The sequence below is a fragment of the Halanaerobium congolense genome (assembly GCF_004366375.1).
Lineage (GTDB): Bacteria > Bacillota > Halanaerobiia > Halanaerobiales > Halanaerobiaceae > Halanaerobium > Halanaerobium congolense.
In genome coordinates this window covers 1-89,473 of sequence record NZ_SOEF01000007.1, presented here as the reverse complement: position 1 = coordinate 89,473, position 89,473 = coordinate 1, and the positions used below count along the sequence as shown (strand labels likewise).

Annotated in this window: 77 protein-coding genes and 4 pseudogenes; 16 read left to right on the top strand and 65 right to left on the bottom strand. The window is 32.1% G+C overall.

Annotation, left to right across the window (positions count from 1 at the left end; all coding sequences use genetic code 11):
- The first annotated feature begins 258 nt into the window (after positions 1 to 258).
- Entirely contained in the window at positions 259 to 1,554 is a 1,296-nt protein-coding gene (locus tag C7954_RS04115; RefSeq protein WP_243833640.1) for an ATP-binding protein, read from the top strand.
- Positions 1,555 to 1,684: 130 nt separating this feature from the next.
- Here C7954_RS04115 and C7954_RS04110 read toward each other — a convergent pair whose 3' ends face one another.
- The 8 genes from C7954_RS04110 to C7954_RS04075 all read right to left on the bottom strand — a co-directional run bounded on the left by C7954_RS04110 (position 1,685) and on the right by C7954_RS04075 (position 14,019).
- Entirely contained in the window at positions 1,685 to 2,836 is a 1,152-nt protein-coding gene (locus tag C7954_RS04110) for a ribose-phosphate pyrophosphokinase (protein WP_134058823.1), read from the bottom strand.
- 157 nt (positions 2,837 to 2,993) lie between these two features.
- Complete coding sequence (mgtE, locus tag C7954_RS04105) at positions 2,994 to 4,343, bottom strand: magnesium transporter (RefSeq protein WP_073160138.1); 1,350 nt, start codon at positions 4,341 to 4,343, stop codon at positions 2,994 to 2,996.
- A gap of 74 nt (positions 4,344 to 4,417) precedes the next feature.
- Positions 4,418 to 7,291, bottom strand: a complete 2,874-nt coding sequence (locus C7954_RS04100) for an AAA family ATPase (RefSeq protein ID WP_073160136.1) — start codon at positions 7,289 to 7,291, stop codon at positions 4,418 to 4,420.
- A complete protein-coding gene (locus C7954_RS04095) occupies positions 7,292 to 8,611 on the bottom strand; it encodes a metallophosphoesterase family protein (protein ID WP_089655444.1) in 1,320 nt (439 codons plus the stop codon).
- A 14-nt stretch (positions 8,612 to 8,625) separates the two neighbouring features.
- On the bottom strand, positions 8,626 to 9,093 hold the full coding sequence (locus C7954_RS04090; RefSeq protein ID WP_089655446.1) for a hypothetical protein: 468 nt from the start codon (positions 9,091 to 9,093) through the stop codon (positions 8,626 to 8,628).
- Positions 9,094 to 9,322: 229 nt separating this feature from the next.
- A complete protein-coding gene (locus C7954_RS04085) occupies positions 9,323 to 9,682 on the bottom strand; it encodes a DUF4870 domain-containing protein (protein ID WP_073160130.1) in 360 nt (119 codons plus the stop codon).
- Between the two features lie 197 nt (positions 9,683 to 9,879).
- On the bottom strand, positions 9,880 to 13,311 hold the full coding sequence (locus C7954_RS04080; RefSeq protein ID WP_073160128.1) for a pyruvate carboxylase: 3,432 nt from the start codon (positions 13,309 to 13,311) through the stop codon (positions 9,880 to 9,882).
- A 219-nt stretch (positions 13,312 to 13,530) separates the two neighbouring features.
- Positions 13,531 to 14,019, bottom strand: a complete 489-nt coding sequence (locus C7954_RS04075; RefSeq protein ID WP_089655450.1) for a hypothetical protein — start codon at positions 14,017 to 14,019, stop codon at positions 13,531 to 13,533.
- A gap of 149 nt (positions 14,020 to 14,168) precedes the next feature.
- Between C7954_RS04075 and C7954_RS04070 the strand changes: the two genes are divergently transcribed.
- Together C7954_RS04070 and rpoD are read left to right on the top strand one after the other, a co-directional pair.
- Positions 14,169 to 15,443 carry a YihY/virulence factor BrkB family protein gene (locus C7954_RS04070; RefSeq protein WP_134058820.1) on the top strand — a complete coding sequence of 425 codons (1,275 nt, stop codon included), beginning with the start codon at positions 14,169 to 14,171 and terminating at the stop codon, positions 15,441 to 15,443.
- An 83-nt stretch (positions 15,444 to 15,526) separates the two neighbouring features.
- Positions 15,527 to 16,459 carry an RNA polymerase sigma factor RpoD gene (gene rpoD, locus C7954_RS04065; protein WP_073160124.1) on the top strand — a complete coding sequence of 311 codons (933 nt, stop codon included), beginning with the start codon at positions 15,527 to 15,529 and terminating at the stop codon, positions 16,457 to 16,459.
- A 61-nt stretch (positions 16,460 to 16,520) separates the two neighbouring features.
- On the opposite strand, the gene C7954_RS04060 is transcribed toward rpoD, so the two are convergent.
- The 30 genes from C7954_RS04060 to C7954_RS03920 all read right to left on the bottom strand — a co-directional run bounded on the left by C7954_RS04060 (position 16,521) and on the right by C7954_RS03920 (position 45,726).
- Positions 16,521 to 17,870, bottom strand: a complete 1,350-nt coding sequence (locus tag C7954_RS04060) for a C1 family peptidase (RefSeq protein ID WP_073160122.1) — start codon at positions 17,868 to 17,870, stop codon at positions 16,521 to 16,523.
- 38 nt (positions 17,871 to 17,908) lie between these two features.
- Positions 17,909 to 18,517, bottom strand: a complete 609-nt coding sequence (locus C7954_RS04055; protein ID WP_134058817.1) for a SatD family protein — start codon at positions 18,515 to 18,517, stop codon at positions 17,909 to 17,911.
- 27 nt (positions 18,518 to 18,544) lie between these two features.
- Complete coding sequence (locus C7954_RS04050) at positions 18,545 to 19,900, bottom strand: citrate/2-methylcitrate synthase (protein ID WP_134058814.1); 1,356 nt, start codon at positions 19,898 to 19,900, stop codon at positions 18,545 to 18,547.
- A gap of 16 nt (positions 19,901 to 19,916) precedes the next feature.
- Positions 19,917 to 20,249 (bottom strand): hypothetical protein, encoded by a 333-nt coding sequence (locus tag C7954_RS04045; protein WP_134058811.1) that lies wholly within the window; start codon positions 20,247 to 20,249, stop codon positions 19,917 to 19,919.
- Positions 20,250 to 20,318: 69 nt separating this feature from the next.
- Positions 20,319 to 21,602, bottom strand: a complete 1,284-nt coding sequence (locus C7954_RS04040; protein WP_134058808.1) for a homoserine dehydrogenase — start codon at positions 21,600 to 21,602, stop codon at positions 20,319 to 20,321.
- Between the two features lie 287 nt (positions 21,603 to 21,889).
- Positions 21,890 to 23,059 carry a TraB/GumN family protein gene (locus tag C7954_RS04035; RefSeq protein WP_134058804.1) on the bottom strand — a complete coding sequence of 390 codons (1,170 nt, stop codon included), beginning with the start codon at positions 23,057 to 23,059 and terminating at the stop codon, positions 21,890 to 21,892.
- Between the two features lie 60 nt (positions 23,060 to 23,119).
- Positions 23,120 to 23,944, bottom strand: coding sequence for an oxidoreductase (locus C7954_RS04030; protein WP_134058801.1), 825 nt, complete (start codon positions 23,942 to 23,944; stop codon positions 23,120 to 23,122).
- A 232-nt stretch (positions 23,945 to 24,176) separates the two neighbouring features.
- The gene (locus tag C7954_RS04025; RefSeq protein WP_073160108.1) at positions 24,177 to 25,064 is read right to left on the bottom strand and encodes a pirin family protein; all 888 of its coding nucleotides are present in this window, start codon (positions 25,062 to 25,064) and stop codon (positions 24,177 to 24,179) included.
- A 17-nt stretch (positions 25,065 to 25,081) separates the two neighbouring features.
- Positions 25,082 to 25,720, bottom strand: coding sequence for a GTP pyrophosphokinase (locus C7954_RS04020; RefSeq protein WP_089716575.1), 639 nt, complete (start codon positions 25,718 to 25,720; stop codon positions 25,082 to 25,084).
- Between the two features lie 419 nt (positions 25,721 to 26,139).
- Positions 26,140 to 26,697, bottom strand: a complete 558-nt coding sequence (locus C7954_RS04015; RefSeq protein WP_073160104.1) for an HD domain-containing protein — start codon at positions 26,695 to 26,697, stop codon at positions 26,140 to 26,142.
- Between the two features lie 934 nt (positions 26,698 to 27,631).
- Positions 27,632 to 30,067, bottom strand: coding sequence for an AAA family ATPase (locus C7954_RS04010; protein WP_134058798.1), 2,436 nt, complete (start codon positions 30,065 to 30,067; stop codon positions 27,632 to 27,634).
- The gene (locus tag C7954_RS04005; RefSeq protein WP_089719606.1) at positions 30,064 to 31,173 is read right to left on the bottom strand and encodes a metallophosphoesterase family protein; all 1,110 of its coding nucleotides are present in this window, start codon (positions 31,171 to 31,173) and stop codon (positions 30,064 to 30,066) included. Before C7954_RS04005 ends, C7954_RS04010 begins: the two co-directional genes overlap by 4 nt.
- A 115-nt stretch (positions 31,174 to 31,288) precedes the next feature.
- Positions 31,289 to 31,969, bottom strand: coding sequence for a CDGSH iron-sulfur domain-containing protein (locus tag C7954_RS04000; RefSeq protein WP_073160098.1), 681 nt, complete (start codon positions 31,967 to 31,969; stop codon positions 31,289 to 31,291).
- 18 nt (positions 31,970 to 31,987) lie between these two features.
- Positions 31,988 to 32,332: a rhodanese-like domain-containing protein gene (locus C7954_RS03995; protein WP_073160096.1), complete on the bottom strand. Its 345-nt coding sequence runs from the start codon at positions 32,330 to 32,332 to the stop codon at positions 31,988 to 31,990.
- Positions 32,333 to 32,352: 20 nt separating this feature from the next.
- Positions 32,353 to 33,501 carry a GNAT family protein gene (locus C7954_RS03990; RefSeq protein ID WP_089719604.1) on the bottom strand — a complete coding sequence of 383 codons (1,149 nt, stop codon included), beginning with the start codon at positions 33,499 to 33,501 and terminating at the stop codon, positions 32,353 to 32,355.
- A gap of 385 nt (positions 33,502 to 33,886) precedes the next feature.
- Positions 33,887 to 34,678, bottom strand: coding sequence for an SDR family oxidoreductase (locus C7954_RS03980; protein WP_089716570.1), 792 nt, complete (start codon positions 34,676 to 34,678; stop codon positions 33,887 to 33,889).
- 417 nt (positions 34,679 to 35,095) lie between these two features.
- On the bottom strand, positions 35,096 to 36,433 hold the full coding sequence (locus C7954_RS03975) for an alpha/beta hydrolase (RefSeq protein WP_223174498.1): 1,338 nt from the start codon (positions 36,431 to 36,433) through the stop codon (positions 35,096 to 35,098).
- Between the two features lie 106 nt (positions 36,434 to 36,539).
- The gene (locus C7954_RS03970; protein ID WP_089719598.1) at positions 36,540 to 37,289 is read right to left on the bottom strand and encodes an esterase family protein; all 750 of its coding nucleotides are present in this window, start codon (positions 37,287 to 37,289) and stop codon (positions 36,540 to 36,542) included.
- A 5-nt stretch (positions 37,290 to 37,294) separates the two neighbouring features.
- Positions 37,295 to 38,467, bottom strand: coding sequence for an ATP-grasp domain-containing protein (locus tag C7954_RS03965; RefSeq protein ID WP_089716568.1), 1,173 nt, complete (start codon positions 38,465 to 38,467; stop codon positions 37,295 to 37,297).
- 274 nt (positions 38,468 to 38,741) lie between these two features.
- Positions 38,742 to 40,031, bottom strand: coding sequence for a DUF362 domain-containing protein (locus C7954_RS03960; RefSeq protein WP_134058795.1), 1,290 nt, complete (start codon positions 40,029 to 40,031; stop codon positions 38,742 to 38,744).
- A gap of 412 nt (positions 40,032 to 40,443) precedes the next feature.
- A complete protein-coding gene (locus C7954_RS03955; protein WP_089719594.1) occupies positions 40,444 to 41,472 on the bottom strand; it encodes a lipoate--protein ligase in 1,029 nt (342 codons plus the stop codon).
- Between the two features lie 38 nt (positions 41,473 to 41,510).
- A complete protein-coding gene (locus tag C7954_RS03950; RefSeq protein ID WP_089722868.1) occupies positions 41,511 to 42,443 on the bottom strand; it encodes an ADP-ribosylglycohydrolase family protein in 933 nt (310 codons plus the stop codon).
- A 78-nt stretch (positions 42,444 to 42,521) separates the two neighbouring features.
- Positions 42,522 to 42,869 (bottom strand): alpha/beta hydrolase, encoded by a 348-nt coding sequence (locus tag C7954_RS13805; protein ID WP_208320671.1) that lies wholly within the window; start codon positions 42,867 to 42,869, stop codon positions 42,522 to 42,524.
- A gap of 31 nt (positions 42,870 to 42,900) precedes the next feature.
- Complete coding sequence (locus C7954_RS13800) at positions 42,901 to 43,149, bottom strand: hypothetical protein (RefSeq protein WP_089716563.1); 249 nt, start codon at positions 43,147 to 43,149, stop codon at positions 42,901 to 42,903.
- 260 nt (positions 43,150 to 43,409) lie between these two features.
- A complete protein-coding gene (locus C7954_RS03940; protein WP_089716562.1) occupies positions 43,410 to 43,604 on the bottom strand; it encodes a hypothetical protein in 195 nt (64 codons plus the stop codon).
- 47 nt (positions 43,605 to 43,651) lie between these two features.
- Positions 43,652 to 44,167 (bottom strand): Rossmann-fold NAD(P)-binding domain-containing protein, encoded by a 516-nt coding sequence (locus C7954_RS03935; protein WP_223174499.1) that lies wholly within the window; start codon positions 44,165 to 44,167, stop codon positions 43,652 to 43,654.
- A 43-nt stretch (positions 44,168 to 44,210) separates the two neighbouring features.
- Positions 44,211 to 44,513: a Dabb family protein gene (locus C7954_RS03930; RefSeq protein WP_089722864.1), complete on the bottom strand. Its 303-nt coding sequence runs from the start codon at positions 44,511 to 44,513 to the stop codon at positions 44,211 to 44,213.
- Positions 44,514 to 44,650: 137 nt separating this feature from the next.
- The gene (locus C7954_RS13615) at positions 44,651 to 44,809 is read right to left on the bottom strand and encodes a hypothetical protein (protein ID WP_166667677.1); all 159 of its coding nucleotides are present in this window, start codon (positions 44,807 to 44,809) and stop codon (positions 44,651 to 44,653) included.
- Positions 44,810 to 44,867: 58 nt separating this feature from the next.
- Complete coding sequence (locus C7954_RS03925) at positions 44,868 to 45,452, bottom strand: DUF6036 family nucleotidyltransferase (RefSeq protein ID WP_089716558.1); 585 nt, start codon at positions 45,450 to 45,452, stop codon at positions 44,868 to 44,870.
- Between the two features lie 10 nt (positions 45,453 to 45,462).
- Entirely contained in the window at positions 45,463 to 45,726 is a 264-nt protein-coding gene (locus C7954_RS03920; protein ID WP_089722862.1) for a hypothetical protein, read from the bottom strand.
- A gap of 217 nt (positions 45,727 to 45,943) precedes the next feature.
- On the opposite strand from C7954_RS03920, the gene C7954_RS03915 reads away from it, so the two are divergent.
- Positions 45,944 to 46,396, top strand: a complete 453-nt coding sequence (locus C7954_RS03915) for a Na+/H+ antiporter NhaC family protein (RefSeq protein ID WP_089722861.1) — start codon at positions 45,944 to 45,946, stop codon at positions 46,394 to 46,396.
- A 5-nt stretch (positions 46,397 to 46,401) separates the two neighbouring features.
- A complete protein-coding gene (locus tag C7954_RS03910; protein WP_243734145.1) occupies positions 46,402 to 46,803 on the top strand; it encodes a Na+/H+ antiporter NhaC family protein in 402 nt (133 codons plus the stop codon).
- A 131-nt stretch (positions 46,804 to 46,934) separates the two neighbouring features.
- Here the strand turns inward: C7954_RS03910 and C7954_RS03905 are convergent, their stop codons facing one another.
- From C7954_RS03905 to C7954_RS03875, 7 genes and pseudogenes are all read right to left on the bottom strand, one after another.
- A complete protein-coding gene (locus C7954_RS03905) occupies positions 46,935 to 47,309 on the bottom strand; it encodes a putative signal transducing protein (protein WP_089716554.1) in 375 nt (124 codons plus the stop codon).
- 279 nt (positions 47,310 to 47,588) lie between these two features.
- Positions 47,589 to 48,671 (bottom strand): tRNA (N6-threonylcarbamoyladenosine(37)-N6)-methyltransferase TrmO, encoded by a 1,083-nt coding sequence (tsaA, locus tag C7954_RS03900; protein ID WP_110300852.1) that lies wholly within the window; start codon positions 48,669 to 48,671, stop codon positions 47,589 to 47,591.
- Between the two features lie 140 nt (positions 48,672 to 48,811).
- On the bottom strand, positions 48,812 to 50,101 hold the full coding sequence (locus tag C7954_RS03895) for an acetamidase/formamidase family protein (protein ID WP_073159560.1): 1,290 nt from the start codon (positions 50,099 to 50,101) through the stop codon (positions 48,812 to 48,814).
- 99 nt (positions 50,102 to 50,200) lie between these two features.
- Positions 50,201 to 50,346, bottom strand: a pseudogene (locus C7954_RS14160) (pirin-like C-terminal cupin domain-containing protein); the annotation flags it as partial.
- Complete coding sequence (locus tag C7954_RS03885; RefSeq protein WP_073159558.1) at positions 50,347 to 50,538, bottom strand: hypothetical protein; 192 nt, start codon at positions 50,536 to 50,538, stop codon at positions 50,347 to 50,349.
- A gap of 4 nt (positions 50,539 to 50,542) precedes the next feature.
- Positions 50,543 to 50,842 carry a hypothetical protein gene (locus tag C7954_RS03880; protein WP_073159556.1) on the bottom strand — a complete coding sequence of 100 codons (300 nt, stop codon included), beginning with the start codon at positions 50,840 to 50,842 and terminating at the stop codon, positions 50,543 to 50,545.
- Between the two features lie 136 nt (positions 50,843 to 50,978).
- A complete protein-coding gene (locus C7954_RS03875) occupies positions 50,979 to 51,530 on the bottom strand; it encodes an RNA 2'-phosphotransferase (RefSeq protein ID WP_089655467.1) in 552 nt (183 codons plus the stop codon).
- 217 nt (positions 51,531 to 51,747) lie between these two features.
- Between C7954_RS03875 and C7954_RS03870 the strand changes: the two genes are divergently transcribed.
- Positions 51,748 to 52,446 carry a hypothetical protein gene (locus C7954_RS03870; protein WP_089655469.1) on the top strand — a complete coding sequence of 233 codons (699 nt, stop codon included), beginning with the start codon at positions 51,748 to 51,750 and terminating at the stop codon, positions 52,444 to 52,446.
- A 99-nt stretch (positions 52,447 to 52,545) separates the two neighbouring features.
- The gene (locus tag C7954_RS03865) at positions 52,546 to 53,577 is read left to right on the top strand and encodes an OmpA family protein (protein WP_134058792.1); all 1,032 of its coding nucleotides are present in this window, start codon (positions 52,546 to 52,548) and stop codon (positions 53,575 to 53,577) included.
- An 89-nt stretch (positions 53,578 to 53,666) separates the two neighbouring features.
- On the opposite strand, the gene C7954_RS03860 is transcribed toward C7954_RS03865, so the two are convergent.
- From C7954_RS03860 to C7954_RS03845, 4 genes are all read right to left on the bottom strand, one after another.
- Positions 53,667 to 54,908: an MFS transporter gene (locus C7954_RS03860; RefSeq protein WP_073159550.1), complete on the bottom strand. Its 1,242-nt coding sequence runs from the start codon at positions 54,906 to 54,908 to the stop codon at positions 53,667 to 53,669.
- A 110-nt stretch (positions 54,909 to 55,018) separates the two neighbouring features.
- A complete protein-coding gene (locus C7954_RS03855) occupies positions 55,019 to 57,487 on the bottom strand; it encodes a restriction endonuclease-like protein (RefSeq protein ID WP_134058789.1) in 2,469 nt (822 codons plus the stop codon).
- Between the two features lie 21 nt (positions 57,488 to 57,508).
- On the bottom strand, positions 57,509 to 57,976 hold the full coding sequence (locus C7954_RS03850; protein ID WP_108139462.1) for a UPF0158 family protein: 468 nt from the start codon (positions 57,974 to 57,976) through the stop codon (positions 57,509 to 57,511).
- A 123-nt stretch (positions 57,977 to 58,099) separates the two neighbouring features.
- A complete protein-coding gene (locus tag C7954_RS03845; RefSeq protein WP_089722857.1) occupies positions 58,100 to 58,750 on the bottom strand; it encodes an IS1096 element passenger TnpR family protein in 651 nt (216 codons plus the stop codon).
- 238 nt (positions 58,751 to 58,988) lie between these two features.
- Between C7954_RS03845 and C7954_RS03840 the strand changes: the two genes are divergently transcribed.
- Positions 58,989 to 60,494: an SWIM zinc finger family protein gene (locus tag C7954_RS03840; protein ID WP_134058786.1), complete on the top strand. Its 1,506-nt coding sequence runs from the start codon at positions 58,989 to 58,991 to the stop codon at positions 60,492 to 60,494.
- Positions 60,495 to 60,623: 129 nt separating this feature from the next.
- Here the strand turns inward: C7954_RS03840 and C7954_RS03835 are convergent, their stop codons facing one another.
- From C7954_RS03835 to C7954_RS03825, 3 genes are all read right to left on the bottom strand, one after another.
- Complete coding sequence (locus C7954_RS03835) at positions 60,624 to 61,508, bottom strand: fructose bisphosphate aldolase (RefSeq protein WP_073159538.1); 885 nt, start codon at positions 61,506 to 61,508, stop codon at positions 60,624 to 60,626.
- A gap of 372 nt (positions 61,509 to 61,880) precedes the next feature.
- Complete coding sequence (locus C7954_RS03830; protein WP_081374591.1) at positions 61,881 to 62,465, bottom strand: HD-GYP domain-containing protein; 585 nt, start codon at positions 62,463 to 62,465, stop codon at positions 61,881 to 61,883.
- Positions 62,443 to 63,435: a GGDEF domain-containing protein gene (locus C7954_RS03825; RefSeq protein ID WP_089722855.1), complete on the bottom strand. Its 993-nt coding sequence runs from the start codon at positions 63,433 to 63,435 to the stop codon at positions 62,443 to 62,445. The genes C7954_RS03830 and C7954_RS03825 overlap by 23 nt, the downstream gene beginning before the upstream one ends.
- 193 nt (positions 63,436 to 63,628) lie before the next feature.
- On the opposite strand from C7954_RS03825, the gene C7954_RS03820 reads away from it, so the two are divergent.
- Together C7954_RS03820 and C7954_RS03815 are read left to right on the top strand one after the other, a co-directional pair.
- A complete protein-coding gene (locus tag C7954_RS03820; protein WP_134058783.1) occupies positions 63,629 to 64,780 on the top strand; it encodes a PQQ-dependent sugar dehydrogenase in 1,152 nt (383 codons plus the stop codon).
- A 134-nt stretch (positions 64,781 to 64,914) separates the two neighbouring features.
- Positions 64,915 to 66,051 carry a hypothetical protein gene (locus tag C7954_RS03815; RefSeq protein ID WP_134058780.1) on the top strand — a complete coding sequence of 379 codons (1,137 nt, stop codon included), beginning with the start codon at positions 64,915 to 64,917 and terminating at the stop codon, positions 66,049 to 66,051.
- 74 nt (positions 66,052 to 66,125) lie between these two features.
- Here the strand turns inward: C7954_RS03815 and C7954_RS03810 are convergent, their stop codons facing one another.
- Both C7954_RS03810 and ppx read right to left on the bottom strand, forming a co-directional pair.
- The gene (locus C7954_RS03810) at positions 66,126 to 67,820 is read right to left on the bottom strand and encodes an AAA family ATPase (RefSeq protein ID WP_134058777.1); all 1,695 of its coding nucleotides are present in this window, start codon (positions 67,818 to 67,820) and stop codon (positions 66,126 to 66,128) included.
- A gap of 153 nt (positions 67,821 to 67,973) precedes the next feature.
- On the bottom strand, positions 67,974 to 69,518 hold the full coding sequence (gene ppx, locus C7954_RS03805; RefSeq protein ID WP_073159528.1) for an exopolyphosphatase: 1,545 nt from the start codon (positions 69,516 to 69,518) through the stop codon (positions 67,974 to 67,976).
- Between the two features lie 159 nt (positions 69,519 to 69,677).
- Between ppx and C7954_RS03800 the strand changes: the two genes are divergently transcribed.
- The 4 genes and pseudogenes from C7954_RS03800 to C7954_RS03785 form a co-directional block, all read left to right on the top strand.
- A complete protein-coding gene (locus tag C7954_RS03800; RefSeq protein WP_089719583.1) occupies positions 69,678 to 71,207 on the top strand; it encodes a Ppx/GppA phosphatase family protein in 1,530 nt (509 codons plus the stop codon).
- 14 nt (positions 71,208 to 71,221) lie between these two features.
- Positions 71,222 to 73,345, top strand: a complete 2,124-nt coding sequence (ppk1, locus tag C7954_RS03795) for a polyphosphate kinase 1 (protein ID WP_073159524.1) — start codon at positions 71,222 to 71,224, stop codon at positions 73,343 to 73,345.
- Positions 73,346 to 73,588: 243 nt separating this feature from the next.
- Positions 73,589 to 75,574, top strand: coding sequence for a methyl-accepting chemotaxis protein (locus C7954_RS03790; protein ID WP_166667676.1), 1,986 nt, complete (start codon positions 73,589 to 73,591; stop codon positions 75,572 to 75,574).
- 369 nt (positions 75,575 to 75,943) lie between these two features.
- A pseudogene (locus C7954_RS03785) lies at positions 75,944 to 76,042 on the top strand (IS3 family transposase); the annotation flags it as partial.
- A 36-nt stretch (positions 76,043 to 76,078) separates the two neighbouring features.
- Here the strand turns inward: C7954_RS03785 and C7954_RS03780 are convergent.
- The 3 genes from C7954_RS03780 to C7954_RS13610 form a co-directional block, all read right to left on the bottom strand.
- Positions 76,079 to 77,389 carry a nickel-dependent lactate racemase family protein gene (locus C7954_RS03780; RefSeq protein ID WP_073159518.1) on the bottom strand — a complete coding sequence of 437 codons (1,311 nt, stop codon included), beginning with the start codon at positions 77,387 to 77,389 and terminating at the stop codon, positions 76,079 to 76,081.
- Between the two features lie 171 nt (positions 77,390 to 77,560).
- Positions 77,561 to 78,838, bottom strand: coding sequence for a TRAP transporter large permease (locus tag C7954_RS03775; RefSeq protein WP_073159516.1), 1,278 nt, complete (start codon positions 78,836 to 78,838; stop codon positions 77,561 to 77,563).
- 15 nt (positions 78,839 to 78,853) lie between these two features.
- Entirely contained in the window at positions 78,854 to 79,018 is a 165-nt protein-coding gene (locus C7954_RS13610; protein ID WP_166667675.1) for a hypothetical protein, read from the bottom strand.
- Between the two features lie 359 nt (positions 79,019 to 79,377).
- On the opposite strand from C7954_RS13610, the gene C7954_RS03770 reads away from it, so the two are divergent.
- Entirely contained in the window at positions 79,378 to 80,898 is a 1,521-nt protein-coding gene (locus C7954_RS03770) for a hypothetical protein (RefSeq protein ID WP_108076515.1), read from the top strand.
- Between the two features lie 186 nt (positions 80,899 to 81,084).
- On the opposite strand, the gene C7954_RS03765 is transcribed toward C7954_RS03770, so the two are convergent.
- From C7954_RS03765 to C7954_RS03730, 8 genes and pseudogenes are all read right to left on the bottom strand, one after another.
- A complete protein-coding gene (locus C7954_RS03765; protein ID WP_089721011.1) occupies positions 81,085 to 81,408 on the bottom strand; it encodes a TRAP transporter small permease in 324 nt (107 codons plus the stop codon).
- An 83-nt stretch (positions 81,409 to 81,491) separates the two neighbouring features.
- Positions 81,492 to 82,490, bottom strand: coding sequence for a TRAP transporter substrate-binding protein (locus C7954_RS03760; protein WP_073159512.1), 999 nt, complete (start codon positions 82,488 to 82,490; stop codon positions 81,492 to 81,494).
- A gap of 107 nt (positions 82,491 to 82,597) precedes the next feature.
- Positions 82,598 to 83,617: a 4-hydroxythreonine-4-phosphate dehydrogenase PdxA gene (gene pdxA, locus C7954_RS03755; protein WP_073159510.1), complete on the bottom strand. Its 1,020-nt coding sequence runs from the start codon at positions 83,615 to 83,617 to the stop codon at positions 82,598 to 82,600.
- Positions 83,610 to 84,926 (bottom strand): four-carbon acid sugar kinase family protein, encoded by a 1,317-nt coding sequence (locus tag C7954_RS03750; RefSeq protein WP_073159508.1) that lies wholly within the window; start codon positions 84,924 to 84,926, stop codon positions 83,610 to 83,612. The genes pdxA and C7954_RS03750 overlap by 8 nt, the downstream gene beginning before the upstream one ends.
- 309 nt (positions 84,927 to 85,235) lie before the next feature.
- Entirely contained in the window at positions 85,236 to 87,140 is a 1,905-nt protein-coding gene (locus C7954_RS03745; RefSeq protein ID WP_073159506.1) for a sigma 54-interacting transcriptional regulator, read from the bottom strand.
- Positions 87,141 to 87,457: 317 nt separating this feature from the next.
- Positions 87,458 to 88,492, bottom strand: coding sequence for a ketol-acid reductoisomerase (ilvC, locus tag C7954_RS03740; RefSeq protein ID WP_073159504.1), 1,035 nt, complete (start codon positions 88,490 to 88,492; stop codon positions 87,458 to 87,460).
- Positions 88,485 to 88,586 carry a helix-turn-helix domain-containing protein gene (locus tag C7954_RS14155; RefSeq protein WP_208320670.1) on the bottom strand — a complete coding sequence of 34 codons (102 nt, stop codon included), beginning with the start codon at positions 88,584 to 88,586 and terminating at the stop codon, positions 88,485 to 88,487. Before C7954_RS14155 ends, ilvC begins: the two co-directional genes overlap by 8 nt.
- 22 nt (positions 88,587 to 88,608) lie before the next feature.
- Positions 88,609 to 88,991 (bottom strand): annotated as a pseudogene (locus tag C7954_RS03730) (transposase); the annotation flags it as partial.
- A gap of 193 nt (positions 88,992 to 89,184) precedes the next feature.
- Between C7954_RS03730 and C7954_RS03725 the strand changes: the two are divergent.
- Positions 89,185 to 89,473 (top strand): annotated as a pseudogene (locus C7954_RS03725) (IS110 family transposase); the annotation flags it as partial.

Below are 89,473 nucleotides of genomic sequence, written 5' to 3'. Positions count from 1 at the left end.
GGCTAGGCGGATGGAACTATGCCTAATTCAACTAATTTCAGCCAAATAAATTAAATTATTTCTTATTTTGCTCTTGACATCTTACCGTATTACTTATCAATAGTTTAACATATTTCTTAAAGTTCTTTATTGCATACTAAATTATATTATATTAATCTTAAAATGTAAAAAAATGATTAAGTACTTATTTCTTTTTATAATTAATAAACAATCTGATATAATAAAATAGAGATTTTTAAAATCTGAGGAGGTATTGTATTGAGCAGCAAAAAAGTAAAAAAATCAATTTTAGAAACCAAAAAAATTATTGTATTTAAAAACATTAAAGAAAATGAATTAATTTTAAATTTAAAAGAACATTTAAATGATAATGATAATGAATTTCCTAAACTTGAAGTGGAAGATTTAATCTATAAATTAATTGAAATATCGATTAAAGAAGGACTGCAGGGAGATATTTGGCATAATTATTTAAAAAAACAGCTTATTGAATCAGAAAATATTTTTACATTAGAAGCCGAAATGGATTTAATAAATAAAAACGACAGCCTTTATCAAATTGCCTTAAATGATATAAAAATAATGGCTGATTTATTCTCTTTTTCTTTTAATGATTTAACTAAAAAATTGTCTGAAGAAAACTTCTCTTATTTACAAAATTTCAGAAATAATAAGTTAAAAATTAATAATGAAAAACTTGAAATTTATAATTCTTTATTTAATTATAATTCCACTCAAAAAAACTTGGAAAGTCTAATCAAATTTTATCAGAAACACGGTACAGGAATTTTAAATCAGAGCAAAGCTTTTTACTGGGAAAATAAAGGTTTAAAAAAAATAAATAATCCTGATCCAATTAGCTTTAATGATTTAATTTCATATCAAAGAGAAAAAAGAAAATTAATAGAAAACACAAAAAGTTTTTTAAAGGGCTATCAGGCTCATAATGTGCTGCTTTACGGTGATAGTGGTACTGGTAAATCTTCTTCAGTTAAAGCACTTTTAAACAAATTTCATGGCCAAGGTTTGCGTTTAATTGAAATCAACAGTTCACAGATAAAAGAGCTGCCAGATATAATTAATTATTTAGGTCAAAGAGGTCTATATTTTATAATTTTTATGGATGATCTTTCTTTTGAGGAGTTTGAAACTGACTATAAATATCTAAAAGCTGTGATGGAAGGTGGAGTAGAATCAAGACCGGCCAATGTGCTTTTCTATGCCACCAGTAATCGCAGGCATCTAGTCAGAGAAAAATGGCAAGATCGGGAATCTGAAATCCATGAAAATGATATATTAAACGAAAAATTATCTCTTTCTGAAAGATTTGGCTTAACTTTGATGTTTAATAATCCATCTCAAGCACAATATTTAAAGATAGTTAAAGAATTAGCAAATAACGAAGGTTTAGATATTAAATCAGAAAAATTAAAGAATAAAGCTTTAAAATGGAGCAAATGGAATAATGGCCGTTCTGGACGCTCTGCTAGACAGTTTATAAATCAATTACTAAAAGAACAAAATTTAAAACTAAATAATAACCATAATATTTAATTTAAAATAATACTTTTTATAGATAACGAAAAATCAAATTTTTAGTAAAACCAAATTAAAGCAGCAGTGAATTTTGTCCCTTGATTAAGAAAGCTCCCTAATTAGGGAGCTTTCTTAAAATTTATAAGTATTAATCTTCTATAAAGCTTTTAATTTTGTTAGTCGCATCTAAAATCGGACTGACTGAATCATCATAATTTACAGTATCAATCAACAGTGATATTAGTTTCGACATATCAACTTCCTCAAACCAATCTGAATCTTTAAACTTCTGTGGAACATAGGTCAAATTAGTTGAAAATAATTTTTTAATATATCCTTTTTCATAGTATTCATCCATTTTTTCAATACCATTAGTAAAGAAAGTGAATGAAACAGCTACATAAACATTTTTTGCATTTTTATTTTTTAATTCTTTGGCAATATCAAAAACAGATCCACCAGATGCTATCATATCATCGACTATTAAAATGTCTTTACCTGCAACATCTGCTCCCATATATTCATGTTGAATAATTGGATTTCTGCCATCTACAATTTTTTTATAATCTCTTCGTTTGTAAAATAAACCAACATCCAGACCTAAGACACCTGCATAATAAATTGCCCTGTCCATAGCACCTGTGTCAGGTGAAATCACCATCATTTCATCTTTATCAAAATGAATTTCTGCCTCTGAATTATTCATTGCTTTAATAATTTGATATGTAGAGTGAAGACTTTCAAAACCAGTTTGTGGAATAGCATTTTGAACTCTTGTTTCGTGTGCATCAAATGTGAAAATGTTTTCAACACCCATATTTTCTAATTCCTGCAGAGCCATAGCGCAATCTAATGATTCCCTACTATTTCTCTTATCCTGACGGCTTTCATATAAAAGAGGCATAATAAGATGGATCCTTCTAGCCTTGCCTGCAATCGCAGATATCAAACGTTTAATATCCTGGAAATGATCATCAGGACTCATGCGGTTTTTAATTCCAAACATATTATAAGTTACACTATAATTGCCAATATCGGCCAAAATAAAAATATCTTTACCCCTAATTGTTTCCTTTAGGTGTCCTTTGGCCTCACCATTAGAAAAACGAATGATCTCATTATCAATAATATATGACTCTTTAATTTCTTCTAAATGATATTCACTACAGCTATTGGCAAATTCCTCTTTTCTTCTTTCAACAATGTAATCATCAACCTTTTTTCCCAGCTCTTTACAGCTCTCATGAATAATAATCCCCAGCTGCCCAAATGGTATCTTAGTTATTGTTTTATCTTCCACTTTTAGTATAGCACCTCATTTGTATATTTATTTTGCTGTCCCTAATAATATTTCAAGATTTAAGCAGAAAATCCTTTACCTATTCTCTAAAAAATAAAGTTTATATATTTATTATATTCACATATTGATATTTTATTCCAATTCAAAAAGGTTTAACTTATATTAAATAGATTAAGAAAGTTTTAGCTAAGCCTAAAAAGACAAAGAAACCAAAAACATCTGTAACTGTTGTTACAAATATAGCTGATGCTAAAGCAGGGTCAATTCCAAGTGACTGTAGTGAGAGTGGAATCAAAAAGCCAAACATACCTGCAATCAGCAGATTTAAGATCATAGCTAGAAAAATTATAAGTCCTAGATAATAATTGCCATACATTAAATATAAGATAAGTCCAGTAACTAATCCAGTAGCAGTCCCATTGATGATTCCAACCATAGCTTCTTTAAAAAGCAGCTTCCAATTATCCTTAAAATCTATTTCTCCCAAAGCTATACCTCTGATTACAATAGAAAGAGTCTGAGTACCGGCATTTCCACCCATTCCTGCAACTATCGGCATTGCTGCTGCTAAAGCAACAACTTGAGAAATCACATCTTCAAAAATGGCTACAGTAAAGGTTGCTAAAAACGCTGTCGCTAGGTTAATAAACATCCAGGGTAATCTGCTTTGAACTGACTGCATTAAAGTCGCATCAGAACTTTCTTCTTCATCCACACCATGCATTTTATATAAATCCTCGGTGTTTTCTGCTTCAATAACATCAATAATATCATCAACTGTGATAATTCCAATTAAAATCCCACTGTTATTAATTACTGGAATTACAGTAAGGTCATATTTTGCTACCTGTTGAGCAACTATTTCCTGATCAACATCTGCTGTAACTTTGACAATATTGTCATCCATTAATTCTTCTAAAATTTTATTATCATCAGAACTTAAGATATCTCTTAAGTCAACACTTCCTACAAGTTTTTTATTATCATCTGAAATAAAAATAGTATCAATAATTTCAGTATCAGGTGCAATATTTTTTAATTTTTTCAAAGCCTCAGTTGTCGTTAAATTTTTATTTAATAGAAGATATTCGGTGGTCATTATTCCACCGGCAGATTCTTTATCATATCCCAGCAGATTTTTAACTACTAAAGCATCATCCTGTTTCATATGGCGCAGTAATTTTTTTCGCTTCTGAATTGGCAGTAATCCTAATATATCAGTTATATCATCAGCTGCCATATGAGAAAAAATTTCAATTATTTCTTGAGAACTCTTGCATTTTAAAATATCAATCTGAAGTTCTTTTTCAGATTCTTCAAAGATATCTGCAAGGTCTTCAGTTTCTATTAATTTAGTGAAGTTATTTATTTCTGAGGCTTCTAACTCAGATAGTGCTTCAGCAATATCTATTGGGTGATTATCTTCGATCCATTCTTCCTGAATATTTTTTGATTGACTTAAGTAATTATTGATATCCTTTTTAATATTTTCAATTTTTTTCTCCATCTGATCACCTCTTTCTAATATTATTTATCAGCATTTAAACTGCAAAGTATTATTATAGTTTTTTAAACAACTGTTTAAAGACTTAAATGAGAAATTAGTTTTTGACTGCTGCTTAATTCAAAATTACCAACTTCTAACTTCCAGTATTGAGCAGAATTAGATATTTCACTTATATATTTAACTAAATGAGGGTGACAGCTTAAAATAAAAATTTGATGGTTGTTTGATAAATTAGAAATTATTTCAGCTGTGTTATATAAATGCTTACTGTCAAAATTAACTAATGAATCATCTAGTATAAGTGGTAAAGGTGGTTTGATTTCTTTAATTCTGCTGATTCTGACAGCTAGAAACAGCTGTTCCAGACTGCCCTGACTTAACTGTTCTCCACTGTTGAATTTTTTTCCAGATTTAGTAACTGCCTGAAACTCTGAAGCTTCCAAATCAGATCCAGTTTCTAATTTATTATAATAATTATCAGTAATTTCAGCCAAAATATTAGAGGCTGGTTTCAGTAATTCTTTTTCGGCTTTTTCTACCATTCTTTCCCTTAATTTCTTTAAAATAAAATAAACACTCTTATTTACAGCATACCTCTGGGCTCTTTTTTCTAAATTGTTTTGAGCCTGATCAATCTTAATTTGAGCATTTTCAATTTTTGAAGAACTTGCAAGCTCTTCAATTTTATTTTTAAGAGTAATTATTTTTTCTTCTAGCTTATTCTTTTTCTTTTTTGATGAAAACAGCAGTTCTTCATAAGACTTCTTTTCTGATTCAACTGCATTTAGGGAAGAGAAATCGCGATATAATTTTAGAAAAAGCTGATAATAATTTTTATCAGAATCCTTTTGATTTAAAATTTTTTTAGTTTTATCTGAAGCTGCTAAAATATGTTTTATTTGAGATTTTTGACTGTCATAATTCTTTTTATTTTTTTTATATTCAGCAGCTGCCTCTGCCTTTTTTCGATAAGATTCTAATCTTAATTCTAATTTATTTTCTCTTTCAAAATCACCTAGGAATTCATAAATCTGATTTTGTAAAAGCTCAAATTCTCTTTTTTTGTCTAAATATTTTTCAGCAAGTTCCTTCATCTCAGATAATTTATTCAACTCTTTAAATAAAAATTGTGATTTAGAAATTAAATCAGAAGTTTTAGTTTCTAGGACAGAACTCAGCATAAATTGGTCATTATAGTAATTAGCTGTTTCTTTAATTAAATCATATATATTTTTTAAATCAAGTAATATTTCATCTTTGAGCTTAGATTTCTCTTCTTCCTCTATTTTTAGCTTTTTATATCTTCTTTTTTTAGCTTTGATTTCTAAAAAATAGGATTTTAAATAACTTAAATTCCCATTAACTTCAATATTTTCCAGTCCCAGGAGGTTAGAAAAATCACTTAAATTATTTTGAACTTTTTTTAAATTTTTATTTTTTCGGGTCAGATCTTTTCTATATAAATTTAATTTATCATTCTTTTGGCTGAGCTCCTTTTCTAATTTATCAGCTTTTTCTTTTTCTAATTTAGAACTTTTATAATTAGAACTATAGTAAATAAAGGCGGCCCCGGCAATTAGTAGAGCAAAATATTTAATTTGATTGTAATCGATAAAGAAAGAGCTGCTCAAAACAAAAAATGATAAAATTAAAATAGAATAAGTAGTTTTCAAAATTGAATTTGGTGTTTTATAGTCAAAAGCGCTGATATCAGCTTCGATGTTTTTGATTTCATTTCCTAATTTATCAATTTCTGTTGTTATACTTTTGACCTCCGCTTTTAATGTTTCATTTTTGTTTAAATAATTATTAAACTTTTCTGCTTCAATTAAATCTAAATTTATTGTCTCTAATTTTTTCAAAGGCTGCTGCCAGTTAGAATTTAGATTTTCTAATTCTAAAATTAAAGTCTGGTATTCATTAGTTATTTTCATTTTTTGAGTTCTAAAATTTTTTATTTTTTCATTAAGCAAATCTATCTTTTGCTGCTGATTATTTATCTGGTTTTTATTGTTTTTAATAAATTCTAAGAATTTTTTTGAATAACTGCTTTTTACTGACTTATTTAAATCATTTCTTTTAGATTTAAGTTCTTTTTTTATTTTATCAAAATTTTGCTGATAATTGACAATTTGATCAAGTTCGAAATAATTATTACAGTCCTGATCCTGAACTGATGATTGCTCCAGTTTGACCTGTAAATTTTCTATTTTTTCAAGAATAGAATAATTATTTTTGAGCAGATCAAGTAAAAAAATCTCATTCTCAAATCCAATAATTTTTTGATTTATTGCTTCTAAATTCTGCTTTGCTGTATTTAACTTTTCTTTTTTAAGATTAAATTCTTTAATTTCTAATAATGCTTGATCTCTTAATGCTTCAGCCTCTTGAATCTCGTTAAAATAGGGCTTAAATGAGGCAACTGAAGGGTCACCTAAAGTACCCCCTATATTTTTAGCATAGTTATAATATTTATCTGCTAATTCCGGAACTTTAACTAATTCGGATAGACCAGCTCCCAGCAAAATAGAAAATAAGCGTTTTTCTTTCTTTTTTCCTTTAGTAATTTTAGATAATTGCTGTAGTTCATCCAGACTAATTGTAAAAAGCTGCTGATAGCTAAGCTGATCTAAATAATTAAAAATTTCTGCTGCTTTAATTTTATTTTGTTTTTCATCTAAAATTTTGGGGGCGGCATAACCTTCTAAAAATAAGTTGTAACTTTTAGATTCCCGTTTCATCTCAGCTTCAATATAATATTGGTTACTAGCAGGAGGTATTGAACTATCCTGAGGTAAACCAAAAGGCAGATGACGCAGCAGCTTTAAAAAGCTGCTCTTTCCGGCTCTATTATGACCTCCAATAACAACCAGCTTCTTAGAAATATCTTTTAAATTTTGATTACTAAATATTCCAAAATCACGAATATAAATATTTTTATAAAACATTTAATCTCCGCCTTCTAGTAACTCAGATATAATAATTTTTTCCGATTCCTCTAAGATATCTGCCAGTGTTTTTTTATCAGCAAAAAATTTATGATTTTCTCTATCTTCAGGATTCTGATCTCCCTGCCAAATCTGTCCCCATTCAGCTATTAACTCTCGTTTTAGTTCTGAATCAGCTAAAATATCATTTATTAACTGATCAATATTTTGGTAAAGCTCACTGCCTTTTTTAAGTGCTTCTAAATTTTTTATAGGAGCAGCGGTTCTTAAGACTATAGAATGCAGCCAGATAGTCGGACTTTCTACTCTAAATCTACTTCTGAGATCCTTTAAAAGTGTTTCTTCAAGTTCGTCTCTATTGGCTTCTACATACTGATGAAGTTCAGTTCTACCTTTGATATTTAAACGAAGTACAAGCACCTTAAGTTTAAATTTTTTTGATTTGTTTTCGAATCTAATATTTTTATTATAATTTTCTAGGCGGCTGTTTATCAGCTGCTTAAGCTCAGTCAGATTATCAAGCTCATCGTATTGATCTAGATTGATTACAATTTCATTAAAAACGACAGGTGCCAGCGGAATAAAATTTTCTTTAACCTTTAAATTAGAATCTACTTCTACTAAAAGTGCCCCTTTATTACCCTCTTCACTAATATTGTGAGCCTGCAGAGTACCAGAAAAATTTATCGAAGGTTTGTGATTAAGTTTTTGATATTGATGAATATGGCCCAAAGCCCAGTAATGAATTTCGCTTTTAGTTAAGAGTTCACTTTTATTTACTGGTACATAACGATTATTATCCTTATTTAAGGCAGTATGAAGTAAAGAAATATTAAAAACGGAATTATCGGGAACCGTATAATAATTATACATTGTTCTATTCTCAAATTTTTGTCTGTAAGACTGGCCTAAAATTCTAGCTGCTAATTTACCGTCTTTTTTAAATTTTAGGGTTTCTACATTTTCACTAGAAAAATATTTTACATTTTCAGGAAGCTCAAAAACTTCATTTTCTACTCCTGCAGGGTCATGGTTGCCTGATATAATATATATTGTAATACCCTTTTTATTTAAAAATTCAGCCTGTTCTGAAAAGAAGCGGCTAGATTTAATTGATCTAGCTTTTCGATCATAAAGGTCACCCGCAATTAAAATAAAATCAACTTTTTCCTCAACTGCCAGTTCAACTAAATTTTTAAAAGCCTGCTCAGTAGCATTAAATAAAAGTTTATTTACCTTCATATCAGCTGTAGTATTACAGCTTAATTTTTTACCTAAATGTATATCTGCTGTATGAATAAATTTGATAGCATTTGCCATAATTGCCTCCAAAATTAGCTGTAATCTCTTTCAGTCCTATTTTCCCATTTAACAAAAAACCAGCTGAAAACAGAAATTTCAACTGTATATTTAATAAATGCAATTGCATGTTCTACTAAAGTGGTGTTAGTATAAATTAAACCCTCAATTGAGCCTGGAATTGGAGCCGCTGCTCCGATAAAAGAAAAACCCCAGATTATAAAAAATAATTTTTGCCAGGCATATTCACTTTTAATAATAGTGTCATAAAAAGGATATAAAATGAAAGCGAAAAAGGCACCTCTAAAAATTTGAAAAACTGATGCTATCCTAAAAAGGGCAGGCTCTGATGCTTTAAAATCATAATAAGTATCTACATTAATCAATGTCCCAACATAATTTTCAAAATTTTTAAAGATAACCCCTATGAAAATATAAACTAAGATATGAACTAGAATAAAGCGTATTGTAAAATAAACAAACTTTTTAGACGGTTTAAGCATCTTATTCCCCTTTTTCTTTATTTTTTATTCCCTTTATTTTTTACTCACTATTTATATTTCTATATAAATAAACTAAATCCTGTAAATTTATATTTTTAAATAAAATTAAAGCAGCCTGTAGAAATTAAATTCTCTACAGGCTTTTATTTTAGACTCTGATAAATGTTAAATTTGTCCTGGTATTATATAATGTTGATAAATAAGAAAAAATGTCCATATTAATTTTTTCTTATTTATTTTTTTCTTCAAAACTTTCACCAAAAGTTAATTCCTCTGCTAAATTACCTATAAAAGGCAGTTTAAATATCTCTCCATTATAGGCTTTATACATTAATAAAAACCAGAGAACTGTTCCAATAAAGGTTATTAAAGAAGAAATCATAACTCCAATTACAGGGATTACTAAAATTAAAGAAGATGCAATAAACAAGGAAAAAAAGGTGATTAAAGACTGCATAGCATGAAAACGGACATGATTATTTTCCTTTTCAATAAATAGAAAAATCAAACCTGTGACCCAAATACCTGCATAGGTTAAAATTGACTCAATATTTTCATCCAGACCGAGACTGGTTTTTTTGTGATACATAAATTTGAGATGATTATCTAATTAGATAATATCTCTTCCCCCTTTCCTTCTTTTATTTAGTTTATAAAATATTGCTTAACTTCTTCTAACCCTATTTTAACATAATAATGTAAATTAAAAAAGTAGTAAATTTTAAATAAAAAACCCGTCTGTACGCTCTTTAAGATTGAGACTACAAACGGGTATTCAAGATCAGATTATTCTAATTCTAAGATTAGTTCACCTGATTCAAGCTGCTGACCTGCCTGAGCATGAATCGCTGCAACTTTTCCAGCTGCAGGGGCAGTTATATTTGTTTCCATTTTCATAGCTTCCATAATCACCAGACTCTGATTTTCTTCAACTTCTTCCCCTTCTTCAATTAAAATTTCTACTATATTACCGGGGAGACTGGCGCCAATTTCCATTTCATTTTTAGGATCAGCCATTTGTTTAACTGCAGAATCAACTTTAGCTGTACTTGCTTCGTCATAGATTTTGATTTCTCTTCTAAAACCATTAACCTCAAAAACAAGTCTGCGGAAACCTTGGTCATCAACCTTAGCAATTTCAAGTAATTTAACAATTAAAGTTTTACCTTCTTCAACTTTAATCTCACTGGTTTCCCCTTCACGCAGTGCATGGAAGTAAACATCACTTCCCATATGACTAAGATCACCGTATTCTTCAAGGTATTCTAAATAATCTTTATATACTTTGGGATATAAAGCATATGCTAAAAGTTCCTTTTGAGTCGGCTCAAAATCATATTCTTCTTTTAGTTCTGCAGCTGCAGTCTCAAAATCATAATCCTCAAGTAAGGTGCCAGGTCTGACAGTAATTGGTTCCTCTCCTTTTAGAACAATTTTTTGTATATCTTCCGGAAAACCTCCAGGAGGCTGACCGAGCATTCCTTTGAAGTAAGCCTCTACCGAATCTGGGAAGGCCATATTTTTGCCTTTTTCACAGATGTTATCAGGTGTTAAATCATTTTTAACCATAAAGATTGCTAAATCTCCTACCATTTTAGAAGAAGGAGTAACCTTTGGTATATCACCCAACATAAAATTAACTTTACGATACATTTCTTTAAATTCTTTGAAACGGTGACCCAAACCAACACTTTCTACCTGTGGTTTTAAATTAGAATATTGGCCTCCGGGTATTTCATATTTATAGATTTCTGCAGTACCAGACTTTAACTCAGATTCAAACTGAGAATAAACCGGTCTTACAGCACCCCAGTAATTTGAGATTTTCTGAATATCTTCAATATTAATTTTGGGATCACGATAAGTATTGGTTAAAGCTGCCACAATTGAGTTCAGAGGTGGCTGACTTGTCAAACCTGCCATTGTATTAAAGGCAGTATCAATAATATCTACTCCTGCTTCTGCAGCCATTAATAAAGTAGCTCCACCATTACCACTAGTATCATGAGTGTGTAAGTGAATTGGAATAGATATCTCAGCTTTTAGAGCCTTTATTAGTTCATAGGCAGCATATGGCTTTAAAAGTCCTGCCATATCTTTAATTCCCAGAATATGTGCACCCATTGCCTCTATTCCTTTAGCTAAATCTAAATAATAATCAAGATCATATTTATCTCTTTTATCATTCAGTATATCACCGGTATAACACATTGAAACTTCAGCAATCTTACCCTGTTTAACTACTTCATCTATAGAAACTTCCATTGCAGGCAGCCAGTTTAGAGAATCAAAAATTCTAAAAACATCTATGCCGGCATCCGCAGCTTCTGCTACCAGATTACGAATTACATTATCCGGATAATTTTTATATCCAACACCATTTGAACCTCTTAAAAGCATCTGGAATAAAATATTAGGTATTTTTTCACGCAGACGCTCAATCCTCTCCCAGGGAGACTCTTTTAAGAATCTATAAGAAACATCAAAAGTTGCTCCTCCCCACATTTCAAGTGAGAATAAATCTTTAGCTAAATGAGATGTTGCTTCCGCAATTTTTTCCATATCAACTGTTCTCATTCTAGTTGCCATCAGTGACTGATGAGCATCTCTATAGGTTGTATCTGTTAGAAGAATTTCTTCCTTGTCTTTAATCCACTCTACAACTGCTTCTGCTCCACCCTGATCTAAGATCTGTTTAGTACCCTCCAGACCATTAATTTTTTCAAATTCTGGTACTTTAGGCACGTCAAAATTCGGTTTTTTACCTCTTGTTTCATTAACAATTTTCTCACCAAGATAGCTTAAAATCTTCTGTTCCTGGTCAGAACCGGGTCTAACATCAAGCAGTTCCGGATTATTGGAAATAAAACCAGTATCACAGGTTCCTTTTTGAAATTCTTTGTGATTTAAAACATTAATTAAAAATGAGGCGTTTGTTTTAACACCACGGACTTTCATTTCTTCAACTGAGCGCATTGCTTTTCTGATTGCATCAGGGAAAGTCCTGGACCAAGATATAGTTTTAACCAGCAGACTATCATAATAGGGGTTAATTATAGCACCTGTATAGCCGTTACCTCCATCAAGTCTGATTCCATAACCTGAGCCTGTCCGATAATGATCTAAACGTCCGGTATCAGGAATAAAATTATTAGCAGGATCCTCAGTTGTAACTCTACACTGAATAGAATATCCATTAACTTTAATCGATTCCTGATTAGGAATATTTATTTCTTCAGAATCAAGTCTATATCCCTCAGCAACTAAAACCTGACTCTGGACGATATCAATTCCGGTAACCATTTCACTGACAGTATGCTCAACCTGAATTCTGGGGTTAACTTCTATAAAATAATGGTTGTCATATTTATCAACTAAAAATTCCACTGTACCAGCATTTTTATATCCAGCACCTTCACATAATTTTAAAGCATCTTTCAAAATTGCCTGTCTTTTCTCATCACTTAAGGCAACTGCAGGTGTAAATTCTACAAGTTTTTGGTGACGTCTCTGAATTGAGCAGTCTCTTTCAAATAAATGGACAAGATTTCCATGTTCATCTCCAAGAATCTGAACTTCTATGTGTTTTGGATTTTCAAGATATCTTTCTACAAAAATATCGTCAACGCCAAAAGCTTTACGGGCTTCTTCCTTAGCATCTCTAAACTGAGCAATTAATTCATCATCAGAGCGAACTATTCTCATTCCCCGTCCACCACCACCAGCGGCAGCTTTGAGGATTAGGGGATAGCCATGTTTTTCAGCAAATTGCTTGATTTCTTCTTCTTTTTTAATCGGCTTTTCTAAACCAGGAATAGTCGGCACCCCAAACTCCTGTGCCAAAATCTTAGACTTAATCTTGTCTCCTAACTTCTCCATTACTTCTGCATCAGGTCCAATAAACTTTATTCCAGCCGCCTCACACTGTCTAACAAACTCTGGATTTTCGGATAAAAATCCATAACCGGGATGAATTGCATCAACATCCTTTTTAATAGCTAAATCAATAATTTCGTCAATTGCCAGATAAGCTTCGATTGGTCCTTTATTATTTCCAATCTGATAAGCTTCGTCTGCTTTGGTTCTAAAGAGGGCAGTTCTATCCTCCTCAGAATAAATTGCTACAGTTCTAATGCCCAACTCCTTACAGGCTCTAATTACTCGAATTGCTATTTCCCCACGATTGGCCACTAAAACTCTCTTAAATTTTTTCGACATTCTCTAATCTCCCTTCTTTAATTCTTTAATGATAGAAAGTATTTATATTTAATAAAATTCTACCCAGATAGATAAGGTAGAAATTATTAATAAATTATTTTCAGTTAGAGAATTTTCCCTAAAAACTGATAAAAATTAGTAATTAACTTATATTCCATTAAAGTATACCACAATTCTTAACTAATATCTAATTAAAGCTTATATTATTAATTTTTTGAATTATCTTTTATTTTGTCTGAAATAAATTAAAAGTGCTCCAACTCCTATTAAAACAATAGGTATCAAATAATTTAAATAATTTAAGTTTTGCATAAACTGACTGTTATCTATGAAAATTACAAAAAGACCAAAAATAATTAATGATCCTCCAGGATACAGCGGCCAATCCCAATTTTCAAAAGCACTGCTGTGAATCAAGATAATTAAAAATGACATACCCAGAAGAATAAAAAAAACTCCACCACCAAGATTGTTGATAAAATCAATTCTCTGCAGATCGGTAGCTAAAGCTATAGAAGTTAGAATCGAAGCAGGCATTAAAAACCCGATATTTCTGTAATGTTTCCTGCCCCCTAATAAAATGTAGCTGATTAAAAATCCAGCACTTAATAAATAAAGAAAAATGTTATCACTAACTAAATCAAATGTGTTGAGCAGCATAAAAATTCCAATTGTTATTAATAAAATCCCTGATTTAAGCTTATCCATATTATCTCCCCTTTTTTGGTCTATATACACTTTAATTATAACAAAAATTATTTATTCAGCAAATATTTATTTTTAATTCAGTGAAGGATATTTTTTTTATTTAAAGAATATAATAGTAAGAAGAAAAAATAATAAAAGAGGTGGCGCCCATGAGGTATATAGATAAATTCTTAAAAAATACAAAAACGCTGATCTCTTTCGACCTGATTTTATTATTTATAAAAAGAGTTTACCAGAAGTCCAGAGAAAATGATATCTTCATTCATGCCATGGGAATGGTTTACATTACAATCTTATCCATAGTTCCCTTTTTGATTTTTTCTTTTTATATAATGACTTTATTTAATTTTTTTGGTAAAATGGATACTATTGTTGATGAAATAAAGGCTCTCATTTTAAATAATCTAGCAGCTGGTACTGGAGAAAGCCTTATTAATTATTTAGAAATATATATTTTAAATGTCGATATCGAACAGCTTGGTATAATTAGTTTTATTTCTCTAATTTTTATTATTGTTTTTATGCTGGCCAGAGTAGAAATGACATTTAACAACATTTGGAATGTAAAAGAACATCGTGATTTGTTTAAAAGATTTGTTTCATTTTGGACTTTTATCACTTTAGGCACCTTTACTATAACTATGCTTTTGACTTTAAGTCTGCTTTTTGCAGAAAGATATTTGGGGTTATGGCTGAGTGGTGAACAAATCAGCCAGAGCAGTATTTTTAGTCATATTCTGTTTTCTTTCAATTTTTTAGTATTTATTATTTTCTATTATTTTGTACCAAATACAGAAGTAACACCTGCTGCCGCTATTTTTGCTGGGTTTTTTAGTGGATTTTTATTTATTTTATCTAAAAATTTATATGCAATTTATACTTCTAATATGATAACTTACAATCAGGTTTATGGACCGTTATCCATAATTCCAATTTTCTTGCTTTGGCTCTATTTGATCTGGCTAATAGTGCTTTTAGGAGCTGTAATTTCTTATGTTTTTCAGCATCGAAGCAGCCTGAAATATATGCTAAACCGCAAGATAATTAATCAGGGCTTGAGGGGGTTAATACCAACAGCTATTTTATTAGTTTTATTTAAAAATTATAAACAGAAGGATACCCAAGCTCTCTCCTTTTCTAATTTGATTGATCAGATTAATCTTCCGGCTGAAGATATAGAATTTGAAATCGAAAAATTAAAGGAAAAAAAATTTATTGCTGAAACAGAAGCTGGAAATTTCATTCCCCTTGTAAAAGCAGAAAATATTTCTGTTTGGGATATTTATCAAAATAATTATTTGGCCGAAGATTTTAAAATTCAATATATTTTTCGAGATTTGGAACTGCAGAAACTCTATGAAGAAATTAAAAAACAGGAAAAAAATAGTTTTGAGAAACTTAAATTTGAAAACTTTTTAAATTAATTTTATTAAAAGCTTTAAATTTTGAAATTTTTGTGTTACAATTAATGATTGTGTCAGGCATTATGCATTGAGGAGGAATTTAAATGGTTAAAAAAGATAATAACGAAAATAATGATAACCAGAATGACAGTACTGAAGAAGAAGAAAATGAATTAGATCTTTCCATACCTGATGGAGCCGGTATTGATGATTCCGTTCGCGTTTATTTAAAAGAAATGGGTAAAGTTGATCTGCTTGACAAAGAGGAAGAAGTGGAACTCGCAAAAAGAATTGAACAGGGTGATCAGGAAGCCAGGGCACAGCTGACTGAAGCTAACTTAAGACTTGTAGTTAGTATTGCCAAAAAATATATAGGACAGGGTATGTCTTTTCTGGATTTAATTCAGGAGGGCAATAAAGGATTAATGAAGGCAGTAGAAAAATTTGATTATACAAAAGGTTATAAATTCAGTACCTATGCAACTTGGTGGATCAGACAGTCGATTACCAGAGCTCTTGCTGATCAGGCAAGAACTATTAGAATACCTGTGCATATGGTAGAAACTATGAATAAATTAAGAAGAATTGAAAAACGACTTAAAAAAGATTTAGAAAGGGAGCCAACTATAGAAGAAATTGGTGAAGAAATGAATATGGAGCCGGAAAAAGTACTTGAAATTCAGAAGCTGGTCATGAATCAACAGCCGACTTCTTTAGACACTCCTATTGGCGAAGAAAAAGACAGCCATTTGAAAGATTTTATTGAAGATCAAGATGCACCTGCACCAGAAATGCTTGCTTCTTCCGAACTTTTAAAAGATCAGTTAGAAACTGTATTAGATACTCTAACAGATCGAGAGAAAAGAATTATTAAATTAAGATTTGGTCTTGAAGACGGTCGTCAAAGGACTCTTAAAGAAGTTGGAAGTCAGTTTGGCGTAACTAGAGAAAGAATTAGACAGATTCAGGCTAAAGCCTTAAGAAAACTCAGACATCCTACCCGCAGTAAAGAGTTAAAAGGATATTTAAATAACTAAACTTGAAGAAAAAAAGGCTGAAATAACCCGTAACGGTTAGTTTCAGCCTTTTTCTATTTAATTATTTTTTTGCCAGAGAACCCATTGGATCCCATGGTTTTAGGATGACCGGATCTTTTTGATATGATTTAAGATCTTCATCAGATAAATATTTTTTATGAATAACTACCTCATAGTTAAACTCCTTAAACCAGTCATTACTCATTATGAAAAATCCTTCATCACCAACTTTTTCTCCCCAGCTGTTCTGAACCTTCCAGCGTTCAGCTTGATTCTGGTCATCAAGATTGACTCCGGTAAAGACCATTGCATGAGTTAAAATACTTTCTCCATACTGCAGGCGTTCACCTTTATCCAAAGAAAAGTTAGTGTCTAAAACTGATTCATAGTTAAATAAATTTGTGTCCATGATTCCTAAATCTCTGTTAGACCACTGCCCTACATCACAGCCGAACCAGACAGGTTCACCATCTTTTAGATGGTTTATACTGTAATCAATTAATTTTTCAATAGGAAGATTTAAATAATGGATCTGCTGACCTTCTTTAACATTACCAAGGAATTCGACTGTGTAAGTCTGGTCAAATGGTTTATCTTTAGTTGGAGCATTTATGATACTCACATAATCAGCCATCTTAACTTTAGAATATTGATTATAAAATTCTTTCGGAGTTAGACCACTGTCACGATAAAATTCACCATCTTTATCTTTATACTCAAAATCAAATTCTTGTGGAGGTTCTCCTAAAAAGTAAGCTAGAATAGAATAAATTTCAGCTAGCATAGCTTCTTTCTCTTCTCTTAAACTTTCTTTATCTGCACCTAATTTAAAATCATTTCTTAGAATTTTTGCCAAATCTCTTAGTTTTAAACTTAATATTTTATTCATATAATGGGAATTACTGCTGTGATAAGTCTCAGGCATTACATATTTAGGCACAATCCCATACTTCTCGATTAAAGCGGTAAACATATCCCACTGACCACCATCACTTGTTGGTTCATTTAAGAGCCACATTACCCGACGGCTGTCAAGGTCCAGCTCAACTGTTGAAATAATATTTTCCAGAAAGTAGTTTGCCTTTTCCAGCTTATCCCAGAACATTGTATATGACTGAGATAATTCAAAATCATGATCTTTAATATTTAAATCTTTAGAAATACTGTAGCGAATATTATTTAAAGCTGCAAACATCCAGCAGCGGCCGCTTTTTTCCTGATTTGTAACTTTGCCAACATCAATTTCTTCAGAAAAATCATAATGCATATTTTTAACAGACTCATTATTCAAGGCGGTGTCATTAATACCATTTTTAATGACTGCATTAGCAATAATCTCACTATTTTCTCTTTTTTTAAAATAGGCTGAAAAATCTTCTAGATTTTTTTGATCTATACTTTGTCTATTCATTTTAAAACCTCCATTAATTTAATTTTGGCTGCTGACATCTAATTATTAATAAATATGCTTAAGATCTGCATTAAATTATGCTCAGAAATATATAACTCATCAAATGCTAAATCATCTGCTGTTTTTTCAAGCTCTTCTTTTTTATAATCAAATTTTTCTGCTAAAACTGCTAAATCTTTATTTTTAGTATAAGTATTATATAATAAACAGTCATTTTGCTCCCATGAAAATTTAATTTTATCAATTAAGAGCAGGGGTGTATTTAAGCTTTTATTAATTAATTCATTATCTGTAGAAATATAAGTTTTAAACTGCCTATTTTGACCAATAAAGTCTAATATACCATCAGCTTTTTTGAATAACTTTTCTTTATTATCTGGATAGTCACCTGGGTCAACTTCAGTGATAGTAATTGCAAGTCTAATCTTTAATGGCAATAAAACTGCTCTTAATTCCCTTAAAAAGTCAATTATATTTAAATCTTGAGCAAATATTCCTCGGATCTCATCTCCTTTAACTATTTCAAATTTGCTGATTACTGCTTCAGGATGAGTAATTTGATTTATCTTTTCTGCAAATACCTCCGCAAAATTATCAATAGTTTTAGACTTAATTATATCTCCTTTGATTGTTATGTATTTATTCATCAAATTCACCTCTAAAATATATTCTATTTATCTAATTGTACATTTTTCTTCATTTTTTAGCGACTTATAAGCTGGACGAATTATTTTATGGTCACTAACCAGCTGCTCAATTCGATGAGCACACCAGCTGGCAATTCTAGCAGTTGCAAATAGTGGCGTAAATAATTCTTTCGGAATATTTAATAACTGATAAACGAAACCGGAATAAAGATCCACATTTGCACAGATTATACAGTCTTCCCCTCTTTTTTCTTTGAAAATTTCTTTAGTTAAGCTTTCAATATTACTATAAAGTTCAAATTCTTCCATTCTTCCTTTAGCTGCAGCTAATTCTTTTGCCTTTTCCTTTAAAATTACAGCCCTGGGATCACTTTTAGTATAAACTGCATGTCCCATTCCATAAATTAAGCCCTTTTGATCAAAAACCTCCCCCATTAAAATTCTTTCTAAATATTTCTTTAACTCTTCTTTGTCTGAATAATCAGCAAGATTTTCTTTAATATTATCAACCATTGATTTCACTCTTAGATTAGCACCACCATGTTTAGGACCTTTTAAACTTCCAACAGCAGCTCCGACAGCAGAATAAGTGTCAGTACCACTTGAAGAAACAACATGGGTTGTAAAAGCCGAATTATTACCGCCACCGTGTTCAGCATGTAAGATTAATAAAAGATCCAGAGTATCTTTTTCCAGCTTAGTGTACTTATTATTAGATCTGATCATATGCAGAATATTAGCTGCTGTACCCAGACCATCTACAGGATTATGGAGATAAAGACTTTGTTCATCAAAATAATGTGCTTTAGCTTGATAGCCATATGCAATAATTGTTGGAAATCTAGCAATTAACTTTAGACTCTGAATTAAAATTTTATTAATATCAAGTGAGTCAGGGTAATCATCATAAGAATAAAGGACAAGAATTGCCCTCTGTAATTTATTCATTACATCTCGACTTGGACTTTTTAGAATAGTGTTCTCGGTGAAATGTGGAGGTAGTTTTCTAAAACCATCTAAAATAACATTAAATTTTTCCAATTCCTCTTCATCAGGGAATTCACCAAACAACAAGAGATAAACAATGCTTTCAAAACCAAATTTCCCTGCATTTTTAATTAAATCATCAATCTCTATATCTCTATAAAATAGTCTGCCTTCAATTGGAGTTTTAATACCATCACAATATGTATAACCATGGACAGAACCAATTTTAGTAAAGCCAACAACAACACCAGTTCCATCAGAATTTCTGAGCCCCTGTTTAATATCATACTGCTTATAAAATTCCTTATCAATTTTGTTATTTTTTTCTGCTTTTACTGCTCTATCCTCTAGCCAATCTTCTTTTAAATCTTGAATTAACCAATCTTTAGTATTCATATTCTCACTCCTCTACTCAATCTATAGAACTAATTAGTTCTATAACTGTATCTCTACCATTTAAAAAATCTTCAAACTCTTTTTCTACCATAATATCTGGATATAAAGAATCAGGATCACTGTTTTCTAGTATTCTATAATATTTAGTAGAATAACTTATTTTAAGTTTTGAATTTGGAAGGCTAAAATTTTTGGCTCCTCCAAAATGATTTATTTTAGTTAAAGTTGGATATCCAACTAAATACGCATTTAATTTATATTTAAAATTTAAAGCATGCAGGATTCCAGTGGAATAAGTATCTTTACCAATAATCACATAAAAATTTAACTCGTCTTTATAAGCCTCCAATTTTTCAGCCAGTTCTAGACCTGCTTGATATTCACCTCCACTAATTCAGTTTATTGATTAAAATATACTTTAAATATCATCTTCAACTCTAATTACACTGTTGATTTCAATTACGTCATCAAGTTCCTTAATTTTTGCTAGCGATTTTTTAAGATTCTTTTCTTTTACATGATGGGTAATAAAAACTAAGGGTACAATCGGGTTATTTTTCTGTTTTTGAAGAACTGAAGCTAAGCTGACGTTATTATCACCAAAAATTTTAGTGATATGAGACAGCACCCCTGGCTTATCCTTTACTTCAAAACGTAAATAAAAGCTGTTTTCGATTTCATCAATATCAGTTACATTGCTTTCTAAAAAGGATTCCATTCGCTGAACTTCACGCTGATCATGATTTATATCTTTTGCAACCTGAATAATATCAGCTGTTACAGCACTTCCAGTAGGCATTTGACCGGCTCCTTTGGCAGTTGACATTACCTGTCCTACAGCATCACCATGTAAATAAACACAGTTATAAGTTCCATTAATCATAGAAATTGGGTGATCTTCAGGAACAAAAGCTGGATGGACCCTAATATCAACACCATCAAGACCATTTTTAGCAATAGCCAGCAGTTTAATTACATATCCCATTTCATGAGCAATTTCTAAATCAGCACTTTTAATCTCTCTGATTCCTTCAACATATACATCTCTAACATCCACAAATCTTTCAAAAGCCAGAGAAGATAAAATAGTTATTTTATAAGCTGCATCATGACCATCTATATCTGAGCTGGGATCTGCCTCAGCAAAGCCTAGTTTTTGAGCATTTTTTAAAGACTCATCAAAATCTTTTTGGTTTTTACTCATATCAGTTAAAATATAATTTGTAGTTCCATTTAAAATACCATAAATTTTTTCTATTCTATTAGCAGCCAGTGAATTCTGCAGAGGTCTAATAATCGGCAATCCTCCAGCTACACTTCCTTCATAACAAACCTGAACATTATTTTCATCTGCTTTTCTAAAAATTCTTTTACCATATTTAGCAATTACAAGTTTGTTGGCAGTTACTATGCTTTTACCATTTTCGATAGATCGAATAATGTAATCATAAGCAGGCTGCTCACCACCTATTAATTCTACGACAATATCAATCTCTGGGTTATCAATAATATCTTCAACCTTATTAGTTAATAAATCCCTATTAATTTCAATGTCTCTTTCTTTTTCAAGGTTGTTAACAAGTATCTTTTTTATTTTAACCTCTGTTCCAACCTTATTTTTTATGTTTTCAGCTTTCTTCTCTAAAATCTTGACTACTCCACTACCCACTGTTCCTAATCCTAAAATTCCTAATCTAAGCAATTTTATACCCTCCTGTAATCTTATATTGCTTGCTTCTAGCTTCTGCATTACTAAATATTATATCAATAAGCTGCTTAAATGTCGAACATTTAGGAAAATTTATATTCATTTTTTAAGCAATTTTGTTTACTGAAATACAATTATCAAAAATAGTTATTATTATTGATAATTGTATTTGACAAATGTATATTATATTTAACAAAATTAAATTACAACTCAAAAACTCTTCTCGAATATTATGAGAAGAGTTTTTATCAGCAATCATTTATTTTTAAACTAAACTTAGTTTAAAAACTAAAAAATTCTAAGAAAGTTCTAATTACACTTGCTCCACCAACAGCAGTTCCAATTACACTGCCTAAATTAGCAAGAATAACAATTAAAAGAATGTGAGTAACTTTATTTGTATAAATTTCTTTAATCGTAATTCCCTGAGATAATTTCTGAAAGTCTTTTACCTGTGGTTTTTTAAGATAAGCTTCTGCTAAACCAGCAAACCATCCGGCTGCTAAAGCAGGATTCAAAGAACTTAATGGTGCTACTATAAAAGCTGTGATAATAGTCAAAATATGACCCCTACCTAAAAGCACACCTAGAGCAGATAAAGATCCATTCCAAATTATCCAGGCTTTAGTGACTTTAATACCGGTGCTGATATTATTGATAAAACTAGAGATAATAATAACTAAAATTACTGTTGGAATTCCCCAGGAAAAAATTTTCCCCCATTTAGGCTTGGGAGGTATTTTAGTTATCTTTGCTAAATTTTGTTCTTTGAAAATTTCTTTTTGAACGCCGGGTACATGAGCCGCACCTAAAACAGCAACAATTTTTTCTCCAGGAGCATTCTTTATTTTATTTGCCAAATATTGATCTCTTTCATCAAGCAGATGTTTTTTAATTCCAGGAAAACTCTTTCCCATTTCCTTCAACATCATATTTAAGGCATTTTCATTTTTCAATTCATCTAATTCGGCTTCTGATATTTCTTCATCAACAAAAAGCATAGTTATAATTTGAAAAATAAGCTTTAATTTTTCCCAGAGACCAAGTCCAGCCCAAACTCTTTTAAATGTGATTTGAATATTACGGTCAGCAAGCACCAGTTCAGCTCCTATCTTTTCAGCTGACTTAATTCCCTGGCGCATCTCTTCTCCTGATTTAATCCCCAGTTTTTCAGCCATTCGACTCTGAAATGAACTAATAATTAAATTGACCAGTAATAAAAGAGACTTTTTTTCTTTGACGACCTGAAAGATGTTCATTTCATTCCAGTTATCTTCATCATTAATAGAACTATATCTTTGTTCATCTAATTCTACACATACACTATCAGGTTCTTCAGTTTCAATTACTTCTTTTACCTGTTCTGCACTTTTTTTAGAAATATGAGCAGTAGGAATTAATATAATCTCTTTTCCCTCATACTCAAGTCTTTGAATATTGTCTTCGTCCATAAAAACAGCTCCTTCTTAAATTTCTCTCACTTATTTATTATATCATTAATGAAAGAATTATCAAAAAAACTTATTGGTAAAAAAGTCATATAGTCGATCTGACAGCAGCCAGCGGAAAAATAAAATTAGTTTAGCGTGAGCTGGAACTGCATATCTGGCTTTGGGTCGTGAACTCTGAGCAGCTTTGACTATCGCATCAGCAACACTTTCAGGTTGAGCAGCCATTCCACCTTCACCATACATTTTTTCATATTTTGCAGCTTTTCTTTGAGCTTGTTTTTGATAGATTCCAGACCCAGAATTTTCAATTAAGTTTTCCCCTGCTGTTTCAGCCCAGTTAGTCTCAATTGCACCTGGCTCAATTAAAACCACATCAATTCCAAATTCTCTTAATTCATTTCTGAGGCAGTCACTCAATCCTTCTAGGGCAAATTTGCTGGCATGATACCAACCTCCTAATGGAGTCCAAATTTTGCCAGCAATCGAAGATATATTAATTATTCGACCCTGATTTTCATTTCTCATATGTGGAATCACTAATTTAGTTAGCTCGGATAAACCAAAAATATTTACTTCAAACTGGGCTTTTGCCTTTTCGAGAGGTACTTCTTCTACTGCACCATAGGCTCCATAACCAGCATTGTTCACTAAAATATCAATTTTCTCTTCATTCTTAATAATTTGATCTATACAATTTTTTCTCATTTCAGCATCTGTAATATCCATTAAAATATAATGACCATTCTGATAATCAGTTAAATATTTAAGATCTAATTCAGTTCTAGCAGCTCCATAAACTATATAGCCCTGTTCAATAAATTTTTTAGCTGCTGCACGTCCAATACCACTTGAGGCACCGGTTATTAAAACTACTTTTTTATTCATAAATAAATCTTCCTTTCTTTTAATTATTATTTCATTTAGCTTGTTTAGATTTTTTTCTTTTAGATAATTTTTCTAGATATGTGTAATATAAATGTTAGGAAAGCTGTCTAAATGAAATTGAATCTGTTAAGAAAAATGATGCTGATTCCAAAATAGAAGAAGTTGAAATTGATTAATATATGAAAAAATTTCAGAGTAATTAAAAAGCAGGTAAAAACCTGCTTTTTAATATTTAATCTTCCTGATAAAATTTGTTGATTTCTGAAATAGTTTTCTCATTTTTATTTTTTATAAAAGTGCCATTATCAAGTTCCTGAGAAGCAGTCCTTAATTCTTCTCTGCTGTTCATTACAATTGGTCCACCCCAGGCAATAGGCTCTTCAAGTTTTTTTCCAGCTAAAAACAAAAAGCGAGCCTTTTCAGCTGCAGTATTAACCTTGATTTTGCTTCCATTTTCATACAATACCCCTTGAGGATAACTGCGAAAATCTTCTTTTTTAGGCTCAAAATTAGCTTCACCTCGAATTAAAAAAGCATAAGCATTAAATTCTTTTGGTAACTCAAATATAAACTCACTTTCTGGTTCTAATTCAATATCAAAAAAAGTGGGTTTTGTATCAGCTCTCTGAATGTCACCACTTAAACCGTCATATTCTCCAGCAATAATATGAATTTTTTTCTGCTCATCTTGATAAACCGGAATCATATCTGAAGTAATATCTCCATATTGAGGTTCAGTCATTTTATTATCTGCTGCTAAGTTCAACCAAACTTGAACTCCTAGCATTTCTTCGGCCGGCTGAGGTAGTTCCTGATGCAGAATTCCCGAACCAGCTGTCATCCACTGACATTCACCATCTCGAATCACACCACTATTGCCAATACTGTCTCCATGTTCAATTTCCCCTTTAATTAAGTAAGTAACAGTTTCAATGCCTCGATGTGGATGCCAGGGAAATCCTTTGCTGTAATCATCAGGATTAGTAGAATCAAAAAAATCCATCATTAAAAACGGATCAAAATCAGGAATTTGATGATAGCCAAAACAGCGTCTTAGTTTAACACCAGCTCCATCTTTTGTTTCTCGACCCTTAAAATATTCTTTAATTTTTCTATACATTAAAATTCCTTCTTCCTCTAATTATTTTTATTTTGACGAAATTTTTCAACCTCTTCTGATAATGTGTTAAATTCTCGATCAGCAATCTCAAGCATACCTGCTAAAGCATAAAATCTCCGCTGTAAATGTTTTGGTAGTTTCCCTTTAAACTTATAATTGCGGTCATGTTCTATTTCTGCCCAGGCATGCTGCAGAATACTTCTAATTTGGATCTCAAATTTAATTCCGGAAAAACTTTCTAAATCTGTAGCATAAATTTTTTCTTGACTTAGTTCTGCAATGTAATGGATTGATTTATAGCCCATTTTATCAGCATCAAGTAAATCTGATTTGTCTTCACTTTTCTCATAATCAATTTTGAATAATTCTTTAATAATATCACTAATTTGATGTATCTCTTTTTCAAAAAGAGTTATAATTCTAATCCCTGTTAAATCAGTTATTTCAGTTACTGGATCATCATATTTTTCGCGAAGAGCTTTTTCTCTAAAACTATTCACCGACTTAACTCTGCTTTCTATACTGTGAAAAATTATCTCATTTTCATTTAACGCTTCTTTTAGAATCTTTTCTACCTCTGCTTTTAAGTTTATGTATTTAGATCTTTCTTTTTGATACCATTTAACTGCTTCATTTACTTTTTTCCTGTTTGCCATAGCAATTGCCCCCAATTAAATGAAAGTTGTACTTTATTATTAATAATTCAACATCCTAGTTAAAATTCCTTTTTTAAACAAAAAATCTCTAAGTTCAATTAAGAAAATAGAGATTGAAAATGGTTAAAAATTAAAGAGCCCAGCAAATAAATGCCGGGCCTTAAGGTCTTAAATTATTTAATTATTAAGTGCTGCTATATTATGACCACATTTGGACTAGAAAAGCACCATATGCTGATATAGCACCTACGGCTGCACCTGCACCTGCAGATTTTTTCATGATTTCTTTCATGATTATCACCCTTTCTTATAAACTTATAGAATTATTATAGGTTTTATATTAACCGTAAGTACATTATATAACTTTTTCTAACTAAGTCAAGTAAAGTACTATACTTTTTAAATATATTTAATTTATTTTAAGAAAAAATTTCAGCAATAACTTCTTTAAATTCAGCATACATTTTTAAACCTTCCAATTCTTTAAGACTTTTAACTAATGACTCATAATACCACTGCTGTTTTTCTTTGGGAGCAGTAAACCTCTGCCAGAAATCTTTAGGATCTTTTTCAAGGTCCCGTAAAATACTGCGTGCATTACTTAATTTATCTGCACAGGCAATTGCTTTGTTGATAAAGCTCGCTTCCTGACTGAGATAATTAATTGTCTGTTCTTTTCTTGACTGCCAGCTTCTTTTTTCTCTTCCTTTCAGTTTTTCTGAAGCGGAGATAACCAATTCTAAAATCTCAGTTCCAAACTCTTCCTTCAAATCTGATTTTGAAACTTCTGTATCTTCCAATAAGTCATGCAGTAGACCAGCTGCTACTACTTTATCTTCAAAAGAATTTTCTTTTAAAATCATTGCAACTTCAAAAGGATGAACAATATAAGGAATATCTCCACCTTTGCGCGTCCCACCCCGATGATACTGAGCAGCATATTCCATTGCTCGAGCTACTAATTTATTTGCGTACATAAAACCACCTCTCAGACATAATAAAATTAAATTTTTCATATAATTTAACTTAAAGCAAATTCAACTGCCTTTTTTGCATGCAGCTCAGTTGTATTAAAGAGCAGTAGATTCCCAACTCATTCCTCCAATTAACCCAATTTTCTTCACTATAATTCCTCCTCTGAAGTTAATTTTAATTTAACTAGACTTAAAGTTAGATAAAGGTCTTAAAATTTCAAGTATTTATAAGCACACTACTGATGATAATTGCAGACCTGCAGCCCAAAATTGCGAGAACCACAGAACCACTGTGTATAACCAGATATTTATCTCCCTTTTTAAAGTTGTTCTACTATGACTAGTGTATTATTAGTGTAGCATTAATATAATTTACTGTAAATAATTTAATTAACATTAATTAAAAAAGATTTTATTTTCTGAAAATTAACGCTATAATTAGTATTTGTTTAAAAATGGAAGATATTTAGCTTTAATCTTATTAAATCGACATTTTTCGACCTTGCGTTTTAGAGTAAAGAAGTCTATAATGTACTTACAAGGTTCTGAGGAAGTCCTAAGATTAAATGTTTACAAGTAGTGTTTTGAAATTCTTATTTAAGTAACTTTATTTAAGATTTAGTAGAAGTTCAAAGGAACATTAAAATTGATCAAGTGTTAATTAAGTTTAATAATGATCAATTCCAAAGAAGTTACTATTAATGGTAAGCAAAAAGAAATTGTTAAGGGATCGCTTTCTTTAATGATAACTTTAAGTAAATCAAAGATAGTAATGGAGGACTAAATCTAAAATAAAACGAAAAAATAAGAAAAGTAAAAAAACAAACTGTAAACAGGAGATCGAGAAAGATTCGTCAGAACCTTGACTTTTTTATATCAAATTTTAATAAATTCACAATTTATCGCATATATATATATGCGATTTTTTTATGTTAATTTACTCTTCTACTTGAATTAAATTTCCTTTAAGTTCAGCTGCTGTTTTGGGATCACAGGTTGTATATATTATTTGATATTTTTTTTGATATTCATTAATAATCTTTATGGCATTTTTCCTGCGTTTTGGATCTAAATTAACAAGACAGTCATCTAAAATTATAAAACCACCATAGTTAGCAAATAAATTATCAAAAATCGCAAATCTAAAAGCTAAGGCTGCTGCATCATAGGTTCCATATGATAAGAGATCTAGATTGCCAGGGAGTTCTCTCCTCTGCTTGGACTGCAGCTTTATTGAAAAATCTTTTTCTATTAGAGCCTGACTGTATTTTCCAGCTGTCAGCTGCTCTAAATTGCTGTTAAAACTTTTGACTAAAGGCTCAAATGAATTTTCATCCATCTCTTTTAGTTTCTTTTCAAAAATTTCTTTAATTTTAAGTAAACTATCTGCTTTATTTTTTAACTTTATAAAATTTTCTTCCAACTCTTTTAATTCATTTTCCATTTCTCTGCTGCTGGTCTCAGGTAAGCTGTTTTCCAAACCTTTATGTTCTTCTAACTTTTCTCTTAAACTTTGATTTATCTTTTCTCTTCTTTCTCTTTTATCTTTCAAATCATCTATAAACTCATCAGCATTCTGATAGGCTTCTGGTAAAGAGGAAAGATTTTCGAGTTCTTTTTCAAGTTTTATTTTTTTTTCTTTTTTCTTTGTTAAATCTAATTTAAGTTCGTCCAAACTCTGGTATTCTTCTTTCCATTCTTCAATTTTATTTTTCTTAATTTTAATTTCAGTGTTCAATTCTGTAGTCTCATTTTTTAATGATTCAAGCTCTTTATTTATTTTTTCTAAGTCTCGGGCAGCTTCTATATTATTTAAGTTTTGCAATTTCTCTTCTAAATCTTCCAATTTATCTGCTGCTAATAATTCTTCAACTCTATCTTCTTTTTCTTCAATTTTTCTTTTTAAAGTATTTAATTCTGCCAGTTCTGTTCTGGCCTCAGCTAAACCTTCAATTTTTAGTTTATCTTTAAGCTGTGATAATTTATTTTTATTAGCTTCATATTCTTGTTTTAATTTAGAAAAATCTATTTCAGCAGACTCAATTTCAATGTCAAACTGATCAGTTTTAATTCGCAAATAACCATCTGCTTCTATAATTTCTCCTTCAACAATATTTTTTTCACCATCTACACCGGTAATTATTTTGATATTATCTGAGGCTGAAAAATTAATTTTAGCTTTCAATCTGGAAGCTTTAATAGCTGCTCTGCTTTCAGCAATTTTATTCTTATATTTTTCTAAATTATTAACTATCTCATCATTAATAACTGCCTCAGAAATTGTCTTTTTCATTGTTTTAATTTCAGCATTGAGTTCTTTAATTTTAGCAGTTCTTTTTTCTAACTCTTGTTTTGTTGCTAATTTTTCTGCTCTATTCTTTTCAGCTTCTAATTCTTTCATTTTTTCTGTTTTAGCAGCTGATTTTTTCTCGATTTCTGCAAGTTCTTTATTAAATTCAGGCCATTTTTTTGCGTCTCTAGCCAGTTTTTGAATTTTTTCATTTAAATTATTTAATTCTAATTCAACTGCTGCCCGCTGATTAATTTCAGCTTCTAGTGCAGAAAGCTCTTCAATTTTTTCAATTAATTCTCTTTCTTCAGCTTTTAGATCTTTTATTTCGCATCCTAATTTTTCAAATTTTTTTTCATTAATCTTACTTTCTTTTAGTCTTTGTCTTAACTTTTCTTTAGCTATATAACTATTATAAATTTCTCCGGTTCCAACCTGATAGGGATTATTTACTCCTCGAGCACTATTTTCAATTGAATCAGATGCTAAATCCCATTTTTTTGTCAGCTGCTCAAGCTCAGATTCTAAACGGCTGCGAAACTTATCAATAGAAACACCATCTAATTCCATTACAGCCTTTCTTAAAAAAGAATTAATGGTATCAATTAATTCAGGGTTCTCCGCAGAATTAATTCTCTCTAAGGTAGATTTAATATTCTGCTGGCTGCTGAAAACAATATTGTTATAGGTGCTTTTAGCATAAGGTAAAATGTCTTTTTTATAATCAGCAATTTTTGCAGGAGCTTCTATTCTCCTACCGTCAGCCAACTCAAGATAGCCAGCATAATTACTATTGCTCCATTTTTTATAAAATTTATATTCTGAATTATCTGCTTCAATTTTTAATTGAGCCTCTGCAAAATCTCCATCTGGATAGGGCAGGAATTTTTCGTCAAAATCTTTTCCCTCTTTTGTATTTAACTTCAGCTGGGGCTGAATAAATAAAGAAGCATAAATTGCATTTATAATAGTGCTTTTACCTGCTTCATTATCTCCTAATAAAATATTTAAGCCATCTTTAAACTGATAGCTTCTATTATTTATACCGGCAAATATTTCGAGATCAAAACTTTTTATTTTCACTCCTGAACCTCCTTCAGCATTTTATAGGCTAAATGCAGAGCCTGATTATCGTCTTCTAATTCAGTTAAAAGTTGATAAGGAAATGAGTTCTCAGAAAATTCTTCTCTCATAATTTCTCGATCTATTTTCATTTCTAAATTACTTTGATCGATTTTAGTGTAAAAACAGCTGTCCCTTAGTTTTCTGAGGATTTGATCTTTCCTTTCAAATTCTTCTCGAGCCAGTTCTCCTTTGAGCTGCAGCCGCAAAATCTTAGTTTCTGGCTGTTCATTAAGAATCTGCTCAACTAAGTTTTCCAGTTCAGCCTGATTATTGACTTCTTTTTCTAAATCTGAAAAATGATAATTTCCTGTTAAAATTCTTTCTGCTTTAATTTCCTTTGTTTGATTTAATTCAATATACCAGGCATAACCTGGGTGGCTGCAGTCCATTCCATCTGGCTCCGGAGTTCCATTATTAAATATTTTATGATTGATAACTTTGTCCTGATTGGGATAGGAAAGATGAGAATGTCCCAATAGCCAGAGATCCATTTCAATGTCTAATAATTCTTCTCGACTCATTTTAAAATAATTGTCGTTTAAATCAGGTGAAAAACCTGCCAGGGCTCCGTGGGCTAGAGCTATTTGATAATCCGCCTTAACTCTGCTTTCTAAATTCTTAATCCAGCCCAAGTTATTCTCAGCAGAAAGTTTTGTTTCACAGGGAGCGGGATAAACAGCAGCTGGAATTTGAAAATCATGAAGCTCATATATCTTTTTCTCATCCAAAATAAGTATCCTCCCTGTCAGTTTTTCTCTAAATTTATCCCAAAGTTTAGTTATTCCATCACTATAATCATGATTACCGGGAAGTACCAGAACCACATCTCCTGCAAAGCTATCTAAAATATCGATAGTTCTTTTGAGATCAGCACTGCTGATATTTGTTTTATCAAAAAGATCTCCGGCTACTGCCAGCAGATTTGTATTCCTTTTGTTTGCTTCTTTTATTACATTCTCTAAAGCCTGATATCTTGCATTTTCAAGCTGCTTACTAATTTGAGGATATTGATTAAATTTCATTCCCAGATGAATATCACCAGTATGCATTATCTTTAAAACCATTTTTTACACCTCTTAGCCCAATAATAATTTTGAGATTTCGTTGTATTTATTCTTCAACCTGCATCATTGTAATAAAATAGCTAAGTAATAAAATACCTAATAAAAGTTTAATTACTTAGTCATCTGTTTTAAATCCATTGTGATAATGAGTACAGTCACAAAACGGTTTGTTTTCCGATTTTCCACATCTGCAGAGAGCTACAGAATTTCTAGTTTCATAAATTTCACCATCAGCAGCTTCAATTTCAATATTCCCTTTAACTATAATTGCTGAACTGCAGTCCTTTTCTGGATCCTGAAGAACTTCAACAGCAGGTTCAAAATCTTTTTCCAGAATTTCTCCACTTTTAGAGACAGCAGTTAATCTGCCGGCAAGACATTCTTCAGCAGATTTTTTTGCTAGTTCTTTTTTTTCTTTTTTATCTGATTCTTCGATTAAATTCCAGGTTGTACCTTTTTCGGTGTGACAAAAACGCAGGTAAGCACAGCGGTGATCATCCATTAAATCTATTTCTTTTCCTTTCAGCAGTTCAGCTCTAGCCTCATAGCTGTCTCTAGCTGCTGTCTCTGTGCCGTCAAAATCTATTTCCTGATGGTAACCATCACAAAAAGGTGGGGTTTTTGTCTGACCACAGCGGCAGAGAGAATAATTTTCTGATTGAGGAAGTTCCCTTCCTTCTCGGTACTCATAGTGAGCACCAACTGGAGTAATTATTTTCTCCTTTAAAGGAATCGCTCCAAAAACACAATAAGCTCCATCTTTTATTATTTTAATTCTAGCTTTATTTTTATTCAAAATTTTAAACACCTCTTACTAATTATTCTTCGAATTTTTAAATGCTTTCCAGGCAACAAATCCACCCTTGAGACTCTTTGCTTTTTCATAACCATTTTCATTTAAAATTCTTGCAATTTTAATACTTGAGATACCGCTAACACAGCAAACTGCTATTTCTCTATTCTTGTTAACTTCTTTAATTTTTGGATTATTAATATCAAATTCTCTGAAAGGAATATTAATTGCTCCCGGTATATGTTCCTCATCATATTTATTTTTTTCTCTAATATCAATTACAGGAATCTTTTTTCCATTAAGTTCTTCAACTGTAATTTTTTTGACTCCAATTCCTAAAAGATTTTTAAAAAAATCTAATAACATTAAATCTCCTCCTGTTACCTCTATTTAAATTTAATTTCTTGCTCAAATTTATCACATTCTAGATTACTGCAGTGGGCTGTTTTAACTTTATAAACAGCATTTTTTTGCAAATATTCAAGCTCATAGTCCATAATCTGACCACAGCTATCACATCTTAATTTTTTTCTGATCTGATTTAAATATTCAATCTGAGAACCCAAACTTTTTAGATATTCAGCTAAAGATTTAAATTGACTTTCTTCAAATAAATTTAAGTTTTCAAAGTCTATTGCAATTGAATAATTATCAAAAACTTCAATCAAAGAATAATTATTCATTTCTAATTCAGCCTGAAGTGATAAATCGCTTCTTGCAGAATCACCGTGGGGAATAACAGGATTTAGATTAATAGCATTGTCTTTCTCTAAAGCATATTTTGTCAGCTCATCTATTAATTCATAGTGAAATTTTTCAAACAAATTATTAAGACTTTCTTCTTCTTCATCTGCTGCTTCCGTTATAAAATCAAAAAGTACTGTGTTTAGAATCTTCTGATTCCTGGTCTGCAGATAGATTGCATAGTTTTTAAAATTAATCTTTCCTTTATTTATTAGCTTAGTAATTTTATCTCTAATTTCAGCAGGAATATCAAACCAAAAATCGGCTGTTTTTTGATCAATTGTTTTTATTTTGTTGTCTGCAAACTGCAGCAGCATCTTATAATAATCATTTTTTGGATAAGCAGGTATGGCCTCTAAATCCCAATATTTTAATATTAATTCTGCAGTTAAATCCTGATCTATATTATTATTTTCCCAGAAAGCAGCCGCAGTAAAAATATCATCTTTTAACATTTTAATAATTTCTAAATCAATCTCTCTATCATCTGCTTTAAAAAGTATTAAGGAATCAATAAAATCTTTGAGACTTGATAAATCATAAGCATAATCAAAATTTGAAATATACATCTTTTTACTGCTTAATTTCCATTTTTGATCTCCATCTAAAAACTCAACCTTAATTTCTTGGCCAGTCTGTGAATTTATAAGGTGCTGGATACTAGGATCAGTATCCTGCAGCTGATAGTCAACAGCTAAATTATATTCTGCAGGATTAATTTTATTTTTTATTATTAGTACATTTTTTACCTCTTTAGACCTTTTTAAAGTACAGAGCATTGCTTTATTCATATAATCCCCCTATTACTTAGTTTAAAATAAATATATCTTTTAGTTTAAAAAATTTTATTAGTAAATTTTTAAGCTCTATATCTTAATGTAAATTACCTTCTCTGTGGACTGCATCATAGGCAAATAGAGCATAACCAATTTCAGCAGTAGGAGTTAGGAGTGCCAATCCCCTTTAGACTTGTATATAAAGCCAAACAGCAGAAATCATCATAGAGTTGATAGGCGGCTTCTGTTACTTTTTCAACTCTACTAGCCAGATTCTTTTTGACATGATAAGAACTCCTGGTAGAATTTAAATGTGCAGCCTGAAACCAGAAGTAATGAAATCAGAGAATTTGCAGATACGCACGGAATACAATTGGTTGAAGACTTCATTTATGCCCGCTTATAGGTTAGAACTACTGGCTCCACCATCAACTACAATCGAATCCCCGTTAATATGAGCTGATTTGGGTGATGACAAAAAGGCAATTAGATCACCCAGATTTTCGGGATCACCTATTTTATTTAAAGGCACACTTTTACTTTTAGCACTCAATCCTTCTTGGTAGTTATCATATAAACCATTTTCAACTTCAGAATTAATCAGTTCTTTAATTCTGCTTGTTTCATGTGATCCCGGCAGCACAGCATTTACTCTAATTTCAGGAGCCAGTTCTTTGGCCAGGGTTTTCATTAAACCAATAACAGTCATCCGGACAGAATTAGAAAGAACTAAATTATTGATAGCCTCTTTAACACTAATGGAGGTTATATTTATAATTGTTCCTCCACCGTCAGCTTTTAAATATTCTAATGATTCTTTAACTAACCTGACTACACTCATCACAAGTAAGTCATAGGAATTATACCAATCAGCTTCAGTAGTTTCTACAAAACTTTTGGCAGGTGGACCTCCGGCAGAAGTTACTAAATGATCAATTCTACCAAAATTATCAACTGCTGTTTTTACCAGCTTTTCTATATCTTCTTTTTTGGTAATATCTCCCTGGCAGGCAATTACCTCACCACCATTTAAGGCCTTTAATTCTGCCAAAGTCTGGTCAAGTTTTTGCTGATCTCTCCCATTAATTACAACATTAACCCCTTCTCTGACTAAAGCAGCAGCGGAAGCTTTCCCTAAACCACTGCTGGAAGCAGTTATTATCGCCGAATTACCTCTGATTTTAAGATTCATAAGCTCACCCTTTCTTTTTAATTTAAGATTCCTTTTTTGATCATTCCATAATTTTCAAATCTGACTTATTATTACTTTAAAGTGGAGATTTAAAAGTACAGGACAGTCCCACTGAACACTTACCACAGACATCTGATAGACCTAAATCAAAAGGTATTTTTGAATTAAGTTTTCAATTTCTTTGTTATTCAAAATAGTTTTACCTCCATTTCATCTTCTTCACTATATTAATTATAGCATATGATAAGCAGGATGAAAAAAAGTCGAGAGAAAATTCTCGACTTTTTAGCTAAATTAATTTTTAATTATTTAAATAATCCAATGATTTTCAACAGATCCTGATTCAACATATTCAAAACTACCTGTAGAGTCAAATTAAGACAATTTTATAATTGAATTAAATACTGCAGTCTATTTTCACTCAGAAAATCTTTCAACTTCAAAATATAAGCTCTTATCTTCATCAGCCTTAATAAAGTGGCTGTCTATATCCTGACCCCAGCTATTTTTTTCTACAGTTTCCCAGCTGCCTAAAGTAAATTTGAAGTTTAAAATTTCATCTCTTTTTAAGGTTAAAGCAGCTTTATAATATGATTTATCTAAGTGCTCCATCTCAAATTCCTGAGCATCATTTACTGCAAGATAAACAGTTCCAGCTTCTTTTTTAGCTGTCTTTTTTAGCTGAAGATAGATATCAATATTAACTTTGCTGCTTAGTTCTTTAACTATCTTAATCTTCTTCTGAGCTTGCTGACCAAAAACATTAAACTCAATTACTGCAGAACCTATTTTTTTTGGCTTTAAAACACCATTTTCATTTACTTTTAATAATTTAGGTCTTAGGGATCTAAATTCCCCTTCCAGGGCTGTCATTTTAAAGGAACTAGCAAAAGTTAGAACCGGATTTATTCTAATTTTAGGTCCCTTGAGACTGGTAAGATCTCTCCCAATTAACTCTATCTTCTCAATTTCTCCAACTTCTCCAAAAAAGTATAAGAGAGGGGAGTGCACACGAGCTGCCCAGGCTGATTCACTGTGGTGAGCGTCAGCTGCCTGATAATAGACAAGATCCATTGGCTCACAGCTTTGAATTTTTTTCAGCTCAGCAATAACACTTTCTGAAAATGACATGAATTTCCCTTCAGCATCACCGGTATCAAGCCAAATTTGAGATTCCAAGCCGTCATAATTATATGATCTTAATTTTTCTGCGGCATCACTTTTTCCCCACCAGAGTGAAGGAGACATAACTCCAAGTTTACCAAATAAATCTGGCCTTCTTAAACCCATATTAAATGTAACTAAGCCTCCCATTGAAGAACCCATTAGAGCTGTATCAGCAGGCCCTTTTTTTACCCGATACTTCTTTTCTATAAAGGGCATCAGCTCTTTGATAAAAAAGTTTTCATATTCTAAACCACGAGCCTTAATTTTTTCTCCCTGAAAAACTCCATCCTGATGTGCATATTCACTTAATCTCTCTGAACCCATATTATCAACAGCAACTATTATTATTTCTTCGATCATCTCTTCTCTGATCAAATATTCTGCTGTCTGATGCAGCTGCCAGGACTCCCCGGAATATGATTCTTCAGCCGTAAAAATATTCTGGCCGTCGTGGACATACAAAACTGGATAAAATTTATTATTTTGAGCAGAATAAGAGGGGGGCAGATAAACCCGGATATTTCTTTTGTTGTGCAAAATTTTTGATTTAAAGTTTTTAATAATTTCTATCTCTATATTATTTTTCAAGATCAATGAACTCCTAATTAGTAAATTTTATTTGAGTAAACTGAGATTTTATCTTAATTTAAAAACACAACTACTATAATGAAGGGAAAAACTATCTTTTAACTAATTATAAAATATTTTTTTCCTTTAATAATTCTAAAAAATAAGGCATCTGTTTTCTCCACCAGGGCCAGTCGTGATCAGCATCATAACCCCAGTAATCAAACCAGGAAGGTATACCTTTTTCAGCAAGTATTGTATCTAAAAGTCTGGTATCCCTTAAAGTATCCTCTTCCCATCTTCCCTGACCAGCACAGATAATCAAGTCATTCTTTCGGTAATGATTTAAATACCATTCATCCTGCAGTTCTTTTAAATAATCTACCGGTGAATTAAGATAAACTTCCTGGTCCATATAACCTCCGGTAAAAAATCTAGCATCATAAATTCCACTTAAGGCAATACAGGTATCAATAGCATCAGGATGGTGAAAATAAAAGTTAACAGCATGGTAAGCTCCCATACTGCAGCCAGAACTAATTATTCCTCCCTGCCAGTTAGAATGATATTTAATCAAAGGCAGCATCTCATCAATAATATATCTATCATAATTGTTATGGATTACCGCTTTATCATGTGGATGCAGATCATGATTCAGCCAGGATTCATTGTCGATACTGCTGACTGTATAGACAGTAATTTCTCCATTTTCAATATAGGTCCAAATAGCATCGATCATATCAAAGTCTTCATATTCATGAAAACTGCCGCCAGATGATGGAAAAACAAGCATCGGCTTACCGGCATATCCATAAATTTTAAAGGGCATATTTTGATTTAAATTTGAACTGTAAAAATTTCTATATTCTATTTTCATCTAATTTATACTCCCTTCGAAGCATGTTCTATCGCATATTGAACTATTTCTTTACCTTTATCCAGATCTTTGGTTCTCAAAATAATTCCATAATCTCCAATTGCCGGTGCTAAAATGGGAGATATTTCTTCGTGCCTAATTATATAATCTCCATAATTATTAAGCAGTTCGCTTAGTGAATGTTTGTAATTAATAAAGTTTTTGCGTCCGATATAGAAGCAGTTATATTTTCTGCTGATATCTGATTCAAAGCTGTTAAAACGAACTACTCTACCATATTCTTGATAAACATCAATATCATTTGCATAGTTGAACATATCAAGAGTTAAACCACCAGGAGGCCGCACATTAACCTCTAAGGCAACTATTTTCCCATCGTCCATTTTAAAATATTCAAAGTGAAAAAATCTTTCTTTTAAGTCAAAGGCATCTACTGTTTTCAAACCGGACTCTACTATGTCCTCTGGTAGTTGACGGGGAATATAATAAAACATATCCAGGCCTTCATTTACAGTCTCCATAATCCCATCGTTAAAAATCATTGAAGAAGAAAAAACAATATTACCGTCCTGATCAGTTAAACCATCAAAGGTATAAATTTTACCCTGAATATATTCTTCCATTATATAATCAAGGTCCAACTTATTTTCGTAAAAATCTACTAATTCCTGATGGTTATTTAGCTTATGTGTATCAGCAGCTCCAACCCCATTATCAGGCTTGACAACAACTGGATAGCCAACTTCTCCGATAAATTCCTCTGCTTCTGCCAGCTGATCGATTACTTTACCGCGGGCTGTATTGAGACCTGCGCGATTGAAAACTTCTTTCATTTTTGACTTATATTTCATTGTCTCAATATCTTCCGGTTTTAGGCCCTGAACATTAAAGTCTTTTCTTAATCTGGCATCTGTCTCCAGCCAGTACTCATTATTTGATTCAATGCGGTCAATTTTCCCGTGTTTAAAAGTAAAATAGCCGCAGGCTTTAAGCATCTGAGAATAATCTTCCATATTATCTACTCGATAATATTCTGTCAGTGAATCCTTAAGCTCGCTTCTTAATTCCTCGTATGGTAAATCGCCAATTGCCAGAACATTAATACCTGCTTCTTTTAAACCTACACAAAAATTATAAAAATTATTCGGGAAATAAGGTGATAAAAATACAAAATTCATGAAATCCTCCCTTTCTCTACTTCTCGCTAATTTTCTACTATAAAAAATAAAAGTATAATTTTTAAATTGATATAATTTTATCACTTACAGCTAAATTTGTAAAATTATATAGTGAAAACTATGATCAGAATGGATTATCTTCCTTGTGCTTTTTTCCCTTTATTAATGCCTCTTTTCAATCTTTTGGTCAGCTATTTTGAATACAGAAAAAATTGAGGATGCTCTATCAGCATCCTCTTAGAATTTATATTTTTATTTTGGAATTATTATTTATTTAAGCATTCATAGCTGACAAATCAGTATTCAACTGTGCAAATACATAAATTGGAGCACAACCTGGATATTCAGTTACAGTTTCTGCAACTTCCATTGCTTTTTCTACTTCTGCGCTTGATTCAAATTTCTTCCAGCAGTCACCAACAACAAATAAGTGTTTGCCAGCCGCATCATTAAAATCCAGAGAAGGAACTCCACCAGCAATTACCATAACTTCACCATTTTCTTCTATAAATTTATCAGTATCCACACTCTGTTTGAAGCTGTCTAATGATCCCCGAATATACTTATAACAGCCGGGACAGGTCTGCTGAATCAAGACATCTATTCCTGGGATGAGCCCAACTGGATTACTGGCCGGACGCTTAAAGAAAGTTCTTACACTATCTGGATCAACACCAACAGCCTCTATTTTATCTAAATTCATTTCTCCCTGGCCTTCAGAAAAGGCAATTTGAGTTGAAGGTACTTCATGAGGCTCATAACCCATAATGTAGGAAGTAAGTGCATCTACTGCAACAGTATCTTCGCCTGCAATTAAGAGGTTCATTTCTAAAGGTGTACCTTCATGAGGTCCCTGACCTTCCATAGCAATAATTCCATCAATAATTGTTAAATCTGCTTTTCTAATCCTTAAAAGATCCGCTATTTTTTGGTCAAGATCTATTCTATGAGTATCCTGCTGCTGTCCAGATGGATGCACATTTGGAATAATACCCTGCCAGTTTTTTAAGCCTAAAGTAACAGTTCCACCTAAATGAGTTTTCATCTTAGGCAGATTAATAACCACGTCTGCATCTAGAATTGGTCTAAAAACTGAAGCCTTTTTAAAAACTTTTGCCATTGGAATATCAACTTCTACCGAAGCTTCTTCGTCAAAGTACAATACTCTATCAGCTCCACCTCTATATGCTGCCTGTTCCATTTCAGCCGCTTTAAAGGCCGGTTTTGCTCTTCCAACATGTTTACCTAAGGAAGGATTATCTCCCACCCAGACTTCTCCTGCTTGAGATTCTTCTTTTAATAGAGCAACCAGAGCTTCAATTACCCGTGGATCTACTACAGAAAAACTTTCGGGTGGTGCCAAAAAAGCCAAATTTGGCTTAATCAAAACTCTATCACCATTTTTAATCAGCTTATCAATACTGCCCACACTTTTTTCGATTACCTCACGTAATTTTTCTTTGATTGCTGAAATATCTTCTTCATAACGCTTAAATTTACCACCGATAAATTCTTCATTTCCTTTCAAAGAATCAAATTTACTGATCGAAACTTTTGTACTCATTATATAACCCCCCGTGATAATTTAAATTTACCATTAATCCCAACTAAAGCTGCTTTAAAGAAAATACTTTGCCTATTTGTTTAACCCCCTTTTTATTTGAATTTTGAGAAAATTAATATTAAAAACATAAACTATCTCTATTATATATAAAATTAGACATAAAATAGATTATTCCTGCCTAAAAAAATTTATTTATTAATTTAAAATGATTTAAAACCAGCTATTAAAATAGTTAATCCAACTCTTCTAAATCATTTTTGATGGCCAAAACTGTCAAGGTTAACTTTTGTTGATAGCGGAAATTATGAAACTATAAATATTATCCACAACAAACCATCAGGTATAATTTCCTGGTATTATATAATGTTGATAGATAAGAAAAGCCGGCCTAAACCGACTTTTTCGATTATTATTATACTATCTCCTTTAATTCTTTTTCTAACCACTCCAAGAATTCTTCTTTAACAGCTTCACCGTTATTTTGATCAGGCCAGTTATAACTATTAAGTACTGTGTCTGCTCCAGCCAGTATTGCTTCTAGCTTAAACTGCTTTCCGGTTAAAGAATTAGACAGCTTTGGAATTAAATCACTGTACATCGCATCAGAATATAAGGTGGCTTCTTCAATAGTTCCTGAAGCAAGTTTTAAATTTAATTCTACTTCTCCCCATTGAAAACGGTTGTTAAAAGAAACATCAAAATCCGGGGTTTTGCCCAGTCTCCAGTCCCAGGAAGAATATTTTTTATTTAGCTCCTGCAGCTGTTGATTTTCTTCGATTTTAATTTTATTTAAAGGCTGACCCTGATTATATAAATCTGCGAAACTATTTTTAATAGCCTCTTTTACTTCTGCTATCGAAATTTCTGCCTCTGTATCACTTAAGTTCATAACTCTAGATCTGACAGACTTGATTCCCTTAGATTTTATTTTAGCATCTGAGACATTCAGGTAAGAAACCAATTTTTCAAGATCGCTATCTACTAAAACTGTTCCATGAATATAGCCGGCCTTACTGCCGAGATAATATGCATTACCTGATATCTTTTTTCCACCACATATAATATCATTGCGTCCAGAAAACTCAGCAGCTATACCCAAATTCTGCAGAGCTTTCAAAATTATTTTCAGCTTTTCTTTTAGATCATATTCCTTTCTGGGCATTAAAAGGGTATAGTTTAGATTACCTAAGTCATGAAAAACTGCCCCACCTCCAGAAAGACGTCGGGCTAACTTTCCTCCATCAGCTTCTAAGTCACTAACTCTGCATTCCTGCCAGGCATTTTGATTACGTCCAATAACAACTGTGTTATCATTCTGCCAGAGATAAAGTATTATTTCATCTTCTTCTAAATTGTCTAATAGATATTCTTCTACCGCCAGATTATACCAGGGATTATATCCCTCTCCGATTACTAAACTGGCTTTTAAATTCTGTGTCATTAACTAAAACACTCCTTAAATTTACTAATTGATTAATTTTATATTTTTTTGCAAAAGTTATTGATTAATTCCAATACATCATTTAAACGTGCCAGCTGCTTAACCCATTTTTTTGGAATACTATTAAATCCATAATATATACCGGCTAAGCCCCCTGTAATTGCAGCAACAGTATCGGTATCTTCACCTAAATTGACTGCTTTTAAAACAGATTCTTGATAAGAATTGCTGTTTAAAAGAACCCAGAATACTGCCTCCAGGGTATCAACTACATAACCGGTTGACCTTATTTCATTTTCTGCTAAGTCCTTAATGTTTCCAGCGGCAATTCGATTATAACATTTTAGTTCTGAACTAAAATTATCTTTTGCTATAAATTGATTTACATGCTTTACTGTCTGCTCATAAGACTGCTGTAGACCAGCACCCATGATAAGTCTTTGAGCATAATCGAGGTATAGATAGCAGCCCAAAATTGAGCGAGGATGAGAATGAGTGAGTGAGCTAACTTCTTTAGTTTTTTTAAATTTTTCTGCTGAATCTACATCTATTAAATAAAAAGCAAGTGGTAAAATTCTCATCAAAGAACCATTCCCATTGTCTCTTTCTCCCCCTGCTCCAGCAGCTGTTGGTTCTATTCCCTGCCTTAGCTTGGCAATTGAAACCCGGGTTGTATTACCTACATCAAATGTCTCTCCACCTGCCGTCCAATAAGCATCATCAAGCCAGCTGATAAATTTTTCTGCCTGGTCATTCAAATTATACCCTTTTAGAAGCGATTCTAAGAGACAGAGAGTTAAAGAGCTGTCATCAGACCAGGTACCTGGAACTTGGTTATAAGTGCCATAGCCCTGCATATCGCTTACAGGATCTTTTTTTAATTCTTTTCTGCTCTTAAATTCTACCGGTACTCCAAGTGCATCACCAACTAAATGTCCTATAATTCCTGCTTTTAATTTATTTTTCAACATAAGCTTAATATTTCACCTCGCTGCTCGATTCTGTTTTCAAAGTTTTAATTATTTTAAGACTAAATCTGATGGTTAATTTTAGTTTTTTATTATTTCCATTATTTTTTGATGAGCATCTTTTGCTTCTGGAAGCGGCATTAATACAAAAACATGGTTCATTTTAGGATAAACATAAGCATTGTGAGCAGCCCCCTGTTCATTTAACTTCTGATCCAGCTTCATATTATCAGGAAACAGAGCCTCATGGGTACCTGTAAAAATAGATATTTTGCCCAGATTCTTTAAATCATCATAGAGAGGACTTATGATTGGATCATTTAAATCCTTATCATCTGACCAAATTTCTCTAACCACATCGAAACCTTTGGAAGCCAGCATAGGGTCTCTTCTTTCATAATCAAAAATAACCGGATTATCCAGGACCATATCAACTAAAGGTGATAGTAGAATAATGTCTTTACTTGGATTTTTTATTATTTAGACTAAAAACCTGCATATTTTGGTAGTTATCTTCTTCAATCTTAGTTTTAAATTTCATTTCAGGTAGTTTATAATCTTTTTTGTTTTTCTCCGCCTGTAAAGCCACCATCTTTTTTGTTTTTTCTCGGCTGGATAGATTTTCTTTTGTTTTAGATGTATATCTAAGATATTTTTCAAAGAGAAAACTTTTTAAAGAACGCCTTTTCTCATAAATTTTAAAAGTCACAGTAATTGCTCCTTTTTAATTTAAATTAGTTTCAAAATCTAAAAAGAGTTACCAAAACCGATATTAAAAATTGGATCAGAATTTAGATTATCAAAACCAATATCAGCTCTAACAGGTCCTAAAAAAGAATAATATATTATTCCTATTCCAGCAGGATTTCTAATTTTTTGTTCAAATTTTTCTCCTACAGCAAAATCGAGCTGTTTTTCTACAAGGCTGGTATCACTTTTCTGCAGTCCTTTGATCTCAATTTCCGAGATTTAAGCTGCTCCCACAGGAAAAACTGCTGTTAAAATATAGATTGCAAATTTAATATACTTAAGCCAGGCTTCATTGATCGCTTCTGGAACAATTAATTGTAAAATTTTATAAATCGAATCATTAAATAGTTTGCTGACAATGTAACAGACCAATAAGGCAACCAGAAAGGTAACTATTAATAATAGATAAAACATAGATCTACCTCTTTTCTATTTGGGTTTAAGTTAAGTTTAAACTGAGTTTAAGCTTCCAAAAAACATTCAGGAATCTTATTTAATATTCCCTGATATCTGATCATCTCAATACTTTTATTCCACAATTGATTCTGCAGTTCCAATTTAGATGCAGCTGCTGACGGTTTCTTTCTCTGCTTATTGATAAAATAGCCACCGCTTTCTCCTTTAACTTCATCAGATAGTGCCAGATAAACCGGTGTTTCTGCACTTTTTTTAACAGAAGAACCTCCAGCTCCCCAACCTTTACGAAGCAGTTTAGTATTAATTACTCCGGGGTGGAGACAGTTGACTGATATATCCTCTAAAATTTTATCCAATTTAATAGTAAATAAGATCATTGCTAATTTAGAATCAGAATAAGACTGGCTGCCATTAAATTTAATTGGATCCCAGATGTCATCAACATCTAAATTGTGAGCATGAACCATTGAAGAAAAATTTGCTATTCTCGGATCAGCCAACTCTTTTGCTGTTTCTCTCCCTATTCCATCAGTCGAGCCGGTAATTAAAATAGTTTTCATCAGCTAACACCTCACTATTTTTAGTTCTAAAATTCTAGTTTAATTATTTTTCGTAATCAACTAAAACTCTTTTAGCAGCTGTTTTTCCTATAAAATCTTTAACCTTTTCGTGTTCTGGATGGATTTGGTACTGCTCAAGATCAGAAAGATTTTCAAATTCAGTAATTAAAACCAGCTCATAGGCTGCATCACTTTCATTAATATTTTTGCCTACTTCTAAAAATTTAATTTCATCAACTAAATCCTTAAGTAAAAGCAGTTTCTCTACTGCTATTTCAATATTTTCTTCTTTCAAATTTCCTGCAGCAAAATCTTTAAATTTCCACATTACAACATGTTTAATCATTTTTATGACCTCCATTATATTTTATATAAATATCAGACGAAGATGAAATTATTAATAATTTGAACTAAAATATCATTTTTTAAAAATGAATCAGAAAATTAAAGCTATTAAATTTAGAATTAGATAGATAATAATAACTATTTAGCAATTTGAGCCAAATAAAAAGAATTTCTTTTTTCTCTATCTACATCTTTTTTTGTTTTTTGATTCTGAGCTGTTTCATTAAATTCTTCAGCAGCATCTATATTTAAACTTTTGAGTAGTTCTTTAGCCTTTTTATAATCATTTTCTGACACATAGAGTTCTATATTATAGGCAGAATAACCCATATAGATCACTGTATGGAGGTGATTTTTACATAAATTTAATAATTTTTTCTGTTTTATCAACCATTCTTTTTAATGAATCATTAACTCTTTCCTGATATGCTTTTTTATTTAAATATTCCCAGTCTATATCTTCATAATTAGTCACCATCATACCAAGGATCCATTCTTCCTGCCACTTTTCATTCCAGTGTACATATGCATTTAATCTATCAATTATTATATCTTCAATCCCAATAAAATAAGCAGTGTGCTGGCCGATTTCAAGCTCCATTAATTTATCATCTGCTCCCGCAAGTGGTCCTGATGGAGTCTCAACAGCTAAATCTAACTTATTTGAATCAAGAATCCAGTATTTATTATCTCTATAGAAACCTAATTTTTCTAGTATTTCTCCTATTTTTTTGGTAGAAGTCTCACAGACCATATCAACATCCATAGTAGCATATCCCCCACCAGTGTAAAATTCGACAGCCTGGCCACCAACTACTACTGGAGTAAGATTTAAATTTTCTTTAATAGCGGAAGTTAAAACGGCTATTATCTTTATCTTTTTAGAAAAATTATCAATATCTTCATTCAAAATGATATCTATTTCTTTTTTATAATCCATTTAAAGCACCTCAATTTTTAAGTTTATATTTTCTATTCCCTATTTTTTTAAGTTTATTTTCCCGGGATCTAATCATCATTTTAAATAAAAACATTTCTTTCTCTGGATTTCTTTCTCTGGATCCACTACGATAATTATTCCTTTCATTTATGTCAGATAACTGATTTTCTGAGGTCTTTTTATTAGCAGATTTTAAATAGTTTCTTACCTTTCTCATTTTGGACTGTTTATTTTTTTTATTATTTCTGTACTCAGCGAAAGTTTTTTTGGGCATTCTTAAAACCTCCCTACTACCTAATTATATGGCTGTTAGTCCTTTTTAACATTAATTTCATTTTGATTATATCACAGAAATTAGCATAATAAAATCATTTGTAAGTTGCAGTTTTTTGCTTTGTACAGCTTTATAAATTAATTTTAAGAAAAATAAAAGTTTGACATATGTTCATAATTGATTATATAGTAATATAGCTGTAGGTACAGTACCTACAATGATCTTTTACGGACTGCAGACAATTAGTCCTCAATATTTTTTTATCCTGGCATTTATTTCAACATCTCTAGTTTCCATGGCAGTTGGAACTGCTGTCGGAACTGCCAGTACAATTGGACTGGCCTTAATCAGCATTGCTCAGACGATAGGTCTCAGTCTACTTTTAGCTGCAGGAGCGATTATCTCCGGCTCTTATGTAGGAGACAGAATGTCACAGGTCTCTTCTATTGCCATTATCACAGCTCACAGTTCTGGTGCAAACCTGATGGATATGATTTATCATATGCTTAAAACAGCTATTTTACCATACCTGCTCACTGCTCTGGGATTTCTCTTTCTTGGTTTAAAAAATTTTTCCAGTACTACAAATATAGCTAATTTAGAATCATTGAGTAAAATGCGAATGAACATTTTCAGATCTCTTTCTGGCTGCTGCTGCCTCCAATCTTAATAATTGTGCTGGCAGTCTTAAAAGTACCCACTATTATCAACATTGCCCTAAATATTCTATTTTCTTTATTAATGGGGATTTATTTTACAGAAAGAGGCTGGTCAGAACTTTTAAATATTATATTTAGAGGTTTCAATAATAGAACAGAAATCGTATTTATAGATAATATTCTGGACCGAGGTGGTTTGACAAGTATGCTAGAACTTATTTCTTTAATAATTTTTGCTGTGCTTTTAGGTGGACTTTTAGAAAAAATGGGGGTTCTTAACAGCCTCTTAAAACCATTCCTGCATCTGATCAAGAAAAAATTGCACCTGATTTCTGTTACAATCTTTTCCAGCATTCTTTCTGCTGCTTTAGGCTGTAATCAATTTCTGGCTGTATTTTTATCTTTATTGACAAAATAACTCCCGCTTTCACCTTTAACTTGATTCGAAAAGGCAAGATAAACTGGAGTCCCTGCCAATGCCATCAGTTGAACCAGTGATTAAAATAGTTTTCATCAGAAAACACCTCCAATTGTCTACCCAAAATTATATTAAAAAATTAGAGTAATCAGATTTAAAAGCAGATAAAAAATTATTATTATTTTTGCTATCTGAGCCAGATAAAAAGAAAAACTTTTAACCTGATCACTGCTCTTTATTTCTTCTGTCTCTTGTTCTATTTCCGCAATTTCAGCTTCAGCATCTAAATTTAAATCTTTTAAAAGTTCTCTAGCCTGCTCATAATCTTTTTCTGCAACATATAGTTCAATATTATAGGCAGAATAACCCATATAGATCATGCTGTAGCCGCCAAATTCATCATGACGAACAATGACTTCTATATTATTGTCATTAAGCAGCGCTTCTATCATCTCTGCTTCTCTGACACCGGTTGTTATTAAATGCTGCAGTTTAAAATCAGTCATTTTTCTGCTCCTTATTGATAACCGTTTATTTAAAAACTAAATTCTATGGTTAAGACTTCAATCCCATTTTTTATTAATAACTCTGCTGTAATATCACTTTTTTTGCTTCCATAATTTAAAATAATTTCAGCAATTTTAACGTTTATCCAGTTCTTCAGCCTCTATATTTTGATAATTATTATTTGTTGAGTAACAGGCATTGTTGGCCAAAATATCTGGAATAGTTAATTTATTTTTACCATCAGGCAGCATACCATTTGCAGGTCATTATTAGCCTCCTTATTTCTCTACTATGCCGCTGCCGTCTAACTGATAATAACTACTTCCAGCACAGTCCTTACACAAGACTTTATCATCTTTTTGAACAGCTTTTGCAGCCATTAGCTTTTCGCCACACCTACTGCACTGCTTGTTATCAAAAATAGGTGCATAATCAGGCAGCTCAATTTCAACATCTGCTTCAATTTTAAATAATTTATCAGGATCAGCTTCAATTATTTTAAATGCTGTCTCCTGCCAGAGTTCCTTCATTTTTTCCTCTTCTTCTCTGCTCCCATTTCTATCTGCTACAACTTTTTCAAATAATTCAGCTGCTTCTGGATATTCACGCTCAATCAAATCAGAGTCCTTAAAATAATATCTCAGATTCTTAGTCGAATCTCCTCTTTTGACAAAGGTAACTGCTGTTTTTCCAAAATCACGATAGATAAGTGAGTTATTGCCAAAAGTGGTGCCTGCCGTATATTGGATCCCATCACTAAAGCAGCTGTTGGTTTCCACTACAGCAAGCAGATCCTCCATCCCATCATTTTCTGCTCCAAATCTTTTTAGTACATCTGCAGCAGCCAGCACTCCCAGAGCAAGATAGGGGCAGTAATGTCCATGCAGTTCCCCCGCTTTAAGCAGTAGATCATGCTGATTCTGATATTTTATCAATTTATTAATCCTATAGCGCGGTGTCTTTTTCTGCAGAGATAATGTCGGCTGATCCATAAAAGAAGCGTAAGGTTTGATATCAATAACTGGAGTTCCATCTATCGCATCAAGACCATAGACATGCAGTTTATTACCCTCTCTTTTTAATAATTCTACTGTAGTAATTCCAATTGGTGTCGGTCTGCGGGGACTTCTCGAGGTAAAAAGACCTCTTTCTGGTCCCCTCCTTCTTTTGCTGATTAGGTCATAGCCTTCTGATTTATGAAAATAGAAAAGAATCTGCAGATATTCATAATCTTCTATCTGATCAAGGCCATCTACATATTCTGCTTCAACCTCAATAATGCTTTTAGTTTTTCTCATCTCATCCGGTCCAACAGGTTCTTTATATTTACTTCTAACTTCTCCTATTTTATTAATTTCCATAGTCATCTCCCTCTGATGTTCTAAAACTCATTATTAGCTTTAACTTTCCTTGCTTTAATTTTACCATTAAAAAAGATTTATTACAAAAAACAGCCTCGTAAATTGTTATCGAGGCTGCTCATTTATAAATATTTTTATTTTTAGTTGTTATAATGTTCTTTAACTAAATCAGCTAAATTTATATTTTCAAGTTTAGAAATTGGGGTCAGCATTGTTATATTAACTACCCCCGGAGCTCTTCCAATGCTGATATCTCCATTAATTGTGACTCGGTTTTTTACTTCATCAAGAGAATAATCTAAAAGTTCAGCCAGCTTATTTAAACCATCTGCAGCCGCTGAATTTAAATCAGCACCGCTTCCGATCATCTGGATTGGATACATTTCATCTTCAATATTATCCAGACCAATACTCTGAGCATCTTTATTAATTTTTTCTCTTTCGGAAGCAGTATAGGGCTTAGTTAAAGGGGTTAAATCCTCAATATTAGGAAGTATAATTGGCCCGAGATTATTTAAATTTTTGATTAAATCAACAGTAACTTCTACTTCTGCTGCAATATCAGTTGTGTGTCCGGCAATTTCTCCATCTCCCTGCATTGCATGAACATCACCAATATATACTCCAGCTCCTTTTGTTTTAACAGGAGCAATAACAACTGCACCTTCCCGAACTTCATTAACATCCATATGAGCATCAGTTCTATTATCAAGCTCATCTTCAGTACAGGCAAATTCGTGTTTCGCCCCCAATAAAAACTGAGCAAAATCACCTGCATTATGAGAAGAAGGCATATCCATTGCCGGCACTGTACCAATATTTCCTACCATTGGAATTACTCGGGCAGGAACTCCCGGCATATCATGTTTGGCAAATGCATTAATTGAATGCTGCATTCCCTCTGGAGTTAAATTGCTGTATTTATCAGCATTTTTAGAAATTTCACTGCTTAAATTTTCATCAATTGTGATTCCAAATTCTCTTTTTCGATCAAAATACATTGTATAGCCATGAGGCATCTTAAAAGGAACAACCGGGGAATCACAGTTTTTACATTTAACTGCATTTTCTCCAGTTCCATCTAAATATGTATCTGGATTTTTAGTGCCACAGTTAGGACAGTAACTATCAATTCCTGGATCACTTTCAAAATAATCTGACTGAGCCTCGTCAGTTCCAGAAGAGGTTGCACGGGATAAAACATTTATATTTTCAATTTTTATTGCCACTGCATCGCCCACTTCTGCTCCTTCTACTCCAACTGGCTTACCAACTTCGTGCCAGCTTCTAATTTTAGGAGTAATCATGTTTCCCCAGCAGCCAGGATTGGTTCTGGTGATAAATTTTCCTCCAGAAACCAGTGTATCAATCATTTCTACTCCAGGACCAACAATATCAGTTGTTTCATCACAGTAAACTAATTTTTTCATTCTCCCACCTCCATTATATTGTCTTTATCAGATATATTATATTACTAAAATACAGAAAATTCAAATTAAAATATGATAAAAAACCTGAAATTAACTAATCTAAAATATAAATTTATTAATCTGCTCTGGATTTTTATCTTTTTTATTTTTAATAAAGCTTCCATTATCCAGCTCTCTGGAAGCTGCTGCCAGTTCTTCCCTGCTGTTCATTACAATTGGGCCCCCCAGGCAATCGGCTCTTCTAATTAAAAAAGCATTGGCATTAAAATCTGCCGGCAGTTCAAAGGTGAATTCACCCTACAGCGTCTGAGTTTAACTCCTGCTCCATCATAAAGTCTTGTTATTTTGTTTTTCCCGCAGCGGAGAACTTTCCCCTGGCCAATCTTTTCATATTTAAAGAGTTTGGTCTTACATTTAGCACATTTTATTGTCAGCATACTATCAGTCCTCCGAGTGATAAATATAATAATTTTTGCGTGCAAAGTAAAATAAGGTGATCCAGATACCCATCGGCACTAAGGTTACACCAACTAAAAGAAGAGTAACCCAGAGCTTTAGTTCCATATATCTGGAATAATAGACCAGTGCAATAACATAAAAGATAACAGAAATAGTTCCGACCAGGTATAAATTACTATTTACACTGATTATTATATTAGAAATTATTAAAATTAGTATTGATATCAAATACAGTTTACCTGATTTATCTGAAGTAAAACCCTTAAATATTGATTTGAGCATTATCCAGCTCCCTTCTCTTTTTATATTTAAATTTAAAACAAAATGATCTGCAAATTTATCTAAATTATCACTGTAAGGATAGCTTGTCCTTTCCCTGAAGATTAAAGACCCAATCTGATCAATTCCATCTACTCTTCTAGGAGCAAATGTTTAATGATAAATAGTCTGCAGAAAGCTGATCTGTTAGATAAATATCTTCTGCAGTTTTATAAAAGTTCTGACCATCGTGATGAGCTTTGAGAGCTTCTATCTTAAAAATCACCGGCTGATTGGTTCTCCTTACGGCCACTTTCTCAGCTTCTTTGACTCCAACACTTAAGTGAACATAATTTCTCCCCATCGGCTTCAGTCCGACATTCATTATTTTAGCCTGAACTTCTGGCCTTGTTCCGTGGTAGAGAATCGCGGGCGGCTTTACAGCCTGATAGTCAGGATTAACTCCCTCTATGCTGTGGCCGTAGTTGGCCCTGATTCTTTTTCGCCCCTCTAAAAAGCTAAAGCGGCCTTTGTCATCATTTTTTACTAATTCAATCAGATCAGCTTTAGTGATACCTTTAAATTTCCTCTGCAAAGCAGCTAAAAGTTCATCAGTTTTAACAGAAGCATCAGCGGCCAGTTTTAAATCAAAGTCCTCAGGATGGTGGCGTAAAATATAGGAAACAGTTTTTGAAAGTTTGGTTCTATTCATTTAAGATCACCTAAGTTTTAATTAGTAATTTATTTTTATTATAACATAGACTAAGGCTAACTGCGAAGATACTTATTCTTCTTTAAAACCAGGAAATAGACATAATCGAATATATTTTCAAAGTTTTTATAAATGTCATAATTTTTATATAATTCAATCAAATATAAAGGAAAAAAATTATTTTTCTTTAATTATATAATAAGAAGGGAGGATAAAAATGACTTATTTAAAGAAATCGCTGGTTTTTGCTGCTTTACTAATTTTAATTTTGGGATTATCTTCGATTTCAATTCTAGCTCAGGAAAGTTCTGGCATTCCTTTTGACAAGCTTAAAACCCCTACCAAATTACAGGATATAGTTAATAATTTTGACAAACTTGAATATAAGTTTTCATCTTTCAAAGCAGGAGAAAAAATTCAACAAATAAACGTTAAATTTCAGTATCAGGGTAAAGAAAAGGTAGATAATCTTCAGACAGATAAAATTTTTATTGAAAGTTCAACAAATAAATCATCACAGATTTCTCAGATGACTTTCTGGTTAAATGATGGTCAAATTGTAAAGCTGATACAGGATAAACAGCAGATTCCTGCTACAATAGCTAACTCAATGAAGAATAAATTTCTGCAATCTATCTTCTTTCCTTTTTATCACTTTGAGGAATTAAACCTTAAAAAAATTGCTTCTGAAGCTAAAGTTACCAGAACACAGGAAATGATAGATGAAAAAGAAATTGATATAATTAAAATAGAATCAGACAATCTAGCAGAGTCTGAATTGGAATCAGGGTCTGTAAAACTGGCAGATTTTGAGGAATTTATGATGACAGTAGGTTTTACTTATTTAACTCTAGAAGAAGCTGAAGCAGAATATGACGAAGCTTTATTTGAAGTTACTGGGATTGAATTACGATAAATTTTATAACAGCAAAAGATCAGGAAATGTAAAGAAAAAGTTTCAGAATCACTTTTACTACCGGTCAAGAATTCTTAATTAAAAGGGAGGTTTAATAATATGTGTAAAAGTAAGAGAAAATTATTTTCTACAGTTTTGATAACTACAGTTCTTATTTTCATGTTTCTGACCCCGGTGCTGGCATTTCCTGAAGACACACCAAATAAAGATGTTACAGGGAGTATAGATCATCCTCTAATTTCCCGTTTTCCAGGCTCCTATATTAGATTTTATGAAAGCAAAGATTATGATGAATTCACTCTGCCTTTAAATAAACTGAATAAGGCAGAATTTGGTGATCAATACAAAGAATTTACTGAAAAAGGGCTGAGAGTTGAAGGTAAAATGACACAGCATTTCTATGTTGTTCCGAAAAATCATTCTTCACTGGAAATTTTCAGAAATTATGAACAGGCATTAAAGGGGAAAGATTTTGAAATAATAGCCAGGAAAAGTGGAGGTGTTGATGAGGATTTTAAGACTTCACTTTATAACGGGATAGATTTTAAAGACGCTTCTGAAACCCACTTTGAGGGAGTGTGGGCAGATAAAGAAAGTGGCCGCTATCTGGCAGCAAAATTGAGCCGAGCTGAAGGTGATGTTTATATTTCTCTTTTCACTGCCAAACATGGATTTTATGGAGGAAAGTGGCCAGACGGACAGCCTGCAGTCTTCCAGGTTATTATTGAAGAAACAAATCTTGAGACAGATTTGATCAATGTTGAAAGTGTTATGCAGGATATTAATAGTAAAGGTAAGGCGGCTATTTATGGTATCCAGTTTGATGTCGATAGTGCTGAGATAAAGGAAGAATCAGAACCAACAATTAACAAAATTGCAGAGCTTTTAAAAGAAAATCCTGATCTTAATCTCAATGTTGTGGGTCATACAGATAGCACCGGTAATTTAGACTATAATATAGATCTATCCGAAAGAAGAGCCGAATCTCTGGTAGAATTCCTTGTTAATAATTACAATATTGATCAAAACCGACTTAATTCCTTTGGAGTTGGTCCCCTGGCTCCTAAAGCAACCAATGAGACTGAAAATGGAAGAGCCAAAAATCGCCGCGTAGAACTGGTTAAAAAATAAATTAATCCAATAAAAATTAAACAAAAAACTTTTATCCCTACTGTAATAATATTTTCATTCAGTAGGGTTTTTTTGCAAAATTAAAAACCTCAATTTTCTTTTATACTCACTAATTTTAATAAGCTTCTTAAAATAATCATAGTTAATGAAACTGAGAAAAACATTGCTCGTAACCCCAACAGATCAGCTGTATATCCAATTATCGGAGCGGCAGCAACAATAAATATAGTCCTAAATTGAGACTCAATTGATAGCATGGTTGCTCGTTCTTTTTCTTCAATTATATTAGCAATATAATCAAGCATTATTGGTCTTCTTAAATTTCGAATAACATAAAAAATTATAAAGAGAATAATAATTAGATAGGTAAAACCGCTGTTAATCATTAAACCAATGATGGCAATTATGAAAACTGTTAGGATATAGGTTAGATTTAAACTTTTACTGCTTTCATTAAATTTATTTTTTATCTTAAAAGCATTGCGGCTCGCATAAGAACTAATCAGATAAATAACTGCATATGATAATCCAAGCAGGACTGAAAGTCTTTTTTCTTTTGCAAAGCTGAGCAGCAGCGGCAGTGAAATAATTTCAAGCTTTAATACAGGCTGCAGATAATCTTTTAAAATTTTAAAAAATCCATCATAGACTCCAGAATTTATAATTCCCTTTCTTAAATCCTTCAACTGAAGCATCAGTTTTTTAAAACTTTCTAATCCAGAAAGGAGAAAAACTTTTAAATCCAAAACATTAGTAGTTTTTCCATCTAAATAATCAGGATAGGTAGAAATTAGAATAAAATCCAGTATATAAGGTAATATGGAAAATAAAAAGATTAATCTGTAATTTGATTCAATAAAAACTATCAAGCCCCCAATTACTGCAGAAATCGCTGAGCCGATTAAAGAGTACGATTTTGTTCTCCCATAAACCTCTGTCTTTTTTTCTGCAATATTATTTTGGTCAAGATATAAAAAGATAATTGCCTTATGAGTTCCACTTCTAAAAGCTTCTCCGATCCCAAATAAAACCATTGCCAGACCAATGCTTAAATAGATACTGCTGTAGTAAAAAAGAATGAATGAAAAAATATAGAAAACAAAACATATCTGCAGACTTTTTTTGCGGCCGTAGTTATCAGCAAAAATACCTGAAGGTACTTCTAAAATATTTTTTGTGATTTCTCGAATCGAAATTAAACTTCCAATTTGAAAATATGAAAATCCGAGACTTAAGAAAAATATATAGAGAAATGGCTCAAAGAATTTAAGATTTTTTAAGAGTCCATAAAAACCAAATTTTTTTATGTTTTTATCCTTTTTAATATTCATCTATAATTCTCCTAAATTAGCTAATTTCTATTATATATAATTCTTGATTATCAGCATGATATCAATCCTTTCAAAATAGTTATCACTGTGGACATAGCCTTTTGCAGATGCTAATCGTCAGCTTCTGCCTCAAAAAGCCCCATAATCTTATTCAAAATGGCTCTTGGATTTTGCAAAAAATCTGACTGAGAAAACTCCAGCCGTTTTGTTTTTAATTTAGCCAGTAGTTTATCTTCTTTGAACTTAATCGTTACTTCTCCAATCTTAAAACCTTCAATCTCTTTATTTTGATCTAAATTATTATTCTTAAATTTAAGCTTAATATTTTCCTTGAGCCGCTTCAACTCCAACCAGAGCCGCCACTCTTTTAGAGAGCGGATGCTAAGTTCAGGCAGAGTATCTGCTTTTTTGAGCAGCATCAGGTTGGAATAAATATGGCTGCCGCTGACTCCATAACCCTCTGCTTTAATTTTTTTACCGAGCTGCTGCCAGCTTTCAACTTCAAAAAGCAGATAATCCTGATCAGAATTTTTGCTGTTGGAAGGAAAATCAATTTCTTCTCTTTTGATTATTTTTTTATTCTTAATTTTGCCGTAATAGCGGACTCCACTCTCTCTGCCAAACTTTGCTTTACTCTGAAAAATAGCTATGTACTCTAAATTATAGTTTAATACTGACTGCTGCAGCGGTAGATAATAGAGTTTATTGTCAAGCAGATACTTCAGCTGCTTTTTGCTGCGCAGTGATCCGAGCAGCAGATCAACCTTAAATTCAGGCTCAGGTCTGAATTCATCCGCAGCAGCCGGCAGCAGGTTGCGCTCAAAATTGCTCTGAGCTGATTCGTCAATTATATTTTCTAAAAAGTCAGCTAGCAGTTCTGTGCTGCCGGGTAAAAAGGGAAAGGCTCCAATATTGACCTGAACAATGCTCTGGTAGAATTTGTGTTCTTTAAACTTTTCCTGATCGTGGTAGGGAAAGAGCACATAGGCCCCAACCATTGTCCGCCGGTAGTCTTCTCCCATTTCTGCGGCTACTGCATCCCGGTAGCGGTGCATGGTATTGATATCTGATTCTTCCGGGCCAGGAATACCATTGTACCTTTTGCCATATCCTGTACCTTCTTCTGCATTATTGAGCCTGTATTTAGCATCAAAAATGAACTTATACTGATTGTCAGAATCATTTTTGCTGAGTGAAAGAATATTATCCGGCTTCTGATTGGTGGTAATAGAATCTCCGCTTGCTCTGTTATAGCTTAAAGTAAAGTTCTCCCCGGTGATTGGATTCTGATATTCGACCTCTGCCGAAGCTCCTTGAGAAAGGGTAACATTGATGCCGCTGTAATCCAGCTCAATGATGTTGTTTTTAACCATCCTATATTTATCCTGGAGCAGACTATTTAATTTAAGAAAAGTCCAGTATTCATATAGCTGCCAGAGTTCCTTAATTGAAAGCCTGAAGATATAGCCATTCAGAGAAAGCCCCTTTAAAAGCATCAGGTAATATTTATATAATTCCTTGTAGCCGGGGGCCATCTGCAGCACCAAAGAAATCGAATCAATCTTCTGCAGCTCACCCACCTCAGCCAAGAATGAATGCTTGAGTTTTAATTTAAGCTTTCTGATCATCTTATCGATTTCAGCAATCAAATCCTGATCCGGATTAAGCTTGGAACTGCGGTAATTTACTTTAAAATGTTTAAGCCTTTTGATCAGCTCTGAGAAACTCCATTTGATAAACTTATTTTCAAAATTATCATAGCTCAGCTTTTTCTCAACTGCCAGCATCTTTTCCGGCAGCTTGAGCTCCTGGTCATAATGGCGGCTGTTTTTATTCAACCACTTGAGGCTTTGTCGACCCACTTTTTTGACTCTCGCGGCAGGCCTAACATTACGCTTTCGAATAATCCTGTGGTGTGGTGACTCTTCTACTCTTTTAAGTGCTTTAAATAAATCTTCAAAAATATTTTCAATAATTACAAAAAATTCAGCTTCGGTGATATTCTGCTTTTCGGAAATTTTCATCTGCTGGTAGGTCTTTCTCAAAAAATCATAAGCCAAATTATATACTTCCTTATTGACTTCCTCTAAAAGCTGACTGTAGTCCTTTTGGTAGTCAATTTTACTCGGAAAAACTTCCAGTTTGAAAGTTAAAACCACCTGAGAGTTACTGCGAATTTCAAACTCAGAATAACCGATATCACTGCCGAAGTTGATGCTGCCGTAAAGCACATTGGGATTATCATTAGGATGTGACAGAGATTCTCTGATCTCGCGATTGGGATGGTAGATCTCAATCGGCATTTCGGCTTCCAGATAAAAATCATAGTTTTGATATTCAAAAAAGAGGGGATAGCTTTTAATAGAATTATAAGGGCTCAACTTGAGCTGATCTATTTCTGGATCGTGATATTTAAAATCAAAGTTCTCTTTTAAAGTTGAGCTGAAGCTGCAGACAGCCTGAGCTTTATTTGCCTCCGGAAATTCTTTTTCGTGATCAGGATGCAGAGGTTTACCCTTGATGTTTAAAGAAAGTTTATCATTTTTAACTGTGATCAAATCTATCTTTTTAGCAGCCATTTTATCACCTTAATATCATAATTAATTTTCTCGAAACTCAATATTATTTTCTTCACACCACTCAATTGCTATATCCTTATATCTCTGATCTTTATAATCATACCACTGATCTTCTATATCATACTGATAAATCTTATCTTTAAACATTCTAAAGGCACCATTTCCTCGAATAGCATAAAGAAGTTCCTCTCTTAGTTCTTCATCTTCGATTGAATAGCAAAAATCTTCCATAATACTATAGTCATCAATTTCATAGTCATCCGGAAGTCTTATATAGTCATCAGTTGAGATAATATCAACTGCAGCCTTAATATTCTCCCGCTGCCATTCTGGAAATTTATCAAGGTCAGGATCTTCCTCTCCAGCTCTTAATTCATCATCCATTATCATGAAAACTTCACCAGTTTTTTTATAATAAAAATAATTGCTCTCTCTGGTTCTAAGTTCTAAAGCTTCTAATACATCCTCTAAATCAACTTTAAGTTTCATTTTTTAACACCTCTATTCTTGAAAATAATCAAAATGATTTTCCATGTTATAGCTGTTATATTTTTTGAAGATTTCTCTAGCTATCTTTTTTAACTCCTTTGCAAAATCCTTGAGAAATAATATTTAACTTCCAGAATAAGCACAGACTCCAACTCGGGGAGAATTAACAACCGGCAGTAGATTATCAGTTCCTCTCATACAGTCATTTTCTTCATGTTTATCAAGACAGTCACTGCAGTACCAACCACCATTATAACAACTTGAACAGACAAATTCAGCAAGATTATCACAGTGACTGCACTTAATCTCAGGCTGGTGATTCCTTGCCAGAACACTGATCTTTTCTTCTCTTTCCTCTGCTTTAAATACATTAACTACATTCAAATCCAATTTAGTATAAGAACCAAAATCATAGATATATGAAAATTTAGTTTTTTCTCTTAAAACATCTTTGATTTTATGATTCATATTAAGTCCACTGAATGTAAAGTGCTGCTCATTAATTTCAAATTCACTCAGATGATTACAGCATTCGAGCCAGATATCACGCAAAAACTTGTCAAAATCACTTAACTTAGCGTCTGCTTTAACCTGCAGCTGCAGCCAGTAGTCTGACCAATTTGTACCCTTGACATAAATATGATAATATTTGATTTCCTGAGACTGACCTTCTTCAATTATCTTTTCATAATTCTTATTTAGACATAATTTTAAGTGTCTGGACATTCCTGATTGAGTATATTCATTTGCACAAATTTTGCATTTGCCTTTCATAAAAATTAACCCTCCAAATTATTTTTTTGATATATTAAAAATAACGTTCAAGCTCAGACTTTATCTCTTGCTGATCAACTTTAAGTATCGACAGTATTCCTTTTTCTGCCAGAGATATTCAATCTCTTTAATACCTAACTCAATTATATATTATCAACAACTTAAATGAAAGTTAAACAGACTGATAAGCAAAATATAACTTGCTGATATAAATCTAATTTTATATAATATAACAGAGGTGATTTATATGAGTCTTTCGATAGAAGATTTAGAAAAAATGGCAGCAGAGCAGTCTTTTCAAAAAGGAATAAACTATTACCAAATGAATCTAGTTAATAATCCACTTATTGACGGAAACACTATTAAAGCTGAAGTATCAGGAAGCAGTTTTTCTTTATATGATGTTGAAATGAATATTGATGATCCTTCCAGTAATCACTGCAGCTGTCCTTATGATTGGGGTGGAATTTGCAAGCACCTGGTTGCCCTTGGGTTATACTGGTGCAATGATAAAGAAGCTTTCCGGAAAGTTAAAAAAGAAAAAGCCAAATTAAAAAATGAACTGGATCGGCTTTTTAAGTCTTTAACTAGAGAAGAGCTAACAGAACTGCTTGGTGAATTTGTTTATGAAAATGATAATTCTAAATCTAAAGTTTTAAATTTTATTCAGGATAAGGGTAAAATGAGTAATGAATTATACCTTGAAAAGCTTAAAAGTTTAAAAAACCAGGCATTTGCTATTCTAATGGAGTTCAATCAATATGGTGGAGGTCCTATCAACGAAGAAAATAATTTTTTTGAGTTTATTAATGAAATGGAGAAATTAATTAACAAATTAGATATCCCTTCTTCTTTACGACATGAAATTATCAATGAATTTATGGGAGAATATTTAATAGGTAATTCTGGCTTAGATGACCCGACCCTTGATATTGTATATAGTACAGCCCGGAACAAAGATGACTGGGAATTAATAATTCAGCATCTAAAAAAATCTGGTAGTAGATATGATCAGGAATTAATAATGAAAATATATTTGAATAAATTACATAATGAAGAAAAATATTTAAAACTCAGAAAAAAACAACTTAAATATGGAATGGATTATTATAAGTTAGCTTGCTATTATCAAGATATTGACCAGGAAGAAAAAGCAGTTCAAATTGCCTTAAAAGGTGAAAAAGAGGGAGAAGGACGCATTATAGATAATATTACTTTCCTGAAAAAATATTATCAGAAACAAAATAATTACCAGAAAACTCTGGAATATCTAATCAAAGAATATAAAGAGTCCCCCTCATTTGAAAAATATCTATCTGTTTTGGATAACTGCAAAAAAGATGATAAAAAACAGATAAAAAATGATTTAATAAGTTATTTAAAAGAAAGTAAATATTCCAGATATAATAATGAGCTTGCTTTAATATATGAATCTCAAAAAAATTACGAAGAAATACTAAAATTAGTAATGGCCAACAAAATATATCCTGATAATTTCAGTGAATTACTAATCAATAAATTCCCACACGAAATGATAGATTACTATAGTCAGAAAGTACAAGGTTATATAAATAACAAAAACCGTTCTAGTTACCAAAGCGGTGCCCAAATTGCTTTAATTATAAAAGAAATATATACAAAAATTCTAAAATCTTCATCAAAATGGGAAGATTATATCCAAAATATTCTTGAAAAATATCCTCGTCATCCAGCACTTCAAGAAGAATTTAAAAAAATTTTCTAAATTAGGAAAGAAACTTTCTAATAAAATAAATAGAATTGAAATATGAAGATTAGACAAATTTAAATCGCCGGTTTCCCGGCGTTATTTTTTATCAGCTTTATGTCGCAAACAAGCGTTTTTAAACTCCGCTTAAGTTATTGAAGCCTGATAGATTTTAGATACTGCATCTTTAAGCACCTGATTAAATTTTTCGTCTGACTGATCAACTTTCAGGTCCTGAAGTAGAGCTCTGGAAAAACTTGCAATCATATTATGATTTTTAGAAAGCTTATCTACAGCTTCCTTCTGACTATAACCACCAGATAAAGCTACCAACCTAACTACATTTGGATGTTCAATAATTTCCTTATAAAAATCTGGCTGACTTGGAATTGAAAGTTTGAATATATACTGCTCATAATCTAAGGTTTCAAGCAGCTTTAAGATTTCCTCTTTTAAAATTTTCTCAGATTCAAGCTTATCATCACTTTCTATATTTACTTCTGGTTCTAAAATTGGGATAAATCCGGCTTCATAGATCTTTTTACCATATTCAAACTGCTGTGCTGCAATTTCTTTAATTCCTTTGGGATTTGCACTATGAATCACAGATCTCATTTTAGTTCCAAAAATATTATGCTTCTTTGCTTCCTCGAGCAGATTATCCAGTTCAGTCATTGGCTTCATCAGCTGAACTCCATTTTCTTTTTCTTCTGTACCCTGATCAACTTTAAGTATCGGCAGTATTCCTTTTTCCTGCCAGAGATATTCAGCAGTATATTTGCCCTCCATTTTGTTATTCATGGTATGTTTGAATAAGATTGCCCCTAAAATATAATCTGAACTAAAAGAAGGACTTGTGATGACCCTGGTCCTCATTGCCTGAACAAGCTCAAACATTTCTGCTTTAGTTTCATATTCAGTCTCTTTAATACCATAATCTGCTAAAGCTCCTGGGGTACTACCACCGCTCTGATCCATTGCCGCAATAAAACCTCTGCCATTTTTCATTAAATCAATTTGCTTTTTGTCCATTATTTTCTCCTCCATTTATTTTAGTTGGTTTGGTCCCAAAAAGCCTAAATAAATAACTTTAATTAAAAAATAATTAAAGTTTTGAACCAGAAAAGCTATATTATAAAGAATCTTTGCATCTTCTAAAAGCTTTTGGGGTTTAGATTTAGTTTCATCCTTTCTCTGATTTCTTAACTTAATTATATCAAATAAATCCTTTCATAAAAAGGACTAAGGTGGATTAATTAAATTAATATTATTTTTTGCTTATCAGGGTCAACTTTCAATTAGTAAAAATATCGGCTGTTAGTTTATCAATAACAAAAAAACAGCTGCATCTAAAAATAGAAACTGTCTTAAGTTTATATCTTTTTCTATTTTTTTTTAATAGAATCAGTTGAAATTTAAATCAATAAATATTTTCACTAAAAGTGGATCAAATTGAATACCAGAACTTACCGTTAGCTCTTCAATAATTTCTTGATCACTCATTGCTGGTTTGTAATTTCGTCCATATTTCATTACATCATAGGCATCAACTACGGCAATTATCCTGGCTGCCAGAGGTATATCTTCTCCTTTTAAAGCCAGAGGATAACCACTCCCATCCCACCATTCATGATGAGTTAATATTCCTTCTGCTACATCGACCATATCTAAAGAAGTATAGGCAATCTGAAAACCTGTCACCGGATGTTCTTTAATCTGCTGCCACTCACTTTCATTTAAAGGACCATCATTAACCAGAATATCATTCGAAATAATTATTTTTCCCAGGTCATGAAGCTCAGCCAGCAGCATTAGATCCTCCAGCTTGTCGTTTTCAAGCTCCAGTTCTTCCCCCAGTAACAAAGCTGGTGCTTTTAAACGCTGACTGTGCAAATATGTATTATAATCAGCCTCCTTAATCATCTTTTTCAAAAGACTGGAATAACTGTAATCAAATTTTAAATTTTTAGCATAACTCAAACTCTCCATTTGTCGTTTTCATCCTCCTGTCTTTAATAAAATTACTCCCCGGCATTTCTTTTACTTTTTTCTTTAATTCTGCAGCTCGGTCGCTAATTTCTAGATGATTTTTTAACTTTCTATCACTATTCGAAACTATTGCAATTGAAATTGAAGTCAAAGGAGTATTAACTATTTGATGCTGCCGATCAAGACAAACTATATAACCTCTTAGTAAATCTTTGTTTTTAAAAAAATTACGAATCCCCCTGTCAAATTCTTCTATAATCACTTCTGCCAGATATTGATCATCTTCGGCAGCAGTGATAATTACAAAATCATCTCCGCCAATATGGCCAACAAATGTGTTTGTCACCATTTTTTGAGCACAATTATTAAGCACTTCTGCTGTGTAATTAATTACCTGATCACCTTTACGATAACCATAGCTGTCATTATAGGCTTTAAAATTATCAAGATCCAGATAAAGAACAGAAAATTTTTCTTCTCTTCTAATTCTTTCTTTAATTTCGGATTCAATGCTTAAATTGCCAGGTAATCCAGTTAAGGGGTTGGCATTTTTAGCAGTTTCTATCTTTAATTCTGACACTTCTATTAACAGATCTTTGATCGATAAAATGCCGTAATATTTATCATTTTTAGTAATTATTATTGAATCATATATCTTTTCCTGTGGACGTTTCATCGCTATTTTTGAAACTTTTAAAATAGACTCTTCAAAATCTATAATTAGCGGCTCTGAATCCATTACTGCCTCCACATTTTTCTGCATATAAAGGTTATAGCCAAATCTGCTGCCCAGACGATAAAAAAGCTTATCCCGCATAACCAGACCGGCTGTCTGCTCTTCTTTAAGTACAACTATACTCTGAATATTATTGCGGTTAAAAATATCGACCAATGTTTTTGTCTTAGTAGAAACCGGCACTGTTACTACTCTATTCTCACTACAAATATCTCCTATTTTTATTGATTTCATTAATATCACCTACTTTTTTTCTTATTAATTAAATCATATCACCTTATTATTACGATAGTGTAAATTAGAAATTAACAGTCTGTAAATAATTTTCTGAAAATGTTAAACGGTTTTTAGAAATTAGCTCCTATAAATAGTACAATTAAGACAGAAAAAATTTGATTTTTAATTCCTAAATCTGGAGGTAATAGATATGAAAAAGAAAGTAATTTTAATAGTCTTAATTTTAATGCTTACTTTATCACTTTCAGTTCAGGCGCAAATTAGAGTCGGTCAGTTTCCACAGAATGTAGAAGATGAATATGTCCTGAATCCGGATGCTGTTGAAATTGAAGCCTGGCTGCAGAATCTTGATGTCCCCTGGGAGTTAGTTTTTCTGCCAGAAAGTAATCGTGCTTTAATTAGCGAAAGAGATGGCAGAGTACTGCAGGTTGAAAACGGAAATCTAAAAAGTGAAAGTTATCTAGAATTAGATATTGATTCTCGAGGAGAAGGTGGCTTAATGGGAATGGTCCATCATCCAGATTTTCCAGAAACACCATATATTTATCTGATGTATACCTATACCAGCAGTAACGGCCAGTTATATAACAGAGTTTCTAGATTTACCGATCAGGGGAACCAGGCAGTTGAAGAAGAAATTATCATTGATCAGATTCCTGCCGGGAACAACCATAATGGAGGACGCATTGCCTTTGGACCGGATGGAATGCTCTATATTACAACTGGAGAAACTTTTACCCGAAAAATTGCACAGGATTTAGACAATCTGGGAGGAAAAATTCTGCGTCTTACTCCAGAGGGTATAATTCCTGCTGATAATCCATTTGAAAACTCGCCTGTCTACAGTTTAGGTCACCGCAACCCACAGGGAATTGCCTGGCATCCAGAAACAGGAGATCTCTTTATTTCTGACCACGGTCCTTCTGGGAAAGATGGTCTAAGAGCAAAGGATCGAATCAAAGTTGTTGAAGCAGGAAGTAATTTCGGCTGGCCGGATAAAATTGGTTATTTTGAAGATGGAGAATATGCAAATCCACTCATTATGTGGGAAAATGCTGTTCCTCCTTCTGGAATGAGCTTTTATCAGGGTAATTTATATGTGGGAACCCTGCGCAGCGAATCGCTGGTCAGAATTGGTCTTAATAGAAACAGCGATGAATATACTGTGGAAAGTATTGAACATCTCTTCAATGACGGCAGTGGTAATACAGCTTATGGTCGGATTAGAAAAGCAGTGGTGGGCCCTGATGGTTATCTTTACTTTTTAACAAATAATCGTGATGGCCGAGGGAGACCGCGAGAAAATGATGATCAGATTTTAAGATTTAAATTAGAGAAATAATTACAATCAAATGTGAATTTTAAGACGGCTAATGATTGTACTGCTTAAAAAGTTGGGAATTTAATCTCTGGAGTAGATATGATAGAATATTAATATAAAGTCAAAAACTAATTATTATAAGGAGTGAACAAACAATGGATTCCCAACTCAAAAAAGCAGTGATTAATCACCAGCAGGAAAAGATCGAAGAATATCTCAAAAAGTTAGAAACTGACAACAGTTTTTCGCTGGCCTCATTAATTGAAGATTTACTATCATTAATGCTGATGGAATGCAGCCTGCGCTACGGATCTTTTCACTTTGTAAAAATGAGTCTTTTTCTGAGAGAACTTTCGCAAAAGAATTATTTTAGCAGAGAATCAGAACTGGAAATTGCAGGGGTTGTAGTGCTTGGATTATCTGAAAGACATTTTATTAATCTAGAAGCAGACAGCAGTGGCTATAAAGAAAAAGAGGTTAATCAAAGAACCTATACTAAACTGGGCGAAGAAATTAATAATGGGAACTCTCATAACGCCTTTTATTATGCTCTTGGAATTCTGGAAAAGCAGCCGGAGCAGCTAAAAGAATATCTACTTAACCTTGGTATGGAAAGAATTCCAGATAGTCTGGGCCACAGTGTAAGCTGTTTTTTCCCAGTTATGCGCGATCTAGTCAATCATCACAAAGATGTTTCAGCAACTGGTGTTTTAAGTTATATAATGTATCTCTGCCGCTACAGCTACCAGGGTAAATATAATTCTGATCAGGAAAAACGCAAAAAACTATCTCAGGAAGAGCTAGAGGATTTAGGATTAAAAGCAGCTTCTGGTAGTGGAATAGTTAATCTGCACCATATGATCACTTATTATACCTTTTTTATGCTGGAAGACAGCTCATTTTATCAGCAAATTCCTCCCTACCGTATCCTGGAAAATTACTTTAGCAGTAAAAACATTGATCAAAAACGCCTGAAACTTGTTGATTCAAATAATAAAGAAAAAACTCAAATCGCAGAAAGTTATCAGCAGTTTAAAGATAATTTTTCTCCAGCAAATTATAAGGATAAGCTAGATTTTCTTTTTTATAACTTGGATCAGAATTATAAGGAAACTGTCAATTATCTCCACCGCTTATTTGCCGAATATTATAACCCCAGTTGGAATCCACATTACTATACCGGTCTCTACTGTGCACTGGAACTTTATAAATCAGAAAAAATTAACGATAATAAAGTTAAAAAAATGGCCGTGATTCAGGCTGTTGAATATTTTGCGGATAATGTACTTTAATATCTAAAAAGCCTTCTTTGAAGTTATTTAACATAAATTAATGTGTTAAAATAACTAAAAGAAGGCTTAATTTTTTATTTAATTTCTTCTACCGCAGCTGCATCTGTACCGGCAAAGACCAGTGCCCATTTCTTTAAATCTTTTCTATTTTTAAACTCAGCTGCTCTGCCGTAACGCTCCAGCTGTGCAGAAGCTTCTTTGAGTTTTTGCTCAACTAAAGCTTCTCCTTTTTCTTTATAATCAGCAGCTTTAATATATTTAAGCTCTATTAAAGCATCATAATTACCTTTTTCCGTATTTCTTCTCAGTAAAGCTAAATCCAGATATCCTTCTGCTACCTCATACTCACTTTTAACTATCGAAAGCTGGGTTAGATTAAGATAGGAAAAAATTAAAACTTTAATATATTTCTCATCAAATTTAATATAGTCCCTGTTAGAAAGTGCAGCCAGAGTGGCTTCGACTTTCTCAATAAACGGATTAATCTCTCCATTTTTTAGAATTTCTACCACTGACGCTTCAATCTCCAGGGAATCAAATGAAGTTTCTTCGCTGATTATAGAATTAAAATAATCAAAATAGATCTCTTTAACCGCATAATTGGGAACTCTAAAATAAATAAATCCATCCTCTTCTCGATCAATGGTTAAAAACCCTAGATAAAACAATAAAGATAAAAAATCCTTTTTGGTAAATCTCCGCTGCAGGTTAAATTCCACTGTTACCTTTCCCCTCTGATCATTTCCGGCCAGAATATCTTCTAAGATTTCATAATTTTGTTTTTTATCTTTAAGACTGAAAAGATTCTGCAGTTTGGAATAATCACTCGAAATATTGCTGTCAATCAAATCTGAAGGCTCAGTATTATCAATTAGATATTCGCTGACATAATATAAAAGCATATCTGTATTAAAAACCCGTTTACTAGCCCGGGGAGTAAATAAATAGCCGTCATAGTATTCCTTTAACTTCTCCAGCATTGAATCAAGATCATAATCAGGCAGAGTCTGTTTAATCAAACAGCGAGCTTCTTTTTCAGTAAAGCCCATCATTGTATTTAAATTGCTGTCCATAGTCTTATTTTTAGCTATGTTAAAACCGCTGGTCATACTGTCTAAGGTAATTGGACTGACACCGGTAACAAAAAGACGATCAATTATTGAACCGGTTTTCTTTTTAATGACCTCAAAAAATTTACGTAAAAATCCCTGTTTGCTAACTGTATCTTCAAATCTATCTATTGAGGTAAAACTTAAAATTTCATTGGCAAAATGATCGTACTCATCTATTAAAAGATATATTTTATTGTCAATTTCATATTGTACTGCTTCTAAAAAACTTGATAGGGTAGCTATTGCACTCCCCGGTGCCTCTCGATATTCAACTTCAATTTGATATTTATTAATAAAAGTACTGATTGCTTCCAGAATTAAATGGTTAAAGTTATCATATATCTTTTCTGGCTCTGAAGTTTCAACCCCAGAAAAATCAAATTTAAGTATATAATAATTATTGGCAAGCTCAGTTTTGTTCTGGCCAATATATAAGTCTCCAAAAAGCTCAGCAAAATTTTCTTTTTCCTGAATATCATAATAGTGCTCTAAGGTTGATAGAAAAAGTGTCTTTCCAAATCTCCTCGGCCTTAAAAAAAATATATATGGCTCACCATAACTCTCTAATGTTTCAATGTGTTTTGTTTTATCAATATAGATATAATTATCTTTTTGTAGACGAGAAAAACTACTGACTCCATATGGTATTCTGGACATTTTGAGCAGCCTCCTTTTTCTTTGTACTTAATTTTATTATATATCAGCAGCTGCTAAAATGAAAGTTAAAGAAACAGCTCATTAGTTATTTGCGTCTCTAACTCATTTTTCGCAAACACCCTTTTTGTGGACACATCATTTATAAATAGTTTTTTACACATCTAACAATTTAAATTTCAGCTCTTTACCAAATAAAGATTCAAAGCCATCTGCAGCCTCCCTCGCATCTTCAATTTCCAGGCGCAAATCATAGCTGGAATAAACTTTAAACAGAATATGATCCACTTTGCTTTCTACCTCGACCCGCTGCACCAGCCCTTTTCGATTAAGATCCAGACTCTCAGAAATTTCTAAAATAATACCACTTTTACGGATTAATTCTTTATCATTACCCTTGCGGCTAATAATATCTTTAAAACTTTTTCGGTTTAAGTTATATTTGTGCAGACTGTATTTGTTGTGGCGGTGAGAGGCGGAAATATAAGCTGCTAAAAGAAGCTCTCTATGTGTTAATCCATATAAATCTGCATTTAAAATCACATAAAAAGAATGTTCATGGTGATCATAGTAGTTTATATTAGTACCTACATCATGCAGTAAGGCTGCTGTTTTAATTATTCTGCTGATTCGATCTGGAAATTCATCAAAGGCGAAAGAAAACTCAGATTCTAATTGGTAAAAAATATTTTTATTAAGTTCATTTACCCTGGCAGCGTGCTTTTCATTTAAGTCAAAATTATGAAGCAAATTTTTAATTGAGTAGTCTAAAACATCAGCAACAGGTAACTTATCCTCAAGTAAAAAATCATATACCAGACCTTCTCTAATTCCTTTACCACTAATAATTAAATTCTCAATCCCTGTAAAATCCATCAAATAATTCACCAGCCCACTGGCTCCAATAAATATATCCGCTCTTTTACTGGAAAGACCTGGTATCTCCTTTCTTTCTTCAATACTCTTTTTCGAAACTTTTTTATAGACTGAGTTAACATTTTCTGCATTAAGATTATAATAGTGCAGAATTTCTAAAGAATAATTATTCTTTCTCTGCCAGATCTTAGCTATATTTCTGATAGTCCCCCCAACACCTATTAGAGGAATGTTTTTTAGATTCTTCAGCCATTCAAGCTTAGAAAATTCCTGATGTAGATGTTTTTTAATATCTTTATCTCTATTGTTTTCATCATAAAGATCAAACTTCTCTGTGATAGTTAAAGCACCAAAAGGAAGGCTGACACTTTTCTTAACCATTCTATCTTCCATTAAAACAAGTTCTACACTACCACCACCAACATCCATTATCAATCCTGAGTCTAAATCAAAACTATTAACAACACCTTTGTAATCATAATAAGCTTCCTCTTTACCAGCAAGTACTCTTATTTCAAGTCCAGTCTGTTTATATACCCGATCTAAAAACTTCTGCTGATTAGCTGCCTCTCTCACAGCTGCCGTAGCTACTGCAATTATCTCATCAACTTCAACAGCATCACATAAATTTTTAAACAAAGTTAAAGTCTGCAGGGCTTTCTGAATTCTATCCTCTTTCAAATAAGAATTCTTATGCATTCCCTCTCCAAGACGCACTGTTTCTTTCAATTCATCTATTATTCGAAATGACTTATCCCTTCTATAGTCAACTAAAATCATCTTAATTGAGTTAGAGCCAATATCCATTATTGCTAATTTATTCATTTAGTTACCTCCTGCTTTGTGATTTTAAACACCACTATGTAAATTTTAGATTAATTTTAGGTAAAATCTATGTCCTTTTTTTTTATCATATGCTAAAATTAAAGTATAGTAAAGCAGTTTTAAGAAAATTTACATAAATTTAAAATAGGGTGGTTAAGAATGTTTAATCGAGTTGCAACTATTTATATTGCTTCCAGTGACATTATTATGAAAATTGCTGAGAAAAAAGAAAAAGAAGTAATGATCTTAGAAGAGTTATTTTATCCAATAAATCTGGGCCATGATACATTTTCCAGTTCTGCTGTTACTTTTGAAAAAATAAAAAACTTAAATCAGGCTATTAATAATTTTAAAAAAATTGCCGAAGAATATCAGGTAGAAAAAATAAAGGTTTTTGCAACAGCTGCCTTAAGAGAAGCCCTTAATAAAGATTATATCATCTATCAAATTAAAAACAATAATAACCTAAATATAGAAATTTTTAGTAATGTTGAAGAACATCAGCTGATTTATCAAGGAATCAGAAATACAAACAAAAACCTCAAAGGCGATAACCTTTTTGCCTATATCGGAACCGGCAGCCTTGGTATTGCAGTCACTAATCAAAATTATATAGTTAAAAGTCAAAGCATTACTTTGGGCTCTCTAAAAATAAATGAGATCTTAAAAGGGCTCCAGCACAAGACTGATGAATTTCACATTGTAATCGATGGGTATTTAAGTGGTTATATTTACAATCTTGATCTCTTTATCAAAAAACTTAATATAAATAACTTTTATGCTTCTGGAAAAGAAATAGAATTGATAGCAAAACTTGCTGGAATTACTAGAAAATCAAATAATTTTAATATTTCTAGAGCTTCTTTTTATCGGCTCTACAATGATGTAAAAAGTAAAACTCCCAAACAACTGCTGGAAAAATACGATCTGGGTGAAGCTGCAGCTGAAACACTTCTGCCTTCAATGACAATTTATAAAAACCTAATGAATTTAACTCAGAGCAGCCAAATAATTGGCAGTACTGTAACTATAGAAACAGAAGTGATTAGAAATATGCTTTTTGATAATCGGCACAGAGAATTAAAAAAACAGAGCTTTAAAAATATTATAGCTTCATCACGTTCAGTAGCTAAAAAATATAATTATAATCAGGAACATGCAGAAACTATAGAAAAAATAGCTTTAGATATCTTTGATGCTTTAAAAGAGCGTTTTCAGCTCTCAGAAAAAGAAAGAGTTCTGCTTCAGGCAGCTGTGATACTCCATGATATTGGTAAGTATATGAATCTAAAAAAACACTATGAACACTCCTATTATTTAATAAGGAATAGTGATATTGCAGACTTAAATTCTTATGATAAAAATATTATTGCTCATATATCCTTAAATCACAGTCAGAGTTCTACTACAAACCTCAAAATCAAGGATAATACCCTTAAAAATCACTCGGATAGAGTTCTAATTGCCAAATTAACTGCAATTTTAAAAATTGCAGATTCTCTCGATAAAAGCCACAAAGAGCCATTTTCTGAGCTTGAAATAAATCTTGAAGAAAATGAACTTGAATTAATAATTAATACAGAAAAAGATATCTTTTTGGAAAAATGGGCCTTCAGTAATAAATCAAGAATCTTCAAAGAGATATTTGGCATTGACGTTTCATTAAACAAAAAGAATACTTTACTTTAAGGAGCCGTGAAATAATGAATTTTGATGATCCACAATTTTATTTTAACAAACAGCTGAGCTGGTTAAAATTTAATATTAGAGTTTTAGAAGAGGCAAATTCTGATGAAGAGGAAACACCACTTTTAGAAAAATTAAAATATCTAGCAATTACTGCTACAAATCTGGATGAGTTTTTTATGGTGAGAGTTTCCAGGATCAAAGATGATATTGAATCTGGTTTTAATGAGGCAGATAAATCCGGTTACAGACCAAAAGAATTATTTAATGAGATCTCTAAAACCATTCATAAAATCTATAATAACCAATATAAGTATTTTAATAAAACAATAAAAAAACTGGAAACTGAAAAAGTTTATTTCAAAAAATATAATGAACTAAAGAATAAAGAAAAAGAATATGCAAAAAAATACTTTAATGAAATTATTTTGCCTGTCTTAACTCCTGTAGCAATTGATCCCAGCCATCCTTTTCCACTAATTTCAAATAAGAGTTTAAACCTGGGTATACTCCTGCAAAAAAATGAAGATGAAAACGTCTTTTCCAATATTAAAGAAAAACAGATATTTTCAGTTGTTGAAGTCCCATCAAATCTACAGAGGTTCATAAAGTTACCTTCTTCAGGCAAGAAAAATGTTTTTATTTATCTAGAAGATATTATTAAGGCGAACCTTGACCAGCTATTTAGTGGTAATCAGATTGTAGCAGTTGATACCTTTCGCATTACAAGAAATGCAGAAGTAATTCTTGATGAAGAAAGCAAAAATCTTCTCTCAGAAATGAAAAGATATGTCAAAAGAAGACGCTGGGGATTTGTTGTAAGGCTTGAAATCAACTCAAATTATAATAATTATATTTTAAATTTTCTTAAAGATAAACTAAATCTTGAGCAAGATGACATCTATAAAGTCAATGGACCTGTCAACCCTGGTTCTTTTATGGACTTTGCTTCAAAACTTGACAATCATGAGCACCTGAAGTTTAAAAAAATTATACCTCAGCCCAATCCTAAAATTTATAACGCTGATGATATATTTGAATTATTAAAAGAAGAAGATGTTATTCTACACCACCCTTTTGAAAGTTTTGATCCTGTAATTGAAATTGTAAAAAAAGCTGCGGCAGATTCAAAAGTGCTTGCTATCAAACAGAGCTTATATCGGGTAAGTGGTAATTCTCCCCTGATTAAACATCTAACAACAGCTGCTGAAAATGGTAAACAGGTAACTGTCCTGGTAGAGTTAAAAGCCAGATTTGATGAAGAACAGAATATTGCCTGGGCCAAGAAACTTGAAGAGGCCGGCTGTCATGTTATTTATGGAATCAAGGGTTTAAAAGTACATGCCAAAGCTCTTTTAATTGTCAGAGCGGAAAAAGAAGGTATCAAACGTTATGTTCATATGAGTTCAGGTAATTACAATGATAAAACAGCTGAATTATATACAGATATGGCACTAATGACCTCTAAAGACAATTTTGCCAGTGATATTGCAGGACTTTTTAATCTGCTGACAGGTTATTCTAAACCACCTGAGTGGAAGCTTCTCTCTGTTGCACCTCTTGATTTACGAGATGATTTTCTTAAATTAATTGAGGGTGAAATTAATAATGCTAAAAATAGTTTGGAAGCAAAGATTATTGCCAAAATGAATTCCCTTGTGGACAGTAAAATAATAAAAAAACTATATCAAGCATCTCAGGCCGGTGTAAAAATTGAGCTTATTGTCAGAGGTATCTGCTGTCTTGTTCCTGGAATAAAAGGTGTTAGTGAAAATATTACTGTGAGAAGTATAATTGGTAAACTGCTCGAACACAGCCGAATTTTCTATTTTTATAATAACAATCAGCCGCTTGTATTTTTATCAAGTGCTGACTGGCGACCCAGAAATCTTGACCGCCGGGTAGAAATTTCTTTTCCGATTGAAGACCCAGAGAAAAAAGAAAAGGTAATTAATGTGCTTAAAACAGTTTTAAATGACAGTCAAAAAGCACATCTGCTCCAGAGTAACGGGGAATACAAAAAGATTGATGATGGTAATAATTATGAATCACAGCTTGAATTATTTGAAATGGCCAAAACTTCTTTTCAAAAAGAGGTTTTAAACAAACAGTTTAAAGTTCCACAGGATTATATATTTTAATAATTTTTCCAATCAGTTTTCCCCCTAAAAAGGATACTGAACAAAATTTTCACCTTTGAAATCAATAATCTCCGCCTGCTCCAGTTCTACTTCATCCAGAATAGCTATACTATTATCAGGATCAACTATTAGACTAAAATCTTCAATTTTTTTGCTATTGTTAACACAAAATTAATCTTTTAGAAACATTAACCTGTTAAAATGACATTGATCCAATAAAATAGACAAATGGGAGGATTTAATGTGATTAAATTTAAAAGTATTCAGCACAAGCTGCTGCTTACAGTTTCAGTAGTAGTACTAATAATAATTTCTGTCAGCTCGTTTCTTTATTACAACAGCTCAAAAACAATTTTAAAAAACATAATAATTGAGGAAGCAGAAAAGTCTGCTCAAGATAATGCAGACAATATAGATCAGTGGTTAAAAGAAAAACAGCTCTTACTAGAAACACTGACCAATATCAACAGTGTTCAGGGGTTAAACTGGAATTCTGCCCAGCTTATTTTACGAAGAACTCAGGAAAAAACAAATTTTATGGATATAATGTTAGTTGAAGAGAATGGTAGATTTAAAGCCACTTCAGGTAGTTTTGGTGATATTTCTGAAAAGGAATATTTTAAACAGGCTCTGGAGCAGCAAAAAAGTGTTTTTTCAAAAATTTATGTTGATTTCTTTACTGAAGAAAGTGTTTTTGCAGTTGCAGCTCCAATTACAGATGACTATGATAAGTTACAGGGATTTTTAGTGGGAGTGCTTAAATTAAGTGATATCCAGAATCTAATAACCGATTTAAATTTAAATGGCAGTGGTTATGGCATGATTTTAAATCAGAAGTCAGAACTTTTAGCTCATCCAGAAAAAGAACTAATTGGAGCCCAGGATTATTATCAAAACTCCAGCTCAGAATTAAAAAAAGTTTTAGATCTAATTAGAGAAAATGATAGATACACAGGTAATTTCAAGATTAATAATCAAAATAACATAATTACCGCTGCCAGAATAAACACAACTAACTGGTCCCTGGCACTAACTGCAGCAGAATCAGCTATACTATCTGAGCTTCAAATCTTTAAACAATACACCACTTACATTGGCCTGGCCGCCTTTATTTTTGCCTTAATAGTAATTTACATAATCAGCAGAGAAATCACAGCACCAATTATTAATTTAGTTGAGATTATCAAAAAAACATCAGATGGTAAATTAAATCTAACAGTGAAAGAAAAATATCTAAATAGAACTGATGAGATTGGCATCCTCTCTCGTTCAATCGAAAACTTAATTAGCAGTCTTGATAAAATTGTCCACAGTATTTCTCATGTCTCAAAACAATTGTCAGCAGCCAGTCATGAACTCCAGGATAATAGTGAAGAAATATCAACTTCAGCCAGAGAGGTTGGGAATTCCACCCATGAGATGGCAGCAGCAATGGAAGAACAGTCAGCTCAGGTAGATGAAACTAAAGCTAATATAATAGAACTCAGCCAGGAAATAAAAAATATAGATAATAAGAGTGTTAATATGGAACAGCAGTCCAGAATTGTGATAAATAACATTGAAAACGGAAATAACTCAATTAAGAATTCAATTAAAGAAATAAAAAATGTTAGAGAAAAATCCCATCGGGTTGAAAACACAGTCAATGAACTGGGAGAATCTTCAGATAAGATTGGAGATATAATCCAATTAATCAGCAGTATTTCTTCCCAGACTAATCTGCTTGCTTTAAATGCAGCTATCGAAGCTGCCAGAGCCGGAGAGGCTGGAAGAGGTTTTTCAGTAGTTGCTGATGAAATAAGAAATTTAGCTGAGGAAAGTTCCCAGGCTACAGAGGAAATTTCTAAATTAATTACTGACATTCAGGGTGGTGTTAAACATACAGTCGAAAATATGAATGCTACCAGAGAAGCTGTAGAAAATAGCGTGCAGGCTATCCAGAACAGTGAAAATTCATTTGCAGAAATTGATAGAGCAGCTGTTGAATTGAAAAAATTAATTAATGAAATTTCTGAGGCCGCCCTCAATATGAGTCAGAACAGTGAGGAAGTGCAGCTTTCAATTAAAGATATTGCTGAGGTTAGCGAAAAAACCGCCAGTTCTGCTGAAGAAATCGCAGCCAGCAGCCAGGAACAGAGCTCTGCCACCCATGAAATAACAGAATCAACCCGCAGTTTAGCTGCAATGTCCAGAAAATTACTTCAAAGCATTAAACACTTTGAAATTTAATTTTTTTCCTCAGCAGTTGTGATATGAGAAGAACAAATATATTTTTTACAACCAGTAAGAAGTAAAACCATCTTCTTCAAAGCGCCGCAGCATATATGCTGTTTTTTCTGCTGATTCCGGATACTTAAAGCTTTCCTGATTTGCCTGATAATAATTCCAGACTCTATTAGACAGCTGACCGTTTTCTTGACTGAAGCTGCTTCCACTAAAAAAATCAAATAATTCCAGCAGTATTTCTTTAATGATGGCTGAACTACCCTGGATCCTGGGTAATACCTTTTGCAGAATTTCCTTATCAAAGGCAGTATTTTTAGCCAGCAGTTCTTTATCCAGAGCTTCAACTATGATGTTGTTGTCAGTGATCTAACCTATGTTAACTGGCATAATAACCACAGAATTCATGGATCGTTAGATTATCTAACACCTATTGAATATAGATATTTAATGTTCGATAAAAAATTATTTTAAAAATGGTTGACAATCCATCCCGGCCACTGGGTTTAATTATTTATTATTTAAAATTGGTAAAGTATCAGGAGCATGTGTTAGAACATTCATTGAAAAATTTTCTCCATATTTTTCTTCAGCTATTTTTAGAGCTTTTTCAACAGAATCAGCATATTTAAAATTAAGAGCTGCAGCTGTCTCTTTATTAATCCCTTCAGATACGAGTACAACATCAAGTCGGTCAGTAATTTTAGACCATGCCATCGCAAGAGCAGCAGCAACTTTATCTTCAATTTCGTCATTCTCTACCATCTTATTTATTACTTCTGGTCTTAAAGATGTATATTCAAGCATTCCACTATGAGTTACAGAAACACCTTCATAGGCTGGAGTTAAAACAATCAACATACCATCGTCTTCTGTAATCATATCTCCCGGATATAATGATTTATGAGCCTGCCAGAATTCAATATTACAGGGGAATGACCCGGCTAAAGTAACTGGCGAAGTGGAATCAATCTCAACTTCATATACCTCCTGTGAGGCCTTAACTCCCTCCCTGAAAGCTTCAGCAACATCCCCGAAAAAGCATTTATAGAAATCTCCTTCTCTACTTAAAACAGTATTAAAAATATAATTAGCGCCAACTTTTCTGGCGATATCTTCCATCTCTTCTCTGACAGGATTTTCAATATATCCTAAAAATGATCTTCTTTTTCTTACACTAAGCAGATGAGTATAAGCTGTAGTAAGACTCCCTGAGACCCCTGGTTGAATAATTTTAGCTCCCCCACTAAAACCCGGTATATGATGAGGAACAATACTGCCAATACCTATAACTATATCAGCTTCATAAACATCTTTATTTATCAATATTGGAGTACCATATTCAGTTGTTCCTAAATCTTCCAGTTTATTTTTATTATAATAATTATGATTAACAATATTGTAGTTATTATAAACATACTTACCCACTTTATCAATCATCTCTTTTTCTGTCATATCACGGTGGGTTCCCAGTGCCATAACAATTTTTATTTTATCTCTAGATATACCTGCAGTTTCCATCTCTTTTAAGATAGGTGGTAAAATTAAATTTGAAGGAGTTAAGCGTGTATTATCATCACTTATTATAACTACATCAAGTTCTTCTGTGCTTTCTACTTTTTTCGAATTTTTTGTTTCAGAAGCAACAATATCACTAATTTTCCCAGACCCTATTGGATTATTTAAAGCTTTTTGTATTTCAAACTCTAGGTCATCTGGTAAATTGACATCTTTTGGAGTAATAACTTGTTTTATGTTAATATTACTGACATCAATTTTTAAAGATTCATTTCCATAGGGAACGTTAATAATATCACTCATTTAATCAATCCTCCTTTAGTTTTATTTTTTTAATATTTTCTTTAGTTTTATTTTTTTAATATTTTTTCTCTCTTAATAAAATCAACACTAATAATATTCTTATAAGCTCTGACCGCAAAAAATTAATATTTTTCTGATCAATAATCTTAACTCAGATACTAATATTAACAATTAACCCATAAAAAAGTCTGGAATAAATGTTACTATTCCCGGAAATAAAATCAATAAAACCATTAAAGATATCATCATTATGACAAATGGTCCTATAGCTTTAATTATATCAGACATCTGAATTTTCGCTATATTACAGGAAATAAATAGACAAATACCTAAAGGAGGTGTCAACATTCCTGTTGCTAAGGCAATTACAAACATTACTCCAAAATGTACCGGATCCAGTCCAATCTGTTGTGCTATAGGAAAAAATATTGGAACCATTACAATTAGTGCGGCAGATGTTTCAACAAAAGTACCCATAATTAATAATATTACCATCATTAAAAAATATAATGAAATTGGATTTGTTGTTAAATTCAAAAGCTGGGTTGAAATTTGTTGAGGAATTTGTTCACTTGTCAATATCCAGGCAAATCCTGTAGCAGTTGCAATTAAAAACATAATTGTAGAAGTTGTAATGGCTGAGCTAACTAAAATTTCGGGTATATCTTTCCACTGCAGCTCTTTATAAATATAAAGACCGGCAATCAAACCATAAATAACAGCTACTACTGAAGCTTCTGTTGGAGTGAAAATACCTGCTAAAATACCGCCAATGATAATAAATGGCATAATAAGTGCCCAGAGTGCATCTTTAAAACTGGTGAAAACATTTTTGATACTGCTGCGTTCAAGTGTCTTATAACCTTCTTTTTTTGCAATAATGTAAGATAAAAGCATAAACCCCAAGCCTATTATAATTCCAGGTACAAATCCTCCTAGAAATAATTTGCCAATAGAAACTCCACTAATAACACCAAACAAAACCATAGGAATACTTGGAGGAATTATAACTCCAATACTACCCCCTGCAGCCTGTATAGAGGCTGCAATATTTTTCTTATAACCACCTCTTATCATTGCTGGAATTGAAATTGAACCAATTGCTGCAGTATCAGCTGCTGCTGCACCGGAAATGCCAGCAAAAAACATTGCTCCAATAACACTTACCATCCCTAAACCTCCAGCAATATGACCAACTAAAGATTCAGCAAATTTTACTAATCTTTTAGATATTCCACCTGTATTCATCAATTCTCCTGCCAGCATAAAGAAAGGTATTGCCATCAGTGGAAATGAATCTGTTCCAGTAAACATTCTTTGAAACAATATTAGTAATGGCAAATCGCTTTTAACCAATAACGCAATAGATGAAGCAATTCCTAAGGAAAATGCTATAGGTGTACCAATAATAAACAACAACACCATACTGCCTAAAATAACCAATGCCATAAATTAAACCTCCTTTTATTCTTGATATTTCGTAGTATCTCCATCTATTTTATAATCTTCAGTTTTACCATCTAATATTTCATCAAGAGCATTTCCAAAAACCATATTTTTTAAAATATTAATCGTATTAATGATCATTAAAAAAAGACCAATAAATACCCCACTGTAAGGATAAATCATCGGTATTCTTAAAGAGGCAGATCTCTGTCTACTTACTATATTTAATACTCCAACCCCTTTATAGCTAATTAAGATTTTCGGCTAAATAAGCCCTTGATTGATAAGGCTTAATAGCACCTTTCAAAATTTTTCACCCCAACCTGAAACCAATATTTCCCTTTATCATTAAGCATCTTAAACGGAATAAAAACTGCGATTAATATACTTTTATTCAGATATATTAACTCCAGACAACTTCAGTGTCTTTAAACCGCTATTTTGAGACTTGACTTTTTCATTTTTGTCATTTTTCCGGCCATCCATAATTAAATATAGGGACATATTTTTACCCTAAATACTAAATCAGGATGGTGTTATTTATGTTTAAAACAGAACGTTCCCACAAAGAGTTTCAAAATCATTTATTCTTCCTGCTTAATGCCTATTACGCCAATGATCACTTCTTTAGAACTGTCTTTTTGAATGCTTCCATTATCTTTAAGACTTTTTTGACCGACCTTGTTCCAGTTCGAGATATTCTGCTTCCTACCTATCATCCCCGTGGTGAAAAACCATGGGATCCTGTCTGCCTTTTCCGCTCCTACTGGCTGATGTGCCAGTATGGTGATGGTGGCTCCATTACCCGCTGGGTTAAAAGGCTAAAAAGCGAACCATTCTGGGCTATCATCTCCGGTTTTTATCCCGGTAATGTGCCTGGAGTCGGTACTTTTTATGATTTTGAAGACAGACTCTGTGATTTTGATTCAGGTAAACGAGTTGAACGCTGCACTAAAATGCATAAGCCTCTTTCAAAGCCCAAAAAGAAACTGAAAAAGAACCAGAAACAGCCGCCAAAACACCAGGGTGTGGTCCAGAGGCTGGTTGACCGTATCCTTAGAGACGAAGATAAACCTCAGCCCGAAAGAGCTGATAAATATATTCAACAAATATTCAAAGAATGTTTTGTCCTACCCTCTGCTGAAAGAGGCCTCCTTGGAGATACTGCTAACCTGGCTGTTTCCGGTGACGGCATGGTTTTAGCAACGGGTGCTTCACCAATGGGCACCAGAGACTGTGACTGCCGTCAAAATGGGATCTTTAACTGCAGCTGTCCTCGTCGCTTCAGTGATCCCACTGCTAACTGGGGCTGGGACAGCTATCGTGGTAGATATGTCTATGGCTACAGCAACTACACCTTTACAGCTGCTGACAGCCCCTATGACCTGCCTGTTTATTCTGTACTCAATCAGGCTGCAAGACATGACAGCGTATCCCATACTACTGCTCTCTTTGGAATGATAAATCTTTATTCTGAATTTAATTTTGGTAAAGATATTTTAGATAGCGCCCATGATAATTATGCCACCTATGATCTGCTTGATCACTGGGATATTGAGGCTTTTATTGACCTCAATGAGAAAAACAAAGGTAATTTTAAATATGATCCACCTGTAGCTGTTAATGAAGATGGTGTTCCCATCTGTAAGGGTGGTTTTTTGATGGCTAACTGGGGTCTTGATAAAAAACTTCACCGCCATAAATGGCGATGCCCCCATGTTACTCGTAAAAGCTTTAATTGTCCCATCTTTAACTGTACAGACTCTGACTATGGACGTACTGTTCATACCAAACCCGAGTGGGATAATCGCATATTTACCACAACCCCACGCGGTTCACATAAATGGAAAAATACGATGAAGAAAAGAACTTCTTCTGAAAGACGCAACAGCCGGGTAAAAACAGATTATGAACTGGAAAATGATAATGTCCGCTCCAAATCTCGCTGGCTGATCAGGATAATTATGCGGGATGCGGCCATGCATGCTAATGCCTGGCTTAAAGAATCAGCTATAGCTCCAAAAAACTGGATTACTACCTGGTTTAATTACAGAGCAGCATAAATAAATCCATTATACTGAATTATTTTAAAGCTATTTAAAAAATAGCTTACAGGTCCCGGGGAGAAGTGCGCCCATTTTTAGCTTAATTTCTTATAGAAATAGTTAGTTTCAGTATGGAGTTTTCAAAGTTCAATATTTTAGTTATTTATTACAATTATTACTTTTTTAGACTGTTACTTTCTGGCTTTAGCCGAGAATCCTCCTAATACCCACTAAAAAGATTAAAATAAAAATATAAGATAAAAAAATGAAAAATTTACTTAATTTTCTTGGAAATAATTTTAAAAAAACATCAATACCCAAATGTTGGCCCTGTTTCAGAGCTAATGAGGCTCCTAAAAATGAAATCCATACAAAAAGAAAGCGGCTTAATTCTTCTGACCACTGTAAAGGGTTATTTAAAACAAAGCGAAAAATAACCTGCATAAAAACCAGAACAACCATTAAAGTTAAAAATGTTATTATTAAATACTTTATGACCTTATCTATTAAATTCAATATTTTATTCATATAGTCTATCCCCCTTTTTTTGTTTTTAAGCACATCAGCTTAAACGGCTGATGTGCCATTATAAGTTTTATTTTTATTCTAAATTAGTAATCGTAGTTCTGAATTTTATTCATTAATTCTAAACCAGCTTCCTTATCTCCCTCACCAATCATTTTTGCATTTTCATCATATACAGATTTGGTAGCTTCAACAAAAGCATCTTTATCAACACTGTTAACTTCCATACCCTCTTCCTGCAGTTTACCTAAAAGTCTCTCATCAGCTAAAATACTTAAATAACGTTCGTATTCTTTAGCTTCACTAGCTGATTTTCTAACTATTTCTTTATAATCTTCTGGCAGACTACTATAAAAGCTTTCGCTTATAAGCAATAAAGCTGGATTATAAAAGTGCTGTGTCATAGATAAGTATTCCTGTACCTCTGCAAAGTTATTAGAATAAATTACAGCTAATGGATTTTCCTGAGCATCAATTGTTCCCTGCTCTAAAGCTGTATAGACTTCACTAAATGCCATTGGAAGTGGACTAGCACCCATTGCTTCAAGAGATGCAAGCATTAATTTACTCTCCATAACTCTAATCTTAATACCATTTAAATCTTCAGGTTCATAGATAGGTCTAACACTATTAGTTATGTTTCTCCATCCATTCTCCCAGTATCCCAAATTTCTAATTCCTGCATCTACAAATCCTTTTGAAAGTTCTTGCCCAATTTCTCCGTCTAAAACTGAATATGCATGAGCTCTATTTTTAAATAGATAAGGAAGATCAAGAACCATGATTTCTGTTACAAATCCACCTAAAGGGCCAGTAGAACTTAATGCCATTTGAACAGTTCCCAGCTGTAAACCCTCTACTAAATCTCGTTCATCACCAAGTTGAGAACTTGGGAAAATCTGAACTTCAATTTCACCATTACTTCTATCTTCTACAAGTTCTTTAAATCTTAATAATCCCTGATTATAAATATGTCCCATGGGCTGAGTATTTCCAACTTTAATTGTGTATTCAGCTGCACTAACTACTCCAACACTTAATAAAACAAAAAGCACTACTAATAAAACTGATAATTTTTTCCTCATTTTTTTCCTCCTTAGATTTGGATAACACTCTTATTATAAAACAAGTCTGATTTAATAGAATAATATTTTGAATTTCTTTACCACTCCTTTCACTTGTGTTTTCTTATTTATATTACAAATTCAACAGCTAGTTCTAAAGCTTCCACTAAACTATCTTCATTAGCCTCATTTTCTCCAGCTATATCAAATGCAGTTCCATGATCTACTGAAGTTCTAATAATAGGTAAACCTACAGTAGTGTTTACTCCACTAACTGATTTCCACTCATTAGTTTTTTTATCCAGTTTAAAACCAGTTACTTTCATAGGTATATGGCCCTGATCATGATACATAACAACTGCTATATCATATCTTCCCCCCATAACCTTGGAAAAAACTGTATCTGGAGGGATAGGCCCTTCTACATTTATGCCTTCTTTTTGAACTTTTTTTATAGCAGGTATAATTTCTTCTATTTCTTCTCTACCAAAAAGTCCATTTTCCCCTGAATGCGGATTTAAACCAGCTACAGCAATTTTTGGTTTTTCTATTCCTATATCCAACATAGCCTTATTAGCTAAACAGATAACATCGTAAATTCTTTTTTCTTTCACTCTTTCAACCGCTTCTTTTAATGATACGTGAGTAGAAACATGAATGACTCTCATATTTTTACTACTAAGCATCATAGCATAATTATTAGTTGATGTTTTCTCAGCAAATAATTCTGTGTGACCTGCATAATGATAACCTGCTTTATTGATTGCTTCTTTATTAATTGGTCCAGTTACTACTGCCTGGATTCTATCTTCTAATGATAAATCTATTGCTTTTAATATATATTCAATTGCGGCTTTACCAGCTGCTAGACTCACTTCACCATATTTAAAATAATCCAATTGTATATTATCTAAATCGAGAATATCTATTGTACCAAATTCACCTAATGCATCCTCAGGTTTTTTTATAATATTTAATTTTAAATTAGATGGTATAAAACTAATGGCATCTTTTATTACAGCTTTACTCCCTATTATAATTGGGATGGAGTGTGTATATAATTCTTTTCTCCCCATTGCTTTGACAGCAATTTCAGCACCAACTCCTGCAGGGTCTCCCATTGTTATAGCAATTATAACTTTATTCATTGATAACATATCCTTTCTTTCTGTCTCTCAATTTATAAATAATTTCACTTATAGAGTCTTCAGTCCCAAAGCCACCAGCTTTAGTAATTATATTTAAATCTCCATAATTTACTGTTTTTGCAAGCGATAAGGGTATACCTGTCAATAATTCATCAATTATATTCAAATTTTTAACTTCTAATTTTTTACAAATCCCAGCTGCTGTATCACCTCCAGTAAGAAACAAATCAATATTAGAATAATCTTTAAAAAGATTTTTTATTAATTCTCCTATATAATTTTTTATTTCAATCTGAAGATCTCTAAAGTCTATACTGTAATCTGTCAAAAGTTTATTTATTTTATCCTGACTATTAAATATTGGATCAGGACGAATAATGAGTTCATCATAAGTTTCTATTGCATTTTTTATATTATTGCTATCTTTTTTTAAAAGCAAACTTGAATTATTTAAAATTTTATCCAGATTTATCTTTAATTCAAAAACATCAAATTTAGTTTTAACATCTTCAATTTGTAAATTAGTAATATTTCTTCTTGAGGCAGCTACAATAACTAATTTTTCGGCTTTTTTAAATCCAACTTTTTTATTACTTAACTTTTTATTGTTTATTAAATTAATATGATTAGCCAAACCAGCTGATCCAGCAAATAAAAATTTATATTTAATTTCCTGCGAATTTAAAACAATTTCTTTCAAATCCGCTTCTGTTACTGCATCTAAGATTATGATTTGCTTTTTCTTATTATCAAAATTAGAAATTAATAATTTTAGATTAAAATTTGATTTCCTTAAATCCTCAATTTTTATTAATTCAATGTTATTTTTTGATTGATTTTTTAAAATATTTGGAATATAAGAAGCATCCTCTTGTTTTATATCCCCCTCATAATAGTCAGTAAAAGCAAGTGGACTATTTTCAACAATTAGTCTCCCGTTTTTTGTTATCCGCTTACTTTTTGGAAATGAGGGGCTAAATATACAAAGATCAATATTCAACTTTTCCATAATAAGATCTATTTCTAACCCTATATTACCTCTTAAAGTAGAATCTATTTTTTTGTAGATTATATCATCTCTTTTTATATCTAAATTATCTAATATATCATTAATTCTTTTTTTGGAAGTTCTGTGATCAACATCTCTAGTTTCTGTATCTATTACTAAAACATCAGCTTTTATATTAGCTAATTTTTGATTCCTAATATTTTTTTGACAGATAATAACACTGGAAGTATAATTTTTTATTGCAAATTGAACACCCGTATCTGTAGCCCCTGTTAAATCATCTGCTATAACATAAATCATGATATTAATTCACCTCTAATCATCTTATTAAATTATTTTTTTTATTTAGATTATTTTTTATATTCACCTATAATTATTGCATATTTTGTGCCAGAACTGAATATTCTTTTTAAAAAAATGATCCGGCTACAGTATAGTAAGGATAATACTTAATATTATTTTAATTAAATTAATTATAATTTTTCATAATATTTAGAAATTACTTCATTTTGAAACATACATATACACTATATATAAGTAAAATCTTTGATATAGAGGCTATACCAAAGATTTTATTTCACTATGAACCAATATTTCATTTTGAAACGGTTATTTAGTTATTTTTCTCCACAAAGTAGTTCTTCCAATGTCTAATCTCTCTGCTGCAGCTTTTTTATTATGATTTTCATCTTTAAGTACATAATTAATAATTTCATTTTCAATCTCTTTTAAACTTTTATTATTTATATTTAAAGATACAAGATTTTTAGAATCAATAATTTCAAAATTTTGATTCAGGTTTTCTTTAATCAATTCAACACTTATAATATTTCTTTTTGATCTTACAATCAGTCTTTTTATAAAGTTTTCTAATTCTCTAACATTACCCGGCCAGTCATAATCATTTAAATATTTTAAACCTTCATCACTAATTGATTTAATATTTTTATTAAGCTTAAGATTTATTTTTTTTATTAAATAATTTACAAGAAGATTAATGTCACTTTTTCTCTCTTTTAAAGGTGGGAGTTTTAAATTTAATACATTTATTCGATAATAGAAATCTTTTCTATATTTATTTTTCTTAACTAATTCATTTAAATCACGATTTGTTGCCATAATTAATCTCACATCAACTGAAATTAACTTATCATCTCCAATCCTTCTAATTTTTCTTTCTTCCAGAACTCTAAGCAGTCTGGACTGAATTGATTTAGAAATTTCACCAATCTCATCTAAAAATATTGTTCCTCCATGTGCCTGCTCAAATAATCCTGTTTTACCCTTAGAGCTTGCACCGGTAAAAGCTCCTTGAACATAACCGAAGAGTTCACTTTCTAATAATTTTTCCGGCAAAGCAGCACAGTTAAAAGCTACAAAAGAACTTTTTTTCCTGGGACTATAATTATGAATGGCCTGTGCAAAAAGCTCTTTACCTGTACCAGTTTCTCCATGTATTAATAAAGGTAAATTATACATTGCATAATCTTTGCTTTCTTCTATTGCCTTTTGCATTAAATCACTTTCTCCAATTATATCCCTAAAAGAAGCTTCAGCAAAATATCCTTTTAAATGCAACTTCTTTCTGATTTTCTCTTCAGTTTTCTTTATATTAGAAGCTTCTTGCACAATTAATACCAGTCCATGGCTAATACCATCTACCAGGATAGGAATTATGTTACCTACAATTCCCTGTCCATCATAAGTCCAAATCTTATTTAAAATATTACGGCCACTATCCATATAATTTTTTAAATTTATTTTTGGCAGTACAGAATCAATTTGTCTGTCTAAAACTTTATATGCTTTTTTATTAAAAATTTCTTCAGCTTTTGAATTAAAAGTTTTAATTATTCCCTTTTGATCAATACTTATTATACCTTCATAAGAAAAATCAATAATACCTTTAATTCTTTTACGTTTCTCTATTTCTTTTTCTCTAACTCTTACAATTCTCTCAGTTTCTTTAATCGATTGACTGATAGCTTCTTTACCTGAGCGAATTAAATATGATGATAAATTCATTTTTTTAGCAATTTTAACTGAAATATTATCACCTATGATACAATTAAATCCTTTTTCTTTTATATTTATAAGTTTTTCTTTGATTATTGTTTCATGATTATACCATTCCTGCTTTAAGGTAAAAATTTCAATATTTATATTTAAAATCTTTGCTACACTCTGAAAAGTATGGGTAAACTGTTTAAAACCAACAATAGCTACCTTATTAAATTTATACTGAAGTTTATTTAATACTTTTATTATATCTGATCCTGCTACCATAATTTCTACCACAGGTACATTTTTTACAACTTCTGTGATTGCAAGTGCAGTACCACCTCTGCTTATTATTGCATCAACACCTTCTGCTTCAAGGTTTTTGGCAATCTTGACTCCTTCCTGCAGATCACCAATATACACCTTATAATCTCTATTCATATCTTTACAAACTTCCATATATAAATCAGCTAATTTTTTATAAGGAGAAATGAAAACTATATTATATGACAATTGTATACCTCCTTCTTTAAACTATTCTAAATAACTTAAATTTTGCAGGCAAATAATTCTTTTATACCTGAGAAATTTCAATATTCAGCCGCCGCCAAAAAATCTCTCTAACTCCTTCATTACAGTTTTAAAAACTAGAGATTTATACTCTTTTCTAATTAATAATATCTCTATAGAAGTTTAAATATCAATTACCAAAACTAAAATTTTTATAAAATTTACCTCTATAAAGATATTAACCTGAATTTCCAAACTATTATCTTTTTATCAAATCTCTGCTTGTATTTATTACGAATTTTGATAATGAAATTACTACACTAAGTTAAATCATTACTTAATCCTAATTCTTTAATTGTTTTTTGTTCTTCTTTAATCATCTCTGAATTATTATATTTTTCAAAAAGTCTATGAAATACAGGATAACCCATTTGTTGTTCATTACTCCATTCTCTTGCAAATTTTCCATTACCAATATTCCTTAATTGTCTACCCATGAATTTTTTTATATCATTGTAACTAACTTCTTCGGCTTCCCCTTCTTGTAGCTCATCTATTCTACTGATTTGACCATACTGGCTGGTTTGTGAATGTAAAGGCATTTGCCCTATAATCCCCTGTTCAGCCATCTTTTCAAATATATATCCTAATTCTCTAGAAAGATATAATTCTAACAATGCACCAGCTGGAGGCATTCCCTCTGCTATTTCTAATTCATATTTTGCAATCATAGCATTTAAAATTATTGGTATTAATCCCTGTTCCATTAAAAGATCAGATTTAGTTTCCAGTGCAAATGAATCAATTTCAATTATTCCAGATCTGGTAGAACCAATAGCTTTCCCAAGAGCTAAACCTATATCTTTTGCTTTACCAGAATAATTTTGATTTATTGCTAAAAAACTGGGGGCACCATCACCAACTTCATAAAGTTCTCTTACCATTGTACCTATCATTCTTGGAGCAATCATAATTACATCAATATTTTCTGGAGGTGTAATTAGATTATAAGTGATATTGTACCCCGAAGCAAAGTTAAGTACATCTCCTTCTTTTAAATAGGGTTCAATTTTTTCTTTATATACCTGTGGCTGGACTTCATCCGGTACTAAAAAGAATAAGATATCTGCTTTATTAGCTGCTTGATCCATACTATAAGCTTCAAAGCCATCTTTTTTTGCCTGTTCTTTAGATGAATCTCCTCTATTTCCTATAATAATATTTTCCACACCCGAATCTCTCATATTCAAAGCCTGAGCACGACCCTGATTTCCATATCCAATAACAGCTACAGTTCTATCATCCAGTACAGATAAATCCCCATCTTGATTTTTAAATAAAGTTTTCTCACTCATTATAAACTCCTCCTATTTTTTTAATTTTGTTCATTCTATATAATAAAGTATTACGATGAATATATAAATCTTTAGTTGCCTGAGTTATATTCAAATCATTTTCTACTAATGATTCAATAACCTGACCGGGAGACTTCTAATACCTGGCACATCTTTGTCACAGGAAATTCATCACTGTGGTCCCGGATAAAACCGTATATTACTTCGGTTTTTTCGAAAAGATGGCCACTGCTTTTTTTAAAATATCACGTTCAAGTTTAGTTTCTTTAAGTTCATTTTCCAGATCCTTAATTTTTTGTTTTTCAGATGTGAGTTTTTGCTTTCCTTTTCCCGGAAAAGCAAGTTTTCCATTATCTCTATATTTTTTACGCCAGCGGATTAAATTATTATAGTTAATACCTAGATCTTCAGCAATTTCTGTACAATTTTTATCAGAGTTTATACTGAGTTCAACAGCATCTCGTTTGAATTCTTCTGTGTAAGTTCTTCTTTTTCCCATTTCGGGCACCTCCTGATTATATTATATATCTTAACTCGGTGTCCTACAAATCGGGGGAGGGTCAGGGCGGAAAAATGTTCTGATATTATATAATGTTGATAGATAAGAAAAAAGGACTTTTCCCATTGCCTGTCTAAATTAAACAATACCCTAACAGGGAACACTCACCAATTATATTTGGAGGTGTTAATCAATGGGAAAAGTCAAACATATAAAGGCCAGTAAGAGAACTGAGCTGCAGAAAAAACTACGTGATATACCTTATGATAAGGTATTAGTTGTAGCTATTGATCCAGCAAAATATTCTCCAAAAGCTCTTATATGTAATTATTTCGGTGAGATCCTTGTAAATCCCTTCTTTTTTACGATTAATTCTAAAGGTCTAAATTTATTGCTAACTAAAATTCAAGAAACTGTCAATAATATCTCTGCTCAAAAAGTATTGGTATGTATTGAAACTACAGGACATTACCATGAAATAA

Excerpts from the sequence above, each read along its gene's own strand:
- pdxA (WP_073159510.1), bottom strand. The coding sequence starts at position 83,617 with ATGAATAAAGTTATAATTGCTATAACAATGGGAGACCCTGCAGGAGTT.
- C7954_RS04015 (WP_073160104.1), bottom strand. The coding sequence starts at position 26,697 with ATGTACGCAAATAAATTAGTAGCTCGAGCAATGGAATATGCTGCTCAG.
- C7954_RS04075 (WP_089655450.1), bottom strand. The coding sequence starts at position 14,019 with ATGGATAAGCTTAAATCAGGGATTTTATTAATAACAATTGGAATTTTT.
- C7954_RS04050 (WP_134058814.1), bottom strand. The coding sequence starts at position 19,900 with ATGAATACTAAAGATTGGTTAATTCAAGATTTAAAAGAAGATTGGCTA.
- C7954_RS03760 (WP_073159512.1), bottom strand. The coding sequence starts at position 82,490 with ATGAGGAAAAAATTATCAGTTTTATTAGTAGTGCTTTTTGTTTTATTA.
- C7954_RS04005 (WP_089719606.1), bottom strand. The coding sequence starts at position 31,173 with ATGGTTTTAAAGATAATGCATACTGGTGATATTCATCTGGGAATGAAA.
- C7954_RS03915 (WP_089722861.1), top strand. The coding sequence starts at position 45,944 with ATGATCTTTTACGGACTGCAGACAATTAGTCCTCAATATTTTTTTATC.
- C7954_RS03800 (WP_089719583.1), top strand. The coding sequence starts at position 69,678 with ATGTTTAATCGAGTTGCAACTATTTATATTGCTTCCAGTGACATTATT.
- C7954_RS03925 (WP_089716558.1), bottom strand. The coding sequence starts at position 45,452 with ATGGATTATAAAAAAGAAATAGATATCATTTTGAATGAAGATATTGAT.
- C7954_RS03965 (WP_089716568.1), bottom strand. The coding sequence starts at position 38,467 with ATGAATTTTGTATTTTTATCACCTTATTTCCCGAATAATTTTTATAAT.
- C7954_RS13610 (WP_166667675.1), bottom strand. The coding sequence starts at position 79,018 with ATGATTTATCCTTACAGTGGGGTATTTATTGGTCTTTTTTTAATGATC.
- ilvC (WP_073159504.1), bottom strand. The coding sequence starts at position 88,492 with ATGAGTGAGAAAACTTTATTTAAAAATCAAGATGGGGATTTATCTGTA.
- C7954_RS03980 (WP_089716570.1), bottom strand. The coding sequence starts at position 34,678 with ATGAATCTTAAAATCAGAGGTAATTCGGCGATAATAACTGCTTCCAGC.
- C7954_RS03920 (WP_089722862.1), bottom strand. The coding sequence starts at position 45,726 with ATGCCCAAAAAAACTTTCGCTGAGTACAGAAATAATAAAAAAAATAAA.
- C7954_RS03775 (WP_073159516.1), bottom strand. The coding sequence starts at position 78,838 with ATGGCATTGGTTATTTTAGGCAGTATGGTGTTGTTGTTTATTATTGGT.
- ppx (WP_073159528.1), bottom strand. The coding sequence starts at position 69,518 with ATGAATAAATTAGCAATAATGGATATTGGCTCTAACTCAATTAAGATG.
- C7954_RS03860 (WP_073159550.1), bottom strand. The coding sequence starts at position 54,908 with ATGAATATTAAAAAGGATAAAAACATAAAAAAATTTGGTTTTTATGGA.
- C7954_RS03940 (WP_089716562.1), bottom strand. The coding sequence starts at position 43,604 with ATGTTTTATCTATTATTAATAGTTACCTTTCTGGTTGCCTTATTGGTC.
- C7954_RS04020 (WP_089716575.1), bottom strand. The coding sequence starts at position 25,720 with ATGGCAAACAGGAAAAAAGTAAATGAAGCAGTTAAATGGTATCAAAAA.
- C7954_RS04080 (WP_073160128.1), bottom strand. The coding sequence starts at position 13,311 with ATGTCGAAAAAATTTAAGAGAGTTTTAGTGGCCAATCGTGGGGAAATA.
- C7954_RS13805 (WP_208320671.1), bottom strand. The coding sequence starts at position 42,869 with ATGGTCCTGGATAATCCGGTTATTTTTGATTATGAAAGAAGAGACCCT.
- C7954_RS03770 (WP_108076515.1), top strand. The coding sequence starts at position 79,378 with ATGTTTAAAACAGAACGTTCCCACAAAGAGTTTCAAAATCATTTATTC.
- tsaA (WP_110300852.1), bottom strand. The coding sequence starts at position 48,671 with ATGGAAATTAATAAAATAGGAGAAGTTAGAAGTAAATATAAAGAACCT.
- C7954_RS04030 (WP_134058801.1), bottom strand. The coding sequence starts at position 23,944 with ATGAATAAAAAAGTAGTTTTAATAACCGGTGCCTCAAGTGGTATTGGA.
- mgtE (WP_073160138.1), bottom strand. The coding sequence starts at position 4,343 with ATGGAGAAAAAAATTGAAAATATTAAAAAGGATATCAATAATTACTTA.
- C7954_RS03875 (WP_089655467.1), bottom strand. The coding sequence starts at position 51,530 with ATGAATAGAACCAAACTTTCAAAAACTGTTTCCTATATTTTACGCCAC.
- C7954_RS04060 (WP_073160122.1), bottom strand. The coding sequence starts at position 17,870 with ATGAATAGACAAAGTATAGATCAAAAAAATCTAGAAGATTTTTCAGCC.
- C7954_RS03870 (WP_089655469.1), top strand. The coding sequence starts at position 51,748 with ATGACTTATTTAAAGAAATCGCTGGTTTTTGCTGCTTTACTAATTTTA.
- C7954_RS04100 (WP_073160136.1), bottom strand. The coding sequence starts at position 7,291 with ATGTTTTATAAAAATATTTATATTCGTGATTTTGGAATATTTAGTAAT.
- C7954_RS04095 (WP_089655444.1), bottom strand. The coding sequence starts at position 8,611 with ATGGCAAATGCTATCAAATTTATTCATACAGCAGATATACATTTAGGT.
- C7954_RS03990 (WP_089719604.1), bottom strand. The coding sequence starts at position 33,501 with ATGAATAAAGCAATGCTCTGTACTTTAAAAAGGTCTAAAGAGGTAAAA.
- C7954_RS03970 (WP_089719598.1), bottom strand. The coding sequence starts at position 37,289 with ATGAAAATAGAATATAGAAATTTTTACAGTTCAAATTTAAATCAAAAT.
- C7954_RS04070 (WP_134058820.1), top strand. The coding sequence starts at position 14,169 with ATGAGGTATATAGATAAATTCTTAAAAAATACAAAAACGCTGATCTCT.
- ppk1 (WP_073159524.1), top strand. The coding sequence starts at position 71,222 with ATGAATTTTGATGATCCACAATTTTATTTTAACAAACAGCTGAGCTGG.
- C7954_RS03835 (WP_073159538.1), bottom strand. The coding sequence starts at position 61,508 with ATGGACAAAAAGCAAATTGATTTAATGAAAAATGGCAGAGGTTTTATT.
- C7954_RS03765 (WP_089721011.1), bottom strand. The coding sequence starts at position 81,408 with ATGAATAAAATATTGAATTTAATAGATAAGGTCATAAAGTATTTAATA.
- C7954_RS03885 (WP_073159558.1), bottom strand. The coding sequence starts at position 50,538 with ATGCTGACAATAAAATGTGCTAAATGTAAGACCAAACTCTTTAAATAT.
- C7954_RS04035 (WP_134058804.1), bottom strand. The coding sequence starts at position 23,059 with ATGGACGAAGACAATATTCAAAGACTTGAGTATGAGGGAAAAGAGATT.
- C7954_RS03960 (WP_134058795.1), bottom strand. The coding sequence starts at position 40,031 with ATGAGTACAAAAGTTTCGATCAGTAAATTTGATTCTTTGAAAGGAAAT.
- C7954_RS03850 (WP_108139462.1), bottom strand. The coding sequence starts at position 57,976 with ATGAAACTTAAAGTTGATTTAGAGGATGTATTAGAAGCTTTAGAACTT.
- C7954_RS03905 (WP_089716554.1), bottom strand. The coding sequence starts at position 47,309 with ATGACTGATTTTAAACTGCAGCATTTAATAACAACCGGTGTCAGAGAA.
- C7954_RS04055 (WP_134058817.1), bottom strand. The coding sequence starts at position 18,517 with ATGAATAAATACATAACAATCAAAGGAGATATAATTAAGTCTAAAACT.
- C7954_RS03865 (WP_134058792.1), top strand. The coding sequence starts at position 52,546 with ATGTGTAAAAGTAAGAGAAAATTATTTTCTACAGTTTTGATAACTACA.
- C7954_RS03955 (WP_089719594.1), bottom strand. The coding sequence starts at position 41,472 with ATGACACAGAATTTAAAAGCCAGTTTAGTAATCGGAGAGGGATATAAT.
- C7954_RS03815 (WP_134058780.1), top strand. The coding sequence starts at position 64,915 with ATGGATTCCCAACTCAAAAAAGCAGTGATTAATCACCAGCAGGAAAAG.
- C7954_RS03810 (WP_134058777.1), bottom strand. The coding sequence starts at position 67,820 with ATGTCCAGAATACCATATGGAGTCAGTAGTTTTTCTCGTCTACAAAAA.
- C7954_RS04090 (WP_089655446.1), bottom strand. The coding sequence starts at position 9,093 with ATGCTTAAACCGTCTAAAAAGTTTGTTTATTTTACAATACGCTTTATT.
- C7954_RS03995 (WP_073160096.1), bottom strand. The coding sequence starts at position 32,332 with ATGTTATTAGATTTTTTTAAAAATCTTTTAGGAATTGGAGTCAAAAAA.
- C7954_RS03830 (WP_081374591.1), bottom strand. The coding sequence starts at position 62,465 with ATGGAGAGTTTGAGTTATGCTAAAAATTTAAAATTTGATTACAGTTAT.
- C7954_RS03855 (WP_134058789.1), bottom strand. The coding sequence starts at position 57,487 with ATGGCTGCTAAAAAGATAGATTTGATCACAGTTAAAAATGATAAACTT.
- C7954_RS04025 (WP_073160108.1), bottom strand. The coding sequence starts at position 25,064 with ATGTATAGAAAAATTAAAGAATATTTTAAGGGTCGAGAAACAAAAGAT.
- C7954_RS03935 (WP_223174499.1), bottom strand. The coding sequence starts at position 44,167 with ATGAAAACTATTTTAATTACCGGCTCGACTGATGGAATAGGGAGAGAA.
- C7954_RS03930 (WP_089722864.1), bottom strand. The coding sequence starts at position 44,513 with ATGATTAAACATGTTGTAATGTGGAAATTTAAAGATTTTGCTGCAGGA.
- C7954_RS03950 (WP_089722868.1), bottom strand. The coding sequence starts at position 42,443 with ATGTTGAAAAATAAATTAAAAGCAGGAATTATAGGACATTTAGTTGGT.
- C7954_RS03825 (WP_089722855.1), bottom strand. The coding sequence starts at position 63,435 with ATGAAATCAATAAAAATAGGAGATATTTGTAGTGAGAATAGAGTAGTA.
- C7954_RS03820 (WP_134058783.1), top strand. The coding sequence starts at position 63,629 with ATGAAAAAGAAAGTAATTTTAATAGTCTTAATTTTAATGCTTACTTTA.
- C7954_RS04085 (WP_073160130.1), bottom strand. The coding sequence starts at position 9,682 with ATGTATCACAAAAAAACCAGTCTCGGTCTGGATGAAAATATTGAGTCA.
- C7954_RS03895 (WP_073159560.1), bottom strand. The coding sequence starts at position 50,101 with ATGAAAAAATTAGTTTACTGTGATGAAACAACTGATATTGTTGGTCCT.
- C7954_RS03880 (WP_073159556.1), bottom strand. The coding sequence starts at position 50,842 with ATGCTCAAATCAATATTTAAGGGTTTTACTTCAGATAAATCAGGTAAA.
- C7954_RS03780 (WP_073159518.1), bottom strand. The coding sequence starts at position 77,389 with ATGAGTGATATTATTAACGTTCCCTATGGAAATGAATCTTTAAAAATT.
- C7954_RS03845 (WP_089722857.1), bottom strand. The coding sequence starts at position 58,750 with ATGAAAGGCAAATGCAAAATTTGTGCAAATGAATATACTCAATCAGGA.
- rpoD (WP_073160124.1), top strand. The coding sequence starts at position 15,527 with ATGGTTAAAAAAGATAATAACGAAAATAATGATAACCAGAATGACAGT.
- C7954_RS03750 (WP_073159508.1), bottom strand. The coding sequence starts at position 84,926 with ATGATTTATGTTATAGCAGATGATTTAACAGGGGCTACAGATACGGGT.